The organism is Burkholderia sp. (assembly GCF_018375725.1).
GTDB lineage: Bacteria > Pseudomonadota > Gammaproteobacteria > Burkholderiales > Burkholderiaceae > Burkholderia.
Map to the genome: position 1 here is coordinate 1 of NZ_JAHACR010000001.1, position 111,138 is coordinate 111,138.

Genomic DNA, 111,138 nt, shown 5'->3' on the forward strand with positions numbered 1-111,138 from the left:
GGCTCCGGAGAGCCTCGTTGGGACGTACTCGGCGCTGGACGCCGACGGGAAGTACTACGCCCGCCTGAAGGTAATGCAGGAGAACGGCAAGTACGTTTTCTACGAAATCGTCCCGTTCTCGTCGCAGCCGGGCCCGCATCAGCTCGAAGGCGACGTGGCGCCGCTTACGCAGGACACGCTGGGCAAGATTGTGAGTCAAAAGATCGATTTCCCGGTGAACGGCCTCGAGGACCACTACCTGGCGATCGTCAAGGTGCCGGTGGGCTGGACGTGGAAGCACTTCACGTCCAAATCGGGCTACGTGATGATCGATCGAACCGGCCCGCGCGACGTCAAAAAGTCGGACAACCAGGGTTGACGAATGAGAGAGCGGCCGCCGCGCGGTAACCTGGGATGGCAGATCGGGTCGGTCCTGATCGTCTGCGCGTTAGTGTTCTGCGCAGCCGCGAAGGTTGTCGTGAGAAACGAGGCCGATTTCTCGAACTGGATCGACGTGCAAACGCGCGGCGTACAGGTCATGCGACAGGGCGTGGGTACGCTCGTGACGGCTGTGCGTGATCCGCGAGACAAGGTGAAAAGCGCGATCGTGGTCAGCGCGTATCCGGGGACGCTGGCCGCCGCGGTTGAACTGACGCAGGGGTACCTTGCCGCGTCGCCGTTTCTGTTCCGTAGTGACACCTCACCCAAACCTTCCGAGATCATCGTGACGTCGGCGGCGATCGAACCGGATGGCAATGCCCGGGCAGTAGCGATGGCGATGGGCGAGCAGTGCACGGTGAAGCTGATGCCCGCGCGAAAGAAGGATTTTGTGGGCGCAGGATGGACGATAGGGGACGTGCATTGCGCCCCGAGATAGGAAGGTGTCAGTCAGCCCCGTGGGCCGCGCGAGCGGCCCATTTGCTATGCGGAGAGAAAAGCCATGCTTCCCTTCGAAATTCCTGCTCCTGAAAGTCGCATTGCGCCGGCGCTCTATCTTGAGCTCCGAGAATGGCTCTTGGCCAACGACCCCGACGCGGCTCGGATGGTCGAGTGGTCGGCACACCGGCGATCGCCCCCGGACTCTCCGGAGAAGATGGCGGCCGAGATTATCTGGATCGTGCTGTGCGCTGGGCGATCTGCCCAGGCGGCACGTACGATCGAGCAAAAAGTCTGGACTGCCATTCGTGAGGGCCGACCCGTGGTGGAGGCATTCGGGTTCCGCGGAAAGGCGGCGGCTATCGAAAGGGCGTGGGCTGAACGAGCCAACGATTTCGAGGCGCTGCAGGCGGTCCTCGCGCTGAACGATCCGGCGCGGCTCGTCGAGTGGTGCGGGGCACTGCCATGGATTGGGGACGACACGAAATTCCAGCTCGCAAAGAACTTCGGTCAGGACGTGTGCAAGAGCGACATCTGGCTTTGCAGACTATCGGGGTTACCAGACAAGCCGCGCCGGCCGGCAGCGGTCCGATTCGAGGCTTGTATGAATCTCTGCCGGCACTTGTCGAAAGCGTCTGGTGACAGCATTGCGACCGTCGACGGTGTGCTCTGGCTGGCGTGCAACAAGGGCGTGCTGCAGGTCGACGTGAAGGCCGGGCCCGTCCGCTTCTCGCCGGGAACGATTACGCGGGCCGAAATCATTCCGGAATCGTCCGTTTAGAGATCGATAGCCCAATTTGTGAGGGCTAGAACGGGTTGGCCAAGGACGTATTCTGATTGTCATAAAAGGGCGCTAAGCCATGAAGCCCGCGGCGGCAATCGGCCGGCGTGGACCATCGATCGTTGACAGGACAGGTGCATGACAGGGAACAGCGGGGCAGAGGCTTTCGGACGCCGTGCGGGGCAGGGCACGGGTCTGCCGCTAGGTAGTGACGAATGGAAAGTATTGAACGTCGTGGCCGAGTACGGAGAAATCCGAGGGACGGGCCGTGTCGGGGATCTCGCCTTCGGGAGCGCGAACGGTTCGCGGGAAGAGCGGATCATGCGCGCGTCGAAGGCACTGACCGGATTGCGCGATTACCGGTTGCTAGAGTGGTCGGAGGATGATGGTTGCGCAATAACGTGGAAGCTCGCGCAGGGCGTCCACATGACGAATCTCGCGCTGATGTTCGAGCGGGCACGGAGTGGTCAAGCATAAGCCAGACTTCCTGTTGAGAACGATTCAGCGAAATAGTATCGCCATGGTTGGTGCAGTAGTGAGCAAAGCAACAAACGCCCAGGAAAAGCGCCTAGAAAGGCCGATTCAGGGGGTTTTACACACAGGTTTATCAACAGGATTTGTGGATAACTTTCGAAATTTTCGAGGGAGGAATCGCGCATGGAGAAGCCCGATGTGTTTCATCAGACATGCGTGGCGGGGCGTGGATTTGAGGGAGTAATCGCCTCGACGAGCGTGCCGTTTGTTTGCTGCCGATCGACCGGCGAAGGCGTGCCGCTCCACCTCGCCGTGCTGAAGCGCACGTCCGAGGCTGCGCACGATCCGGGCGCCGCGCCAGAAGGTTGGTGGCTGTTTCGTGGTGAGAACGAGCCGGGAATCTTTCTGGCCGGCTTCAATGCGGCGGATGCCGCTCAACTGGCAGACGAATTCGGCATTCCGACGGTGGAAGCCGAGCTCGATTCGCCGGCGGTCAGGCAAGAGTACTTTCTGTCGTCGCCGGCATGGGATGGGCTGCGCTCATGGGTCGCGCGGGAGCAGCGCAGCGGGATTCAGTCGGAGCATCATGCACCAAGACGAGCCTGGTGGTACGCGCGGGCGGTGCAGCAACTCGAAGTGCTCAAAAGAATCGAGGCACAGACCGGTTAGGCAGTGGCGGCGGGTTTCCGCCGGCGCTCGAAAATTGCGTCACAATAGATGACTCGCTGTCTGGCTAACATGGCTGCGAGTAGCGCTCCTGTCCGGCGTGGCTGGACAGGATTTCCATACGAGTCTTACGGGAGATCACGATGGGAAGCAATCTTGGCATCTACGTGGTGATAGTGCTATGCCTTGCCGCTATCGCGAGGTATGGCATCAAGAAGGGAAAGACCAAGCAAGAGGCGGTGCGGGCGTTCGTAATCCTGGCTGTTGTGGCGGGGGTGCCGATCGCGGCGCAGGCAATCGGATTGCTGTTCCATCCATTCGCTTGATCACCTGACGCACGAGCCGCGCGGAGGTTTCGCGCGGCTTTTTGCTGGAATGAAGCTACGCCTCCGGCCAATTGATAGCGTGAGACTATCGGGCATGACGGAAACAATTTGACGGATTGTTAGCTCGGTGAACAAAGGTATAGCATAGGGGGCGGTTCAGGCTTGCCACCTGAGGTAGAAAATCAAGAATTTTTTCGGGGCATCAGCAATCATCTGCCGCGCGAGGCCTGCTGAACTAGCAAAAGCAGTTGGCTTCAGAGCCACGCAGGATCGAGCCTTCAACAATCACCGGCATGGACTCGGGGAGTGGTAAATCATGAATGGGTTAGTGCTTAGTTCGTCAACGCTGATTTTTGTGCTGCTGACGGTCTTTTCGCTGTCTCTCGTGATGGGCGCAGAAGTGCTGCATTTCGTGGCGGCCCGCGTCAGCAACATGACGCATGCGGCCTTCATCGGCTTGCTCATCGGTCTCTATCTCTACATCGACCACAAGGGCTTCCCCGCGTGGCTCGTGGTGCATCTCCCGTCGCTGAAGAACCTCACGCTGACCTAATGGTCTGTGTGCGGAAGCTTCCCATTGGGAAGTTGTCGGAGTAGAATCAAACCGCTTTTTGAGGTCTGCGGACCTTGCTGGTAGCTGGGCCATATCCAGCCTTTTCTCAAGTCCTGCCTTCGGCGGCTTGCACGTTCTGTGGTTCATCCCTCGGGGGCTTTAGTCCCTTGAGGGAGTAAGTCTTCGATTTTTTCAATCTGGAGGCTTACATGTTCCATTCCCATATGTTCTACGGTGGCCACGGTTTGGGCTCGATGGTGGCCGATGCCGTCATCCGCTCGGTGATCTACCACCTGGTCGGCGATGCCATGCGCAGTTTGGGCGGGCATGGCTACGCTTCTTCCGGTTTGATGCTGATCGGCGTCCTGCTGATCGTCGTGGTGCTCGCTCTCCTCGTGTTTCGTTTCCTCGGTACAGCGCTTAACGCGGTTGGCCGGAGCGTTCGCGGTGGTAGCCGGTACTAATTCGTTGACGCATTTCGCGTCGTGATTCCTTGTAACGACATGCTGCCAATGGCTAGGTGCTGTTGGTCGTGGGTCATTTGTCCTTGGAGGTTGATATGAAATCGTTCGCAAACATGGGCCGTGCAGTGTTCGCCATGGTAATGCTGCTTGCTCTTTGCGCTTGCGCTCAGCCGTATGGTCCCCTGACCCAATACGGGGAACCCGTCTCGAGGTCGGCATCGACATACAACTCGGGCGACGCGTTGCGGAGCGGCGGTACGGCCATACTCGGGCAGGTCCTCCACGTTCGCCCGGTCATGATCGATTCGGGCTCGTCTCGCCAGTTGGGCGTGACTGCTGGCGGGCTTATCGGCACGCTGGTCGGTATGGGGCATCACAGTAGCCAAGCTAAGCTCATCGGCGGGGCTGTCGGCGCCGCCGTCGGCTACGCAGCGGGAAGCGTTGTCAGCAAGGTGCCAGGCGTCGAGCTGATCGTCCGCACGCAAGACAAGCGCTTGCTTACGGTCGTTCAGACCGCCGACGACGGCAGCGACTTCGCGGCCGGGCAACCGGTGGCGGTCGTGGTGGTCAGTGGTCGTCTGCGCGTCGAACGCGTATGACGGTAGTTGAGAAAGAGGCGGCCCATCGTGGCCGCCTTTTTCGTTTCCGCCGCTGGAAACGAAGAGGAAATTGGGATGTCCCGAATGTCCGTAAGATTTAATTAAGCGGCAAGAATGCCGGCCGGATCCGACAAAATATGGGCTCGACATTTCTTGTAGCCACATATAATGGGCCACCTTATTAAAAATCATTAGCCGGGGCGCGGTGGCGCTTACACGCCATCAAAACAGAAAAAATGCCGACAATAAACAGAATTCTTGATGGAGAGAGGCCTGTGGGTTCAATCTCGTGCACGAGGAGACTGGATCCATGAGTGTGACACTCAAGCTCCCCAAAGGTTGGTCAATGCGCACGGGTACACCGTACGGGGTCGTCATCGATGCGCCGCATGGAAGCGTCACCGTGGACGTTGGGATGCGTAACTTCACGCTCGGCGAGCAGCACGTGAAGCGATACGGCACCTATGAGCGACGGGGTTGGCGGGACAGGCTGTACCGGGACGCCATCGATGCGCTCGCCACGCTCGGGAAGGAACTCGAGGAGCGCAAGCGCGCCGCAGGCAGTTCGTAATGGGCCGCAAGGGCGGGCACCTCAGAGTGGGCGACCCGCCACTTCCCAACAGGAATCAGTGCGAGTAATATACGAACATCGTTTTTCCCTGATGTCCCATGACCTTTGTGTCTGGGCGTCCGGCAGCTGGGCCGTATCTAGCCTCCTGGCAGTTGCAGCGTGTTTTTCCCTTTTTTGGGAGCACGTGAATCCTGTCTGCTTCACCCGTTGATAGCTGAACGCTTTTTCGCGTTCGACATCAGTTCTCTACACCGTTCGGTGTTCTTTCCTTTGTCACCCATGGGGCGCTACTTTTCCCCTGGGGAGACGTGGTCGCTCCAAATTCCCTTGGAGAACCACATGTTCCAGAAATTCCTCCGCACTCGTCTCGTATCCGTTGTCGCCCGTCAGGCGATCGAATCGAACGAAAAGCGCGTCTGGTTGATGACGTCCAGTGGTTCTCCTTACGGAAGCCACAACTTCGTCAGCTCGAAAGAGCCGACGGAGATCCTTGTGAGCTGGACTCTGGTATCGAAGCACGACTCGGACATCGTCCGTCGTCTGCAGGTATTCCAGACCACGATCAAGGGCGCATCGGCCGTGATCTTCGTGGATTCCCACGAGGATCATAAACTGCCCCGCCATACCTGGCTTAACGCCATCGGCATCAAGTCGGCTCCGACGTTCTCCGCCAAAACGAAGATTGTCGTTGCGTCGACCAACGTCGAAACGCTGTATCAGGACCCGGTGAACGAAGCGCGCAAGCGCCTTCTCGATCTGGTTGAAACGGGCAAGTGGGTGTCGACGACGCCGTTGCCAAAGTCGGATCCGAGTTTCAAGCGGTTTCTGATGAAGGTTACGTCCCTCGCTACCGCTATTCGTTGATTTTCCCACCGGGGCATCTCTGTCCCGGCCGGGATGGGGATGTTCCATTCACCTCGAAAAGGAGCATCACCATGCTGACCTCTGTCAACACGACTGTCAGTTCCCACGTGATTTCGAAAACGGAATCGCGCCGTGTTTATCGTTTCAACGGTTCTGTACTCACCGATGTGAAGATCGACGGTAAGTGGGTCACCATTTCCGTCCTCTGACATCAAGTACATAGTTTTTCTGTTTTCCCGTCCCGGGGTGTCGCTATCCCGGAAGGGGTAGTGGCATTCCGATCAACCTGAAAGGAGTGTCACCATGTCGCGTCAATTCAACCGTAGCCTGTCGTCGTCCCGCGCGTTCCGTGTTGCCGCCGCGTTCGATCGCCTCTTCCTGGGGGTATTGGATGTGCTGGCATCGCTGAACCTGTTGCACGTCTTTCTGGTCCCGGCAGGTATCGGTGCCTTGATCGTGTTCGGCGGATGCGCCTATGAGCAGTCCGCGCAACTCCACCTCCTGCGAAGTGGAGGCGTCGCGGCTCTCGATGCCTACCTGGCCCTCGTGCAGTCGCACCAGTTGTCGCTCGGCGAATTCCTTGTCGCGTCGGTAACGGGGCACTGCTACTCGATCAGCGCGGTCTGGCAGGGGATCGGCTTCTGGCTGGTCTTCGTCATTGCGCCCTTGTGCATGGTGCTCACCGTGCTCGCCCGCATCGAAGTGCGGTTCGCGGGGCGTCGTGCTGTTGCTGTGGTCGATGGTCGTCGGGCTGAAGTCGTATTCCCGTAACTTGTCGTCCGGCAACTTGTGATGAACGCCGCTTTCCTTCGGGATAGCGGCGTTTTTTTTCGGCATCTGTGGTCCATCTCGCATCAGGCATTGGACCGTGTGCACTTCGATAGAGGAGCAGCATCATGAACACCTATCAACTGGCTGGTCATCGTGAAACGACTGGATGGATTCCGAAGGAAAACGACGTCAACGGCGTCAACGCTTTCGGGATGCGTCCGGTCGAAGTCGCTGCACAAGCCGGCGATTTGAAGGAGTTCCGGGAAATCATCTCTCATCCCGATTTTGATCCGAGGGGTGCACGTGTTCGGTACTTCGCGAACCTGCTTCGCGATTACCGGCATGAACCCGAGGATGTTGTTGCATACAACCAGTTGTTTCCACTCGACGTATCGGTGGAGCAAATGGCTGTCGTCAAGGTCGAGGAGTTGAACGGCTTCAAGGCCGGACAGCGGATCTCGGCTCAAGACTTTGAAGCGAGTCCGCCCCAGTATTACTCAGGGGCGATCATGTCCGTCTGGAGCGATGCTACGGCCTATGTGAAGTGGGACTACAACCTCAACTTCGCAGCGGAACGTCATCTCGTCAGAAACGGGCGTGTCGAACTTCATCACCTGCGCCGTATGTCGTAGGTGTGAAGCGGTGTTGAGTAAGGTCTGAACGTTTCCCGTGCCGGGGTATCACTATCCCGGAAGGGGTAGTGATATTCCATTCATCCATGAAAGGAGTATCACCATGTTTCGTCTTACCCTCATCTCTGCCTCGATGTTCAAGTTCGCCGCCGCGTTCGATCGTCGTGTCAACGATCTCGTTCGCGGAATCGCTTCGTGGAACGTCATGCTCGTCTTCAGCATCGTGTTCATGCTCGGCGTCTACCTGATCCTCGGATCGGGTGCGTATGAAGAGCACGCGAAGTTCATGCTGCTGGAAAACGGCGGCTTCACGGCGCTGCAAGTATATCGGGACCAGGTCATCGCGCATCGTCTGCCTCTCCAGGCATTCATGCTCGAGTCGATCGCGGGTCACGGCTATGCGGCCGGCTCCACGATGTTGGGCCTCGGCCTCTGGATGACGTTCGTCGTGGCTCCGCTCGTCGCCAGCATCATCTTCCTCGCCCGTTTCGAGGTTCGGATGACGCAGCGTGCGCGGATCCGGGCACGTCTCAACAAGATTCTCGCCAACGTGTAACCGTTTCTGGTTGCTCGCCACGCGCAGAAGGAGAAAGCCCCACGGGGCTTTCTCACCTCAGAAATCGATCACTTGTCCACTCACGCGGGAAACCACTTCCTGCCGGGAGTGGAGTGTCTCGCTTTTCTGAAGGGGGAGTACCATGTCGCAGCAGCAGCATCAGCAGGATCTGTCAGGTCTTCCGGCGAAACCCGCCGAGAACTGGCAGCTTGCCCGGCAAAAGGGCATCCCGGTCGGTCCGATGGATGTGGTGGGGCGGTGTGTTGTGTTCGGCAGTGGTGGTCAAACGACTACCATCGTTGCATACGACCCGATGTCTCGCCGTGTCCGGACGAAATCCGGGTCGGTGTACCAGCTTCTTACCCCTCGCATCACGTGCGCAGCGATTGAGCGCGGGTTGTTGCAGAAAGTCGGTTTCGAGTTGTAAAAGGACGCCGTGCTTCCCCTCTGGGACGCGGCGTTTTTCATTTCGCAAAAAAAATCTGAAAAAAGATTGCCGGTTTTTTGATGTCGTTGCCATTTCTCAGTATGGGCAATCGTGCCCGACACTGGAGATGACGATGAACCAATTTCTGCTGCGCCCGCTCAATGTCCTCGGCAGGGTTACTGACGAGCAGGTCGACCAACTGCGTGTGATTCCTGGTTTGGCTGTTTCGCGCGTCCTGACCTATATCGTAGCTGTGTGTTTCGATGGCGATGCCGCGGCACTGCAGTCGTTTCTTGCCGGAACAGCATGGGACCCGGGTTGCATCGGGAAGAGCCGGACGTATCGTCTTCAGACGTTCGTGGGGCCGGTCTCAGCGCGGCGTGGCGCCATCAACGATAGGCCGCAACTCGACGACGTCCTTATGCGGTTTGCGACTGAAACGAGCCTACCGACGCGAGCCCATCTGTATCGCTACCTTGAGGCGTTTCCGCAGTTTCGTCAGGAACTCATCGAGTTCGCGGTCTCGCTTGTTGAAGATCAGTTTCACCCTGAGCCTGTGGACCCCGGCCAGGCCGACTGACCGCCTGACGCAAGATGCGAATCTCCTCGAGCATACCGGTCGCCACCGGCGGCGCGGGGATCCAGAGCGCCTGCAAAATTCGTATGCCCCCCCCAAAAAAATTAGCCCCGGTGATCGTCAGATCCCGGGGCTAATTCGTTTACCGCCACTACGCTACTTCTTCGGCTGTCTGGCGATGCAGCTCGGTTACCACTGCACCAGATACTCGCCAGCCTTCAAACTCACTCTCCATCAGCCGGTGAACGACGCGATCGAGGACCACGCGTGTGACCTCTCCCTTGTCGTCCATGAACTGCCCGAGAATGCCGGCGATGATCGGGCTGGACTGCCCCGAACGCCGGATTACCACCGAATCCGATCCGACCGAGACGGTAGGCAAGACCGGCTTAAGCCGCGATACGCTGGACATGCGATGTCTCCTTTTCGAGATGCTTGCGAAGGTCGTGGCTGTGAACCCCAATCAGCTCCGACAACTCACGGCAGAAGCGCCGGAAAATGACGTCCAGATGCAGGAACTCCTCGTCGGAGGTCGTCGGCGTGCCCCAATCGAAACCGGCGTTGAAGCTGTCGGCCTTGAACGAGACTACCTGCTGCATGTAGGTGTCGATCGAGTGTTCCGTAATGACATGATGCGCCTGCACGTCCCACTCGTTTTCCCCGCGCAACGCACGCGCGATCGCCTGGCTTTCCTTGCGGGCAGACCAACTCTTGTCTGCCAGCAGGACATCGCTGCACTGGGGAATATTGGTGCCTTCCCCGATGCTGCCGTACGTCACCAGCGCGACCGGAACATCTCCTTGACGGTACTTCGATTCGAACTCGGCGTTTCGACGTTTAATCGTCTTGCCGCCGTGGACCACGACCGAATCGATATCCCGTTTGGCGAGGTGCCGGGCAACCAGCTCCGCATTACCGGGGTACCCGGTGAACATCAATGGGCGCCGGCCGGCTTTAACCAACTCCTCGAGCTTGTCGATACAGAACCGTTGCTTCCGCGTCAGCTCAGCATAGACCTTGGCCGCCTTCGGATGCTGCGGGAAGTTGTTCGCGATCTCCACGGCCTTGATGCGCGCGAGGATGGCCACGAGGTTGTTCCGCTTGCCTTCATCCAGTCCTGCCATGTACCAGCTCGAGAAGTCCTCCGACACAACCAGGTAGTGCAGCAAGTGGCTCATGTCGAACTCGATCAGGTGCTGGATATGCGTCGGCTCGGGAATCGTGACGCACGAAGCTACGTCCGGTTCCTTGGGTACGCGGCGCTTGACCCACGGAGCGAGCATCTGGCGATACTCCGCCAGATTGGCGATCCGGGGCACTTCACGCTTGGCACCCTTCAACTCGTCTTCGAATTCTCTGGTTACCCAGACGAAGTCGCAGAACGTGTTCAGAACGCGATCGATTCCACGTTCGGCCAGCGCCATTGAATGACGCAGACCGGGGTCGAGATAGTAGCGGCGATACCCGTAAGGCTGGGCTGCCGTACCATCCCCTCCGGCGAATGCCAGAAGCCCGTGACAGTCCCGCGGGTAATTGCCGGCGGGCGTTCCCGTGAGCGGGAATCGTCGCTTGGCCGATACCTGCCAGACTGCGTTCGACTGCTCCGTGTCGATATTCCCGAGGAAATGAGCCTCATCGGGAATGATCGTGCCGACCCGGCGCCGCAGCTTCTTTGCGTACGTGATGCGAGGATGCGCGCTCGTAAGTGGCCCCTTGAGACGATCGACCGAGATGATGTTCACCGGGCGCAGCGACTGCAGCTGCTCCGGCGACTCGATCACCTGCCAGACGGCGGGATCGAGCTTGATCTTGCCGATCTCGATCAACATCTCGTCGACGAGAGCCGACTTCAGCACGATCAGCGCACGCTTGCCGCCAAGGAGCAGGGCGATAGCGAGTGCTGCACGCGCCTTGCCGAGCGCCATCGACCACGCCACAACACCGGCACGCTTAATCGCGAGCTCGACCAGGTCATCGATCTGGTAGCCGCGGTTCAGCCACGTGTCGATGCCGAGTTCCTGTATCTGGCGGCGCCAAGTTGCGGCAAGGCCGGGGAACTGCATAGCGAGACCGGAATAGACCTCTTTCCACTCGCTCTGGGCTTCCGGCTGCTTCAGTTCGAATCGCGCGAGGATGTCTTCGTACGGCAGGTTGAAGGACTTCCCGTTGTGCTCGAACTGATAGCGGCCGTGCTCGACCTCGGTGAAGGTGACTTCAGTCCCGGCCTTGATGACCGGAGATCCCCAGCGCGTCGGATCGATCAGATGATCCTTCTTCGCTGTACCTTCCGTGGCCGACCCCTTTCCGCTTCCCGCCCCAGGCATCAGGACGGTGTGACGGAACGGCGCCTTCTGGCGGGCGGTAACCCGGATCTGGCGCCGCAGGTAGCTCATCAGGCCGGCATCGACATGCGGTGTTCCGCCGGCGCGGCCGATATCCGAAATGAAGGCCCAGAAGCTGGCCATCGGATCGGGCTGTGCCAGGTGGATCTGCAGATCGAGTACGCCTTGTCCCACGTACGAGACACCCTTTGGATAGCGGTGCTCGGCGTGGGGGCGGTGCGCCCCGATCCTGTCCTGGTAGATCGCGTTCAGAACCATTGCTTCCGTCAGGCCGCACTGGAACTTGAGGCGGATCCACCGTCCGTCGTGGCACACTCGGACCGTTGAGTCACCCGTGACCGGCCGGGTGATGGCAGGCTGGGATACCTCGGCAGACAGGTGAGCGAGCGTCGGCTGGCGCCGCGCTGCGATCGTCAGGTTCGGCGTCGCAACCGGTTCCTCCAGCTTGTACACGCGCTGACGGTTCGGAGCATCGGTGCGCACTGAGACATCGAACACGGCAACACTGACCCTCACCGTCGCATTTTCCTCCCGGAAAACGTCGAGCGGCATGTCGTACAACGCGACGAGACGCTTGAACGGATGCGATTCCTTCCCGCATGCGGTCATGAACACCTCGTCGGCCAGGGTCGTCGGTAGAATGGCGACCACCCACTTCGCTGCATCCAGCGCCTGATACAGAGCATACGCATCGCTGCGTGTGCTCGTGTTCGGCCCGAACCGCCCGTACGACGTGCATTCGTACGGGGAGAGCAGGGCGCTCTGCAGGTTGATGGAAAACGGTGGGTTGGCAAGACAGAAGTCGAAATGCCGAGGCCGCACATCCTCCATGCCGGCATGGATGAACTCGTAGGTAAAGCCCGCGTTCATCGCAGCCTGACTGAGCGAGGCGATACACCCCTCGTCGACGTCCACCCCGTACAGAGAGTGGATATCGGGAGTTGCCCAGTGCAGAAGCCGGCCACTGCCCACGCTGTTGTCCAGCACGCTGATTTTGTCGATACCTGACGCCCGCACCTGCTCGCGGGCGGCGATACGCTCCATCAGCGGCTGTACGAGACGCCAGCAAAAATGCGACAACGACAGCGTCGTGAAGAACTGACTCTGGTGAGCCTGTCGTGCTTCATGCAAGCCCGCGAGGGAGCCCGCCTTGGCCGTTGTCGAACCCTTCGACTGAATCTCCAGCAGACCGTCAGCCCAGCTCATGCCGCCTCCGCGAGTTCGGTGAAACCATACTCGCCGAGGAACAGTTGCAGCTTCTCGGAGACCTTCGCGTCGAACACGAACTCGAACCGGGAATGGAAGGTCGTGACCTTGATCTGACCATCTTCCGGGTTTCCGAATGTGTACGACTCACGTGACTCGACGTAGCCTTGACCGAGCTGGAATTCGCGTACCAGACGGTCGAGGCTGAATTGCAGCGTCAGCATTTCGGCCCATGATGCAAACGACTTCAGTGCCCGAACTGTGCGGCCAATGGTTTCCTGGCAGCCGTACTGTAGTCGGTAGCGTTTGTCCCATTTCGAGTTCGTTGCATATACGCCCAAATCGAGCACGATGCAGCCCTTGCGCCGGGCAATACCCGCTTCCGGTTTGATGCGAAACAGCTTCACGAGCTCTGATCCTGCCTGCCTGAAGGCCGTCTCGACGCCTTGGTTGCCACCGAATCGCGACTCCAGGCACGTCCAGAACGTGAGGGCATTGAACTTTCGGAAATCGTTGCCATCGCAACCTGCAGACACGGCGATTTCCTTGTCCTCGATCCTGATCGGCGCCGCCGCACTGGGAGAAAACTCCCGCACGGCCACCTCAACCAGATGCCTCATCAGCCCCTGAGCCACGCGCTTGAGATGATCCTCTTGCTTGTAGTCCGGATAGTCACGCAGGCTGACCATGTAGCTTTCGCAGCCGAAGAGTTCCTGTTCCGCTTCTCTCAAGCGGGCATTTTCTGCGGCATACGCCGTGATTGCCTTGCACACGTCATCCCAGTATTTCTGGGTTGCGGCAACGAGGTCACGAATTTCCATGTCTTTCTCCATCAGCAAAGTGGAAAAACACATGGCCCCCAAGGGCGCATGTGTTCCCCCGGGGTTATGGTGCTAGGCACCTCAGAGTGTCCGGCGGGAAAGCCCGCCCAGACTCAGGCTGCCATCTCTGGCAGCGTAAAGAAAAACTCACTCAAGAAAAGGGTGAGCGGTTCAGCAACAGCAGGCTCGAACGTCCACTCAAACGACGTGTGGTACGTGACAAGCTTGATGCGATCGTCTTGCGCGTTTCCCATCAGGAACGATTCGCGGGAAACGACATCGGCAGGGTATGAAAACCGCGTCGCGATTGGCGCAAGCGCCTCGGCCAACGCCGGTTTGCCAGCCCAAGCCGCGAAGCTGATCAATGCCGGGATCAGGTCGCGCCGCATGGTTTCGCAGTGAGACGATCCCAGCCGGATGCGAGAGCTGAATTTCTCGACGTATGCGCTTTGCGTCAGGACAAGTCGCCCGTTCTTCATCGTCATCGGCTCGTCGGCCGATATCCGAAAAGTCCTGGCGATTGCCTTGGCGCGCTTGCGGTACGCGAGCAAATGGCCAATCCCGTCTCCGTAGTGCGTTTCCAGTTCGGCCCAAAGACGTGTCGGACTGAATGTTTTCGGATGGCAGGGGTGACCGACTTGGTAGTTCTTCTCCCTTTCCTCGATGTCCACTGGCGTGAAAGCATTGGGAGAGAAGGTCGATACGGCGAACTTGAAAAGGTCATTGATCAGGGAACTCGCGCATTCTTCGACAGCACCTTGCGCAAGCTCTGCAGCGACTTCATCCAGCGGACGAAGCGGCTTTTCCGGGGTGGAATCGGTATTGGCACTACGGTATTGCCGGCCAAGCTCAATCCGTTCGCGGGCATGTCTGAGCGCGAGTGCCTTGTAGGCGGCCCAGTACTGCTCCATCCGAGCAATGAACTGCGGGGGATTCATGGGTGTCTCCAAAGAAATTTGGAGGCATCCTGCGCGCCTGTGGGGGCGGACAGGATGCCCCCAGGGACGGCGATATGGCAGTTGAACTGCCGGGAAAATGACAGGCTAGGTACGGTCCAGCTACCGGATCAGAGATCGGAGCCAAGTATAGCAGGGAATTCCTGACGGGAAATTCGGTGATGAAAATTCGCAATATTTGCCAGTTTCAGCGCTGAAAGATGGCAGGGATGGGCTCTGTTTCCCGATAGTTCGCGAGAGCGGCCGTCAGGATAATCCGTGGGTGCTCAATGTGCCCATGCGGGCAGCACTCACCTCATTCGATATCGACATGGACTTCGACGACGAAATCACGCTCCCCGATCCGATTCGCTGGAAGGTACTTGGCCGCACGATTCCCACGAATCTGCCCCTGACGGCATTCCTGGTGATCGCCGTGCTCGTGGTGTCGTGGATGACGTATTTCGGCGTGCGTGCCAATGTCACACTCCCCACTGGCAGAGTTCCGTCGGCCGCAGCTTCCGGGCTGAAGGCAACGGCGCAGCCGCAACCATCGTCGGGGATTCCGAAGATCGGTAGCAACTCGTCGCTCCCGCCACAAGGTAGCGCTCAACTGCGGCGCCAATTCTATTTCGCCTACCTCGCAGCCTGCCAGGCAAATGCCAAGGCGGGTAGGGCGCTGTTCGACAGTGACATAAACAGCCAACTGGCTAGCCAGAAGCTGAATACGGTCTTCAACATGGGAATCTCGTATTCGCGCATCGACGACACGGCGTTCAGTCTCACGCTGACCGGCAATATTCCGCCAGACGTCCTCTCGTCGGCAGAGTACGCGGAGATTTCGCAGTACGGCCAGCATGTAACGCCAAATTTGTGTGCCGACGTGAACAGTCAGATTCATGACCTGGCGGAGCAGCAGGGTGCCGGAACGCCCTCAGAGCGCGCTGCGCCGGCGCCGAACTCACGATCGTAGGGAGCCAAGATGTCCGTGATGGAAGCGATGAAGGAAGAGGACGTGCGTTGCGGCCGCGAATATCAGTGCATGGAAGAGGACTTCGTGGGCATCGTTAAGGTGACCGAGGTCGGTAGCGGCTTGGTCCATTACACCGGTGATGCTGACGGCTTCGCGGTGATGAGTGAGTTCATGCGGGCCTATCGTCCGTACCACCGGAGCAAGAACTGACATGCTGCTCCGCCGGCTGCTGAACTGGAGTGCAACGACTTCCGGCGTGATGGAGCCGGAGATCTACGGCGAAGCGCGTGAGCGCTACGAGGACATCTGTCTGGAGCTGGGTATCCGCAATGCACCCACGCTTCGGCTTGCAAAGAAGGTGACCCTTCTGAGCAAGATCGTCATCGGAGACTGGCGCCGGTCGAAATCGATCCGCGCGGCGGCGCGCAAGACCATCCCGACCGACCATTTCTTTCTGCACGAGCTCGCCCATGCCCTTTGCCTGAAGTATGTTGGCTACCGGGGATACCACGGCGCTCCGTTTCTTGTGTTGCTCCAACTGCTCTACGAATTCCACTGGGAGGGCGATCTTCCGGATGTGATCGTGGAAACAGTTCGTGAGGATTGGCCTCGATACGTTTCCAGCGAGGACAAGGGCAAGACGATTTTCGCAGCATGGGAAGCCGTCAATACGATCAAGGCCGATCTTGAGGCGCGGGAGATATTCCGGCCGAGCGCCGACCTGCTCACGCACGAAGTCCGCAAATCGTTCCCCGATCAGGTGTCGGTGCTTGACCGGCGGTTCGAGCCGGATGTGTTGCGCGACATGGTTCGGACGCAACGCGACGGGCTTTTTTCGCTCGCGCTCTGGTCTAGCGGCGCGGCCGCGCTGACGTTCGGTGCGCTATATCACTTTCTCCCGAGTGCCGCGACCGCATGGACGGCTGTTGGCTTTGGGCTTCTTCTGCTGGCGGTCCTTGCGACGATCGCAGTTTCGGACATGTCGAGGCGCATCGGACGTCTCTGGCATCGCCTGGTCGATCGGTTCAGCCGGAAGACGATCGACGACATCGGAACGCCGGATATCTAATCAACGCTGCGGGGGGGAGTAAATGTCCGTGCTGAACGGCTACGGCGATAAACGAAATCCGACGATCAGCAATCACGGCGTGGATATCGCCGCGCAACGTGCTGACGATCTGGACGGCATGGCGCTTGATCACCTGCGGTCGATCAAGGATCAGGCTCGTGCACTGGATGTGGCGAGCGCCTCGGGTGGGCAGGCCATTCGTATGGCGCTGGTAGGTGCCGACGTGCTCGCCCTCGATATCGACGACTACTCGGAGGCGTTCCATACCGCGGCGAGTTCTGCCGGCGTGGAACGGCGATGTGGGTTCGTGCAGCAGGACATCACGGAATATGACGTCGCTGAGAAGCTTGGGCGCTTCGACGTGATCGTGTGTCAGCGGATGATCCACTACGTCCCGTACGGTGTCGCGATCGACATCGTGCGGACTTTCAAGGAGGCGCTGAAGCCCGGGGGCCGGCTCTATCTTTCCGCATCCGGTCTGCACAGCGAGCTCGGAACCGACTACCCGGGTGCGCAGCAGCCCATCGACCAGCGGTACGAACTGCTGTCGGACGCGATGGTCGAGAAGCACGCGATTATGGGGCTTGTCTGCCTCTACAGCCAGGATGAACTGGTCTCGTTGCTCGAGACGGCGGGTATGCGTGTCGAGCAGTCGTTCACGTCGGCGTTCGGAAACGTCAAGGCGGTGGCGCGATGAAGCACACGCTCGTCGCTGGATCGGCGCATCTCGATATCCTCGCCCGCCCGCTGCAGAATACCGGTTATCGGGATCGAATCGGGTCGGTGCAGCTGGCGGCGGGCGGCACGGCCTGCAACGTCGCATTCAACCTGCGCAAGCTGGGTCGACCAGTCCGCCTGATGACTGCATGGGGTACTTCGCCGATCGATCGCATGTTGGCCAGTCACATCGAGTCGATGGGCGTCGATCTGATGGTGGACGAATGCGCTGGGATGGGTGTGGCAGCGTTTGCCGCCCAACTGACCCCGGAGGGGGATCTGGAATCGGCCGTGTCCGCGATGTGGGTGGACAAGCACACGTTTTCGCCGCTGCGCATCGCACAGGCAGTGGCCGGCACCGACCTCATCATCGTGGAAGCGAACCTGAATTCCGAGACGATGTGCGCGATCGCAAAGGCGGGGCGCGAGGCGGGTTGCCCGGTCTTTGCGATGGCCGTGTCGGAGGACAAGGTCGAGCGCCTGATTCCGGCGCTCCCGCTGCTGACTGCCCTGTTCGCCAACGGCGTGGAGTGCGAAGCCCTGATGGAAAAGATGGGTGCCGCGGATCCGTCGGATATCGCCGAGTCGAGTGGCGTGCGGCTGATCGTGACACGCGGCGAGCGGGGTGCTGTGGTGTACGGGCCAGATGGCTCGCGTATGAAGATTCAGCCGCCGATCCTGCAGGATATGAAGACGCTGCTCGGCGTCGGCGACGCATTTTCGGTCGGAATAATCGACGGGGTTGTCAGGCACGGGAAGTCGTATGCGGAGGCCGCAGAGCACGCCCACGAACTGGTCAAGGAAATCGCCTGCCGAGATACGTGCAATGCGCTCTCCCTGCACACGCTGAGCGACATGGTCGACGCGCTTGACGGCACGGCGCGATACGACGCACTTACCGGTCTAATGCAGCGAGCCGCATTCGAGCGGGAGTACAAGCGACTGGAAGAAGCAGGTGAGCACGCGCTGCTCCTGATCGATTGCGACCACTTCAAGCAGGTCAATGACAAGCATGGTCACGATGTGGGCGACAGCGTCCTTAGGGGCGTGGCCGGCATCATCGCCGGGAGCATCCGCAAGGGGGATATACCGTGCCGATGGGGCGGTGACGAGTTCGCTCTCGTGCTGCCGCCTGGCTCGGATGCACAAGTCGTGGCAGAGCGGATCCGGATCTCCGTCGCAGAAGCGCGGCTGTATGGCGTAACGCTATCGGTGGGAGTTGCGTTCGCGGAACCCGGCGAGAAACTCGAATCCGTCTTGAAGCGAGCCGATGCAGCGATGTACCGCGCCAAACGCAAGGGCCGGGATGCGGTCGTGTTCGAGGCCGAGGCGTTGAGCAACGAGTCGTGATTCAAATTTCCCCGGCGAGTTCGGTACCGGAATCAGGGCATTGAAATGGATGTGTCGTCCATCATGGAAGCAACACTACTTGGACTGCTGACAGGCGGATGCAGCGTGATGCTTGCGGGTTGGTTGCCGCGCTTTCTCGAAGCACACTACAGCCTCGACGAGGACCGGATCGGCGCAGGCTTGGGCGAGTTCATGAGCGCGCTCGCCGGCATGAAGCCGGCCAGCAATGAGGTCGCGTGGATCACGGGCAGCGTGGTGTGCTTGCTCTTGGGTGCGGCCGGCTTCTATGCTGAGTTGGAGTGGGGCACGACGAGCCAGGCTGGCGCGTTCATCCTCTTCGCCGGTGCGCTGGCTTCGGCTGCGCTTATCGACCTCGAGCACGAGATTATTCCCGACATTCTCATCATCCCGTTGCTCTGGGCCGGCCTGATCTTCAACGCGTCGGGGATGTTCGCGCCATTGTCGTCGGCCGTGTTCGGCGCGGCGGCGGGCTATTGCTCAATGTGGTTGCTGAACTTCCTCTTCCAGATCGTCGCTGGGCAATCCGGCATGTACGGCGGGGACTTCAAGATGTTCGCGGCAATCGGCGCGTGGGCAGGACTTAGTGCGCTGGTGCCGACGTTGATCATTGCCCTCGTTGTTTTTGCGCTCACGGCCGGCGTGCGAGTGATGACGAAAAGCACAAACAGGGAAACGCCCTTCGGACCATATCTCGCAATTGGCGGCGCGGTTTCGCTGGGCCTCGGAGAAAGTACGAGATTCTTCATTCACCTGTTGCGGTAGCACTCTTACCTCTTCTAGAATGACACCAGTTTCTCGACTGGAAGCAGTACTTTCCACGTCGAAAATCGCAGCTGGGCGTAACTAGCCACGACGGTCATCCGTCATTTTCCAACCCGGGTGGGATCCTTGATCCCGCAGCGGGGCATGGATTCTGCCATCGTTTCATCAGGAGAATCCATGCAAGTCAGTACCGAAATTTCGCAGTCTCAATCCCTTCCGCCGGTGATCGCTGGCGACGTTCAGTCGTCGTCGAGTATCGTGGAGGTCGTGGAACGGGATGTATGTGCGCCCGAGTATGAGAATCTGGTGGTTCGTATTGGAGACGTACGTGTGGTCTACAACCCGCGGACGTACTTCGAGCCGAAGGCAATGGCTGAGCTGGCCGCCTCGATGCGGGCTCAGGGCCTCTTGCAACCACTCCTGGTTCGCAAGATGGACGATCACTACGAGCTCATCGCCGGCGAAAGACGTTTGCGCGCGGCGCACGAGGTGTACGGGCCGGACGGCGTCATTCCTGTCCTCTCCCGGTACATGACCGATGAGCAAGCGGCTCTAGCGGCCGTCACCGAGAACATCCAGCGGGAGGACATGTCCCCCACTGAAGAATCGGCAGGCGCGCTGCAGGCGATGGCCCTCTACGGGGGCGATCGCGACGAGGTCGCGCGACGCATCGGCTGGTCGCGTTCGAAGCTGGATAGCCGCCTGGCTCTCCAGAACTGCATTCCTGCGGTCCAGACTGCGTTGAACGAGCGAAAGATCATGCTCGGGCACGCGGAGCTCCTGGCGGCCGTGGTGAAGAAGGTTCAGGCGGAGATCCTGCCGATGATCATCGAGCGCAACATCTCGGTGGCTGATCTGAAGGCAGAAATCGCGGCGCAAGCCTTGCGTCTCGACACCGCCCGCTTCGACAAGACCGAGTGCCTCACCTGTCATCACAACTCGTCCAATCAGCGAACGCTGTTCGCTGAAGCGATCGACGACGCGCGATGCACGCAGAAATCGTGCTTCGACGCGAAGAACGACGCGCTGATCGAGTCGGTGAAGAAGAGCCTCGAGGGGCAATACCAGCGCATCCAGGTGGTGCGCCCGGGGGACAACCTCACGGTTATTGCTCTGAAGCCGGATGGCGATACGGGCGTTGGCGCCGAACAAGCAGAGGCCTGCAAGGGCTGCGCGAACTTCGGCGTGCTCATATCGGCCACGCCGGGCAAGGTCGGCCTTTCCTATCCGAACTACTGCATGGATGTCGCGTGCAACAAGGAGAAGAACGCTGCCTATCTGGCCACGATCAATCCGCCGGCAGCAAAGGCGGGTTCGACCGGTGGGTCGGGTAAGAAGGCGGCGGGTCAGCCAGCCAGCAAGGGTTCGTCTGCCGGCAAGTCGGCGTCGAGCGCCAAGCCTGCCGTTTCCGCCGAGTCCAATCGCGTGAAGGAGTATCGCGAGAAGACGTGGCGTGAAGTGGTTCGCACGGTGATGGTTCGTAGTCCGGCCAAGACCGAACTGCTGATCATCACGTTGGCGTCGATGGGGCTGTTGCGCCACATCGACACCACGGCGCTGGCCGAGCAGATCGAGAAGGCTGGCGGGAAGCCGGTTGGCGCCGGTATCGGTCTGTTTGACAGTTTGACAGTCGTGGCCGGCCTCGAGGAAACGCCGCGAGGCCGTATCCTCGATCTCGTCGCATCGTCGGTCGTGGGCGATATCCAGATGCGGGATGTCAAGGATCTCGCGACGTTCCTCGATGTCGATCTTGCCGCTCATTGGCAAGTCTGCTCGGGTCTGCTGGATGTCATGACCAAAGCCGAAATCGAGGCCCTGTGTCAGGAAATCGGTCTGAAGGAATTCCTCGGCAAACAGTTCGCCAAGATCATGTCGGGCAAGCGCGACGAGATGATCAAGGGGCTGCTCAAGGCTGAAGGATTCGAGTTCCGCGGCAGGATTCCTGCCGTCATGCTGCTGAAGTAAGCAGCCGTCGTCTGTTCGCTGGCCGTCGTTCTGGTGGCCAGTATCCATCTTTCCGTTCGCGGGTGCTGTCCCTTGCGGGGCAGGCATTCGCATTTTCATTCCAGGAGTTCTTATGTCCACGCTGTTCAAGCAGTTGCACGCTCTCGTCTGTCAATCGGACGGCGGTCTCATGATGTCGATCGTTGCAGGCAAGGCTGGGAAGATGACGGTAGCAGTCATGCCGAAGTCGAACCAGAAGGAAGCGAGTGAAAGTGGGCTTCTGACGCCGCTTGCGCTGACCGGCACGCCGGAAGAGCTTGATGCGGAGTTCGTTCGCTGTCTGGGCGAGTTCACTGGCCAGCGTCAGTCGCTCGTCGATCAGCTCGCGGCGACCACCGCGGCGCTGGAGGCAGCGAAGGGCAAGGCAGTGGCCAAGGGTAAGCCTGCTGGCAAACCGGCGGCGCTGCCGGCGCCGACAGCGCAAGCTGGTGTCACGTCTGCGTCCGATCTGATCGACGCGGACGAGGAGTCGGATGAACCGGGTAATGCTGCCACCGAGGCAGCTCAATCGGGTTCGACCGGCAGTCTGTTCGGTAACGCGGCGCTCGTGGGCTAAGGGGAGACGGACATGGCATTGGAAGTCTCTCTGATCAAGCGTGTCTTCATGTACCACGGCACGCAGTTCGCAGATCCTGGTCCGTCGTTGTCGATCCAGCAGGTTCAGGATGTGCTTTCCATGGCACACCCGGACATTGCAACGGCTGAGTTCGAGCAGAGCGAGGTCCGTCAGGATGGCACCGTCGTCTACAACGTCCGCCGCAAGGTGGGTCAAAAGGGCTGACCATGAAACCGGTGATGTTTGACGCCTGGCTTGCCAGGGCAAACGGCTCATCGGTGGAAGTGGTCAAGGGGGCATCGGGTTCGGAAGATCCCGGTGCCCCTACGCCTATCCCACTTGAGGAGGTCTACGGATGCGCATGCATTCTGAAATCCATGATCGATCGATCGCAGCAGGATCAGCCGGCCGGCCGATTAAGTCTGATGCCGTTGGATCTGCCCATTCTTGGATGAGGTTGCCGGTGCTCGATCGGGATATCCCGGTCGAGCAAAACAGCCAGCGAAGTCTTTGCTGGCTGGAGGCCGCCAAATCCCTGCATGCGTGCGGACTGGTCGTCCCATCGGACATCGAAGGTTGGAACTCGCCGGGCAAGGTAGTCGAATCGGCGCTGTCCCGATGGTTTGCGAAACGGACGGACGGGGTAGCGGCGCTTGAGCTCGATATCTGCTTTGCTTCGGCCACCAACATGGTCGATGAGGGCTCGATGGAAGAGCCTGAAGAGGACGAGCTCAACGATCTTGGCGTATGGGTCGAAGTGTCTCGTGACCAGCCGAATTTCCGGAGTCTGCGACGCGGATTTCTGGAGTTGGAGGGGATCGCGGAAGGCCTCGGTATTGCCGCGACCACGATTCTTTCGCTGGCTGGGCACATGATCGGCTTTACCTTCGATCATGATTACGTGACCCATTCTGCAGGGTTGCACATCTACGGCTGGGAAGATTGCTGGCCGGATGGCACCTACGATCCGTCCGAGTTCGGACCGGAAAACGAGGATGGTTCCAGCGAGTACTTCGCCTATACAAGGCCGGCATTCGACCGGGACTGCCCGCGACGGGAACTGCTTCGGCACCCACCGATTCGCGACATGGAGAAGTTCATTCTTGCCGTCGCGAAGCACAACGCGGAGATGGCGCCAGTACTGGAGGACGTGGTTCGACTCGTGAAGGCGAGGCGGCATCGCGATGCGATGTGGCCCACGCTGAGCGGGACTGACTACAACTCCATGATTCCGGCGTTTTCGCTCGCCTGGGATGCACCGGGCGAGGCAAAAGATGGGAAAGAGGACAACATTTACCGTGTCTGGGACGACTACGCCAACATGCTCCGCAACGGGGGTGAAGGGTGGGCGTACGGCCTCGGCTCGGAAGTGTTGGCCTGTCGAACCCCGGAGCTTCTACGGGGGACTTTGAAACGTTGGGATAGTCGTCTTCGACTGCTGAGGGCGACTGATCGCCTGCTGCATTCGATGACGGATCCCGTTATCTACGGTGGGTGACATGATCAATACGCAAGTTGTTGGTTCCGGGTCGTCGTTGAAGCTGGAACACGCCATCCTCCTTTACTCACGTTCCGGGCATCCGGGAAGTGCTTCGGGGAATGGCTTTGTCACGATCAATCCTGTCCGGATTGAGAAGGGAAACGCAGTGATCGGTCCCGGGCAGCCGGCAAGCCGGGCGGCACTGGTCGACGCACTTGATCGGCTTGCAGAACGGGAGCAGACACGAGCGCTGTTTCACCCGCGCCTGCTTGGCCGTGGGGCGGACTATGCAGTCTGGTACGTCCCGCCCGGAAAGCGCCACCTTGCCTTCAATCACCCCTCCGTGGGGGGAAAGAAGGCTGGGACGTGCGCGTTACCGGGCCTGGTGTTCTTCCTCGTACGCGACGATTGGTACGTGTTCGCATACCGGGGAAAGCGACGTCCGTCCGCGCGGACGCCGCTCTACCGCACGCCGTTTTACAACGTGTGGCAGGAGGGGCGGATCTGCGTCGGTAACATCGATCTCCCGAAGCAGGGGACATCGGCGCCGCTGGAGCAATGGGAGGACGCGTTTTTCGGAACGTGGTTCACACACCCGAACATTCCGGAGGCGCAGCTCCTGCGCAAGGGGGAGAACTGCGGGAAGCTGTGGAAGGCACTCCTTGCGGGAAAGCATGAGACGTTTCCGTCGGGGTTTCTGGCACGGACGGGCATGCGACTCGAGGACGCGTTCGGGAAGCTGGTTGGAGGGGGTGTCTGATGGATCACCGTGACATGTTTCTCCAAACCACATTCCCGACGATCCCGGTGCCGCGGTTTGGCCCGCTCGAGGAGCTGGCGTCGAACGGACACCGGTTCCTTGTCGGAAGCAACGGCGTGGCGCTGGAAGTCCGCCGGCCATGGCTGTACATGCGGCAGATCGCGATGAAGAACGAAAGCGGTCTTGCGCTCCCGTATGGCCGTATGTCGGAGGTGTTCGAACTCCGCTGTGGCCCGATTCCACGAGAGTTGCTCTTGGAGTTTGCCAGCCAGGCGAAGGCAGGGGGTGAGATCGAAACGGCCGCGTGGATCACGTGGCGTGAGAGCACCCGTTCCTTCGTCTTTCGACGACTCAGTGAGCGGACTGCGTCCGCGCACTCCGTAGTTGTGGACCGGCCGGAACTGGACGCGGACGAGCACCTGGTTGTGGACCTCCATAGCCACGGTCACGCGGACGCGTTTTTCAGTCCAACGGACAACGAAGACGATCAGGGGGAGGTCAAATTCTCCGTGGTTGTCGGCTCTTGTCACCGTGATCGGCCGGAGGCGTTTGACGTCGTCGCGCGGCTTTGTGCGCTGGGATTGATAGTCCCTGCGAATGAGGCGTTCTCCTTGAAGGAGGTGCAGCATGCAGCGTGAGCACATGGTCCATTCTTCGCTTCTGAAGAGCGAGCCCCATATCGTGGTGATTGGTGCCGGCGGTAATGGCAGTGCGATGCTGGCTTCGCTTGCGACGCTCAATCATGCGATGCAGGAACTCGGTCACCCGGGTTTGCGCGTGACGGCCGTCGACGGCGACACTGTATCCCCTTCCAACGTTGGGCGGCAGGGGTTCTATCCGTGTGATGTGGGCCAGTTCAAAACCGATGTTCTGATCCAGCGGATCAACATGGGGTTTGGCACGCGATGGTCTTCCATGCCAACCATGTTCACCGGGAATGATTCCGGGGAGCTGGACGCTGACATGGTGATTTCCTGTGTGGATTCGCGCCGCGCAAGAAGTGTTATCGCCAAGTCCTTTCAGCAAGGGTACTACGTGGATCTGGGCAACAACGCGGCGACTGGGCAGGTGGTCATCGGGGAGTTCGGAGCGCGTCGTGGGAACGACTTTCGTCTGCCCCATGCCGTCGATCTCTTTCCTGAGATTGCCGATACCTCGCTTCCAGAGGACGATCAGCCATCGTGTTCGATGGCTGAAGCGCTCGAGCGGCAAAACCTGTTCATCAACCGGATGATCGCGGGTTGGGCGGCCGAGTTGCTATGGCAGATGTTTCGTAACGGCAAGTTGAACTTCCACGGCAATTTCGTCAATCTGGTCTCGGGGCGTGTTGCGCCGATCCCGGTCGACGAAGAGGTGTGGTCGAGGATGGGATACAAAGCCTGACGAGAGAAGCATCACGCAGTTCCGAAGCCCCGGCCCTTCCATTACGGAAGAGCCGGGGCTTTTTTTTGGTTCTTCGGGGATTTCCGGGGAGGCTGCATGTGGACAGGCTGTAGTTCGGTGCAGCCGAATAGCCGTCGATGAACAGGTGAGGATGAGCGGCGCCCTTTCGGGGCGACTGACTAACGGCAGCCCGAGTCGGTCGGCCACGCCGATCGCGATGCGGCCGGCGTGTCGGCGTGGTACCGTCGCCAAGTGAGAAACACACCGACGACCCACTCGAATGGAAACACCAGAAGACGCAAAAGCCGCCGGCGAAAGGCTGAGAGAGATACTCCTCCACGTCGCTATGGCGTACGAGGATGCCGCCTCCATGCTTGATGCTGGATCCGCGCGGGAGAGGCTCGCCGCCCACGTCGAACAGACGATCGAATTCGTGCGCGAGAAGATCCTGCCAACGTATAGCGGGAAAAAACTGCTGTTGTACGACGAGGGACGGGCGGTTCGCAGCTTCGATTTCGAGTGGACGCGCCTATGGGAAAAGGCGATCACCCTTTATTTGAGAAGCGCCGGGAGACTTTCCGGGCCTGACGTCGAAACGTATCTCTCAGATCCGGCACATGCGAGCATCTTGAAGGAATTGCAGAACGACTTGCGAGCGCAAATCGAGACCTTCACAGTTCCGCTGCTGGAGGACTTCGAGACACCCGGCGACGACTTTCTCCTTTATACCTATACGCGGATGGTCGCTACCGACGAGAAGACCACGATTGACGATATCGCCGGTGCGGGATTGACGCCCCCTGAACGAATCGAAGCATTTTTCGGGATGTTCGGGCTTCTCATCGAGGCCACGCGCGCCAAACAGCAAGGCGCCATGGACCGCGCTTACTCATTCCTCCTTGATGCCAGTCACATGATTGGCATGCATGAGAGCGCGCGGTATGTAATGAAGTTCTCGCCGGAAGTAGCGAAAAAACGTCGGGCGCAGCTCAATTCCGAGAAAAGTCGGGAACAAGTCAAGAAGGCCAAGCTCCGCGTGTGCGAACTGTTCAATGAGCTTCGCCCGACCAGCGCAGACGGCAAGCCTCAACGCTGGAAGAAGGCGAATGACGCGGCCCACGCGGTATGGGGCGCGCTTGAAAAAGAGGCCTACGCCGATGGCGGGCGAGCCCCGGACATCAGTGACCGCACCGTCCTGTCGCTGTGCCAGAAGCTGCACAAACGTGACAAGAACGGTGGGGTGTTTCATATCCGGGTCGAAGTAGTAGAGCGGTTGCCGGACGGTACGGAGGGCAAAGTGGTGAGCGATTAGTCGCTCTCGCCACCGCAAGGCACGTCCGAGATATCGAGGTACCAGTTGCCCACGGTGACGCCGCCGACCTGCCTGTCCGGCTCGTACTGCGCCGGGTTCAAGGTGGCATGGAAGCCGTGGCGCGTCATCGTGTTGAGGGCGCGGCGATCGGGTTCGCCGTCCGCCGTGCGAGCGTACTCGTAAACGACGGCCGCGGCGTGGCGAACCAGCTGCGCGTGCTCCGCGGACAGATACGGCAAGACGCTGTCGCCGTTGATCGGGTCGCCCTCATTGTCGGTGTAGGGGCGCGGGATATGGGCGAGCGGGGCGAGGGCGTCAATGACGTCTCGAATGGTAGGGCGGTCAAACATGACTGGCTCCCGTGTTGGGTTGAGGGTTGAACACGGAAGAGATAATGTCGACCCCGGGCCCAAATTGCGATCGGTTTGCTAGCAGAATGACTTTTTGGCTGCTGCGTCGGGCAACTTGCTGCCTCACCAATGAGGCGCCGAGCGCGTTTCGCGCATGGGCTCCTGCCGCGTGCACTCGATCTCCGAAGTGGTAGCGAGGTTGTTTCGTCGAACGTATACTCGCGAGCTTGGGAGGAAGAGGTCAAATATGCGGCGCATTGCAGTATGTCAGTCGAGCGTTCATGGACGCGGGGTATTCGCCCTGCGTGATATCCCGTCAGGCGAACGGATCATCGAATACAAGGGGCGGGTCATGTCGTGGCGGTCCGCGATCGCGGGACACCAGAAGCTGGCGTGCGAGGATGGTCACACGTTCTTTTTCGGGCTGACCGATGGCCGGGTCATCGATGGCGGCGCGGGCGGCAACAGCGCCCGATGGATCAATCATGCCTGCACGCCGAATTGCATCGCCGAGGAAGATGAGGGCCGCGTGTTCATCTTCGCGAGCCATGCGATCCGAGCTGGCGACGAGATATCGATCGACTATCAGTTGAGCGTCGACGGCCGGCATACAGCCGCGGTACGGGCCACCTATGCCTGCCGCTGCCAGTCCCTGCAATGCCGCGGGACCATGCTGGCGCGATAGAGCCGCTCAGGCCGCCGTCCGCTCGATGCGGGGAGGAAGTGCCGGCATCTCGCGTGTCCTGGTCAGATCCCATTCCCAAATTTCGACGCCATTCTGCCGGTAGATGTGCTGCTTTTCACGCTTGCGGACGTCGTATTCCTCGCGACCCTCCACGCCGTACACTTCCATGTAGCAGCGACGCGATGCCGTGTCGTAAAGGATGAAGTCGGCCAAAACCTTCCCGTCCAGCGAGTCGGTGCCGGTCTCGATCTTGACCGGCTTGGAGAAATCGCGGTTCGCCATCACGAGCGCATCGGCAACGACTTCCTCATAGGACGAGTCGACCGGAATGAAGCGGCTCGACACGCGCATCAATCCAGCATCGAGTAGCTGGAGATGACCGCGTGGCGTGCCCTCGACGTGGAATATGCCGATCACATGGCCGTGCTCCGCGTTCAGTGTGTTGAGCACCCGGCCGAACCTGCGCTGCAGACGCTGCATGAGGGACGCCTTGCAGTAGACGGGTTGGGCGATGTGGCCAAGCTGAATCTGGTAACTGTCGAACTGTGACTCTTTCACGCCGCGTAGTGGGGCGATGATGAACAGCGTCTCGCGCACTGCTGACGCAGCTTTTCCCGCGGCAATCCGGTTCTGAGCGTCGATAAACTGACGCGCGCTCGTGAAGAGTGGCTCCTGACGCGCGGTGAACTCGGCCTTGTTCCTGTCGGCGGCTGCCGGCGTGTAACGAGGCGGGATGTAGAGCACGTCGGCGAGAGGTCGCTTTCCGATCTGGCCGTCCTCAACCTTGACCATGAGCTCGTACCGGACACGGCCCCAATCGCGGTTCCATCCCGCTCTCCAGCGGTGCAGCCCGGTCTCGTTCCAGAGATACTGCAGCATGGCGAGCAGCGTAGCGCCGCGCGTCGATTCAGATGGACGGGGCGATGCTTCGATCGCGTCCTTCTTTCGGACAACGGTGTCGACCTTCAGGGACACGGAAAACTGCGGCGTGATCCGGAATGTCCCGTCAGCGCCTTCCTCGAAGCACGACTTGCTCTCGGATGATTTACCGGACTCGTCCTCCGGCTCCTTGAAGAACGGACAGTCAATATCGTGCGCCTCTCCGCCTTCTGGCCAGCCGGCGAGGAAGAATGCAGCCGCGGTGCCGGCGTGGGACTTCCGGCGGATGACAAGTCGCTGGGGAGTGGAGGAATTGCAGAGACACCAGGCGTGGCCGGGTTCGACCCGCGCCTGCTCAAAATCGCGGGAATAGGACGCGGGTGCCTCGCGCACAGCCGAAAGTCGGACGCGCCGCGAGGCAATGCGAACATCGGGATCTAAGGACATACCTCCTCCTGCCAGCCTAGAAGGCTGTTAGCCAGTCATACCGGACGTGCACTGGCAGGCAGAGAGGACGCGCGAAGCGCCCAATCGGTCAAGCCAGAGGCACGTGTGCGTTGGGATCGTATTCGCGAGCGAAATAGTTCTCGATATCCTGAACCGGCGTGCCGTACGGGAACGTCCGGGTGATGAAGCGCATGTCATCTTCGAAGGCGAGGCAATACGCGCCTTCGGCCAAAATGGTGGTCGAGTTTTCGTTCAGGCTGAACGTCAGGTCGATCGCATACACAATGCGACCCTGCGAGCGGACGTGCTTGATGAGGCCGATGGCGGTCGAGTTTTCGCGCAGAACGCTGAAGCCCCGTGCCTTAAACGGCGCGCAGTGATCGACGTCGCGCTGTGGCTGAGCCAGGTGCTGACCCGGCAGTGCCCCCAGAGCCGGCACCGGTTGCGGTCGAATTGACGCCTGACCGTTGCGCAGAGTATTGAGAGACTCGGATCGTGCAGCCTTGAGAGCGGGCAAGTTCGACGGTTTCTTCGTCGGGAGCTGTGCCTTCGCGAGTGAAGATGACGACGTGAGTGCTTTTCTTGATGAGTTGCAGTACAGCATCTTGGTCCAGTCCTTTATTCGAGTTCGTTCCTACGTAATGCACTGGGAACAGCTTTTCAGCTGCCCAACGATGGACCCCCGAGTCCATCTTTCGACCCGCAAACGCAACGTACTGACAATCCTGGCGGTTGCCGATCAAGCGCTCAAGCGTAGCTTGAACGTGTGCAGACGGCGCCGCCTCAGAACCAAGTGCTAGCAATCTGAATGGTTCGTCAATTTCGCGTCGTACAGCTACCAACTCATTTTTGACGAACGCGTCAGGAATTCCCCAATTCCGGCATGCGTTCGTCAAGCCAAACGGCTCGACCAGTTCGCGCAGAAGATCTGGATGTCCATCGAGAGCGTAAAGCAATGCACTGCGAAAGACCCGGCCACGCACCTGCTTCCAGTCGCTGCGCCATGTATCGGGCAAGCGCTTGAGCATCTTCCGCAGCTCGCGGATGGTGGGCACCGCCAGAATTTCCTGTCGAACTTGTTCGTCGACGCCCCGCCACTTCTCGCTCTCCCAATAGTGAAAGATCGAGCGATACCCCTCGCGACAGTTAGAGGTGGTATCGAGCAAGCCCATGAAGAAAAGCTCTGACGTAATCATGGAGTCGATTGTGTCAGGCACCGGACTTCGGAGAAACGTCGAAATGATGGCCATGTGGGGGGGTATTCCCGCGACCTTACCCTCGACCCTTTGAGTCGGCGGTTCATCTGAATGATGCCTATGCCCTACAGGGAGTTAACGGCAGGCTCTTCAATTTCTTGATGAAAAAAACAATCAGTCGCAACGATTCTTTGAGGGTAGCGCTGTGCGAAGCAGGTTCCTGCCAGGAATTGAATCTCCGGATGCGGTTGCATACCCAACAATCGAGGAAAAACGAGGGATTTGCTCGTGTTTCCCGTGCTCTTCGATGAATAAAGTTCTCGTTAGGAAATTGAAAGAGTGGGTTTCAGGTAACTGTTTCCTGTTGCACCTGCCAAGCGCTTCCCAGTGGTTCACGAGGTTGGCGATGATGACGCCCTTCGCGCTGTTGAAGGCACAGATGGCGCGAGGGATGGACCGGTTGATGACGCTTTTACTCCGGCCCAACCTACGAATCGCCCACCTTTGCGAACAAGGCCATCAAGGGTGTATGGAGGGCGATCTTTAGAGTGGTTCGGCGGCTGCGGAGGCGGAGAGAACCTCCAATCCGATTCGTTGACGATAGTTGGCACCGTGCGGTATCCTTCTGCCATCTCAAGTGGTATTTCCACTTTGATACTAGCTAGGGTTGCTAGCCGAAACCGTGGTAGTTCTGCGGTTGACCTGAATATCTTGCCGGGGCGCGTGTCGTATGTGGTTGTAACCTCAACGGCTCTGCGTTCTACTCACCCAAGCGGGGAAGTCATTCCCCGCGCAGGGACTGGTTTCTTCGCGTCTATCTGGAGAAACCATGTCATCCTCCCAGCGTCCTTCGCTCACCAAGTTCAAGCCGCTGTGCCCCCGTACCGGGCGCGTCAATCGTACCGATATCCAGTCGATGATCGACGAGCTGTCCGGTTGGTTGGCGCTTTATCCGAAGCGTGCCGACTACGTGTGGCATCCTGGCGTCCCTCAGACCCGGAAAAGTCTGGCGCGAGCCAAGCGACGCTTGCGTCATCTCAAGCGTGCGTTTAAGACCGCCCCGTTCGAAATCAATCAACGTGGCAATCGCGTGGACCGTGCGTTCCGCCAAACCGGTAGCTACGAGCTGGCGAGCGCGCTTTCCGCACTGGGGTTTCAGCAATACCCGACGGATCAGGACGCCGCGTGGTTTGGCGTCTGGATCAACCTCTCGGACCGCAAGGTTTTCACGTTCGCTGAGGGCGACTGCATCACGGTCACGTGCGCGACCCATTCGAGTTTCGTTGCGGAACTCGAGTATCTGAAGTCGTGCTACGGCCCGCCGAAAGCGTTCATGTGGACACTGGATCACGACGGCACCGTTAAGCGATACGTCGAAGCGATGCCGGCGGTCGAACTGCTCGAAGCGGCTTGATGCCCTGTTGTAGTCACCTGTTGCTCAGAAACTGAGTTTTTGTGATGCGAACCCGATCGGGTTCGCCAATGATCTTTCCTCAAGGACCATTGGCGAACCGGATCTACTGGCCTAAGCCGGTATCTGGGGCCTCATTTTTGGACGCTCTGTCCGAAATGCGAGCTGACGCTTTCAGAAAATCCCCACGGGAGATCCATTTCCCGTGCGGGGAGTGGGTCTGCCTGTGGAGTCATCACAGGAGGATCAATTTCATGCTGTTTCAAGACGTCCATAGCGCGGCTAAGCGTGCGGATGACGAAGGGGAGACCCTCGTTATGGGCTTCAAGTTCGGTAAGGTGATCGGAGATCAGGGCATCGTTAAGCCGGAAGGCGACTTCCTGCGATTCCACTATGTGGAAGACCTGGAGGCAAGCCTCCAAAGCTCGATCTTGCTCGATGAGGGCAAGTTCACGAGCGGCGGTTTCGCGAAAATGGTCCCGACGTCTCCGTTTGCTGGCTACTTCAAGGAGGCTCAATGCCTGTAGCTCAAGCAGTTGTTAAACCCAGGACGAAGCTGTCCGGCTACAAAGCCGAACTGCAACGTCGTGATCCCGCGGTACGGAGAGACTTCTTTCCGGCGACGACCGTGGCGATGAGCGTGCCGAACTACGACCCCGATCCGTACTACGCGACGATCAGCAAGGACTTCGGCAAGCAGTACGAGAAGGTGCATCGCAAGATCGAACGGGAAGCTCGTGCCGCAGCCCGCGCTGAGAAGGCTGCGGTGAAGGCGCTGGAACTGGCGAAGGCGCAAGCGAAAGCCAACGGCCAAGCGATGCCGGAGGTTCGCTCGCAAGAACCTGCTCCGGAGCGTCAGACCGCTGAAATCCATGCATTCATCGCGCCGGAGGAATGCGCCTTTGCCGCTCCGTGGGAGGACGTTCCACCCCTCTCGGAAGAAGAAGCTCGTCGTTTCGCTGCACGATGAGCGCCGCTCCGATGTCTCATTGGGGCGGCCGCATCAAGCAAGGTATCGCGACACTAAAGGCTCGACCTCTCCTGCTCGTTGAGTGGGGCGCGGCGATCTCCGGTGTAGTGGGATCGGAAGTGTTGGCACAGAAGACGGATTACTCGCCGTACGGCTGGTTGATCTGGATTCTGTCCAATGTTCTCTGGATCACGTTCGCGATCAAGCGGCGGGCCTTCGGCCTGTTGGCGATGCAGGTTTTCTACACCGGCATCTGTATTCAAGGTGCCATGAACTGGCTGCATTGATAGCTTTAACCCTTGCGGGGACCTGCTCCTCGCAAAGGGGCAGGTCTTCGCACTCCCTGGAGGTGTGTATGGATCTGAATCTGGTTTGGGGTTGGCTGACGGCGTTCGGTTTCCCCATCGTTCTCGCGATCGCATCGGTATGCGAGGGCATGATGAAACCCAAGCTGTAAAACACTCACATGTTCTGTCTGGGGCCGACGTTGTCAGCCCTTATTTTTTGGAGATTCGGAGATGTCCGACATTTTTCAAACGTACTTTGCGTTCATCCTGGCCAGCCTCGGCTATCCGGTCGACGATATTCGCTGGAGTCTCGGCTACTGCCAGGGTGACGGCATGCGTTTCACCGGATGCGTCGATGCGAAGGTTGTGGCGCGTCGCCTGCTGGCCGACAAGCCGGTCTTCATGGGTCTGGTGTTCAGCGCGGTGGGAAAGGGCGAGCGGATCAACATCACCGCGAGCGAACATCGCTATGTTCACGAGCACACGATGACGGCCGATCGTAGCTACGACACCGACTTGACGCTGGCAGAAGACAAGGCGATGTCGCTGCTGCTGTCGCTCGTCGAGGAGGACATCGTCAGCATTTCGCAACGACTCAGGGATGACGGCTATTCGTGCATCGAAGCTGCACCGAGCGACGTCAGCGTTGTTGTCGATCGCACGTTCGGTGACTTCGGATTGAGAGTCAGCGTCCAACAGGAAGAGGCGCAGTATCTTGCCGACAGCGGCGACCGGCTTTACGACCTCCTCGACATGATCGAGGTCGCCAAAGGCCGGCAAGGCGCAGTGATGGTCTCCGTTCAGATCAAACACGACGGGGAAGAGGTCGGTTCGCCGCAACTGGGTGGATTTTCCTTCACGGGCGACTGGCATGCGCTGCCCAGTCAACGAGACTTCCGAAGCTACGTGCGCGAGCTGCTGGGCGGCGCGTGTGCGGAAGTGCGGGAGATTCTCGGCATGGAAAAGCGGGGGCATCAGACCGCATTGATCATGGCGGCGTAAGCTGTTCGTCGACCCTTGGTCAGGAAGGATGTTTCCGGCAGTTCAAAAGCCACCCTCGAACCGGGGTGGCTTTTTTATTTTCCGCAACAGAAACGGAAACAGGCCGCACATTGAACATGTTTCGAGATAGCTGAGAAGCGTTCCCGGTGCGAATATCCTGGCAGGATCCTGCCAACGAGCAGGACAAATTCAATGTACGGCCATGGATCACGCCAAATATATGACGACGGCTCTACGTTCCCAGGTGGATGCAGCAACGCTCATTCGGAAGGGCTTCAGCGAGGAGGATCTGGCGCGCTGGCCGCAGAAATCCTTGCCTCAATTCATGCTCGAGGACATGGCAGACCAGGAACTGGACCTCCTGGGAATCAAGCGAGGGCATCGGGTGTACCAGCAGAGACGAAAGAGCATGCTTGAAGAGTTGAGTCAGCCCCTTCCGACAATCGAACTGTCCTGGGGAAGAATCATCGCGCGTTACGACGATTCGGATTCCCCCCTCTCGTTCTCTCTGGTGTTTGCTTTCAATTCGCCCGACGGCTTTCCCAACCGTCAACGCCCCGGCCTTGGAAGCGAGTGTGATATCGAAGCGATCCAGTTCGCGATCGGGAAGGTTCTCGAAACGAAGTTCGCCGATATCGAGCGTGCAGGAGCCGAACTAACCGACAGCTACGTGGCAGGTGAAATTCTCAAGTTCGAGGTTCTGGACGCGTCTCGGGCGAATTTCAAGGTGCTGAGCGAAAGCATCGCCGACTTCGTCGAGCATTACGACATGGTCGGCATGCTGGCCGACGAGTCCGTTGTTGTGCACGGGAACGAGGCATCTGCGCGGCGCTACGTTGCTCACGGGTGGGTGGCGTAAGCCGGCAAGGCGGATTCATAGCGAGAATCCCAGTACGGCACCAGTGATTACGGGCGCTTGTTTTTCATTGGTCGTTCAGCATCATTCGTTGACGGCGTGTCACGCCCAGGCACGCAAGGATTAATTCACATTGTGAAGGAACCAAGGTATGCGCGGGAAAGTGAAGGTCGTCTGGGTGGCGACCGCTATCGCGATGATGTCGTTGCTTACGGCATGCGGTCCGGATCCGTCCATTCAGCTTCGCGCCAATGCCGAGGCCGCCGTCAAGCGTCAAATGGGCAAAGATGTCGACCCGGTCAAGAGCTTCACAGGCATTCGCATCGCGCGTGAATCCGTTGCGGAGCAGTGCGACGACTACAACGGGATCTATCACTTCTCGATGCAGAAGGCGTGCTCGGAAGAGCTGGAGTTGATGAAAGCTGCCGCAATTGGCCCGCTCCAGGACGCACTCCTTGCCGGGAACGTCGGCGCCGGCCGAATCGCCTTCGTGGCGCTGTCAGCCAATGCAACCGATGATCTCAGCGAGGATATCCGGAACATCATCGCGCGGCCGGAGGTGGCTACAAGCATCGTCTCGACGGCCGGCTCGCTAGACGGGCAAGTGACGGACCAAGCGAGGACGTATGAGATGCTTGCGGCGGCCGTGCTGGTCGCGGGCCAGGGCGTGCCGGCGGATCGCGTGCGCGGCGTGCAACTCTACGACGCAGCGTGGTCGGCCGGCGAGACCTCGGCCGCAGCGATGCTCGCGAATGCGTACGTGCAGGGCAGGGACAGCGTGAACGCGTACCTCTGGAGCCTTCGCTGTACGGACGCCTGCCAAGCCGGACTGACGCCCGAAGCCGCAAGGGTTGTGCTGGAGAGAACGCTTGATCCGCAAACCGTCCGCAACATTCAGCAGAAGGCAAAGGACCAAACCGTCTTGAACCTGTAACCGGCTAACCGGCAGGAGGCGGGGATTTTTGTTACGAAATTTGAGTGGGTTATATACGCATAGGCGATTAAAATCCACGAGAATGCGAATCTGCGATTCGCCAAACCCCGTCTGCAAGAAGAGGGCCGAGGAGGGCTCGAACATGGCAGAGCCGACAGTCAACTGGGATAGCGTGAATCCCGCCGCGTTCGTCGAATGGCAACGAGAGCTCGTCGACGGCCGTGGGAACCCCTTCAGTTCGCAGACGCTGAAGCAGCGTGCCTCGATGTACGGCAAGTTCCTGAAATTCCTCTACGGTCGGGACGAACCGGCCTCCGTTCTGTCGGTCGGCCCCGACGAGATACAGTTGTTTCTGTCGACGCTGGCAGGGAAGCGTGAAGCTGGCGAGGGCAACGCGACCAGAAAGGTAGCGGCTGAGCGCGGTACCGCGCAGAGGTACGTTCGGTTGATCAACGACGTGTTCGAGCACCTGGTTGATCTGGGCCTTCGAGAGGCCAATCCCGCGGCCGCGTTGCTGGCCGAATTCAGCAAGCGCACTGGAGATCGGTCAGAAGGCAAGCTTCCCGAGTGCCTCGATTCGATGCAAGATGCTCGCTTGCGCGAGAGAATCCTTTCGATGCCAACGAACACTTGGACTGGATGCCGAAACAGGGCAATGCTGGCTCTTTTCTCTGGGGCAGGCCTCACGCTGTTCGAAGGCATCCACATCGAACTCGAAAAGGTTGAGATCACGAACGAGCGGCTGGTCACGCCAGGTACGGCGAGTGGTTCGCGCCGTGCTCACGTTGTGCCCCTCGCCAGATTGTGTGTCGAGCCTCTGACGACGTGGATCCGATGCCTTGAAGAACGGGGCGGAGAGTGGCGCTACCTGTTTCCATCAAGCGCGGGCGGCGGCGATCCCGTGCCGTCAGATGAGCCCTTGGCCGAGAACAGCGTGTACTCACTGATCAGCGCCGCGCTCGAGGCGGTCGGATTCGACGGACAGGACAAGGGCGCTGCGGTGCTTCGCAACACCTATGCTTTGCGGAATCTCATGGCTGGCACGAACCAGAACGATCTCCGCTCATGGATGGGTCTCGAAACCGACTACCAACTTTTTCGTATTGCGCGGCTTCGAGGGCTATGGAGTACCGGGGATCGCCGTCCTGTTTGATCATTCAAGAAGACGCATCCTGGCAATTCTCTCAGTGCCGGTCCTCGATTGACAGAATGCTGACTGGCATCAGACAGGCAGTTTTTGTTAATTTTGGTCAAATGCGGACGATGTCTGGGCAAGGACGCCCATAAAAGTCAGACTATCTGCACAATTTTGCTATCCTCTCTGCCATTACCCGGTGGTGCGACCATGCCGTGACGCGAGTCGCGCAGCCGAATTCAATACGTTTTCAACAATATTGAGAGAATGGCTGTGTCGCTAAGCGAAACAATAAGCAGCTTCGCGTCGGGGGCGGTCGACTGGAACCGTCGGCCGATCGCATTGAATTTCGGACGGTTGCAAGGCAGCTTGGGACGCTTGCTTGCGCTTCAGCACGCAAACGTTCGCGAGGGGTTGATGACCGGCATCCGTGGGCATTTAACATGCGTGTCGACGAGACACGATCTGTCGCCGCGTCTATTTATTGGCGTACCCGTCTCGGTGCGACTCGTCACCGACCGCGGCCACCTGCACTTCATCAACGCCATTATCCAGAACGTGCAGATCGGCCAAAGCGATGGCGAACTGTGCGTGTATCAGCTGACCGTGTGCGACGCGCTCTCGCTGATGGACAAGCGCACAAACTCGCGTGTGTTCCGTAAGCAAAGCGTTGTCGACGTCCTAGCGGTGATGTTCAACGAGTGGCGGCAGCGTAGTCCCGCCCTCGCTCGCGCGTTTGAGTTCGACTTGTCCTTTCTGAATCGCGATCGCTACCCGCCCCGCGAATTGACTCGACAGGTGAATGAGTCGGACGCCGCGTTTGTCCGCCGCCTGTTGCGCCGCGAAGGGATCTCGATCTTCGTCAAGGCCGGTGCCGCAAAGGGCGGCTCGAGCACACAAGACGATACACCGGTCCACACCCTGGTGTGCTGCGACAACCCCGACTCGTTGCAGGAAGCACCGGCCGGGACAGTACGCCTCCACCCACGCGATGCCGGCACCGAGGAGCGGGATACCGTCACGTTGTTCGCGATGCACGCACGACTGGTGCCGGGCTCAGCCAGCCGCCCGTCGTGGGACTATAAAAAGGCACGTATTGACGAGTCGACCGTCACCGGGACTGTCGATCAAGGCGAGACTGGCAACGATCTGGCAACGCTCTTGACCGACGTGGCGATCGACATCCCGCACGCTGGGGACTCGTGGGACGATCAAGAGCGCCTCACTCTCTCGAGAATGCTCGCGCATCAGTTCGAAGCCGAGCAGTTCGACGGCGCGAGCGGCATTCGCGACCTCGCCGTCGGGACGTGGATCACACTGACCGGCGATCCCGAACTGGACATGCAGTCGATTGATAAGCGGCAGTTCGTCGTCACGTCAATTCGACACGACGTCTCGAACAACCTGCCGAAAGGGCTGACTGAGCGTGTGCACACGCTGTTCGCAGCAAGCAGGAACCTTGCGTTTCCATCGCCCACACCAGCACTGCAGTCATCCGCCGAATCCGACACGCGCTACGAGAACACGTTCACATGCGTGCGACGCGGCATCCCGATCACGCCGGCGTACGATCCGAAGATCGATCTCCCTCCTGTCCATCTGTTGACTGGCGTCATCGTCACACGCGATGGCGACGAGGTTGTTAGCGACGAGCTCGGTCGGGTCTACGTGCGAATCCACGGCCTGGATCCCGCTGATCACTCACATGCACAGGGAGCCGGCACGAACGACAATGCCGGGGACAGCGCACCGATCCGTGTGGCTTCGAGTTTAGCGGGAACGCAATTCGGCGCGTCGTTCCTTCCGCGCCGCGGAATGGAAGTCCTGCTCGGCGCGATCGGTGGTGATCCCGACCGGTTGGTGATTATCGCAGTCCTTGGAAACGGTGCGAATCCGCCGGCGGCGTTCACCCACACCGGTTCGCTGCCAGGCAATCGGTATGTGTCTGGCATCAAGACAAAGGAAATCAAGGGTCAGCGCTATAACCAGCTGCGGCTCGACGACACGCCGGGCCAAATTTCCAGCCAGCTAGCGAGCGAGCATGCGCATTCGCAGCTGAATCTGGGCTACCTGACGCAGCCGCGCCAGGACGGTCAAGGGAAGGATCGCGGCGAAGGCGCGGAGCTGCGTACCGACGCGGCAGCCGCTCTTCGTGCAGCGCAAGGCATCTTGCTAACGACCTATGCTCGCTCGCAGGCGAGTGGAGGACAGCTTGACCGCGATGAGCTGCTGCAGCTGCTCGGCGAGTGCACCGAATTGTTCAAGTCGCTGGGCGACTATGCGGGCGAGCATGGCGGACAGGTTGCCGATACTGCCGGCCAGCAGGCTATCGCCGCGGCGTTCAAGAACTGGGCGCCCGCCGGCGGTGGATCGCAAACCGGGACCGGCGCCGCGAGCGGCTCGCAGGCGCTGATGGCGTTCGGCGCGCAGGCCGGCTCGGTCGCGATCACACCGAAGACGCACGTGACGTATGCGGGCGAAAACATCGACCAGGTCGCGCAGCAGCACGTGCAACTGACCAGCGGCCAGCGCATCAATCTGCACGGCGGCCGCGGCGTCGCGATGTTCGCCCACAGCGATGGCGTATCAGCGATCGCGAACCAGGGCAGGGTCACGCTGCAGAGCCAGAACGACGACACGCATATTGAGTCTGCGAAAAACATTCAGTTCGCGGCCGCCGACGGCAAGATCACAGGTATGGCGAACGACCAAGTGGTCTTCACGACGTCGGGCGGGGCGTACCTGAAGCTCCACGGCAGCGATATCGAGCTCGGGTGTCCGGGAAAATTCACAGTGAAGTCCGCTGGCCATTCGTGGCAAGGTCCAGCGAGCATGGGCACGGACATGCCAAAGTTTGATCGAGCACCACTAGGGCGTGTGCCGAAACTGGTGCGAGCGTCCGACGGAAATCCGATCGAGGGTTATATGGGCGAGGTGCATTCGGCGTCAGGGGAAATAGCGAAGGAGCAGACGAGCAGCGCCGGCACGATGACCCCAATCGACCATGACCAGTTCGAACAGGTTGTCGTCAAATTCTTCGAGAAAGACGCGTAAGCGCGCGACAAGGTACAGATCATGTCCACAACACACCGCAGTCCGGTCGCAACCGCCAAGGGTACCGTGCTGCCGAACAAGAAAAAGGAACTCATCGCGGTCAAGCCGATGCCGTTGCCTGGCGTCGTGATTTTCGTCCACGGAGTCAACTCCGAGGGCGAGTGGTTCGGTCCAGCCGAAGAGGGTCTCTGCCGCGGATTGAACCGGCGCCTTGGGCGGCTCGACGACCAGATGATGTTCAAAGGACCGGAAGGTGGACAACTCACCCCGGCCAAGTACATCAAGTTCCTCACGAAGGACGGCTTCATCAATCCGAAGATGACGCCGCAAACCTACGTGCAACCCGACCCGTCGTGGTCACCGGTCATTCATTTCCGCTGGGGACATAAGGCGAACAAGGAAGAACTGCAGGAGTTTGGCGGCAACATTTTTCTGAATGAACAAAATTACTGGGGTGGTGGGCCGTTCGCAAATGGGTGCTCGAGTCTTGCGGATTTGTGGAATGTCGGGGTCAACGACCGACTGTTCCTCTGGCTATCGGTCCAGGATTTGAATCCCGTTGACGCCCGCATGGTGTACTCGACACCAAACCGCCAATACGGTGTGATGGCTGCGCTGCGCCTCGCAAAATTGATCGAGTCGATCAGAAAAAAGCAAGCGGATTGTCCAATCACCGTGGTTTGTCATAGTCAAGGCAACATAGTCGGGCTCACCGCAGCGTTTCTGGGCGACCAATTGCCGGATGTGAAGGATGGTCAGGGGAAGTCCGGCCGTTGCGTCGCCGACGCCTATGTATTGGCAAACGCGCCGTACAGCTTGGTCGCCAGCAACGTGCCCGATTCCTGGACTCAACGCCGTGCAAAAGATTCAGAGGGTCGACGCGGCCGCGAGACATGGGAGGCCCGGGTCCACACCCTGTCGAACTTCTTCGACATCATCCGTGCGCGCGCAGCCCTCGAACCTATGCCGGGCGATATCGATCCAGAGATGTCAAACGTGTGCACGTCGTCGAAGGGCAAGCCGTACACGGCCGCCGCGGATCGCGAGGCCCATGGCCTTCAGGTTTGGGGTAAGACGTCAATGGGGCCGACGGGTTACGGAAACATGTACCGCACATATGGCCGCGTCACGCTCTACTGCTGCCCGCATGATCAAGTAATCTCGGCAACAACCGTCCAGGGGATCGGCTGGCGTGGCTTGAGCGAGTACGAGATAGAAGTCACAGGCGGTGCTGATTGCTTCACGCAGCGGGTGTTCGCTTCGGGCTACCTTGTAGGCCAAAAGCCCGGCGAACTTTACGATTACACGAAGAATGACTGGCGCTACAAGAAAGGAAAGACGAAGGGCTTCTGGTATCCCCCGTCGCCCGAGGCACGATTTTCGATCGCCAAATCATTGCAGAACCGAACGACTCTTCACGACATGTGGGGGATCTGGCAGATGCGAGGTATCGGCTCGCTGATAAACCTGGCAGGACCGGCTGTCAATGCGACGCCACCCGACTGGTGGGCAATTCCGATCGACGCTCCAAAGCTGGACCACCCGTTCACCCCTGTGGCAATGAAATTCGGAAGCCCGCTCGCACCAGTCCATGACGGCCCGGCCGCGACCAGCGTCTTTAATGAGGGCAATGACCCGGTGGCGGCCGCTCGTGATAGAGACAAGGCTGCTGCTGACAAAAAGCCAGGAGACGCGATCGACAACTACAAGGGCGCCACGCCGCTTGGGAACGAGGATAGCGAAGCAGATATGCGGTACGAATTGCACGCGGTTGTGCGACAGACCGTCCGCCAACGTGAGCAAGGAAACGGCGCGCTCATTGACGCAGATGGGAATGTGACCTCGGAGCAACCCGGTTCCAATGCTGACGGCAAGGCGAGGCAGTATTCGTCGTCCACCGTGACGGCTTATCTCGGGGCGACAGAGAAGAACAATCCGACAAACCATTCGACGATCATGACGAACGCGATGCACGCGGAGCACGCTCTCGCCTACGACATCGCGATCGGCGTGTGCAAACTGACGCCAGAAGACTGGAAGGATCTGCGTATCGAGGCGGACTGGCGCTTCGTTAAGGGACTCGACAAGAGCAATCCGCACCAGAAGTATGCGGAGTATTTCGTTTGGGGAAGAATGAACGGGCAATTCCTATCACGCTGGGTGAAATCGGACCCCGAAGCACACATGCCGAAGAAGATCGTTGACGAGCGAGATGGCGGGATGATCCTCGGTGCGACGCACGCCCTATGAATACCCTTCTCTCGACTTGGCCGCGACGTGTTGGCGTCGCGCTCGCCGTTCTGCTCTTGTCTGTCGCAGTAACGGCCTCGTGGACGTATTATGCTCAGCAGGCTGCGACGCAGCCGCTCTCGGTTGAGGAATGGATGAAACGATTGATTGTGTTGCCGCTCCTAGTTGTGGTTGCCGTATTTGCGCTATGGGCGGGGCTTCGGAAATCCGGCATAGAAAAGGCTGCGGTGACAACGACGGCCACTGCGACAAGTGTTGCAGCGGCAGCTGCCGTCCCTGATCGACCGTTCCGTGCACAAGTCGTCGGACTGGCGTGGCTAAACCCGCTGCAGCGGCGCGACTATCCAACCGAATGGCAGTTGCTTTGGACGATGGGCCTTGCCAAGCCCAATGAGCACGACGACATGGTGAAAGAGGATCCGAAGGGCTTCACCGCCGTTCAACCGGTTGCTGGTGTCGCGTACGGTAATGATGGCCGTGAGACGTTCGATGGGTTCTACGAGAAATATGTTGAACAGCTGCTCGTCTTGTTCGGCGAGACTTACGTCACGAATCCATCGTACTTCTACAACGTTCACTCCAAGGACCGGAAGAATTGGCGAGAACTCGCAGGCATGCATATCGAGTTCGCAATTCCCGAGAAACGCCTCGATCCGGAAGCATCACGAAAATTCCTGGTGAAAGACTTTACGTCTGCGTTCGAAATTGGAAACGTGGACGCACCTACTCTTTGGAGTAAAGACACCCCGCCTGATGTCCATGTCACGCCGGGCGGCCCGAACGCAGGCTTTACTTCGCTGAATCGCGCGCTCGACTATCTGCAAGCGCATCCTGATCAAAGCGTATGGGTGATGAACTGGGACGCGCCGAGCTTTCCGCCGAAGGACAACCAGATGAACGAGAACATGGTGCTGCTCGTTCTGACGGGCCCGGCCTTTGAGACGGGGCGAGAACCGCTTGCCTGGATTGGACGAGCCGCCGTCGGCAACGTGAACGACTTCGAAAAGAAGTCCGGTACAACCCGCGCGGTTCAGGCCTGGAAATCGACCATCGAGCAGGCCGCGCACAATGCCGGTGTGGAGACGACCGACCTGCATTATGTGGTCCACGACGCCGGCAAGGGGAGTGACGCCGCGTCCGCTCGCCTTGGCGCTTTGTCGCAGACGCTGACCGAGGTGCTGCCGGAATACGATTACCAGAAACAGACATTCAATACGCCGGCTCTGCTTGGCGAGATGGGCGCCGGTACCGCGTTGACGGACGTGGCGCTGGCGATCGGCCGTGCAAACCATCTCGGTGGGAATATGCTGGTGGCCGGCACGACCGACGCCGAGCATCCGACCGCGGTCGTCGTGGTGCCGCCGGCGAAGTTGAATCCGATCGACCCCAAAAAGCCGTGGTTCCGTGCGGCAGGCGAGGGCAACGCTTATCTGCCCTGGTGGGGGAAACGGCACGACGTCGATTACAGCCGGTACGGGCAAGGCTATAGCTTCTAAGCGACTGGGTTGATGCTTGGCGTCGGTCATCACGGTCGAGGGTGAATTGCCTATCTGCCGCAGAGAAAAGGTGCGATTGGGTAGGGTATGCGTCTGTTTGAAAAGGAGGTAGAACTACCATGCGCGGCATTATTCGGGTGGGGGACGTACATAGCCACGGCGGGCGTGTCGATTCGGGAGCAGCAAACAGCGAAGTCTTGGGACGGCCAGTCGCTCGAGTCGGCGATCGCTGTTCCTGTCCTGTCCATGGTGAGTGCCTGATTGTTGAAGGTGACTCGGATTTCGATGTGGAAGGGAGCTTTGCATCGTTCGAAGGACACAAAACCTCATGTGGGGCGGTGCTCATTTCTTCGATACCAACATCCGGGCGTCCTTGAATACGACGACTTTGACGGCTGTCGCAGATCGATCGCTATAGTCAAACTCAAGGACTGTTGCGAGCCGAATGGCGGGAGGCAATTCTAGGCAAGAATCTCCCTAGGCCAGCATGTCTCTTCAGCAAAACGGCCTGCGAATCCACGACTTGGCGATCTTCGGGGTTGTTCATTTCAGGCTCAATCCAAATGGGAATTCCGAACCTTCGCAACCAGCCGTTCGCGTGCAGCCTGCACGGGATAGTCGGTCGTGGTGACCGTGTATCCGCCAGTGTCGTGCATCAGCGCGTCGAAGAGCGCGGGCTGATACTCCCATCGTGAAATCTTCCCATGTGCGCTGAGAAGGTCGGCGATGGTCCGTTGTGTTGCAGGCGATAGGCGGTCCCAGTTCTCGCTCAGGGCGGTGTACTCCCACGAGTCGACTTCGTGGCTCTGGTGGAAGGCACCAAAGACGATCCCGGCCAGCGTAAAGGCGGTTGGAATCGTCAAGTTTTTCAAGACCCAGCGACCAATTGTCGGGAGGGTTCCACTTGCTGCATCATTTTTCATAGCCGACGTATGTTCGAGTGAAGGGCCAGTAAGAGAAGGGATCGCAGCGAATAACAATTTCCCCGCCGGCCTTATGCAGAATCATCTTCGGACCCCGCCTGCCGCGGCAGATGCGTTCCGTCATGTCATTGAACAGCGGGCTTTCCGCGTTCGTACTACCGAGCACCACGTGGCCGTTTGCCAGCCAGGCCGGATACGTTTCGGCGTTTATGAGAGTGAGACGTTCCGTTATAGAAGCGACCGCCATCGCAATGACGGTAAAGAACACAGCAAGCAGTGCGATCGCTGCCACTTTTGCACCGCGAATCTCCCGATGCCAAGCTCGGCGAGCCAGTGTCGGCAGAAACAGGAGCACACCGATGGCGATCGCCCATAGGAGTGTCCCCCATGACTTGTCTATGATGGCAGACGATGCCGCAATCGAAAGGCAGGCGCCCCAGTAGCATTGATCGTTGATGCTGATTGTCAGTCGCTGTGAACTGTCGCTCATTGGTATCTGCAGGTATGGAATGTGACTGCGGCCAGGAAGTCCTGGCCGCACGGGCGTCATGTTAGCACTGCATCCATCGCTTCTCGTCGCTGGACGTTGCCTTCATCGTCGATAACGTAGTAGAACGGGTGCTCGCTATTCACGCCTGGGAATAGGCGGAGGGCTTGCACGATTTGATCCTCAGTGAGATCTGAAAAGCGCATTAATCGCGTGTGCTGTTGCAGCAGATCGATGCGCCGCAATCGGGCCCGGATCGATCTCCCGAAGCCAAGAAGCCCAAGCGAAATGGCCAAGAACAGACCAGTCGTACGGATCTCGGCGTGCTCCCACGACTTGAACCTCCGGACACGGTCAGTTGCATCCTGGAAATACGATTTCGCCCAGTTCGATCGAGGCTCTTTGAAGTATGTCTCGTCGATCGCGTATGCAACGTCGGGACGCGGCGTCAGACCAGCGTGTTGGAGCGTTTCCGGGGAGTTGCTCATCGTCTGCGCGAAGGACCCCAGATGGTCCGCGCTATTGTCGATGACGTCGAGCTGTGCCAGCACATATTGGTCGGCCACGGTCGACGGTTTTGCAAAAGCCTGCCGCAGCCATTTCGTGTCCTGAGAATCGACGGCCTGCATGAAGACCTGCCGCTGGCTCATCTGCGATGCGCTATCACCACTAGGCAGACCGCCGACCATGGAGATCATCAGCATTGGCGCCGTCATAAGTATCCCGGCTCCGACGGCCAGCTTGCCGGCCACTCTCATTCCGCCGTCCTCGCTGAGGAAAATCATTGGCACGCCGAGAATGAGCGACAAAGGCGCAAGGAACCTCCCCACTCCTGACAGCACGGAAGCCATCGATTCGATCGCACCAGAAAGCGGAGAACCTGAAAACGGAGAGCCATCCCCGCCGCTGGGCACGGCATCGGAAATATGCGCGATGATCGATTGCGGAATGTCGAGCGAGCTGAGCACGGCCACCGGCGCCGCCCAATGAGCCTTGAGCCCGAAGTACACGGCCAGCCCCGCAGACACGGCAGCGGCAACACCCGCGAGCGCCCCCCACTTGACGAGTTTCGACGCCCGCTTTCCGAGCGTAACGATCTCCGCGTTAAAGTCGGTTACCTGTGCACTCACGCAACCTCCCGCACGCCCTGATTCGTGAGCTTGGCACGCAGGTCGAGACGCATGGCTTCGATCTGTTTTTCGGCTGCAGCGCGTTGCGCCGCGCCATCTTTCTGGATACGAATGACGTCCTGGACGGTGCTGATCAACTCGGACTGGACGGTCTGCAGTGTGTCGACGTCAATGACCAGGCGCTGGTTCGCACGGGCCGTTTCGACCGAGTTACGGTGCAGAAGGGCTGCGTTCCGCCGGAGCAGGTCGTTCGTGGTGTCGTCGATCGTCGTGGCCAGATCCACCGCGTTGCGCTGCTCATTTAGGGAAAGCGCGAGCATGAACTGGCGCTTCCAAGCCGGCACCGTGATCTCGCGGATCGTGTGGAACTTGTCGACCAACATCTGGTTGTTGGCCTGGATCATGCGGATCATCGGCAGCGTCTGCATCGCGTTCTGCTGCAGGGCGGTCAGGTCGCCGATCCGCTTGTCGAGATTCGCGTTGTAGGCGTCGAGATCGGACAGTTCCTGCAGGCGGGCGGGGTCGTTGCCGACCTGTTGACGCAGATCCTCGGCCTGCCGGGTAAGCTGCGCGTACTGGATCTTGCCGGCCGCGATATGGATGCCGAGCAGACGATGCTCCTCGCGGACGGCGCCGAACATCTGCTCGAGGCCTTCGTTACGTTGCGCGACGTTTTCCTGGGTGGTCTGGACCTCGGCGACGAGGCTTTCGATCTGGCCGCGCGTCGTGTCGAACTGGCCGACGAAATTGCGCGTTCGAACACGGAACTTGTCGATCAGCGGTCCGACAACCGGAATCTTCGAGCGATTGTTGGAGAGCGCTGAGACGTTCAGCTCACGTGCGATGTTCACGACCTTCGTAAGCTTCGCGCCGGCCTCGTCGAGATCGCTATTTCTGACTTGCTCGAGCAGGCCGTCGGCGTATCGCGACGTATGTTCCGCGACATCGCGACCGAACTCGGCGACGCTGAGTGGATTCGTGGGTTGGAGGCGAAGCGCAACCTGCTGCACTTCGGCGACATCGTCTTCACGGAGACCAAGCGCGTTGAGGTTCGAAGCGGTGAGGTCGAAGGTGGGCGCAGTCGGGCGCGTTTGCAAATCGAGTTTCATCGTCGTGCTCTCCATGGTTACTGTTTGATCCCTTCAAGGCTCTTGGCGAGGCTGGTAGCGAGCGCACGGTGCGCCTTCGTCGCCTCGTTGATGAGAGCCGAGTTCATGTTGGTGGTAGTGATCAGCGCCAGGGTATGCCGGCGCCAGACAGGCACCATGACCGAAACGGCCTCGTTGTAGCGATCCAGCATGTCGACCGCCTGGGCACGAGTCATCTTCATCTGGATGATGCTCATTTCATTCGAGGCGAGCAGGGTGGCCATGTTGGCAAGCTTGCGGGCGAATCGTTCGCGCGGCCGATCGAACTCGACAACGCCTGCCTGAATTTCGCCTGCGGCCGGATTCTCGTCGAGAAATTCGCGGCCTGCCTGGATGTACAGGCGTAGCGCTTCCGAATCGGCCGTATGCGTTGAGATGACTTCGTCGATCCGTTTGAGCGTGTCGCGTACACGCTGCGCGATGCCTTCGGTATCGGAAATCAGCTCATCGAGGGACTTTCGAGCCACCTGATACCGCACCTGCCGCTCGAGAGGCTTTCCCGTCAGACGCTCCAACCACGTCGAGGGGCGCGAGATCCGTTCCGGATCGGCATCCTGGAGTTTCCCGACAATCTGGGCGATGCGCTCAGCAAGCTTGCCGACCGATCCGCTTTCCATCAGATCGGATATCTCGTTGATCGCCGCGGCGCCGCCGGCCGTATTGCCGTATTCCGCGATCGCGGCCGAATTGGCGAAGAGCTGCGGGAGCATTACCCCCTTGATGTGTTCAACGCTCAGGGTCATTTACGAACTCAGTTATTGATCGACTACCCAGCAAGGGGAAGGGGACAAGTTCGGGAAATTGTGAGCTTCCCATCACAAAGTTAAACCCAGTCTGCCACGTCCTGCACCCAGTTCAAGGCCCCTTGTGAGGGCATTATTCTCGGCCGTGCAGGCGAATAATGCCCAGTCTGTTAACGTCAGCGCTGCTATGGTTCTGAAGGGGAGGAACCAGACTGCAGCGCTCAGCGTCGCTCCAACGGGGTGACCGGGATTGTCGAAACACGGCCGACCTTAGCGAGCGGCGCAGTTGATCGGTTGGCGTAGGTGTCGGTCAACCTGTCAGGAAAAGCGAAAGATCGCGGCGAAATGGACAGATCCGCCGCTACAACCTCAGAGGCGCCGGATTCCTGCTGCAATTTGATGCCAGCAAATTAGCGATCGGTAGGGTCGACGGGACAGTCGCGTGTCACGGTCCGTGCGGGCTTATCGACCCGCAGCCCCTGAAAAGACGGATGCCGGAGCTGTCCGGCCGGCGTCCATTCGAGGAACGACACTTCGGCGACGAGTTCCGGTTTAAGCCAGTGAAACTCGCGATCGCCTTCGGGCTGCGGCGCATTGGCGAACGGCGGGAGCTTGCGGGCCAAAGCCGTCAGCCGCGCTTCGAACGCCCGCGCCTGGCGCGGCGTGAAGCGGGGCGCGACGTTCCCGACATAACGCAGGCGGCCGCTCTCGTCGTAGACACCGAGCAGCACTGCCCGCACGCCCGCTGTCGCGCCCTTGCTGCGCGAGAATCCGCCAATCACGAACTCCTGCCGCTTCATGCATTTGAGCTTGATCCAGCGGTCCGATCGGCCGGAACGATATGGGGGTAATCATCCTTTTCGTGCAAAATCTGGCGGTTTCGTCGCAAAGCCTTCTGTAGCAAGGCTTTGCGGTCGATTCTGACTATCGTCGGCAGTCCCGGCCGGGATCTGCGGTAAGCTATCTGCCCGCAATTTTCAATTGCGACCGTGACGGGAGGCAGTAGATGCCAGGCCTGGAATTTCGGTATGTGGGGCAGGATCGCTTGCCCGCGCGACTGTCGGAGTTCGACGTCGAGCGTTACTTTGCGCTGAGCGACAGCGACGTGGCCGCGATCAATGAACGTTTCCGGCGCGATCGCCGCGCAGGCGCCGCCGTCCAACTGGTCTTTCTGCGGGCCAGCGGCCACACGCTGGATCATGTCGGGACCCTGCCACGGCAACTGCTGCGCTATGTCGGCGAGCGACTCGGCCTGCCGACACCGTCGATCGCGTCGCTGCGCACGCTCTACCAACGCTACAAGACCCAATACGAGCATCAGGTGTGGGCGTGCGAATACCTCGGCCTGACGTCGATGGGCGCTGACCAGTGGTCTGGCCTCGAAGCGTGGATGCGGCAAGATGCTGCCGAATCGCTGGCGCTCGACGAACTGGTGCAGCATGCGCACCACTGGCTGTACGAGCGGCGGCTTTTGATTCCCGCCGAGCGAACGTTACGGGACCTGGGGCGAGCGATCTGGGCGGAGGCAGAACGTGGCCTGCTCGCGACGATCCAGGCGACCGTCAGCAACGCCCAACTGGTGCGCGCCGACGCGGTTTTGTCCACCCAACACGGTACGTCGGGGATGACGGTGCTCGAATGGCTGAAGACGCCGCCGGCAAGACACAGCCCGTCCACCATTACCGAGACCCTGTCGAAGGTTCGCTTCCTCAAGTCACTCGGCGTCCATACGTGGGTCCTGGATGCGGTGCCGATCGAGAAACAACGCGCCTATGCACAGCGCATTCAGGCCCGGCGTCCCGCCAAGGTTCGTGAACTCAAGGCGTCGACGCGGACGATCGAGCTGATCTTCTTCCTGCACGTCACGCTGCTGGAGCTGACCGACGCGCTGCTCTACCAAACGGGGCGCCGCGTCTCCGATCTCGTCCGGCACGCCTACGATCGGACGACAGTCAAACAGGCTCGGTCCGCTGTCGAGTACCGGCAGCAACTGATTGCGATCAAGGCAATGGTCAACGATACTCGCCGCTCTGCGGAAGAACGGCTCGCCGAGATCAGCAAGCTGCTCGAGGACCTGTCGGACAAGCCGCCGACGAGTCACGCAGCCAGCGTCCGCGAAACGCTGACCGATGATCATCATCGCATCCGCAACCTGCTGGTGCCGTTACGCGAACTGGAACTGTCCGGCCGGGAGGCCGAGCCGAGCCTCCGACAACTCGAACTCCTCGGCACGCTGCACGACCGCGGCGCGACCGAACTGCCCGCCGACTGCGAGGTACCGGTGAGCGCAAGCTGGCGGGATCTCGTCGAGGGGAAGGACCGCGTACGGGCGATGCGGGCACTGGAGGCATCGGCGATCACGGGGCTACGCAAGGGTTTGCGGCGCGGCTCGGTCTGGATCAGCCATAGCCTGTCGTTCCGCGCCCGCGATCAAATGCTGATTCCGCCGGCGCAGTGGGAGCGCGAGCGCGATCGGCACCTGTCATCGCTCGGTTTGCCCCACAAGGCTGAGCCCTTCCTGGCGCGACTGTCGAGCCACCTGAAGGCGGGGCTGGCGGCACTCGAGGAAGCGCGGGAGGCTGGGCGTGTCACGGTCGGGACCGACGGCGCATTGCACCTGTCGGCGCTCGAAGCGTTGCCCACCGACGGGATCCCGAGACGCACGCGCGACTTGATGTTCAAGGAAATCGGCACAACGCAGTTAGCCGATCTGCTCATCGAGATGGATGTCCACACTGGCTTCAGCGAAACGCTGCTGGCGCGACGCGCGCGCGATGCGAACGAACTGGTCTCGTTATACGTGGCGCTGATTGCACACGGAACGGATCTCGACGCGAAGAGCGTCGTGGCGATGGTCCCACAACTCGACTTGGCGCCTATCGCGACGGCGATGCGGGCACTCGAGATGCCCGGTCGCCTGGCGCGCGCGAACGAGCGCGTGGTCGAGTTCCAGCGCACGCATCCGATTACCGAACTGTGGGGCACGGGGCGGCACGCATCCAGCGATTCCATGAGCCTGGATACTTCGCCGCACCTCTTTTATGCCCGCGTCGATCCGCGGCGCCGAACCCACGCGGTCGGCATCTATACGCACGTGCTGGATCAGCATGGCATTGTCTATAACCAACCGATCGTGCTGAACGAACGGCAGGCGGGCGTGGCCATCGAAGGCGTACTGCGGCATAACGAAAGCCGCGACGATGGCGGTCTGCTGCGGCTTTCGGTCGATACGCACGGGTACACGAGCGTCGGGATGGCCGTGTCGAAGCTGCTCGGCTTTGACCTGTGTCCGGGCCTGCGCAACCTGGCCGAGCGCAAGTTGTATTTGCCGCGCGGATTTGCCGTCTCCGAAGGTCTGGCGCCAGCCGTGGCCTACGACGTTTCGCTCAAGGCAATTCGCGACGGCTGGGACGAACTGCTGCGGCTCGTCGCCTCGATTCAGTCCGGCCGCGTCAGCGCGGTGGTCGCGCTGCAGCGGTTCGGCAGTGCCGCACAAGGCGACCCGGTGCATCGGGCCGGCGATCAACTCGGCAAGTTGCTGCGCACGCTTTTCCTGTGCGATTACTTCAGCAACGTGGCGTTCCGCCGGGAGCTGCATACGCTGCTGAATCGCGGTGAGTCGGTCCACCAGCTTCAGCGCGCGATCTACACCGGCAGAGTGGCCCCCGAGCGCGGTCGACGTCGCGATGAAATGGTCGCGATCTCGGGGTCATTGACGCTGTTGACGAACCTCGTGATCGCCTGGAACACGCAACGCATGCAGGCGACGGTCAACGACTGGCGTCACAAGGGGCGACAGGTCGACGACGAGTGGTTGCGTCGGATGGGTCCTGCGCATTTTGCGCACGTGAACTTCAGGGGCACATTGAGCTTTCCCGTCGACCGATACGGCGACGTGCTGCTGGAGGCTGCGCCCTGGCAACGCGGCACGGGATCATGAAACGGGCTGGATGGAGACGGACGGCGCATCGGCACCATGGAGGATTGACGTTCGTCCGATGAAGTGGACGTCGACCAGCGCCATCAGCGCCAATACCTATCTGCGACAGGATCGTGCAGCACCGCCTCAGCCATGCAGTTACACATCTCCGCAGTAAAGTGGATTTCGCCGAGCAGTTCCTCGATCGCCGCTTCCAGTTCGGCTCCGTGTGCAAACGGCATGGTGATCTCGTATCGCGTGCGCTGCCGGTTGACGCAACGCATCTCATATAGGGAATGACAGAAATCTTCGATCCAGCGGCGCGCCTTGGACATGCCTCGCACGAATTTGCTGTTGCGCTCGATGACCAAATGCAGGTTCAGGTGGGTGTGCGGCGTCGACGATGTCGTTACCTCGTCCGCCAACAACTGAGTTTTTGCGGGTTCGGTGATCGCGGGCTGCGTGGGTGCCGGTGGCGGCATCGTTGTAAGTGCCGACTCGATGCGATGTTGTGCGAACGGATCGGCCGCATCGATGTAACGCATTGCCGAACGCACATCTTTCCAGCCGACATATTCCATCAGCATTTTCAGGTCCCAACCGTTCGAGTTGGCCCAGGTCGCAAAGCCCCGCCGCAGTGAATGGCTGCTGTAGCTGTCGGGCGCCGGTAGCCCCGCCGCACGAAACAGGGTGCGCAGAAGTGGCACGAAGCTGCCGGCATGCAGACCTGCGTCGCTCACGTTCCCCCAGCGGTCGACGCTGCGAAAGACCGGGCCTTCGGTCAGGCTTGACGCGGCAATCCACGCCTCATATGCGGCTACCGGACAGAGACGAGAGAGCGCCGGGGCCTTGAATGTCGTGCCGAGTTGCGCGCGATCGCCCTTCGTGCGCGGCAGGAACAGCGTCATGCCTCGGGCCGGCTCGACGGCGATGTGCTCGATTCGCAGGCGGCTCAACTCGTCAGAGCGAAACCCCCGCCAGAAGCCAAGCAGCACCAGCGCCCGGTTGCGAAGGTGCGTCAAGCGCATGCGCGTATCACCGTGTTCCTCGGCTTCCCTGATCTGTCCGTCGAGCCAGGCCGCGAGGCGCTCGAGCTGCGCGAGTTGCAACGGTCGGGCACGCTTCTCGGTCACCGGATGCAGCGCCGCGATGCCCTTGATCACCTTGCGAACATGGGGCGTCTTGGTCGGGTCCGGAAAACCTTGCGTCTGGTGCCATTGCGCCAGCGCCGCAAGCCGGGCGCGCAGCGTGTTGACCGACAGTGACTGCGCGTGGTCCGCGAGGTACCGCGCGATCTCGTCGGCACTCGCCGGCAGAAAGCCACCCCATTCGACCTCAAAATGCCGGATCGCGGATTGATAGCTGCGCCGCGTGTTTTCGCGTGTGGCGGCCTCAATGTAGCGATCGACGGCGGACATGGGACGTGATGGCGTGCGTCAAGCGTGGGTGCATGCATGATACCGAAAGCGGCAGCGTTCTCGGATCGGGTCACCGTCGGCGGTATCCGCATGCATGCGTCATTGTGCCAGTGGCACTACCCATCCGAACAGCTACCGGAGCGCAACCGGTCGAACGACTCGGAGCCCGGTTTGCCTGAGGTGGCTGGCCCGGATCGAAGCCCGCCGGCGCATGAAATGCTCGCTTCCAGCGCGGTGAGCATCGGACAGGCATCGAGCGGAGCATCCGCGACCGCACAGGTGTCGATCATCGCATCCAGCGCGTGTGCCATGACTTGCAGCGTAAGCGATCGAATAACGACGCCCTTGTGTAGAAATCGCTGCACTCTGATGCTACGTGTCCACGTGGACAGCTGGCATCAGAGTGTATGAGTGAAAAACAAGACTTGCGTAGCCGACTGGTTGTTGGCCGAAAACGAGATGGCCGTCGAGAATACGACGATGCTGCCCGCGACGAGTTGGTGCAACTTTGTCTGCAGCCTGGTGTGTCGATAGCGCGAACGGCAATGGAGCACGATCTAAATCCAAATCTGCTGCGCAGCTGGGTCGCCCGCCATCAAAAGATACAGGCCCAGATCGAGCACGATCGGGTAGCTCGGTCGCCTGCAATTTCCGACGGCGTCACAATCGATATTCCCAATACATCACCAGCATTCGTGCCAATCGCGTCGATTTCCGCATTGCCGCCAGCACTCCCGCCTGATCCACCACCTTTGGAGAAATCGATGGCGCTCTCCTTGCATGTGCGCCTGTCCAATGGTGTCGAATTCGATCTTGGCGAGGCGGGCGTCGATGAACTGGCCACGGTGATCCAGATGCTGGGGAGGCTGCCTTGTTCCGGTTCGACGAAGGGCTGAAGGTCTACCTGCATCGCGACCCGGTCGACTTCCGAATGGGCATCAACGGACTGTCGATTCTGGTCGAACAGGCGATGCGTCTGAACCCGATGACCTCGGCGCTGTTCGTGTTCGGCAATCGCCGTCGTGATCGCATCAAGATCCTTGGCTGGGGTGGCAACGGCTTCTGGTTGCTGCTCAAACGACTCGAAGCCGACCGCTTCATCTGGCCGAACGGAGGAGACACAATCACGCTCAGCGCCGAACAGTTGCACTGGCTGCTCGACGGCATTGACCTGGCCGTGATCCAGAAGCATCCCCAGCGATATTACGCGCGGATGAGCTGAACACCACGCAGGTGGCATGGTCTAATCGGCCATGCCGAATAGACCCGTCATGTTGAGCGCGGAGGAGTACGAAGCGCTGATTGCCGCGAGCGCCGAACGCGATGCGCTGCGTGGTGAGCTTCGACTCGTGACGGCCCAGCGCGATCTGGCCGAAGAGAAGCTGCGGGCCTACAAGCACGAACTGTTCGGCGCCTCTAGCGAGGCGCGCCATGCCGACCAACTCGGCTTGTTCAACGAAGCTGAAGCATTGGCCACCACTACCAATGCGCCCGCGCGCGAGGACGCGCCCGGCACGTCTGTCGCCGCCCACACGCGAGGCAAGCGCGGACGCAAACCACTCGATCCGAACTTGCCGCGCGAGGTCGTGCGGCACGAACTACCCGAGTCTGAACGATTCTGCGCGCACGACGGCTATGCCCTCGTGGAGATCGGCGTCGAGACGAGCGAACAGCTTGACGTGATCCCCGAGCAGGTCCGCGTCGTTCAGCACCAGCGTGTCAAGTACGCGTGCCCGTGCTGTGATCTCGGCATCAAGGTCACGCCGGCGCCAGCGCGTATCATCCCGCGCGGGTTGCTCACGGAATCCGCGCTAGCGTGGATCATCACTGGCAAGTACCAGTATGGTATGCCACTGTATCGCCAAACCTCGCTGCTGCGTCGCTTCGGCGGCGACATCTCGTCGAACACGCTGGCCGCCAGCGTGGTGCGGGTGGGACTGGCCACGCAGCCGGTGATCAACCTGATGCGCGACGCGCTGCTCGAATCGGACCTGATCTACGGCGACGAGACAACGTTCCAAGTGCTGAAGGAGCCAGGACGCAGGCCGCAGGCGAAGAGTTACCTGTGGGCGCAGGTCAACGGCTCGGGGCCGCCAGTACGGATGTTCTCGTACTCGCCGGGGCGCGGCGCCCAGCACGCGCAGAAGCTCTATGCTGGCGTGCACCCTGGCACCGTGCTGATGACTGATGGGTACGAGCTCTACAACGGAATCGCCCACGATCACCAGCTCGTGCATCTCGGATGCTGGGCACACGTGCGCCGCGGCTTCATCAAGGCCGAGGAGTCGGTGCCGAAGGCTGCACGCTCGCCGGATCTGCTGGCCACGCGCTTCGTCGTGCTGATCGGCAAGCTGTTCGCGGCCGAGGCGCGCAGCGCGAAGTGGAAACCCGAATGTCGGCGGCGACTGCGTGCGCGATACAGCACCCGCGTGCTCGGCATCATCGAGCGCATGCTGGTCGAGCATCTACCGGGCGTCGTGCCGTCGAGTCTGCTCGGCAAGGCATTGCAGTATCTAAGCGGACAGTGGCCCAAACTGGTTCGCTACGTCGAAAACGGTACCTGGCCGATCTCGAACAACCTGTGCGAGAACGCGATCCGACCGTTCGTCGTCGGACGCAAGGGCTGGCTGTTCTCCGATACGGTAGCCGGCGCACAGGCCAGCGCCAATCTCTACTCACTGGTCGAGACCTGCAAGGCGAATGGCATCGACCCATACCGCTATCTCGTCTGGCTGTTTGCTAATCTGCCGCACGCTTCAACCGCTGACAGCTACGCGGCCCTGCTGCCTTGGGCGTCACCATACAATAACCAACCGACTGGCGAGCCACCGAGTACGAGCCCTTAGCAGTGAACGATGGTCACGCGAGGCCAGCGATTGCGATACTGCTTCTCTTGTACCCGCTGCCGATACGTCGCGACACTGACTCGCTCGGGATTCCGACGAACCACCATGGCGAACAAATCATCCAGCCCATACGGTGCAAGAACCTTGATCGTGTCATCAGGAAGTAGAGTCAACCCGACTGCGGTTGCATACTCTGGCCACGACGCGACGGCGGCCTCCAGCGACTTCAATGGTGGCACGGCGTAACCAAAAGCCGCCTCGAACCAGGTATGAACGGCGGCTTGATTGGTGACCTCCCATGGCAATTGGGGGTGCATCCTGCTTAGATGAGACTGAAACGTTGCGTCGCGCTCTGCAGAAAGATCAGCGCCATCAAAGTACGCAACATCGACGTCACGCAATGCTGACGATGTCTCCAATCCATGCAAAGAGTCCCAGACGAGGTTCCGTACGGCACCAGCACCAATGCACCAGGAGGGTAGATTCAGGGACCGGACTGCAACCAGTGCAGGCCAAAACCATGAAGACTCTCGCGCAAGGGCAACGAGGTGTGCTTCGAAATCAGTTGATGGCATGGGCGAAGAGTCCGCTGGGTAGAGGCGACGATCTGCCGCTGAGCAAACTCGCCGCTCACGGCAAGTCGATCTTAACCGAGTGTGACGCAGATGGAGGAGAGAGGCGTCCTTTACCGACCGCTTACCTTGCAGCGAACGAATTTTCTGTTCCAGTTGCAGCTTTTTCTCGAACGCATAGCGACGGATATCCTGGCAATGGGAATCAGTCCGGCTCGTGAGTGCGAGCAATTCCCGGATATCCCAGAGCGATAACCCGCAGTGCTGGGCATGCTTGATGAAATGCAAGCGGCGCACCGCCTGGTCGTCGTAAAAACGGTAACCGTTCCCGCTTCTCCCGACAGGCGCCAACAGCCCCTCTTTCTCATAGTAGCGAACCGTGTCGATGCTCACGTGAGCCTGCGCGGCGACTTTGCCGATGGTCAGCATGGTGGTTCTCCCGTCTCAGGGCGGCGCACACTGCTAAGCTGGGGTGTCAGCTTCACGATCAGCCTCCGCGGCCCAGTGAGCATCGATCTTTTCGGTCCGGTCCGTCGGTCGCAGGTGGTCGTCAGTGCCCCCGCACCCTGCAAGCGTCTCCGCGAAGGAGTGGGACAGCTCACCGTCCGCCCGCCAGCTCGTGAGGCGAGGCCAGGACGGCGGGCCGGCCTCCGGGCGAGCGTGACTGCCGAGCGGATCTCGCGGCGGGGTTGCTTGTGCCTGCATAGCAGCGACACGTAAAGCGGGATATGCGCCCGCTGGCTGCAACGCGAATTGCTCAATCAGGTGATCGATGAACGTGCGCACTTTTGCCGGCAGGTAATGCCGACTCGGATAGGCGATGTGCACGTCCACACACGGCAGTTGGTACTCGGGCAGCAGACTGACAAGTCGTCCGCTCGCGATGTCGCGTTCGATCAGATAGCTCGGCAGGATTGCGATGCCGTGGCCGAGTAGCGCCAGTTGTCGCAGCATCTCGGCGTTGTTCGCGAACGCCACATTGGTCGGACGCACCCGAACCGCTTCGCCGCCCGGGGCGGTGAAGATGTATGCGTCTCCGCCCTGATCGGCCGGCAGCGACAGACACTGATGCTCGAGCAGCTGTTCCGGCCGCTGCGGCACACCATGCCGTTCGAGGTAACCGGGTGTCGCACACACGGCGATGCATCCGCTCGTCAATCGCCGCATCACGACACTGGCACTGCGCACGCGCTCCGCGATCACGATCCCGACGTCGAAGCCTTCTTCGACCATATTGACCTCGCGGTCGACCAGGGTCACATTGGGCACGACCCTCGGATAGCGCTGTGCGTAGGCATGCAGCGCAGGCGCGAGGTTATTCAGGCCGAACACGACCGGGGCGACGATCCGCAACGTGCCGACGGGCTCGTGGTTGCGGGCAACGAGGCTGTGCTCCAGCTCGTCGAGATCGTCGAGAATCTGCGTTGCCCGCTCCAGGTACACCTGGCCGGACTCGGTCAGCGACAGCGAGCGAGTGGTGCGGTTCAGAAGCCGCGCGCCAAGGCTTCGTTCAAGCTCGGCGATATGCCGGGTCACGACGGAATTCCCCATCTCCAGCGCTATGGCGGCCTTGCAGAAACTGCCAAGCTCCGCGACCTTAATGAAGACGCGCATCGACTGTAAACGATCCATGGATCACTCCCGCGTCAATCGACGTTGGTGGTTGCACTGCGCATGTGAGTGCTGCCGCGCAAGAGGGAGCGCCGTTCATCGCGGCCGGTGCCCCGCTCGCGCTGAATCTCCTCACTCTGCCTTGATGCTAGACCCTGGTGCTAACTCCAGAGTCAAGCAGAACTGGCGTGGCATCCCGATTCCTCACGATGACGCGCTTCGGTCGGTCAAAGGAAGCTGTTCAAGAGCACGGCGTGTCTGGCGGTAAGCGACCTCGATCAGCTCCACGCTGTGCCGGAAATCCAGCAGGTCGATCTCGTCGGTGAGCTGCGGACGCACCACGAAGACCTCGAGTCGGCCGTGAAAATGTTCGCGTTCGGCGGCGTATTTTCCGGCGAGCGCAATCGAAAAGCTGCGCATCAGAATATCCGCCCAGCCGCGCGGCGGTCGCGGACAACGCTGCGCACAGGCGCACTCGATCAGATAGACGGCTCGGGCGCCGAGTGCTTCGGCTTTCGCGAATGGCACATCGTTCGCGAGGCCGCCATCGACGTGCGGCCGACCGCCTAGTTCGACGGGGGGAAAGATGCCGGGCAGGCTCATCGAGGCGATCAGGGGCTCAATCAGATCCCCCTGTCCGGACCAGTAGCACGCGGAACCCGACTGCAGATCGGTGGTGACGATCGTGAGCGGGATCGCGAGCTGCTCGAATCGCGTGGCCGGCAAGGTTCGGCGCAGCATGGCCCGTAGCGGGTCGAGCCCGAGCAGGCCCGCGCTGCGGCCCCCATGGCGCAGCCAGTCCCAGTTCAGGGACACGGCCTGACGCAACCGGAACTCGCGCCACAGTTCGATAAGCCGGGGTGCCGCGATGCCGCCGGCGATATACGCGCCGTTCAGCGCCCCGATCGAGCTGCCGAGCACCATGTCTGCGCGCACGCCGCATTCAGTCAAGGCCTGGTAGAACCCCACCTCCATGGCGCCCCGGCTGCCCCCGCCGCACAGCAGCAAGGCCTTGCGCCCCGGACCAATACCGGCTAACGGTGGTTCCGTTGCGAGCCCTGCGTGCATTGTCATGGGACGCCTCAATTTCAGTCGATCGAGTCCGAAGGTGCTGGCCGTTCACGCGACGAGCTGGCGCGAGCCGCCACCGGCCGCCAGGCCGATAGTTCAAGTGTGGTCCTGCACCCCAGGTCGGCGAAGTGCTCTGTGAGCCAGCGCCCGGCGGCTTCCCGGCCGGAATCGCGCAGCCGGGCAAGGAACGCCGGGTGCGTGTCGAGCTTGGTGCGACTGCCAAGGTCTCTGAACACCTCCTCGGCGGCTATGCGATGAAAATACACGCACCGATATCTCGGGTCCTTCACCACGCCGGCCGCGATCAGCCGCGTGATGCCCGCGATCGCGCGGATCTCTCGCATCAGGCTGGCGTTGAAGCTGATTTCGTTGACTCGGCTTGCGATCTCCTGCGCGGTGCGCGGCACCGCGTCGCGCCGGAACGGATCGACCTGTACCAGCACGATATCGGCAAAGTCCGTACAGCCGTCAACGAGCGGCTCGAGCACCGGGTTCCCCAGAAAGCCGCCATCCCAGTAGTACTCGCCGTCGACCGCGACAGCCGGATAGATCTGCGGCAGGCAGGCCGAAGCCAGCAGCACCTCGACGGAGAGCTCCGCGCCGGTGAAGAGACGCAGGTTGTTGGTCCGCACGTTGGTGGCCGAGACGTACAACCGGATCTTCTGACAGCGCCTGACACACGCGAAGTCGATCGTCTGGGACAGCACCTCCCGGAGCGGATTGAAGTTGAACGGGTTGAGCTGATAGGGCGAGAACGCCTGGCTGATCCAGTCCCACCACTGCGCGACGGGTGACCAGTCCGGTCCCAGCGGATTCAGGGGCCCCGATCGATAAGGGCTGAAGGTGCCGGCCCTGGCCATCGCGGTCCAGAACCGGGAGAGCGCCTCCCTTGCGCCCGGGGCCCCGCCTTTTTCAAAGCCGTCGGCCAGGACGGCGGCGTTCATCGCGCCCGCGCTGGTGCCGCTAATGCTTTCGATGACGAGCCGCTCGTCTTCGAGCAGGCGGTCGAGCACGCCCCAGGTGAAGGCCCCGTGGGACCCGCCCCCCTGCAGGGCGAGCGCAATTTTTTTCATGGATCGATGGCGCACCATCCGTCCTCTCCCGCGGCGCTATGCTTTGGACACGCCGCCACTACCCACAGCGTCGCGCCCATTTCCGGACAGGAGCCGGGGGCGGTCATGTGCGGCGCGTTCGGTGAACCGGCGATAACAGTCCAGTCCGCAGAAATGCATGACGTAGTCGGCTCCCTCCGGCGTGAATGCCGCATCGAGCGGGATCTCCCTGCAACAGACGCCGCAATCAACGGTGCTTGCGTTGCCAGTCTTCATGATCGAATCCCTCCTTCGCCCGCGTCGCCTGAGGCAGGCCACCGAGCGCCCGATTGACAGGCCAGTGGTCCAGGGCCGCAACCGCCTATGGAAGCTGGCGTGCCCGCCCCAGCGCGTTCAGCAGCGCGAAGACAAACAGCGCGAGCAGTACGAGCAGGGCAATGCCTTCGTGTTCGGTGACAAACGCCCCGACCATCGTCCCGGACAGCAGCGCGATGAGAATGGGCAGGTGGCACGGGCAGGTCAGGACGGCCAACGTTCCCCACATCCAGGTACGCCAGCGTGGGCGAGGCGATGCAGTTGGATCAGGACTACGCATGATGGCTCTCCAGTTCGGTCGCGGATCGCGCGGCGCGGATCATCCCGGCAAGTTGCTGGTCGAGTGCCTCCAGGCCTGCACGCCGCGCGACAATCAACGACCGCAGGTGCGCCAGGGATTCGACGGCGGCGTCGCTCCCTGTGTCGAGTTCGCGACACAGCCGGATCAGGTCGTTCAGGCCGATGCCGGCCTCGAATGCCGCGCGCACAAAACGCAGGCGCGTCAACGACTGGGCGTCATAGAGGCCGTACCCGCTCGCAGTGCGCTGTGCAGGGCGGAGCAGCCCGCGCAACACATAGTCGCGCACGACATGGATGCTGACGCCAGCCTCGCTGGCGAGATGGGAGATGGTGTAGGCATTCATGATGATTCGACTCCCGCATGCCCGAGCAGCTGGTTCCCGACCGCCCGCCCGAATTGAAAGGCTTCGTCGACGCTCATGAGCAGCTCGGCTTCTCCGGTCTGCGAGATCCACCGCTCGCCTGCCGGACGAGAGGCGAAGAAATGCACACAGCAGCAGAACGCCTGGCGAATGCTGGCCGTGGTGTGCGGACGCCGCAGTGAGATGACCGCACCCGGCGGCTCGATTCCCGTGACGCGCTCGGGGGTCACGACGAGGGACACCGGCCTGCCGGTTGCCGGGCAACTCGACGCCACGCGAGCGCGCTTGCCGATCATCGCCGGGAACATCAGGGCGTCCAGCGCGCACCACACGTACAGCCGGTGGCCATCGACCTCGAACGTGTGCGGTGTCTCGCGAAGCGTGATGCCGTAGCCGGCTATATGGCCCCGATCGTCGTACTCGATATCGGGCATCCCGTCGAGCATCGCATTCACGCGCCCCGCCGACCAGCCGAGCGCGGTGGACAGGGTCTGCCGCGATACCGCCGTCCCTTTCGCGAGTTCACGAAGCAGCACAACAAAAAGCTGGGCAAACCCCTCCCGGCGATTGACCATCGCGAGTCCGTCGACAATCTCCGAGACGTAATTGGCGGTGTTCATCCTTTCGCACCTCGCATACTTTGAATGTCACTGCTTCGATAATCGGCGTGGGCCTCGTCGCGGGCGGGTCATCCTGCGCAACAGGACAGTTGCGTCACGTCCTTCGAGAAGGTCTGCGCCGCGAGCTTCAGTCCCTCGACCATCGTCAGGTACGGGAACAGCTGGTCGGCCAGCGTCTGGACCGTCATCCCCGCCCGGATCGCGATCGCCGCCGTCTGGATCAGCTCGCCCGCTTCCGGCGCCACGGCCTGTACGCCCAGAAGCCGATGGCTGCCTTCCTCGACCACCAGCTTAATGAAGCCACGCGTGTCGAAGTTGGCCAGCGCGCGCGGCACGTTGTCGAGGGTGAGCATGCGGCTGTCGGTCTCGATCCCGTCGTGGTGGGCTTCCGCTTCGCTGTAGCCGACGGTCGCGACCTGCGGGTCGGTGAACACCACGGAGGGCATCGCGCTCAGATCGAGCGCAGCATCGCCGCCGGTCATATTGATGGCCGCCCGGGTGCCGGCCGCCGCCGCGACATACACGAACTGCGGCTGATCGGTGCAGTCACCCGCGGCGTAGATGTGCGGCACGCTGGTGCGCATGCCCTGGTCGATCACGATGGCGCCTTGCGCATTCACCGCCACGCCCGCGGCGTCCAGGCCCAGACTGCGTGTGTTGGGCGTGCGGCCAGTCGCGACCAGCAGTTGGTCGGCGCGCAGCTCACCGTGCTCGGTGGTGAGCACGAATTCGTCGTTCTCGTGCGCGACGCGACTGGCCTGCGTGTGCTCGCGCACGTCGATGCCCTCAGCACGGAACGCGGCGGTGAGCGCCTCGCCGATCGCCGGGTCTTCGCGGAAGAACAGCGTGCTGCGCGCGAGGATCGTCACCTCGCTGCCGAGACGCGCGAAGGCCTGTGCCAGTTCCACCGCCACCACCGACGAGCCGATCACGGCCAGGCGCTTGGGTAGCGTCGCGCTCGCCAGCGCTTCGGTCGAGGTCCAGTACGGGGTGTCTTTCAGGCCCGGGATCGGTGGGATGGCGGGACTGGCGCCGGTCGCAATCAGGCAGCGGTCGAACACCACTTCCTGCTCGTCGCCTTTGTTCAGCCGCACGACCAGATGCCGGTTGTCCTTGAAGCGGGCTTCGCCGTGCAGTACCGTGATCGACGGGTTGCCGGCCAGGATGCTCTCGTACTTGGCGTGCCGCAGTTCGTCGACGCGCGCCTGCTGCTGCGCCAGCAGCCGGTCGCGCAGGATCGCCGGCGACGTCGGCGTGATGCCCTCATCGAAGGGGCTGGCCTGCCGCAGGTGTGCGATGTGCGCGGCGCGAATCATGATCTTCGACGGCACGCAGCCGACATTGACGCAGGTGCCACCGATCGTGCCGCGCTCGACGAGCGTCACGCGCGCGCCTTGCTCGACCGCCTTCAACGCGGCGGCCATGGCAGCGCCACCACTGCCGATCACGGCGACGTGCAGCGGCAGTTCGCTCCCCTCGCGCTGCGCGCCGGCACCGAACCAGCCCCGCGCCTTGTCGAGCAATCCAGCCGGCGGCGTCGACGTGCCGGCCGGACGGGCGCCGTAGCCAACCCGCGCCACGGCGGTGGTCAGTGCTTCAACCGTCACGTGCGGGTCACTCTCCACCTCGGCCTGTGCCTTCGGATAAGACACGCTCGCCGCGCGCACGCCCGGCTCCCGCTCCAGGGCGTCCTTGACGTGCATCGCGCATGAGTCACAGGTCATGCCGGTAATCTTCAACTGAATCATGCAAAAGCTCCTTTGTCGTTGCGCCAACGCGTGGGGTGGTCAACCGTGTTTGGGTGGAAGTTCGCAGCCATCGGGGCCGCACCGGCGAGTTGCTGGGGCGCGGAGATCCCAGATCGACATGCCGACCATAAATACCAGGCCAACGTAGAGCAGCGGCGCGGTCGGCAGGCCATAGAACCGCATCAATACCGCGGCGGACAACACCAGCAACGGCCCGATCACGCCCAGTGCCGTACGGTGCCATTGGCGGTGACTGAACCAGCCCAGCCCGTTGGCGAGCAGCGCCAGCGCCGCGAACAGCGGGATCAGCGTGGTGATGAAAAGTCCCTCCCATCGGGCGAGGAAACCGAGTCCGATCGCCGCCCCCAGGCTGGCGAGGGCGGGAAAGCACGCGGCACAGCCCATTGCAGAGGCGATACTGCCGAGTACTCCCGCCTTGTCGGCGATGCGTGTAATCAGTCCCATGATGTCGCTCCCGAGTGTATGGCCGCTACTGCTTGACGCTGGACGGATAACCGGCGTTCTTCGTCGCGTTGATGAGCGCAGCGACGTTGGTCCTGGCATCGTCATACGTCACCTGGATATCCGTCTCGCCGATCACGGCGATGTCCTTGACGCCATCGACGCGCTTAAGCGCAGCCCGAACGGTGACGGGGCAGGATGCGCAGGTCATGCCGGGCACCGAGAGCGCCACGGTCTTCATGGCGGCCCAGGCCGGGGCGCTGAGGGTAGCTGCGAGGGCAGCCAGGACAACGAATCGCTTCATGACAATCTCCTTTTAATAAAACAGCGGCATGACGTAAGGGAAGCCGAGCGCGATCAGCATCAGGGCAGCGACGACCCAGAAAATGAGCTTGTAGATGGCGCGCACCTGCGGTACCGCGCACACCTCGCCGGGCTGGCAGGCGTGTGCCGGACGGAAGATGCGGCGTCCGGCAAATAACAGTGCGACGAGCGCCACGCCGAGGAAGACGGGGCGATACGGTTCCAGTGCGGTTAGGTTGCCGATCCAGGCACCGCTGACCCCCAGTGCCACGAGCACCAGCGGCCCCAGACAGCAAGTCGAGGCGAGAATGGCGGCGAGGCCACCGGCCGCGAGCGCACCACGACTGGTCTTCAGTTCGTTTCCGGGTTCCCCCTGCATCGGCGTCTCCTTTCAGATGATTGGACGATGATGTAACCTTAGTTCCGTAGTCCAGTACGGAGTCAAGGAGTATGTTCAGCGATCCGCAAAGCCTGACCATTGGGGCCGTTGCCAGGGCGGCCAACGTCAATGTGGAAACGATCCGGTTTTATCAGCGCAAGGGGCTGCTGCCCGAGCCGGACAAGCCCTACGGTGGCATTCGCCGCTATGGCCCGGCCGACGTGGCGCGGGTGCGTTTTGTCAAATCGGCCCAGCGGCTCGGCTTTACGCTGGATGAGGTTGCCGACCTGCTCCGGCTCGAGGACGGCACGCACTGTCATGACGCAAGCAGCCTCGCTGAACACAAGCTCAGCGATATCCGGGCGCGGCTCGCGGACCTCGCGCGGATGGAATCCGTGTTATCTCAGTTGGTGTGCGCCTGTCATGCGAGCAAAGGCACGATTTCCTGCCCGCTGATCGCGTCGCTTCAACATCAGTCGTCGCAAGCCTGAGTAAGGTAGAGTCGATCGAACCCGAGGCCGCTTCCACCTGTCCCGGCAGGTAGTCGGCCGATGCGTGCTGTAATCACAGCGTGCCGGCACGACGGGCACCCGTCGGCGGGGCGAGGCCGATCTCATGCGGGACCGGCTCGCCGCCACATCAGGCGCCGCGACAGACCCGACGCGCGGCTGGCAACATGGGCCGCGTGCTCAATGCGACGCAGGCAAATGCTCATTGCGGCCATGTCGGCTGACCGCCGGCATAGCCGAATGACGTGCACACGTTGTCGATGGTCAATGGCCTCGGTAGAGACCGCACTTTGGATCCATCGAGCATGGCATTGCGCCATGCTGCCACGTGCCTCGAGCATCCGCCGGCGAGCCGGCCTCGGATTTTTCCGCGGCTTTGCCGCCGTAGGATTCATCCGTTACAGCCGCCGTTCCCGCCTTCGCCGCCCCGGTGGCCTCCCGTTCCCGTTGCGCGAGCGCCTCATGCCGTTGCTGAACGATACGCTCGGCAGCCCGAATATCGGCCGGGTAATAGGGATCATTAGCGCGCCCCGGCTGGTAGCCGGCCTGCTCCAGCTCGATGAGTTCAGCGCGCACTTGCGCGCGTGTCACGGGGCCGCTCGATTGTTGCGCGAATGTCATGGCCGGGACGGCCAGGAGCGATGCCGCGACTGCTGCATGGATCAGCGATTTCATGATGATGATCTCCACGACTTTGCGCTGCCGGCGTCAAACACAGCGCCAGAAGCTGAGACTCGGCCACGCGAGGTGTTGGCAGTCGGCGCCGTACTCCGATGAGTTCAATCGCGCCCTGGTGGCTGATTCCAGCTTATGTCCGGAGCAATGTACGGTTTCAAGACTAATCTTGCGGCTGCATCGGATAATGCCGAGCGATACAAGCCCGCCGGCGCAGCGATGGCGTACGGTCTGGCTCTCGCCACCGTTTCCCGATAATCCCGCGGACTCCTTACGATTGCCGTGTCGCCTGGCCACGAAGTGCGCAGGTATCCGCAGGCGCTCGACCCGCGGCGCAAGATTGCGACTGCCCCATCCCGACCGATTCGGTTCACGATCGCGTGCCGTTAGCCACGGCTGTTCGGTGGCAGTTCGCAACCGTCCGGCCCGCAGCGGCGACGAGCGGGCGACATGAAATCCCAGATTGACATGCCAACCATCAACGCAAGACCGGCATAGAGCAGCACCTCACCGCGCCAGCCATAAGTCAGATACACCGCGGACAACACCAGCAGTGGCCCGATGACCCCGAGTGCCGTGCGACGCCATTGGCGGTGACTGAACCAGCCCAAGGCATTGGCCAGCAACGCCAGCCCAGCGAACAGCGGTAACAAAAGGGTTATAAACACGCCCTCGAACTGGCTTAGAAAACCCAGCCCGACCGCCGCCCCGAGGCTGGCGATTGCGGGGAAGCACGACGCGCAGCTCATCGCGGAGACGATGCTACCCAGGATCCCCGTGTTGTCTGCAAGGCGAGTGAACAGTCTCATGATGTCTCTCCCCGGATTAGTCCGCTGACTACAGCTTGAGGCTCGACGAATAGCCCGCCTCCGCGGTCGCTCGAGTCAGTTTCTCGACGCTGGTTTTCGCCTCGTCAAACGTGACGACGGCCTCGCGTTTCTCGAAAGCGACGTCGACCCTGGCCACGCCGTCAACCTTGGCGAGCGCCGCTTTGACGGTGACGGGGCACACAGCGCGGATCATGCTGCCGAATGGCGATGATTAACGTTACTTCCGTAGTCCGGTACAGAGTCAAGCGGCACATCCCGACGCGCGGCACCAGCGCGGCTATAGGGGGCGCCACATCGCGTGCCGGGAGATGCATTCCATCTGGCCACTCGCCTGAAATCGGGTGGCCAAACCGCTTTTCGTACCGTTTCCGGCTGACCGAGGCAATTTTCGGGGCTTCACACTGGATAACCCATCTTTATCGCATATAAAAAATTCCAATTTCACACCATCCTTGACCGGCAGTCTTGGTACATATATACATGGTATGTAATACAGTACGATATTCGAAGGAGGCCCCATGGCTCGCGCCGGCCTGACCCGTGTGGACATCAAGCGTGCGCGCGATTCGCTGATCGCGCAGGGTATGCACGCGTCGATCGATGCGATACGTATCGCGCTTGGCAATACCGGTTCGAAAACCACCATCCACCGCTACCTGAAAGAGCTGGAGGAAGAAGAAGGCGCGTCGCTGACGCGCGCGGCGTCGCTGTCCGACGCCATCCAGGATCTCGTCGCCCGCCTCGCGGCCCGCCTACACGAGGAAGCGCAGGTGCGCGTCGATCAGCAGGCGGCCGCCGCAGCCGCCCAGCGCCAGCAGGCCCACGCCGAGATCGCTAAGCTCACTGGCGAGCTCGCCGCGCTGCAGGCGCAACTGGCCAACGCGACCGCCGCGCTCTCGAGCGAACAGGATGCGCACGCCGATACGCGCTTGGCGGCGCAGCAACGTGCGATCGACATCGAGCGACTCTCGCAGCAGGTGCATGATCAGACCGTGCGGTTGGCCGAGCACGAAAGCTTCCGCCAGTCACTCGAGGAGAAGCTGAAGCACGCGCACGACGCGCTGGAACACTACCGGAGCGCCAGTCGCGAGCAGCGCGAACAGGAAGCGCGCCGGCACGAGACGCAGGTCCAGCAGCTGCAGGCCGAACTGCGCCAGGCCAACCAGACAGCAATCGTGAAGCAGAACGAAATTACCCAACTGAACAAGGACAACGCGCGGCTGGTCGCCGAGTCCGGCGCGGCGAGTAAAAGTCTGCGAGAAGCGCGGGCACACGGTGAGCAGATACGGGAGGCGCTCGACCGGATGCGTGCCGATCACGTCCGTCTCGAGACCGAACGCGATGCCCTACGCGCGACGGTCAGCGCGCAGTCGGGGGAACTGGAAAGCGCACGTGCGTCGCTCGGCGTAGCGACGGCGGAGCGGACAAAGCTGGCGGCGCAGGTCGACGCCCAGATGTTGCTGCTGGCTGACTACCGGGTGCGGTTAGGTCTGGGCGGCGCTGCGGGCTGAAGCGCCAGATTTTGCATCCGGAGGACACAGTTTCGCGAAATCGGCCTCTTGCTAAGCCTATGATTTTGCGTGGAATTTCGAACGAAACCGCCAGATTTTGCACGAAAAGGACGATTACCCCATATGGCGCGTCGACCTGCTTGCCGATGATCCCCTCGAGGCCGATCTCGCATGCGGATGCCAACATCGCATCAGGGGCAGCTTCGATCGCCTCGGAAAACCGCACCTCGGCACCGAGTATTTCGGAGACGACATCGCTTAGCGCCGCTCGCCGCTCTCGCCACGGGCGCGGCCGCAGATCAACCTCGTCAAGCCACATCAAGTCAAAAATCACCAGCGAAATGCCGGCGGTCCGCCGCCGATTGAATGCGTTCTGCAGGCCGTTGAAGCTCGGCAAGCCACTTGCATCAAACCAAACGGCTTCCGCGTCCAGCCAAGCACTTTGCACGGGCAGGCCCGCAAGCGCCGCCCGAAGGTGCGGTAGCCGTGCCGTCCAGTTGTGGCCGTTCCTGGTGAGGATCCGCACGTCGCCGGCGTCTATCCGCGCGAGCATGCGGTACCCGTCGAACTTGATTTCATACGCCCATGCGCCTGCTGACGGAGGCCTTGTCGCCAGGGTGGCGAGCGCCGGCTCGATGAATGCGGGCATGCCTCCAGCTTGCGCACTGGATAAGCGACTGCGGGATTCGCTCGACTTCGTCCACCGGCCCATGTCTCCTCCTCGCATTCCACTGAGAACGCAAAGGGTGTTCCCAGGGGGGCGAATTTTACTGAGTCATGCTCAACCGACTCCTACGCTCTAATTTTCTGGAGATTGGGTCCGAGTTGCCAAGATTCGGCGCATCGCGTCGATCTGCGTCCTTTCCGCCGCAAGTGCCTTTTCAGCAGCTTCGGCCCGGGCCTTATACAGATCTCGCTGCTGGCCAAGATCCTGACGTAGCGCATCAGTCTGGAGGAGAAGATGCCGCTCAAGCCCCGAAAGGCGGGTGACAGTCGCGCTCATCTCGCCAAGTTGATCGGTCAACGCCTTGGCCTGCGCCGCGTGCTCGGTACGTTCGCTCTTGATCTGTTCGCCAGCAACCCTTGCTGCAGCTTCCGCGGTCGTGGCTCGCTCGAGCAGCGCCGCCCGCTGCGCTTCCAATGCGGAGATTCTGGCGTAAGCATCTCGAAGCGCCGATTCCGCCACCTGCACCCGAGTTTTCAGCTCGAGGAGTTCGTCCTCGGGAATCTGTTGTCCTACGGCGAGCGACGGCGCCGGGGTCACGACAGCCGGCATAAAAGCCTGCTGGTCGGTGGGGCGCGTAAGTGCTGCCGCGGGTCCGGGCGTTGGTGCGATCAGGGCGATGCCAGAAGCGTGTGCACGCTGGATGGCCTTGCTCCATGTCTGTGCCGACGGGCGGCGCCGGATCTGGAAAGCATCAAGAAGCCTCTCATAAGTGGTCTGACCGTAGATGCGCCCCGTGCAACGTGCAATTCCGGCGATGAGTTCAGCGAGAAAGGTTGGGTTGTCGGATGGTGCGAACGCATGAGCAGCTTCGGCAACGGCAATCATCCCGCGCATTTGATCGTCGCTGAACTCGATTCGGGAACGTGCCACAGCGCCTCTGAGAAGGTGGAAGGAAAGTTGTCCCAATCCTGCCGAAGATCAAATGTGACGCATCGGCCGTCGGTCCGTGGAACTGAAGTCTGCCCATCGCCGCGGAGCCTTCATCCAGCTGCGACAAGGGTTTGCGGGCGCGCCTCGCGAGCGGTGGATCAAATTTTCTTCCACGAATTTTGGCGCAAAGCCTTGCTGGATGCGGGATCCAGCGAACCGGTGACATTTAGTTCCTCGGACTGTCGGACTGTAGTATACACTCAGAGTAGGATTTTCGTAGTTTTAACTACCCGTTTCCTCTACTTTGCATCATTATTTGTATAATGGTGCGTTTTGTACGAATTCACTTTAAACCAGAAAGTCTACCCTCTACGCGCTGGCCAAAGCAAAAAGAACCATGACCAACGAACTTGCGATCGATGCCTACGTACTCGAGCACCTGCCCAGCTCGGCACCGCCCAACCGCGCAACAAGCCCGATCCTGCCGTCCGGACTCACCGAACAGGAAGTCGTGATCCAGTGGCTGAAGACGAAGGAAGCTGGCGACGGCCGCCTAGCCGAGACGACGCTCGCCCAGTACGTGGTCGAGGCCCGGCGGCTCTTCTGGTATGCGCGATGGATCGACACGCCGATCTCGGAATGGACCCTCGAGGAAGCCGGCGACTATCTTGCGTTCCTGAAAGCTCCAGACGAGGCGGCGATTTGCGCCGTGCGTGTGCCACGCGGCGATCCGCGCTGGACACCGTTCCGCAAGGCCCTGAGCACGGCATCCGCGCGGCAGAGCCAGGTCATCGCCGGCAGCCTGTTCAAGTGGCTGGTCGCCGTCCAATACCTTCGGGCGGACCCGTTCGCGGGCTATGGGCTTGCGGGAAAGAAACGCCAGCGAGCCAAAAAACAGAAGCGCTTCGTCGGGCAGGACGGGATCGAACTTGCCCGCGACGCGATCGCCGGTCGGGAATGCCGGACCGACCGGGAACGGGCGAAACGAGCTCGCGATCTTTTCGTCGTGGACCTGTTTACCAAAACTGGCTTGCGGACTTCCGAGGCAATCAGCGCGACGATGGGGTCGATCCAGTACGCGCGCTTTACCGCGGCGCAGCGGGCGAAGAATCCAGACTATCCCGAGGGTGTCTGGGTCATCGAAGTCGAATCGGGAAAAGGCGGCCAGCCACGAACGGTTTCGTGCGCTGCCGTCATGGGTAGCCTCCAAGATTATCGGATCGCCTACGGCCTCTCCTCTTTACCGGTGCCGGGAGAAACGACCCCTCTCATCCTTGGTGCCCGACGGCGCACGCCCGATCTCAACAGGAAGGTCAGCGAGCGCGGCCTGCGCGCTCTGCGCCGGGATCTCGGCACCATCGACGGCATCACAGACCGGTCCGCGCTGTACCGGCTGGTCAAGGCGATTTTCAAGGAGGCGCTGGCGTGGTGGGATGCTCGCGACCCGGTCGAAGCGGACAAGCTCGAACGCGCCTCCACGCACTGGTTGCGTCACAGTTTTGCCAAAAGTCTGGTCGCATCAGGCGCCGACCTGATCACCATCGCCCGAAACCTTGGGCATGCCGACGTGAACACCAGCCTCGTGTACATCGACGACGAGGAAACGTCTCGGGCCCTCGAAACCGAGAAGTTGCTGGTGAACCGATAAGGTCGATCATCCGGTGGGAAGCCAGTTCCCATCGGAAACCTCATATATCCCCTCTCCCCTCTACTTTTCCTATCTGTTACGGTAATCCGACACCTCCTCGTTTTTGGAACTGCCTCCTTTATACTTCCTGCCAAGAAGTCACGGCATTCAAAAACAATGTCCGTGACCCTTGGTTGTTTCCAAAACGAGTCGGAGTGTCTAACAATGAAAAAGTGTTTGCTGGCGCTGGCAACAACGGCGTGTTGCTCGATCAGTACGCTTGCCTACGCATCGCTCGGGGGCAGTGTTTCCACCGTATCGGACGATCAAATTAGGCTGGTCGCGAACCACCAGGCCGTGAAATTCCAAGCTACGCCTAGCGTGGGCTACACCGTCAACGAGATGGTGTTGCCGAGTACAACTGTTGTGCGGGAATACGTTACCGGCGGAAAGGTCTTCGCAGTGACCTGGAGCGGCCCGTCTGCGCCGAACGTCCGGCAACTGCTGGGCGCGTACGTGGATCAGGCCAGCGCAGACGTAAAGGCGTTTCGCGAGGCGCACGGCGGCATCGGACCGGTCTCAGTCTCATCCGGGGACTTCGTATTCCAGTCGAGCGGCCACATGGGTTTCTATGCCGGCCGTGCCTATATCCCGAGTGCAATTCCAAGCGGCGTCTCGATCTCGGACATTCGATAAAGGACACGACAATGCGCAAAATCCTCATGATCTCGGCGGCCTCGTGCCTTTTCGCCTTGATGACAGCTTGCGGCGGAGGCGGTGGAGATTCGAAGTCCCCTGCCCCGAGCACGGAAAGTCCGCCGTCAAGTACCTCGACGTCGCCGACCGCGGGGCAAACCAACGGACAGCCCACGACGACTCCGACTTCACCGACGACGGGTACGGCGCCTCCCCCCGTCGCGAACCGGATGTCCGTAACGGTCGGCCCGAACCCGTGGAACGCGCAAAACGTGCTCTACACGTCGGTCACGATCTGTGTGCCGGGCACATCTAACTGCCAGACGATCGACAAAGTTCTCGTCGACACCGGCTCCTTTGGGCTGCGTCTATTCAACTCGCAGATCACGCTTCCGCTCCAGAAGATCTCGGCAACGGTCGGCGGCACTCTGACCGAATGCACGACTTTCGGTTCCGGCACGGCATGGGGCACCGTCGCGCAAGCGGACATTAAGCTTGCAGGGGAAGTGGCGTCAAAGGCCCCGATCCAGTTGATCGCGGATCCGGCTGTCAGCGGCTCGGCCACGAACAACTGTATTCCAGCCGGCGTGACGGACTTGAACAGCCCCTCTGCTTTGGGCGCGAACGGCGTTCTCGGAGTCGGTTTGAACGCAGCTGATTGCGGTGTGAGCTGCGTGGCGACGACTTCCCCGGGATGGTATTTTGGCTGTCCCGCTAATGCGACGACCTGTCCCGGCACCACTGTTCCTTTGGCAAACCAGGTGACGAATCCGGTGAGCATGTTTGCGCACGACAACAACGGAGTCGTGTTGACGCTGCCGAGCGTTCCGTCGACTGGAGTATCGAGTGTTTCGGGGACCCTCACCTTCGGCATCGACACGCAAGCCAATAATTCGCTGGGATCCGCGAAGGTCTACACGCTGAACAACAACTATGACCTAACCACGTCGTTCAACGGCAACACATTTCCGGAATCGTTCCTTGACAGCGGATCGAATGGTCTCTTCTTCGATGACTCGATCACCACCTGTTCCGGGAGTACCTTCTACTGCCCTGCGTCGACCATGAGCCTGTCCGCAGTGATGCAAGGACTGAACGGAAACAACGTCTCGCTCAATTTCGACGTGGGTAACGCGAGCATGATGGTGGGCAATGGTGCGTACGCGATGAACGATTTCGCGGCTCAAGGCGGCTCAGCGAACTTGTTCGATTGGGGACTCCCCTTCTTCTACGGCCGGTCGATCTATACGGCGATCGCGGGGACGACGAATTCGGGTGGAACGGGGCCATTCTTCGCGTTTTGATCAGCGCCCTTCTCTCCCCTGAAAACCGGCCTTTCGGCCGGTTTTTTTACGTCTCGCTGATGCAGAATCGGGGGCTCTTCCTGTAGGCCTGGGGTTCGGCCGAATCGAAGATTCGGCCGCATGGGTGCATGAAGTGCGCCACGGCGTATATAACCCACGTAGGTGAGAAGTTTCGGGATCACTTCGCTCTAAACGAGTCCGCCTACGCGCCGGCTTCGTTGTCCGTCCTTGCGGTGAACTGCCAGACGAGCCAGGTCTGGAAATCCCTGTCATGCAGTTCGGGTAGCCATTGCTGGAAAAGGTCCTGCCTCGCATTGATGAGCCACTGCTGGAAAAGGATGAGCCAAGCGGCGCGAGTTTCTCCCTCCTTGTACAGCGCTCGATCTGCTGGATTAGCCTTCAAGTGCGCCTGAATGAGGCGGTTGCGCTCGTCTTCGGGCAGTGACTGCAACCCTCTTGCTACCAACGAACGCTGGTGTGCCTTGAACTTAGCTTCCAGGGCCTCCTGCCGGCGCTGCAACTCGGTTTGCTGTTGAAGTCGACGCGCCTCTTCGAGGGCTTTTTGATCTGCTTCCTCTGTCTGAGTCTGCTCGTTCGATACATTACGAAGTATGGCGCGGAAGAACGCTTCGCGGGACTGAATCACCTCCCCTCGAGCCTTCAGCCGTGTCTCGGAGACCGCCATACGCGACATCGCTTCTTTGACTTGCGGATGGGTATAGAGCTGGGCCAAGGTCGACATGTCCTTTTCCGTGAAACCCAGATCCGTCAGCTTTTGGATTGTGTCATCGGGCCAACCAAGGGGCAGTTCGAAAGCTTGCTGGCGCTTTTCCGTGAACTTGAAACGCAATTTGGTAACCTTACGGCCGGACTTGAACTCTTCCGCCGCAATCGTGTGAGTCAGCGCTGGATGCGCGTTTAGCATCGCGATTGCCGGATTTAGGTAGGTTCGCTTGAACTCCCCGTATTCGCGGGCCTGCTTTTCTTTTTTCTCGCCGATGACCACGAATCGCGAGGGGCCAAGAATCAAGTCTATCCACGTCGCAAGATCCAGTATCGGGGTGACCTTGGCGTTGGTTCCTATATAGCGCCACGCATTTTGATACAGGCCGAAAGCGGCCTCGCCCGAGCCCGCGTCACGCCCGAAACTGGCCATTACTGACCAGTTGAGGTTCGCCCACATCGTCGGTTCGAGGAACCACAAAAGTACCTCCGGTTCGAAAGCAAACCGCGTAATCCCAGCCTGATTGCCGACGCCCTTGTCACGACGGATAATGAATGCTGCGATAGACTCGTACTGCACCTTGCCATCCTCGCCGAGCACATTCCAGATGAACTGGAAGTTGAGCAGTTCTGCAAGGGTGTCGTATATCCGATCCTTATTCGTGGTCGATAGGCCTGCGAGTTCGGCCAGCCGATGAGTACGGATTTCGAAGAGGGGTGCCGCGCGATCTTCACGGATCTTTCGGATCAGCGTCTGAGCTGCTTCCCGGCCGCGTGCGCGCAAATCGAGTTGCACGGCAAGCGCAAGCGCGTCCATGAGCTTGCGGGCAGACAGTTTCAGGTTTTTGTCGCGCTGGACCGGAATAGCGTGAATAGCCGCGACAGGCTTGCGATAGGTGCCGGGGCGCTCTGGCAGGAACAGCTCGTCGGCCGAAAACAGCGGCGTCTGGGGCGTACCTGGTTCCCCGTCACGCGCGAGCACCTCATAGCTGTCGCTATCCGGGGCGTTCTCCTGCTCCAGCCACTTGAGTTCGAGTCCGGGGCCCTGCTGTTCTGGTGGAAGGTTTTGTTGGCGCGGCTTCTTTGGCATCGGTGCAGTGGTGTGGTCGCATGTTGAAATGCGTCAACATCATAGCGTCTAATGATGGTGAAGACCAGCGTTGGCCAACCATCGTTCGAGTTATCCACCGATCTCCTATGCCAAAATACCATCGATTGAGCCGCTGAACATCGCGGCTATGCCAAAGTGCCATCGATGCCACGGCGGACTTACCATCATGCCCCGGCAGGAACACCATCCCAGCTATGCCAAAATACCATCATCCCAACGTCAAAGCCTTATCTGGTAAGGCTCTGACGAGTCGGAAGTTGGGAAGTTTTGAGAATATTTGTCGGAACACAAACGTGGGTCCTGTAGAAACAACACCCACAATCCCCAAACCACCGCGCCGTCAGTCTCGACGGGGCCTTCGGACCGTGTCATACGGCTATTCTTGGGCGCGCTCCGCGATAGATGGTATAGCCGCATAGGCTATGCTCCTATGCGAGATGCGAAGTTTTCATAGCGTAAAATGGTATTTCTGCATAGGTTCACTGTGCAATATAGGACCAGATCGCAAGGCATAGCCTGTTCTGGCTGACCGACTAGCCCCACATAGTCCTATGCTGATACACTCCAGGCTGGAACCTGGACTATGTCATCTGACCTCACCGACGCGAATGCGCGCTTCCTGCTTGGCGAAGCCGTCCGGCTGCTCACGCAGTCGGGCGTGACCGGCGTTGCGCTGGCGGAATTCGTGCTCGGCTTTACGCCAATCGTGAACCAGAGGCTTGCGGCCATAGCGTCGTCTACGTCGACCGCGGGCATGGCAGATCGGGTCACGCGGGCCGACGTGAAAGATGCGGTGAAAGAGGCATTGCAAGAAGTGGTTTCTGCGACCGGCGAGAGTCAGGAAGGCCGCGGAAAAAAACGACAACGACGCAAGTCTGTTCCAGTTCGACTCGCTGATGGCAAGCGAACCTCCCTGTGGCTGGATACCGACCTCGTCGAGCGATTCAAGCAAAAGGCCAACTCGCCGGCCGAGGCACGCCAAGTGCTGGGCGAACTGGCTGGTTCCGTACCGGCTACCGCAGAAAGCAAGTCATCATGGGTCGAGGAACAACTGACCAAACGGTTGATGCTCCTCGAGGCCGTTCCGACTACCGCCCACGCAAACTGACGAGAATTATTTATCTGCTAAGGCATCATAGTTCCTGTCAGGAAGTAACCCCTTGACTTTCTGGCTGCACTCAAAAACAATACGGGCATTGACGTACCGAGCAGCTGGAACTCGCACCCTTTCGAGCCCTTCCTAGAACGCAGATCCACTCGGGGAGATCTTGGGAAAAGCTTCAAGGCCTTTCCCAAGGTTTTCTCCAAGCCCTCCTGGGTTTGCTCGCTTCCTCCGTTGCAAGCTGGATTCGGGACACATGCGTGCCTGGTTTTCCCGCGAGATCCATTGGATCTTGCTCGTCCCTTGGTGGACGGCTTGCTACTTCGGTAGCCTAGAAAGTCCTTCGGGATTTTCCTGTCTGACGTCGTCGTTTCTGACGGCTTGTCATCTGCAATGCCACTGCTATGGCTGTATCTCGATTTGATCGGGATGCGGCTCACGCGTGTTTTCAACCCATGCGGGGACTCGATTCCCTCGTGGGGAACGACGTCTTCGCAAGCTCCTATGGAGATTGTCATGTCGAACGTCGTTATGTCGGAACGTGCCCTGCGTCGCCAAGCTATTTCGGAAGCCCACAGTCACCTCCTCGAGGTCGCTGGCAAGTATCCGGAGAAGCTGCTCGAGAACTTCCGCCGGTATCCGTCGCTCGTCGGCGATCTCTCATGCCTCGAAGAGGTGGTGGAGATTCTGGTGGAAAAGGGCTTTGCGAAAGAGCTGACAACGCTCTGCGACGCGCCTGGAATCGGGCGTTATGCGAGCAGCGTCATCGCTCGTCTGGTACTGATGCCGGCTCAGCCATAATCAGTTCCCCTTCTGCTATCCGCGCAAGAAGCTCCGCATCTGCGGAGTCCTCTTGCGCGGCCAGCAGGTGGTAATGCCGAGCCGTTGTCTCCAGAGCTCGGTTGTATTGGGCAATGCTTGTCGGAAGCGTTGACAGCCCAGTCAGGGTTTCGAATATCTGCCCCTCCTCTCTCGTCAATCGAATCGCACTCTTCAGCCGCAGCATTCGCCCTCCCCTCTTCTCGTTTCCTTAGCAAGCTTGTGATCGGCCGCAATCCGGTTGAAAACGCTTATGGGCGCCTTACGCGTCCGAACTACCAGCCATGAACTCCCTCACGACGGCCTCCAGCCGCTCTCCCAGTGCTTCCTGTTGCTCTTCTGAGAGACCGGTGAGCTTGAGCTCGGTGCGTCCGTCCCGAAACCGTTTCAATTGCCCGTATTCGGTGCCGTCGGCTCCTGCAAACTGGACGCGAGCGAGATAGTGAGCACGCGTCTTCCGGGACGCCTCGCCATTGTCGTTGCGGGAGTTCAGGTCTTGCAGATGCTTCGAACTCATCTCGCCGGCGAGAACCTTGTCGAGGACCTCCTCCGCGGTGTGCAATCCCTTGCGCTCGAACATCAGCGCGATGTTGTACGCATGAGTAATTCCCAGCGGCTCGTCAGCCTCGGCCATACGGCGCAACAGCGTTTCTGGCAGTTTTTTCAGCTTCAGAATTTTCGACATGAGCGATTCGCTGATGCCGAGACTGGCTGCCAGATCATCTTGACCCGGGAATACTCCTTCGTCGAGCAGCTTCTGGTACGCCAGCGCATCATCGAACAAACTCTGAGGCGTGCGATCCTTGTTGAGGCTGTTCGCAATCAGGAACAGGTCGCGATCGCTCAGCGTGGGGAAGACCTCGGCGTCGATGAACCCATCCGCGACGCTTTTCTTTGCCCTGAAACGATACTCGCCGTCGATGATCACGTACTTACCAGGGAAGCGCGCGTTCTCGGTAACCTTGATTGCTTCCAACTGCCCGTCGCGTTTCATCTTTACTGCGAGCTCGTCGACCTTCTCGGGGCGGTAGAACGTACGAGGATTGTATGGATTGGAAACGAGTTCGCCCAGTGGCAACGTGAGGCGAGGCTTAACGGACGAGGTATTGCCACGGCCACCGTACGCCGGAACTGCCGGCGAAAGAGTTGAGTCGGCCCCAACTACCGGGGCAGCGCCGACCTCTTGAGCATCGAGTCTGGCGTCGACGGCGCCCCGCTCCATGTCCATACCTTTGCGGAGCGATGACACGAGACTTCTGCGTTGCGGCGGGCTTTGGTTTTGATCGCTCATATGAAATTATTCCGAAATTCCCATAATTCCCAACATTTCCATCGCGACATTCGTGATTTCCTGGCGGGCCGGCTTGGTTGCCTGCCCCTTCACGCTGAATACTGTCGCACCGAAACCGATTGCGGTCTTGTAGACCTCCCGCAACGAAATTACGCTCTTCAATACCGGGTACGGACTGCCCTCGGAGATCACCTCGCTGACGTCCCGGTAGGACGCCCTCTTGGTGTTGACCTTGTTGAAGACGATTCCGCATCGCTTGGGATCCGGACCAATGACCCGACGGACCAACTGAATCATCCCCTGCGTGCTCCAGGCGTCGGACGGCGAAGCATCCATTGGAATCAGAACGAAATTGGCAACCTGGAGAACATTCTCGGTATTCGGGTTGTCGACGCTTGGGGGGCAGTCGACCAACACAAGATCGTAGTCTTGTGCCATTCGACCTATCTCCCGGCCGAGTCCTTTTCCGGCGGCCGCCATATTCGTCACAACAAAAGGATATGGCTCCTCGCCGACTCCAGATGATCGCATCGACGTGTTTTGAGAATCCGCATCGACGACGAGGACGCGAGCGCTCGGATCATCATGCGCGTATGCTCCGGCCAAATTGAGCGTGATCATCGTTTTCCCAACCCCGCCCTTCTGGTTGGCGACAGCAAATACCATCCCCATGCAGCCCTCCTTTAAAAGATTCTTCGGAACAATATATCGCAACGATACAAAAATCAAGACAGAACGCAGGCCGACAGTCACTTTCAGCGCTGAAACTGATGGACGAACGCTCCAACACCCAGGCATGTATCGAGTTTCAGCGCTGAAACTCGATACGCACGGTGAACGAAGCAGAGGCGCGGCCGGCAGCCTAGCGGCAACTGTCTACATAAAGGAAGCCGGAGAACAAATACGAGCACTAGGCTTGGTTTCAGCGCTGAAACTTGCGCCGCTTGACATCCGTAGCCGCCAGTCAAGAATTGGCTCCAAAGCATGAAACGTTCGGGTTGCTGTTGTGTCAACGGTCGGCTGAATCACACTCAGGTAGCTACGCCAAACACTTTCAACGCTGACGGCTTGGTTGAGTTGCAGCCACTGTGCATTTCAGTATCGGTCTAGTTTCAGCGCTGAAAGTTGCGTGGTCACTGAGCAAGATCCATGGGAGTGCGTTACTGCTTGGAATGCCGCGCAGTCAACATCTAAAGGGACTCAAGGGTTGCCGTGACCAAAGGCGCCACTTTCAGCGCTGAAAGTGCGGGTGCGGATTGCTTCTCTTGCTCCGGATGGGCTCGGGCGACTGGTTTCAGCGCTGAAACTCTGACCCGACATGCGAAAGTGAATGGTTGCAGGCAATAGACTCTTTTGGCCCTCTCCGACGGCCACCAAGCGAATGTCGGTGCGGCGCGTGTGGCTGTATTCGGCCTCTTCTGTCAGGAAATCATTGAAAGGCCGTTAATTGGTCGTTACTGGCCAATAGATGGCCTATCAATAACGCGGGGAGGTGGAATTTCGCTTTGTCGATCGTTGAAATAGACAAGGTGGCCGGAAAAAGGCCGAAGCTGGCCTATAACTGGCCTGGGCCTTTTCGCGACTACGATCAAATTGGGAAGGGGAGGGCAGCGGTGAACCGGGGCGAGAGCCCCCCCGGTGCGAGTGGTATTCCTTCGGAGGAGAAGGGCTACAAGGGTTGGGTTACGCTACCGCTTTGGGAAAGTGGAAGGCATACACGTCTGCGTCTGAGGGTTCGCCCCATAGACGAAGATTCAGATAGCGGATAAATGCAGTTTTTGAGAGTTTCGATTTCTTGGCGGGATCGTAGCGCAGCTGTTCGTGTGAAGCTCGTGAGTTGTAGTCGTGTAGAACGTCAGATTGTTCATCGAGCGCCATAGCAAGAAAGGACGCCTCGGCCAGAGGATCTCGGCTGCGCATGAAGCTTTCACGAAGGGAAGCATCGGTCAACGCAGGGGCTGAGGGTTCCGTCTTGGCGACGACCGAAGGAAGAGGGACCGGCTTTGCATACCCTTTCTCCAGACTGCAGATGAAGAAGGATGCACGATTCTTTAGAGGCTCCATGTTCGTGGCGGCGTCACGGAGAACGGTATGGTTCAGCGCCGCTCGAATGTCTCCCGGTGTGTATTCGTTGATGATCTGGGCTGCTCGGTTCGGTGTTACTCCCAGTCGAAGCACGTCCTCGAGGAGGGCCGTCACGGATGGCACGCTGCTCAACTCTTCCGGTTCGCTCTCGAGAGCTGGCCGGGCACTGTTCTTTTTCCGAACCTCGAACTGAATTTGCTCGACCACCCGTCCGTTCTTGTACTCCTTCAAGGTCACTTCGATGTCAGAGAGATCGTTCACTTCCGCGATCGCTCGCTTGAGAATTTTCGATTTGAAGAACTTGTACTGCTGGTAGATCGAATCCGCCTCAACGATGCCGACGACGGCGTGGCGAAAGTCTTCCCAGGCCCAGCGACTCGTAAGTCCCGTGCGCTCGTAACGTTTGCACCATTCGTAGAGCGGCGCGGTGCCCATCGAACGGAATCGCTGGGAGATGGCGAGGTCGATGCGTTGCCAAATTTCCGGATTTAGGAGGACCTCTCGAAGCTTCGGGCTGAAAGAGAATTCATAGGCTCGCTGATCGACCAGGTGTGTCACATCGGCGAGAAGGGTAGAGGCCGAGAGTCTTCTGTCTTGAGGATTTACCGTCGCGTCCCAGATCACATGGGCCTTCATCAGGCTGATGAGTTCGCCCATGATGTACCGACGATTACTCGAATCGTTGTACCCGATGATCGGCTCAAGCTGGGACAACTGAACGACCCAACTCTGAACGCCTGGATTGCGCTGCGCGAAATAGACGCACGCGTTGAACAAGCGACGCTGCAGTACGGACAACGGCTTTTCAGGAAAGACGAAGATCGCCTCCTTAGCCTTGCGCATCGTGACTGGCGTGCTGCGCTTCTCCACAGGAACGCTTGCCTTGCTAGTTGTGACTGCCAGTTGCCTAATTGAACTTGTACTGATGTCGCTCATTTCCTGCCGATCCCAATACCGAGTAGCGCCCAGGCGCGGAAACTCTTCTCAAAACGAAGTCCATGCGGTGCGCATGCGACGCTGTTTTCCTAGTACCGTTATCCCCTCAATGGCAACGGCAACTTCTTGACTGGAAGCAAAAATATACGGACTGCAACACGGAGGGAAGAGGGAAAGAAACGTCCATTCGGGGGCCTATTCGTACGAAAAGGCGAATTCACCCGGTTCGCCACCATCACGGTGGAACGAAAAGCTTCCGACGGAAAGCCCTTCTGGAATCCATAAAGTTGGTAACCAGTTGGGTCTGAAGGTACCCTGCTCATCCCCGCCCCGACGGATTGGTAACCGCTTTTACGGACGCGGTTGCCCGGTGTAACAGGCCTTCGATTCGCAGGTGGCAAGCGCGGTAAAAATAGTTACCTTTGCCGCCTGACTTCTTCTTGCTGAGAACTCAAGTAGTTCTCTTTCGCCCGTGCTGATTTCGTTGCAAATTTTCCACAGCATGACGGTTTTGGAACATCACACTCGCACCAAGAGTGCAGCCCGGCAGTAAATCCGGTTACCTGACGACCACGCATCAGCATGCTCAAGATATGTGCAACGTTTGCTCGCAGGTAACCGCTTTTACATGACGTGCCGTAAATTCGGGTACCGTGTGCTCGCAAAGATGGCAACCTGGAGCCGACGAGGTGCCGTGTGAATGGCTCCCTTTCCTGTATGACTGGTTACCTTTCCTCCCGCCATCGCCTGTCCCACACGGCACGGCGCACGCCAAACAATTAAACAAGGACTGTAATATTTTAAAGAATGTATACAAACGCGGCTCCACTCCTGTAGAACCGGTAACCTGTCGTCGGACCTTGTGGACAATTCCTGGCGAGAAGCTATTCGTCGTTGCCATTGAGTAGACCCTTCGATACCATGAGGCCTCACACTGAGACGAAGATTCTTGTTTCAACTGACCAGCTGGGGATCCAGCCCATCCGGGAAACCGGCTTACCGACCTACGGGGCATCTCACCCCCGGGGTTGAGCTGCTCCGCAACACCTTGGAGCAGATATGAAAACGTTGTTTGAATGGGCAGTCGGCCTGTTCGTGCTGTTTTGCTTCGTCGCAGGTTTTTTTGACCTGGACGAAACGCCAAAGCAGAAGCGTGCGCGGGAACAAGCAGAGTGGTACGCCGCTGAGGAAGATCGGCGCAACATCGAAGCTGATGCCACGTACTACGCAGAGCAAAACGGGCATGATCATCACCATGTGTAAGAAGGGGAGGGGCGTAAGCTTCTCCCCTTTTTCTATTGGGGTTCACATGATTCGGCCGCCACAGCGGTTGGAAAGCGGCCCTCGATGGGCTTCGTTTCGCACTGGATGGTGCGCCAAAGTCCAGAAAAAATGCGGAGATGGAAAATCTCCTCACCCCGCCTTCGATCGAAAGCATGCCCCGCCGTCGGTTTCTGCGGAGCACTGCGCTGTTGACCGCTGCCGCATGGGTTCCGGAGGTTTTTGCGCAACAGAGTGGCGACTACTGGTCGCGGCCGCGGGCTCTCTGGTTGAAGAGAAAAGAGACCGGCGAAGAGGTTCGGACGGTGTATTGGGCGGACGGTCAACTGGTCGTTGACGCCTACGTGCAGTGTTGCACGTTGCTGCGGGATGTCCGTGCCGGATCTATCGTTCAGATGAACCCGACGCTCTTGGACATTCTCTGCGGTGTGTATGGGTGGTTCGCGCAGGCAGGGATGGAAAGGCCGATCGTCGTAACGTCCGGATATCGGACGAACGCTACGAACAACGTGACCGAGGGGGCCGCTCGAAACTCCATGCATCTTGTCGGTCGAGCTGCCGACATTCGTGTTCCTGACGTTCCTACCGACTATCTGGCGAGGCTCGGTATGTATTTGCGCGGAGGTGGCGTGGGGTACTACGCCACTAAGCATTTTGTGCACGTCGACAGTGGTCGGCTTCGGACATGGGCAGGCTAGTAGATCGCGGCTCAGTCCCCGAGAATGTGGTGGTTCGATTTGTACTCGTGCCACCGATCGATCTCGAGCACAAATTCCCCCGCGTATCCCGGCCACGAGTCGTGCTCGCGTGCGTGCTTGAGCCGATTCAACGCATCCTCAAACTTCTGGGCCCCGTTGTCGAGCAGAGAATCACCCGCGGTGTAGGTCATGACGCTATAGGGCGCCTCTTTTTCGACGGGCACGAAAATGAACGGACGATCGCCCCCGGTGAAGTACTGCACCCCCGTTTGGTACATGAACGCAGACATATCGTAGTGGTAGTTCTGAACGACCGAGCTGAACGAGCGGGGAAGCACGTCCAGAGTCGACTTCAGATCGAAGATGAATTCCGGGTGCAGACAGTCGACCTTGACCCGGCATTTGACGCCAGTGACCCTCTCGACAAAGTAGATTGCTTTCTCGGGCTCACCCTCATCGAACCATTCCCCGAGCGCTCGGCCGCGAAACCGATGCGAGCGGACAGCATTCCGCATGGCCAGAAGCGCGTCGTACTTGTCTTGGCCAATGACGATGTGATTCGGATGGTCTGCGACGAACTTTTTGCACTCGCGATAGCGCCGGTTGAACTCGCCGTCAAAGGGGAGGACAAGATCCTCGAAGCGCCAAGGTTCAAACACGGCCATATGAGCCAGCCTGCCGAACTCAAGCGCTGCCGTGTCCTTTCCTGCGCCCTGAACAGCCGCAAGAAAATGCTGCGGCGTCTTCAGCATCGATTTGAGTTGCGTCGACGAAACGTGCTCGGTATCTCCGTGATACTCATCGTCGGTTACCGCCATGGTGTAGCTGTCCGGATCGCGACCGAACGTGATTTTCTTCTGTCCGCTCCAGATGGTCTGGCCGACTTGATGCTGGATCTGCGCTCGTGCATTCATTCGATACCTCTCCTGTTTGAATACAGCGTACAGGGGAGAGTTGATGTTTCAAGGGGCCTCGTGAGTCAGTTGTCCCATCGCGAGAGGACTAGATATCCGAAAGTGATCGCGTATCGTCGATCCCATGAAACGTGTGAACTCTCTATCCCGACCTGGCGCCGCGGATCTACAACGATTCGTCGAGCAGACGTTCAAGCAGTTCGGAAAAACTCACTTCGCGCAGCCAACCGACGTCTGCCAGGAAATCCGATCCATCTACAACAACGTGGGCAATCCTCCGTTACTACGTGCTCGGGCACTCGCGACGCTCTTGTCTGCAACGGACAGATATCCGGATCACTTGACGCTGAAAGACGAGAAGGGCTGCGTGGTGTCATCACAGACGCATGGATTCACAGAATTTTGTAGGGAATTTCCGCGTCTGGATCAGGCTGAGGTTGCGGTGATCTTTCGTACAGTGGGGCTTGTTCGCGATGTTCCGAACGCGCTCGAACATACCAACAATTCATTCTTTCTGGGAATCTGACATGACCGAACACGTAATTGGGACGCATAGCGGAGCTCTGTTTGGTGTGCCGATCCTCTTGCCAAGGAATCGCCGATGCGAGACGGAGTCGATTCGCGGACAGTATCTTTTCATGACCGAACTTACGCGGATCCTACGGGCAGCAACGCCCTACCGGGTTCGCGCATTGGATCGTCTAATTCCCCTTACCGGTGCAACGGTGATTTCGCCGGAGACCATGAAGGAATTCGAGCGCGAAATGGTGTCGCTCGCCATGCACAACCGTACCGCAAGCATCGAACAATATGTCCATGCGATCGCGCCTGGAGAGGTTTGGCCCGAAGTCGTCATGGCGATCGGCGTGGTAGCGCGAGAGACGAACGGAGGCTCGCGATTCAGCCTCCCGGCGCCGGACGTTTGGCAAACGATGGTGCTGAAGCTTCAGGGTTATTTGGGTTTCCATATGACCGAACTCGGTGGTGCCGTTATCGGCCAGGCCAAGTGGATCGACGCGGCAATCGATGACGCACGCCGAATGTTGATCAGCACGGGTACCCGAACAATCGCCGACGAGAGCGAAATCGACGGTGTCACGATCACCACCGTCGATCAAACCTACCGTGTCCATTTCCACAACGGATCTAGCGTCCGTGTGATCGATGTGCCGGCACGGAACGGTGGAGATGTCGGTGGGGAGATTGCGCGACTGGACGAAAGCATTCGCTTCCTGACGGGAAAATCGGCGGTGTGGGGTCACGAAACGCGCCACTGAACGAAAGGGCTAGAAACTGGATCGCAATCTGATGAAATGACCTCCACTGACTTACGGAGGAAGCAATGGTTACCGGACTCGAATTCGACACTCCTATTCTCGGCACGGTTCGCATGGGCGATGTTCGCCCTGGCGAGGCGGGGGCAGCGGACGAACTTCTGCATTTCGATTACTTCGAGGTGCATACCCGGCGAAAGGAACTCGACGGCACGTGGGTCAAGCATGCTCTTCACGAGAAGCTGCTCAAAATGCAGAAGGAGAACAGACAGGCCGACGGAGAAAACCAAGAGCCGAATCTGCTGCGTGAGATCCCGATCCTGCTGCCGTACAACAACCCCGAGTTGCTTCTGACGCAACAGTTCGAGGCCCGCCGTCTTTCGGACGGAAAACGGGTCTGTGTTGGCGATGGCAAGAACGCGATTCGGATCGTCGACGCAAATCGGACCGGCGCAACTGAGTGCCCGGGCTGCGACCGATGTCCGTTCGGCAACAGCCAGGATGTGCTTTGCCAGCGCCGGACCTCGTTCAAATTTCGTATCGACGGCCAAGGTGATCAGTTCTCGGTCTTCGTACTGCATTCGTCTGGCAAAAACACTGGTCAGACGCTAGTCGCCAAACTTCACGCGATGCATGGTGCGTTCGGCGGAAAACTCGTCGGCATCCCGATGTCGCTGAAGATGCGAAACACTGCATCGATGGACTCGGCCCAAGGTCCGGTTTTCTACGCCGACTTGGTGCTACGTGGAGTGAGCCCCATCGAGGCGGTCAAGATGGCCCGGGAGCACGAAAAGGAGCAACTGGAGGCCGGCTTCGATCAAGAGGGACTCGAGGCTGCCATGCTTGAACTGAAGAAGCACTCGCAGTTTGCCCCGCCAGAGGAGTTTGGACAGGTTCAAGACTTCTACGCAAAGGACGCTCGACGTTCTTCGCAGGAAGCAAACGCTCAACATTTCGAGGGCGCCGCCGTTAACTCCTGTGAAAAGTTGTCGAATGGGCAGGCGGTGGCTGGCGTACTCGAAACGGACGGTGCAACGACCCGCTGGTCGGCCGTGGGGCCTGCTGCTGGTGCTCGCGAGCGGATGCGTGCTGCTGCATTGGCGGGCGGACCGGAAGGCGAAGCTGCGCCGACGCACTCTCAGTCCCAGGATCCGGATGTGGAGCTCAAGGTTTCCGAAGACCGCCCGAAGACTCTTCCTCTCGTGGAAACGGCAGTCAAGGGCATCGGGGCCGCAGCGGTCGCTCGGCCGCCAGTGAGCGCAGCGATTCCGCGAGTCGTGGCCACCGCCCTGTCCGGTATCCCGGAAATGCCGCGTGCGAATGCGGTGCCTGCAGCGTTTTGATGGATCAAAAGGAAAGCTATGGCCTTTGAAGAACTTGATTCGCGGGTGATCGGGTCGACGATTTCGATTCGACTCGATGGCCCTTCGCCCGGTGTGTCTCCACGAACTTCTGCTACACCGACTCCTCCGAGGCCAGCCGCGGCGCCGGTTCAGCCCGTTCAGCCGAAGGCGGCTGCGCCGGACGTTGCCCGAGCTCCGCGTGCAGTGGGTTCCCGACCGGCTCCGGAAGCGGTCGTTCGATCTGCGCCTATTTCGTCTGAACCTGTTGTCGTACCGAAAGGGACGTGGCGTGCGCTTTTCGTGATGAAGCCGCTGGATGCTGAGCGGATGCGAACCGCTTGGGCAGTCGTGGCCGTGGTATTCGTGGTGATGGTCGGCGGGGATATCTGGTTGCATGGAGGCGGGAGGTTCATCGAAAGCTTCCTTCCGACCGCGCACGTGCCGCCGAAACCCGGCCCGAACGCCGTGACAATGTCCGCACCGAGCCAGCGCACGGCTCCGGCGAAAGAAACCACCGCGCAGCCGAAGGTGCAGTCAGCCGCTACTGATCCGGCGCCAGTTGCTCAAGCAAGTGTTCCTGTCACGCCACAACCGCAAGTTCAGCCGGCCGCAGCAGCTGCGCAAGTAGCCCAACCGGCAAAGGTTACATCGGTGGAGGTGAAGGCTGATCCCGTTAAGTCGGTGACCGTCAATCCAGTGCCGGCGAACGTAATGGCGTCGGCTACTCCTGTTCTGCCAATTCCGCCGGCGCCGCCCCTGCCGGTTCATCGTCGAGGACATCCGGTCCCGGAGGTTCGGCGGCATATAGAGCGTGAGGTCAGTCAGCAGCCTTCGGAACAGAGTTCCCCCATCCTGGTGGGTGGGCAGTCCAGCATCAAAGCGTCCGATTCGAAAGGGAGTGACTCCAAATGAGTAATGCAACGAGCAATGATCAGCAGGTCGATATCGTTCAGTTCGTGCTGAATATCGACCCCACGCTTGAACGCGTGACGACGATTTTCCCAGTTGGAGCGACGATCGAATCGGACGGATCGTTACGCCTCAAGGAGGGCGGCCGTATCGGCGGTGTGATCAAGGGCAACGTCTACAGCGAAGGCGGCACGCTCGTGATCGATCGGGACGCGATCATCGAGGGTAGCGTGTTCGCGAAGGGGCGGTGCCTCATATTTGGCCAGGTTGGCATGCCTAATCGCAAGGCGTTGGTCCGTTGCGAGATGGCAGACGGTCTCTTGGTGAGCCACATCGCCCAGCTACATGCAGACATTCAGCACAACGGGATTTCGTCCACGAACGTGAGCGGCCAGATCCAGCGTATCGCGGAAGCAGACATGCAAGCCGCGCAGCCGGCTCCGCAGCAGTCGTCCGCGACGTGGCAGCCGCCTGGCCAGGAGCCTGAGCGCGACCAGGCGCCGCAGCAGTCCCAGGTACCGAGCGCACCTCTCGCGTTGGCCAACAATCCTTCGCCGGTCGCGAACTTCTCCAGTCATGCCCCGTTACGGATCGTCATGCCTGCCGAAAGAGAGCAGGGACCGGCGCAGCAAACTCACGGTCAGCAAGACGGCTATGCCGCCGGAAACGGTATGCGATACACCAGCTGACCGGATATTCCGGATTGCGCATTGAAGCCGCGGCGATGTCTTGTAAGACCGTCGCGGCATTTTCTTTTTGGAGCAAGGTGGGATGGCAGATCACGTTCTAGGGTATGCAGGGGGGTGGCGCAGACGCCTCGAGGATCTTTTGAAGAACACGACCGTGACGTACGGATGTACGTTTCTTCTCGGGGTCGCTGTCTGCTCGATTAGTTGGCGCAGTGGCGCCGCTCCACTACTGGCCGCGCTCCTCCCCGTTTTCATGGTCATGTGTCGGTCTCGGATGCAGGCGTGGCTACTCGGAATTGGATATGGCCTGGATATCGGAATCATGGGGTTTGGTGGCGCCGGACAGTTCTTCGGTGGGTCCTGGCTCTTGGGGATTGCTGCCGGATCTGCGTATGGCCTTGCCTTCAGTTCGACAGTTGCGGCGCTGTACCCAAAAAACACGGAGAGCCCGAAGAAGAAGGCCATCGCAATTCTGGCGTGGACGGTCCTGTGGGCATACCCTCCGGTCGGAGCATTTCTGCCCGGCACACTGATCGCAACTTGGGGATTCTGGTTTCCAGGAACGAAGTGGATCGGCCTCGGTCTTGGCCTAGGTTTGACGATGCTGCTCGGAGCCTACGCCCATACCACGCGAGGACGGTTCGCGGTCGCCGGTGCAGTGGTGCTGTCGCTCGTCCTTTCGCCCCTGCAGGAGAGGCAGCATTCGCGGGTCGGGGACTGGTTGGCCGTGTCGACCACTTGGGGAGTGCAGACGCCGGAAACTGTTCCCGGAACGCTGGTCAAAATGAATCGTGCGATCCACGAGTCTTCAAAGGTCGGGGCCAAGGTGATCGTGTTCCCTGAGAGCATCATCGGCACTTTCGATTCGTCCGAGCAGGGCGCGATCGACATCATGATTGCGCAGGAAGCCGAGAGGGACAAGGTCTCGGTGATATTCGGCTCGAACGAGCTCACGGATGCCGGGATGGCTAATCAAGCACGGGAGTACGAATATTGGCCGGGCGGCGTGCATCAGTCCATCTTCGAGGCACGCCAAACGGTTCCCGTTGCCGAGTGGAATCCGCTGTCGAAGTACCACTACCCGGCTGACTGGTTTGCGCGCGGGGTGGTGCCAATTAACGGTCGGAGCGCGCTCTTCCTCTTCTGTTACGAGGAATTCCTGCCTTGGGAAGTGCTGTATTCGATCGGCCGCGAGAAGCCGGATATGATCGTCGGCCTGTCCAATCTGTGGTGGACGAAGGGAACGGGAGAGCCTGTATTGCAACACCGCTATGCGGAAGGGTTCGCGCGGCTCTTCAATCTGCCGCTGCTGATAGCGATGAACCAGTAGGTCATTGGAACGGCGAAGTCCATAGATCCGGGGACTTCGCCGCATGGTGACGCGGATTAGCGGCCGCTGCGGATGTCGTCCTTGATGTACTGGGCAACGACCTTTGCCGTAATTCGGCGCTTGATCTTTGCCGGGAGGGTCCAGCGGTAGAAGAGGGCATGCCCGAAGACACTCAGCGCAAAGAAGCCGACGAAATACCGGAACAGCAGCGCCTTCAGATCGTCGACGCTGCCCTGATTGAGAATTTCCCGGGCGTGCTGCGGATCCGATGCTGCGACCCAGAACGCGACGACCGGGACGAGCACGACGGCATATACGAGACCCTTCCACGCAAGCACGCAAGCGTCGTAAATCCACGCCGTGTCGGCCCACTTATCTTCGGAATAGACTTCCGCCTTCTCCTGCTGGTAGAGGCGCTTGTAGTCGTCAACGGTTGGTAGCGCGATGCGGTTCATCGGGGAGCTTTCTCTTGGTTGAACGTCTATATGGGAAAAGCGTTACGACGGGTAGACGGTCGCAGGGTTGGAAACCAAGCCAGCCTCAGCGATATAGGGGGTATCGTTGGTCGGCGTGTGAAGGATGAAAAGACGATTCTTCGCTCGAGTCATGGCGACATAAAAAAGCCGCCGCTCGTCGACCTCGGTGCTGCCCTCGCCAAGCGATGGAACGATATCCTTGTCGGCGCCGACGATGGCAGTGTTGCCGAACTCGAGTCCTTTGCAACTGTGCATGGTGAACAGCCCGACCGATGCTGGATCGTCCTTGCCCTTGGGCTTCTGGACACTTTGGACGCGTGAGACAAGTGAGCCGGTGCGGCGCTTCAGAATGTCACCTGCTTTGCTCAGGTGTCTGGCCACGCGATCGCGGAAGTTGCCAGCACGAAGCCCCATCGTCAAATAAGTCGCCGCGGAATCGATCGCTTGGTTGACTGCTCGCATGGGTGTAGTCGTCCCCGGAATTTTGCGGAACAGAGCGTCCTGACGCCACGTGACGAGTAACTGTTGGAGCGCGCGCATATGCTCAGCGTCAATCTTGGCGATATCGCCGTAATCGTCGAAGTCCCGCTCGAAGAAAGGCGCCATCGTTGCGCCTGGTATGCGCTTGTGGAGCTGGCTCAGTGCTTCCTCGCTTGTACCGACAAATGCCAGCGCGTGGTCGATGCCGCTGCGGTTCATCGTTTCAACCGAAATCAGCAACTGCAGGTATGTGTTGATGTAGTCCTTGTCCCAGAACGACCCGCCGTTTCTCCTCGAGCGGATGTTGAACTCGTCCAACACGGCTTCAACAGAGTCGAGAAGGAAGTTGGTCCGGGCAAGAATAGCCCATTCGCCGGGCCGGACTGCAAGGCGCCCACCAGGCTGCTCGTCCTCGGGCAGCACGGCTTCCATGATGTATGGCACGAGAAATTCCGTCTGGAGCGCGACCTTGTCGTGTTCTTCGCCGTCTTCGCGGTTAGCGGCCGAAACGGCATAGACGTGCGTTGAACCACCGGGCCCGCGCTTGGCCACGAGATCTTTTTCGACACGCTGGCCGGCATTGTGGCGAATCAATCGATCGGCGGGGGCAAGGATTTCCGAGTGGGAGCGATAGTTTTCTCCCAATGGGATGATTTCGGCGCCAGTCTGCTCGACGAAATCGATCATGCCTTTGTAGCCGAGTGCGCGCCGCCAAGCATAGATGGACTGATCGTCATCCCCGACGATCGTGACCGGAATATCACGCTTGGCGTGCGCCATCATCCATACGAACTGGATTTCGTCGCTATCCTGAAATTCGTCGACCAGCAGGTGCGTGACTGGCAAGGGAGGCAATTCCCCATTGCTCATCTTTGTCGCGCAGTCACGCATGACGTCGTATAGATCCACGACGCGGTTGCGCTTAAGCATCTCGTTGTAGGCCAGGATGAACGGCGGAATCTCGCTCCCATCGTGCTCGATAGCGCACTTGTAGTTCTCGAAGAGCTTGAATGCTTCTTCGTTGTCAATTTCGGTGTTCGTTGCTGAGATGGCCCGGCGCAGGAACGTCTTCTGCTCGGGCGGGGTAGCAATCTTGCCGAGCATCTTATGCCGGCGGAGATGGTCGATCGACAGCTTGTGGAAGGTACCGAGGTCGACTCGCTTGAGGACGTCGGGGCCGAACTCCTTCACCAGACGTTCGCGCATTTCGTTCGCGGTGTCGCTGGTGAAGGTGACGGCACCTACCCGGAACTTTCGATCGGCTTGCAGGATGACGCCGATCTTCGTGATGATCGTCTTGGTCTTTCCCGAACCTGGCCCGGCGACGGCAAGCATATTGCCGAAGCCATGGGCCACACGGTGTTGGGAAGGATTGAGGCTCACGGATTAAGCCGCCTGCGCTTGATCTTCGACGGACGGCGCCGACTCGGTCGCACCAGCGTCCTTCGTCGGACCAGCCGGTTCGGCTTGTGCGGAGGCTGCTTGAGCGGAAGCGGCACCGGCCGTCGTGGCGGCGGTGCGGGTCTGCTCGTTCGCCTGCCACGCGTTGAACTTCTTGTACGTCTGGAACTTGACGTCACGAGCGAGGTTCGTGATGGAGCGGATGCGCTTGCGCACCTTGAGCTCTTCGCCGTGGCGATCGCGGGCGGAGACGAGGCCGTTCAGGTAGGCGGACCAGAGCAGCAGCATGTACTCGTCGGCGATGCGGAGCAGCTTGATGTAGTTCTTTGCGTGCGGCGAGACGTAGAACAGATCCTGCCGCAGGACGCTCGGGAATTCAGCCTTCGGATCGACTGCGTTGGCCTGGAACAATTGCCAGAGTTGCTGTTTCAGGTTGTTGACGTAGGTGATCGATTCGCCGATCTTCTTGCGGAACAACTCGTCGACTTCATCGCAGGTGGTCGTGTCGTATCGCGGCAGCGTGCGCGGCGCGTCGATCGCGAAGTGCAGGTTCTTGTTCAGGAGCGTGTAGTCACGCCGGACGAACGACTGGACAATGCTCGATCCGAATTCGACCGGCTCTTTTTCCAGCGCGCCGCGCATTTGGCGGCCGAAGGTCTCCCGGGCGAATTCCGCGACCTGCATGGTCACGGACGGGCGCAGGAGGTTGACGCTTTCCGCGGTGGTCATAATATTTCCTCATAGGAAGTGGGTCAGCGTAGGTTAATTCTCGGTCTTTGCTGTAACAACGCTGAAACGTGATCTAAGAGGCCGGTCTTTCCGCGCTGCGGGCGGGTGCTATTCGGGACGACTGGTAGGGGCGGATCGCGCCGGTAGTCAAAAGGTTGGGCGTATTTCGTGTCAGGAATTCGCTTGCAATTTCCTGTGGGCCAGTACAGAATCGACTCCGCGCCGGTAGAGAATCGGTGCCCAGCAGCTGGAGCTGGTACTCATCTCGAGCCCCCTTGTTGCGGACTGACGACGGTCGGTTCCTGGCAGGAAACTGCCAAATCGCTTTGTAAAAGGGTCCTGCGGACCCGGGAGTGCCTCAAGCACTGCCAGAAGTACTCGCCCCCGGGTGGTTCCCGGGGGCTTTCGAATAGGCGTTGATACGCTTTCTCATCTCCTCCATTGTCTATTCCAAAGCCAGTATTTCGCGCGACGTAGCTGTTAGACGTCGTTGAAATGCCCTCTGTCCGTTGTCGTGTCAGGGGGTGAGTCCGGGGTTTCCCGGCATAGCTGGTCCTCCAGCCAATCTGTCTCAGGCATCGCCTGGCGTAGCTTCGTGCTGCGTTTTCAACCCTTGCGGGAATCTCATTTCCGCAAAGGGAATGGGCTTCTCGCGTCTCTGTGATGGAGAAGCCTATGAACTGGACGGAAGTCTCTCGTCTGCAAGGCAATTCTCGTGTCGAGTCACGCGTCGAGGTCGACGACATCACCCGGGATCGGTTTTTCACGGTCTGGGAGTTGTCGAATCCCCGTGGATGCCTCATTTTCCACCGGGAGAAAAAGGACCACGGGCAGCATCACTACCTTAGCGTCAAGAAAGATAACCGTGGTATCACGGATATCGTTCACGCGCTGACAGAGGGTGCGGATCTGTTCACCGAAAAGGAGAACGGGTCATGAACTCGATCGAGACGGTGCCTGTCCAGGGTACGTTCTTCTTTATTCCCGAACATGAGCAGGTCGTTCGAGAAGCGAAGGCGGATCAGGCGGCACGCGAAAGAAAGGCCAGGCAGTCTGCCTACGCCCTAAGCAAGACGAAGGTTCGCTCGATCCCCGAAGGATTCGATGACCTGGATATGCCGCTGCTTCGTGAGTCGTTTGCCGAGATTTTCGAGGTGAGCGAAAGTGAAGTGCCGGTTCCGGCCGTCGGTGTCGTCGGGGGAGATTGTGAGGGAGAGGAGTGGAGTGAAGAGGGGGTCGAGTGGCTCCACGCTTTGCTTCTCGAGCGTTCAATCGAGCTGCTGTCGATGCGCGGCAATCTGGAAGAGAAGCAAGACATCCTTGACTGGGTGTTGAAGCCGAACTTCATGGGATACCGTGACCAGTTTCTTTCTGAAGCCAAGGAGGAGATCGTCGATGGTCAGAAAACCGAAGTCATTGAGAAGCGTCGGATGCGGGTCAAGCTGTATCAGAGCGAGATCCCGTTCACCTTCGTAACCTGCTGCCGAGTCGCCGGCCTGAACCCTGATGAACTCAGGGAACAGATCCGCGCGAGGAAGTCGCAGATTCTGAGTAGTTAAGCCCTGGGGGCTCCAGTCCCCGAGAGGGCTGGAGTCTCCAAAATTTCTGGAGAATTCCATGACGACCCAAGCAACTCAAGCTGCCGCCGCTCCGAGCAAGTCCCGCAAAAAGGCTTCGCAGGAACCCGCGACGGCCGCTGCTGCTGCGGCTCCTGTTGAACAGAAGGCGTGCCCGCAATGGGTTCACTTCGATGGGTTCGCGTGCTTCGGCATTGAACGTATGCGTGGTGCAAAGATCCTCGGTCTGAGCGAACCTTGCGTGTTCACTCCGGCAAAGGATCCGACGTACAAGTGGCCGATCGACAATCTGCGCGATCTGCTTCACTTCTACATGGCGGGCGGCAACGCCTTCTGTGCAATGGGCCATCCCGGCACCGGCAAGACGATGGGCGTCCAGCAGTTTCACGCTTCCCTGAATCTTCCGCTGCTGAGTATGTCCGCCAATCCGCGAACCCAGGCTTATCACCTGATTGGCCGCCTCGTCCCGAACAAGGATGGCGGGGTTTCGTGGGTTGACGGGCCCGTGCTCATGGCCGCACGCCTCGGCATGTCGGTTCTCATCGACGAGTACAACGTCATCGATCCGGGCGAAATGACCGGGTTGAACCTCCTTTTGGAGGGACGGCCGTACCTCGTTCCCGAAACCGGCGAACTGATTGTTCCGCGTCACGGGTTTCGCGTCTACGCGACCTGCAACCCGAAAGACGACAAGGGGCTGGTGCAAGGACGTCATACGCAGGACAACGCGAATGACGAGCGCTTCGAGTTCAGCTGGTTCGGATATCTCCCGCAGGAGATCGAAGTCCAGTTGATCACGGAGATGATCGCACCGTATCAGCCGTCGTTGCCGGCCCATGTCCTCGCTGAAAAGTTCGTTTCCGTCGCGAATCAGGTCCGCAAGTTGTATGCGGGAGTGACCGACGATTCGGGGGCACTCGACAAGACCATATCGACGCGCGTTTTGCGTCGTTGGGTCTCGAAGGCGATGAGTGCTTCGACACAGGGCAGCTTGGTCGAGTCGCCGATGCATTACGGGCTGGAGCGCGCGTGGTCGCTTTCCTGTTCGGATGAAGTCCGAGTTGCCGTGCATGAGCTCGTGACGCAGACGTTCGGCGGCGGTGACTACAAGTCCAGCAAGGACAACCTGCACACGATGCAACCCGCAGGTGCCTGACCATGATTCCCGTCCAGTTGTATCGCAAGATCTCTGACGGGATCGACATCGCTATACCGATGGCCACCGACAACACGACATGCATTTTCATCGGCGTTACCGGTGGCCGACTGAAGAGGGAGGACGTGGCTTCGGCGACGTCGTCAGCGCTTCAGAGTCAGCTCGAGTCCTTTGGGTTCGAGTTGATCGGTGAGCGATCGTTGAACGAGGGCTGTGTCGAACAATTTCAGGCCTCGGATCTGCTGGTGGTCGTCAACGGCTCGATCGATTCCACGTTCCGCGAGATTGTGGCGGAATACGTCGGGAGCGATCCCGACTGGAGTTTTGTCGAATCCTACGAAGGTGTCACCGTTGTAGGGACACGTGCAAACGCGCAAACCGTGATCGGAATTCTCGGCGCAGCGATGCGTCTGGGCATTCAGGTAGCGAAGCCGGATAGCACGAGTGAAGATCTCGATGAAGTACCCATCCATCGTGGTGGGAAAGAGATGATGTCGTTCTTTGGACGCGATCTCCTCATGGGGGAGCACCACGGAACATCTGTCAAGGCTGGACTGATTACCACTCCAACGGTCTTTACGGTGGGGAGGTCATTGGTCAATTTCTAGAGAGGTAGATATGTCTCAGCAAGCTAGCACGGCACGGAAGCGGCAGACTATTTCCGAGTCGCTGGTTGACTTACTGTTTGACGCGGTTGAACTCGTGTTCAAACTGGCTTACGTTGCGCTGCACCGTACGACCGTTGGTGTTGCATGGTTGGCGCGAGCCGTCCTGCGGTATGCGAAGTCTTCCCGCAAAAAAGATGTAGCGGAAGTGGGGGCGGAGGAAGTCGCATCGGTCAATCCGGCAGAGACGTCGAACCCTCAAAAGGTGGAGACTGCGAAGTCCGTGTCCACCGTTTCGGTATCGAAAGGGCCGGTCACGGCTGTTTTCACTCGGACGATCACGTTCGAGAGGGGGTTCGGGGCGGTCCTGTTTTGGTTCTACCCGGGCGGTAAGGTCAAGAGGCTGGTGAAGATCTATGACCGCACCCTTTCCGAGCGTCTCGGTTTCGAGCGCCGCGAACTGGAGGAGATCTCGTATTCGGGTATGTCCGAGATCGAGTCGATCCTCAAGGCTACCGTTGCACAGGTGAACAAGCTGTTGCGCGGGGAGCATGAGGTGAAGCTGCGAGTCGTTGCGTCGGGTTCTTCGGATCCTGTCGCTTCGTCGGCCCCGAAGGCGGAATCGAAAGACCAGGAGTCCACGAAACGTGATGCCGGCGATTCTTCGGAAAAGTCAGCCAAGCGTTCCAAGAAAGAGGACGGCGACGTTGCAGTCATGCCGAGCTCGTTCAAGGAGGCCGTGGAAAAGAAGCAGAAACGTAGCCGTCCGTCCAAGGTGTACACGGGCGAGATTGTCGAGATCGGCGTCAAGCCCCGCAAGATCGACAACAAGGAGATCGAGCAGTACTGCGTGACCATCGAAGCTGATGAGTTGCACGGTAATGCACTGCCGGTCTATGGCACGGACCTCGAGCGTGCGATCGCCGATTGTGGTGCGGAGGTTGGAAGTCGCGTGCGGATCGAACACCTCGGCCGTATCGAGTGGAGAGAGCCGGACGGGCGGAAGGCCTGGAAGAACGCCTACAACGTCGTGAAGCTTTGAAAGTAAAGGAAACCGTATGCGCAATACGAACGTCTGTTTTATTCACGGCCGGATCGGCAAGGACCCGGAAGTACGGTTCCTTCCGTCGGGTACGCCGGTGGCGAAGTTCTCGCTCTGCTCGAACGATGACTACTTCGACAAGAAGGCGGGCAGATGGGTGGAGGTCGCGGAGTGGCACGACTGCGTTGTGGTCGGCGACTATGCAGAGAAGGTGGCTGAGAAGTACCAGAGCGGCGACCTCGTCAACATCACCTGCCGTGTTAAACCTCGTACTTACGAGAAGAACGGGCAGAAGTGCAAGGTGGTGGAGATGTACGTCCAGTCCATGGAGCTGATTGCCAAGAAGGGCGAGTTGGTTCGCCAACAGTCCAACGGGCACGCAGGTTCGCGAGGTAATGGTCAGTCGCAAGGTGGCAACGAGCAATCCCGTGACGAAGGTCCGGCATATGCGGGTGGCTACGGCGATGAAGATGGTGGTCCGGCCTTTTGAAGGTTTGGTCGCTATCTGAATCGATTTGAAACTGAGTTTTTCCCGGAAGGGGGCACGTCCCCCAACCGGGGGACGTGCCCGCCGACGACAATTCAATTTGACGGAGATGGACATGAATACTCAACGTGTGAAGACGGGCGCTGAACTGGTCGAATTCATCAAGAACGAGCAGGTCATGCGTAATACGTTCGCTTGCGATGTGACGGTCAAGGCCGACGGCAAGTCGACGGTGAAGAAGGTCGCGTTCGACGGTATCGGTCTGGTCGTGGAAAACGAGTTCCGCGATCCCGACCAGTTCGTTTCCACGAACAGCGTCTTCGTCGCCGCGGTGCTGGATTGACCGCATGTTCTGTGTGTGGTGCGTGTACCGCACTCAAACCGAAGCCCGCTCTCTGAGCGGACTTCCCCAAGCCGATCTAGTGGATCCGCTTCGGGAAGTAACCGGTTTTATTGAGCGATGTTCGCTCCCGAGCTGACGGATTCAGCCACGGTCACCTTGGTGACTACCGCTTTGAAGCATCACCTGCTTCGGGGATTTCGGTCCTTTTCTCATGTTGTCGATCGTCGAGGTCGACGTTCTTTAACCCGGCGGGGCTGCACTTTCCCGTTGGGGAAGATTCCTGCCGAATTCTTGTCACCCACTTGATTCGGGATCCACTTAAGCGATCTCGATGCGAGGCCGTTTAACTGGGCCTCGCGCCTTCTCACCTGGGTAACAACTTTTACAGTAGGAGTATGAAATGAAACGCGAAGATCTGATTGGTGCACACATGGTCATCCGCCGTAACGGCGAGACCGTACCGTTCGACAGAGCGAAGATCGCAAACGCGATCGCCAAGGCATTCCTGTACGACGCACACGGCAATCTGTATCGCGCCGGTGTGTCGTCCCTGAGTGCCGCGCAGCGCGTGAAGGTCGAGGAATTGACCAACGCCGTGTGTGCTGCCCTGAATCGTCGTGGGGAGAGCGCTGCTTTCCGCATCGAGGACATTCAGGACCAGGTGGAACTCTCGCTCATGCGTAGCGGTGAGCATGAAGCTGCACGCGGGTATGTGCTTTACCGCGAAATGGCTGCGCAGAAGCGCACGCCGGCGCCGACGCTGGGTCAGTACGATCACATCAAGTCGTATCGCCAGCGTGACGGTGCTGTGGTGCCGTTCGATGCGGCCTTCTGGATTGCGATCGTTGAGTCCGTGGTGTTTGGGCTCGAGAGCGTGTCGGCGAAGGACCTGTTCGACGAAGCAGTCCGGAACCTCTACAACGAGGCGAAGGAGACCGAGATCGAGAATGCGCTGGTTCTTTCGGCGCGTACGAAGATCGAGGTCGAGCCGCAACACGCGAAAGCGGCTGCGCGGCTCGTGCTTGCGTTCCAGCTTGGCCACGACGTTTTCGGCAAGCCGGTGACGTTGGACGAGGTGGCTGCAGGCTACGGCGAGGCGTTCATCCGCGGTATCGAGGATGGCGTTAAAGCCGAGCTCTTGACCGAGGATATGTCGAAGGGTTTCGATCTCGGCCGTCTTGCTTCGGCAATCCGTCCGGAGCGCGATGGGCTTCTCGACTATCTCGGCATGCAAACCCTGTACGACCGCTATCTGTTGCACGTCAACGAGCGTCGCATTGAACTGCCGCAGGCGTTCCTGATGCGTGTGGCGATGGGTTTGGCCCGGGGCGAAATCGAGCGCGAAACGCGTGCGATCGAGTTCTACGAAGTGCTGTCAACGTTCGACTACATGTCGAGCACACCGACACTCTTCAACACGGGCTCGCGCCGGTCGCAGCTGTCGAGCTGCTACCTGACGACCATTTCGGACGATCTCGAAGGGATCTACGACGGTCTGAAGGAAAACGCTCTGCTGTCGAAGTTCGCCGGCGGTCTGGGTAACGACTGGACGAACGTCCGTGCCATGGGCGCCTGGATCAAGGGTACCAATGGCAAGTCGCAGGGTGTCGTCCCCTTCCTCAAGGTGGTCAACGATACTGCTGTGGCGGTCAATCAAGGTGGGAAGCGCAAGGGTGCAGTTTGTGCCTATCTGGAGTCTTGGCACCTCGATATCGAGGAGTTTCTGGATCTGCGCAAGAACACCGGGGACGATCGTCGACGTACGCATGACATGAATACGGCAAACTGGATTCCTGACCTGTTCATGAAACGCGTGATGGAAGGCAGCGACTGGACGCTGTTCTCGCCGAACGACGTGCCGGATCTTCACGATCTGTATGGCGCGAAGTTCGAGGAGCGCTATGTGCAGTACGAGGCGCAGGCAGATGCCGGCGTTATCAAGCTGTACAAGCGACGTCCGGCTGTTGAACTGTGGCGCAAGATGCTCGGCATGCTGTTCGAAACCGGCCATCCTTGGATCACGTTCAAGGACCCGTGCAACATCCGTTCCCCGCAGCAACATGTCGGCGTGGTGCATAGCTCCAACCTGTGTACCGAAATCACGCTGAACACGAGCGACGTGGAAATTGCGGTCTGCAACCTGGGCTCGGTCAACCTGGTCAACCACGTCAAGGATGGCCAGATCGATCACGAGAAACTGCGTCGTACCGTCCGCATTGCGATGCGGATGCTCGACAACGTGATCGACATGAACTACTACGCGGTGGCGAAGGCTCGTTCGGCGAACTTGAAGCACCGTCCGGTGGGTCTGGGCCTGATGGGATACCAGGATGCCCTGTACATCCTTGGCATTCCGTTCGGCAGCGAAGCGGCGGTCGAGTTCTCGGACCGTTCGATGGAGGCTCTGGCGTACTACGCCTACGAGGCTTCGTCGGATCTGGCAGCGGAGCGCGGCGCTTACTCCAGTTTCAAGGGGTCGCTGTGGTCGAAGGGTGTCCTGCCGTTCGACTCGCTGAAGTTGTTGGCTGAAGCTCGTGGCGAGCAGTACCTCGAAGTCGATCAGAGCATCGCGATGGACTGGGACGGCCTGCGGGAGAAGATCCTGAAGCAAGGGATGCGCAACTCCAACTGTATCGCGATCGCGCCGACGGCAACGATCTCGAACATCGTGGGGGTGTCGGCGTGTATCGAGCCGCAGTTTCAGAACCTGTACGTGAAGTCGAATCTGTCCGGAGAGTTCACTCTGGTCAACGAGTACCTGATTGCCGATCTGAAGAAGCTCGGCATCTGGGACGAGTTGATGCTGGCCGACCTGAAGTATTACGACGGGTCCGTTCAGCGTATCGACCGCATTCCGGAGGAGATCAAGGCGCGCTATGCAACGGCGTTCGAGATCGATCCGAAGTGGCTCGTGGAGGGAGCTGCCCGCCGGCAGAAGTGGATCGACCAGGCTCAATCGCTGAACATCTACATCGCCGGCGCGTTGGGCAAGAAGCTGGACGAGGTCTACAAGCTGGCATGGGTTCGCGGTCTGAAAACGACCTACTACCTGCGCACGATGGCGGCCACGTCGGTGGAAAAGTCGACCGTGGCATCGGGAACGCTCAACGCGGTTACCCCGTCCGCTCCGGCTGCTGTTGCTCCGCAGGTCGCCGCGGCGCCGGCTCTGGAAGCGGACGGTCCGGTCTGCACGATGCGTCCGGGCGATCCGGGCTTCGACGAGTGCGAGGCCTGCCAGTAGAAATTGCTGGTGGACTCGCGTTGTCTTAATCGCAGGACGGCCTTCGGGCTGTCCTGCATCTTCTCGTTGTGGAGTTTGAGATGGAAATATCTTCATCCTTCAGCGCGGTTGCTCACGCGCATGCAGGTGGTGCCACCGGTCGTGTCGATGCTGCTGACAAGAGGATCATCAACGGCAAGACCGATGTGAACCAGCTCGTACCGTTCAAGTACAAATGGGCGTGGGAAAAATATTTGAATGGCTGCGCGAACCACTGGATGCCGCAGGAGATCAACATGGCGCGGGACATTGCGCTGTGGAAAGACCCGAACGGCTTGACGGCCGACGAACGTCGGATCATCACCCGGAATCTGGGGTTCTTCACGACTGCAGACTCGCTGGCTGCGAACAACATCGTGCTCGGTACCTACCGGCATATTACCGCACCGGAATGTCGCCAGTTCCTGCTTCGGCAGGCGTTTGAGGAGGCCGTGCACACGCACGCCTATCAATACATCGTGGAGTCCCTTGGACTGGACGAAGGGGAGGTCTTCAATGCCTATCGAGAGGTTGCTTCGATCAAGGCAAAGGACGATTTCCTGATTCCGTTCATCGAGACCTTGACCGATCCGTCGTTCACGACGGGAACGGTCGAGAACGATCAGAAGCTGCTGTTGAGCTTGATCGTTTTCGCATGTCTGATGGAAGGCCTGTTCTTCTATGTCGGCTTTACGCAGATCCTGTCGTTGGGCCGGCAGAACAAGATGACGGGTGCGGCGGAGCAGTACCAGTACATCCTTCGGGATGAGTCGATGCACTGCAATTTTGGTATCGACCTGATCAATGCGATCAAGCTGGAGAATCCGCACCTGTGGACTGAATCGTTCAAGCAGAAGGTGGACGAGGTATTCAAGGAAGCTGTACGCCTCGAATATCAGTACGCGGAGGACACCATGCCCCGCGGCGTCCTCGGTCTGAATGCCGATCTCTTCAAAGGTTATCTGCGTTTCATTGCCAACCGGCGAAAGACTCAGATCGGTCTCAACCCGGATTTCGAGGGCGAGACGAACCCGTTCCCGTGGATGAGCGAAATGCTCGATTTGCGGAAAGAGCGCAACTTTTTTGAGACTCGAGTGATCGAGTACCAGACGGGCGGCGCGCTCAGCTGGGATTGATGGTTGCGGTCGCTGGCGTTGCCAGCAGCAGTGACTACGTACGGCACCCGGGTTTCCGGGTGTCATTTTTTTAAATGGAGAAGTCTATGAAATACAACCGCAGTAAAAGCAAAAATCCGCGGGCAGTTCGCGTGGAGCAGGCAATGGCTCGCGAGTCCAATGCCAGATGTCACCTTGAATCGACGAGAAGCGAGCTGAAGCTGGCTCGCAAGCGAATCAGGGAATTGGAATCCGAAGCACAAAGTCTTCGCGAGAAGGCTCTGGAAAAGGGTTCCAGCAAGAAGTTGGGTAAGGACGTGTTCCAGGACGCACTGTTCTTCTTCGTTATTGCCCTGCTTCTTGAAGTCGGGAAGCCCTTTCTGGAAACGGAGTTTGAAATCCAGGGCGAGAGTTCCCAGACTGCCATCATCGTGGTAGTCATGCTCGTGATGGCAATGATGTACTGGGGTGCGAAGAAGGTCGATTCCCGGCTCGAGGCTCAAGGGAGGCAACTCCTGAAGCATCAGCGGTCGGGAACGTAAAAGTGGTTACCTATTCGGCATCCAGTGTGACCGGAGACCCTGCCGAAGCAGGGTCTCCCCACATGGCCGCGAAAATTTCCCGACAGGAATTCACCTGTACTATAATTTTGCTACCTAGCTGGGGGTCGATACTAGCCTGAGCCGGAAATCGGCACTTTTCCCTTCCTGAGACGTCACAAGCATGCATGAGTTGGATGCTTGTGAGGTTTTTTGTGCTCCGGCACAGAAGGGCTGCCTGGTATGCCCGTCCTGCGTTTGATCTGGACTACCCAGGCCTCAGGGTTTTTCCCTCACGTCGTGCCTTTCCGTTCTGGATAGGCAATTCTCCTTTCGAGTGTTCTTGGTTTCGAGGCCCCCCAGAGCGATCCCCAACGTTCTGGGGGGCCCCGATTCCGGGGTTCACGTTCGACAAGGAGATCAACATGAACGTCCAACCCCAGGTGTCTGATACCGAGATCATGGTGCAAACGGGGCGGGGGCTCCCCAGCATTGCTGATGGACTTCCCCAACCGCGTTCCGCCTTTCCTGCGTTGGCCCGTCGCGCGTTCATAGAAGAGCGCGCCTCGGACCCATGTCTGAGCCCGAGACTGGCAATCAGTCTGGCTACTTCAAGCGAGAGTTCTGCATATGATGTCCTGGCCGATGTCGTGATGGCCGGACACGAGGGTGTGCCGCTGCTCGTCGATACGTCGGCGCCAGTGACATCCACGGATGAGACGATTTCCATCGATACCTCACGCGGGTTGCTTCTGCACTCGATCGGACGGCTCTATGAGTCGTCGCGACGAGGCAACCTGTCGGACGGTACGTTTCCGATGGTCGTGATCAGCGAAGATCATCTTGCTGACGCGGCATCATTGGGAACCGCGGAAACGTATGTCCGTGTCGGCAACGGCCGGCGCGGATCAAGCGCGGGAGTCGCGCAGTCGCTGATCGCATTCGAGTCTCTTGGGACGGGGGTCAGCGGCGTATTTTTCGACGAGAGTTCAGTGGTTCGGGATGGCTGCGGCGGCATCTTCGGAACGAATTCCGAGTTTGTCGGCGCGAACGAGGCGGTCACGGGGATCGTTTTGAACTTGTGTGATTACCTCGTGGAAATTCCTGGCAAGAACACCCAGCTCGACGACAGGCGGCTCAAGGAGCACGTCCGCCTGGCGGTTCGCGATCTTGACGCGATGCACGACGTTCATGCGACCGGCGGGAATCTGGAGCGATCCAGTGAAGCCCGACGCATCGCCATCGGAATCTCGGGCATTGCCTCGGCACTCCAGAAGCTTGGGAGCGCAGGGGACGCGGATAAAGCCAACGCGGCGCTTGTACAGCTGGCTGGGATGATCCGTGATGAAGCCTATGACGCTTCGTGCGATCTCGCACGGGAACGTGGCGCTTCGGCATGGTTCGATTGCGCGGAATTCGATGCCGGACCCATGTCGGAACTGCTGTCGCCAGAAGTGGCAGAGCGCGTCCGCATGTATGGACTCAGGAACGTGCAGATTTTCGGGTGGGGCTTGGTTGCGGACCGTCCGGTTTCTGTGCACGCCGTCGGACTGACGTCGGACGGATGTATCGATGCGGTGCGAACCGCGGAGGGGGTCGGCCAGCAGTTGCAATGGCATACTGCGATTTCGGAAGCCTTCGGCACGAAGTACCTTGCAGAGGTACTGGTACCGGACAACTGGGGCGCTGAGCAGGTGGGGAAACTCGCCGCACGGTGTCAACAGGGAGGCCTCTGGGGCGTGTCTGTACGCTGATAGCGTACGGCGGCCGTGCATGTGGGCTTGGCCGGCCCATTTTGTCGCGAGACTTCTTTGCAAAGCGAGGCGTTTGCAAAGAGGTTTTTTGCGCGTAGCGCAGAAAGGGTAGCTGGCACACCTATCTAAGTCAGCCATTCGTTTGTCAACCCTACCGGGGATTTCATGCCCGGTAGGGGGCATGGAGTCTTCGGGGTTTCCAGGAGATCTCCATGTCGCAGCAAACCGAAGTACGAACCCTCGAAAAGGTTCTCTGTTTCAGTATCGAAGCCCATATCTGGTCCGGCCGGCGCAAGCTGAAAACGACCGATATCGGCGAAGTCGAAGATCTGCCGCACGGCGACCTTGCGTCGCTGGGTAGCAAGAAGGTCATCGACAGCGAGCACCTCAAGGTGTTCGACAAGCTCAAAAAGCGCGCGCAAAAGGCTTGTGAAAGCCGCGGAGTGCGTTTCCTCGGCGGCTATGCCATCCCGGCCGGGAAGGCAAAGCTGGTCGCAGATGATCTCGACGCAATCGCAGTCGAATACGAGAAGGAGCGTAACCATCTCGTATCGAACTACGACCGTCTGATCCTCGAGTGGCAGAACGCCCCGCAAAACCAGGAATGGGCCCATATCATCAAAGACGAAGCGCCCGAAAAGGCGTACGTCGAAGGTGCTCTGGGATTCCGCTGGCAGGCGTTCAAGGTTCGCTCCGTCGGCGAGTCGGAAGAAGATTTCGACCAACTGTCGGGTGGCCTGAAGCAAGCCGAGCAAGGGCTGGCGGGGACGCTCTTCCGAGAGATTGCCCAGGAAGCAGCGGCGTTCGAAGAACGCACCCTGTCGTTCGGCGGCCAGAAGAACGGCCAGGCTCGGGAATATGTCACGCAGCGTTGCAAGAACGCGCTGCAGGCGATTCGCGAGAAGATGGAGGGCCTCGCCTTCCTCGACCCGTGTGTACGTCCGATCATCGAGACCATCGACTACAGCATTAAGTTGCTGCCGGAGAAGGGCAAGATCGAGGGCATCCATCTTACGACCCTTTGGGGGCTGACGGGGATCCTCAAACGACCGGAGCGTATGCGCGCGTTTGGCCAGCAGTGTCTGGAGTCGGGTGACGTCGCCGCGACGTTCAACCTTGCCGTCGGCCCGCGCTTCGGTGCGGCGGATGAAGAGGGGGATGCACCGCCGGTCTCTGTGCCGATGGCTGCTCCCATGCAGCCTGTTGTGAGCGCTGGTTCGCCAGCACCTGTCGGCCGTCCTGGTCCGGCAGTTCCGTCGATGCCGTTGCCTTTGCCGCCCCAACCGGGCATGGCAACGGGCTTCGGGATCTAAACCCGAAGGGGCGTAACAATCGCCCCTTCGGGGGCGATTCTTTCTCGAAGGAATCGCATGAACATCAATACGCTGAAAGGTGCCTTGCCGATCGCGGCCAGGCTGCTTGCGGAGAAGTGTGGTCTGAAGGTGCGCATAGGCGGCAATCGAGCCTACGCGAACCCCAGCGAGATCGTGCTTCCCGATCTTCCAATCGAAGTGGAAAAGGCTCGGGTTCTCGGACTCGGGTTTGTTCTCCACGAAGGGGCGGGGCATATCGTTCATACCGACTTCGAGTCGGTTGCGGCGATGGACCTCCCGGCTTTCACTTTTCGGATCTACAACGCACTCGAGGACGTGCGCATTGAAGGCCTGGTGGAGCGGCGCTACCCTGGTGCCAATCGGATCTTTATGGCAATGCGGGAAACCCTGTCGAAAGACGGGCAGCTTCGCGAAATGTCGAATTCCTCCGATCTGGCTGAAGCTCTGATTACCGCGACGGTGCATACGTTGAACTGGCGGCAGCTCAAACGAACCTTTTTTGAGGCTCGTGAAGCGATCGCCGTGCAATGGCTTACGAGTGCGTTCGATAGTTCTTTTGCGAACGCATATCTGGCGGTCATCAGCAAGGTTCAATTCGCACACACGTCGGCCGACGCTGCCCGGATCGCTGTCGAGGCCGTTTCCCTCCTGCAGCAGTATGCAGAGGAGAACTCGGACCCGGATCAAGATTCGAGCGACACGGAAGACGGCGGTGAGGATGAAGCCAACGGGGATTCCTCGAAGGCTGATTCCGATCCGAACGGCGAAGCAGGATCCGGCGGCGATAGCGATCAGCCCGAGAACAGCGGGCAAGACCGCGAATCCGGTAGTGACGGTGACGTTCAGTCTGCTCCTGCGTCGGATCAGCCGGCCTCGGCGGGCGCCATCGGTGACGATTCAGCCGCGGATGATGGTGCGACGTCGACCGACGAGGGAGACCCTTCGAATGGTCTAGCGGACGCTGATTCAGATGCGGTCGAGGATCCATCCTCGGCACAAGGCGGTTCTGCTGACGCTGGCGGTAAGGCTGAATCGGAGCCTGACGGCGATGGGCCGGAAAGCGGCGCTGGATCTGCAGCTGATACCGGCGACGATTCGCAGCCCGGCGACGGTTCGCAGCCCGGCGTCGGTTCTCAACCCGGCGACGGCTCGCAGCCCAGTGACGGTTCGCAACACGGTGACGGCTCGCAACCGGGAGATGGTTCGAAACCCGGTGATGGTTCGAGTCAGGACCCTGGCTCTGTCTCTGCTACTGAAGACGGTACGGGCGCGTGCGCCTTGGCCGACGACGGGCAGCAGCAGGACCAGATGAATGATTCGGGAGCTTCGTCGCTGGACCTTTCCCAGAAAGCGACGTCGCGCGATGTTCGTGTGGCGTTAGGCGCTGGCTATAACCCCGGAGAGGATCTCGGGGAAATAGTCCAGGGCATGCTGAATGGGATGGCGAACGAGTCGGATGCGCCTCCAGTTCTTTCGAACGCGATCCCGTTCACGGAAGAGATCGATGACAACGGCGAAATCGTCCAGCGCGTCAAGCGTGAGTCGATCGCGCTGCGTCGGAGATTGACGACGGCTCTGGAAGCGGTAACACAAACCAGAAGCTGGGATGCGTATGCGGGTGAACGGCTTTCCAATTTGGGTGCGCTCAGGCTGTCGACTGGCGACCTGAACATCTTCGAGCGGGAGTCATCGCGGAACAGCATCGACGTTGCGATCCACTTGCTTCTCGATCGTTCCGGAAGTATGCAACTCGAGGAGCGGATGACGTTGGCGATTGATACTTGCACCGCGCTCGGTATCGCTCTCGGGCAAATCGACGGGGTACAGGTGGCAACGTCCGCGTTTCCGTCCGGATCACGAGAGTGCGATCGGGATGTTCTCATACTGAATCGCTTCGGTGAGTCGGTGCGGAAGCGTGCCGGCCGGATCGCGGCGGTTCGAGCGGACGGTCACAACACGCCGCTCGCGGACGCGCTGCTTTATGGCCAGTACTCGCTGTTGTCGACAAAGGCGACCCGGCGGATTCTCCTGCCGATAACCGATGGTGTACCTGACAGCAAGGAAGGCGTGGTGGATGTGGTTGCATCGTGTCAGCGCTGGGGAATCGAGGTGATCGGTGTTGGTATCGGCCAAGATATTTCCGGTGTGATTCCCAACAGCATCTGTATCAAGGAGGTTGCAGATCTGCCGACCGAGATGTTCGAGCTGCTTCGCAAGCAGCTTGTTCTGAAGAAGGCGGCGTAGGCCGGGCCCGGGGGGGAATCCCCCGGTTTTTTAACTGCAGTAGCAAAAGGGGTAGACGATGAGCGTCGATGTGCTCGAGCGTCGGCTTGAGAATGAAAGGCAGGTCGCCGAAGCTCAGTCGCGTTCGGATGGTCGTTGGCCTGACTTGCTGCAGGTGGCCGGCCTGGACGAACAGTATCTGCGACTGAAGCGAAACGGTCCGTGTCCTTTTTGTGGGGGCAAGGACCGATATGTCTTTACCGACAAGTACGGCGATGGAAGTTACTTCTGCCGCGGATGCGGCGGCGGCAACGGGCTCAAGCTGCTGAGCGTGGTTTTCCCTGAGAAGACGTTCATGCAACGTGTTCGCTGGGTGCTGGAGTCGCTTGGGGTGGGTTTGCCCGAGTCTCCGGTACGTCCACGCAATGCAGATGCACCGCGCCGGTCTGGCGAGCCGATGAGCAAGGAGGAGTTTGCTCGACGCAAGGCTCGCCACGTAAAGCTTTGGAACGAGGCTCGGCGAATCTCGGTTGGTGATCCGGTCTGGAAGTATCTGACCGGCCGTCTTCCCGAGCTTGATCCGGCTGATATTCCTGCTGTTCTTCGGTTTCACCCTGCCCTGCCGTATTGGGAAAAGGACGAGGACGAGAAATTTGTTCTTGTTGGGAAGTTCCCCGGCATGGTGGCAGGAATTCAAGGACCGGATGGTGTCTGCTGCAACATCCATCGCACCTTCCTCACGGAGGATGGTGCGAAGGCCCCGGTACCGAGCGTGAAGAAGAAGGAACTCTCACTTGGAATCAAGGGGGGGGCCATTCGACTCTACGCTCCGACTAGCCGGGAACTGAGCGTTGCGGAAGGCATCGAAACGTCCCTTGCTGTCCGGGTGTTTCGCCGTGAAACTTGCTGGTCTATGGTCGACGCCGGCGGAATGGAGGAGTTCGATTTCTCCGTGCTCGACGATATCGATCTGCTTCGGATCTACCAGGACAATGACCTTCCCGACAGTCGGGGAGTTCGTCGTGGCTTCCTGGCAGGCGAGAAGCTCGCTGAGCGCGCGAAGGCGATGGGCAAGCGAGTGATCAAGTACGCACCAGCCAAGGCCGGGACGGACATGCTGGACTTTGTTCGTTCGTTACCAAAGCGGTCATGAAGATAGGTCGGAATCGACCTGAACAGAAAGCGCCGGGGGAACTCGGCGCTTTTTTTATGGGGAGCAGACATCCCCTTGCAAGGCTGTTCGCAATCAGTATCCTGTCGCTATAACGTCAGGCCAATCAAATGAGTAATCAGATCGATCGTCTTACCATCCATACTCAAGCTGAAGAAGAGCGCTTCGTGTGTACGTGGCGGCTCGGGCGCAAACAGGGCATCGTGTATGTCACGGTGGAGGCAGATGTTGCCGAGAAGGATGTTGTCGCGGAGTTGAGCACGCTGCATTACCTCGTCGAGGACGTCCAATTGATGGGTGACAATCGGAGCGGAGCGAGCCTCGAGATCACGATCTCCAACCCGACCATCTTGGATCTACGAAGCGGCCGGAGCAAGAAGTCGCACCTGTATCCTTACGCGGTGCTGCTTCTGACGAAATTCCTCGAAGTCCCGCTCAACGTTGAGAAGGACTGCTCGTGGGTGGGTGAGGGTGCCAAGACCCGTGAGCGGCATCTGTTGGTATCTGAGCCGCTCAAGCTCTTCTTGGATGTGAAGGGACACGGCAAAGTCGGCGTACGGCAGCACAGCTTTGATCAATTCCGGGCACGGTTGAATCATGTCAGCGCGGTCGTAGCCTGGAAGGAGATGCAACGGGTCGCAAAGGCCGGAATGTCGCCCATTCGGAATCCGGAGCGGGGGAGCACCAAGCTATACCACGCAGAGAGTCATTGGGTGTTCGTGGTGGGCGACGACGGGTACTTCGTCACCGCCTACACTGACTTCAACGGGGGAAAGCATGCCCGGCAGGCAGGCGATACACCGGAGATCCGATGACATGGAGGCTTTGGGGCGCCTGATGTGCGGCATATCCAAAGCCAATGTCCGTCTGAGACAACTGGATCACGGTGTCGTCCTCAAAAGAGAACTCCCACTGAGAAGCGCCATCCTCGTGTGTTGCCAAGGCCTTCAGCTTGGCTATGTACATCAATCCATCGTATTGGACGATGTAATGCCGATCCGCCTCAAGTCCCAGATTCTGGGTGG

117 protein-coding genes and 3 pseudogenes (1 of these 120 only partly in view) are annotated in these 111,138 nt (G+C 59.7%); 79 read left to right on the top strand and 41 right to left on the bottom strand.

The features are described from left to right. From KH616_RS00005 to KH616_RS00085, 17 genes are all read left to right on the top strand, one after another. Positions 1-358 (top strand): hypothetical protein (locus tag KH616_RS00005; protein ID WP_292232567.1); only part of this gene is annotated, 358 nt, incomplete at its 5' end. Positions 359-361: 3 nt separating this feature from the next. Continuing rightward, positions 362-856, top strand: coding sequence for a hypothetical protein (locus KH616_RS00010; protein WP_292232569.1), 495 nt, complete (start codon positions 362-364; stop codon positions 854-856). A gap of 63 nt (positions 857-919) precedes the next feature. After that, the gene (locus KH616_RS00015; RefSeq protein ID WP_046196458.1) at positions 920-1,636 is read left to right on the top strand and encodes a hypothetical protein; all 717 of its coding nucleotides are present in this window, start codon (positions 920-922) and stop codon (positions 1,634-1,636) included. A gap of 138 nt (positions 1,637-1,774) precedes the next feature. Further along, entirely contained in the window at positions 1,775-2,113 is a 339-nt protein-coding gene (locus KH616_RS00020) for a hypothetical protein (RefSeq protein ID WP_046196457.1), read from the top strand. Positions 2,114-2,293: 180 nt separating this feature from the next. After that, positions 2,294-2,779 (top strand): hypothetical protein, encoded by a 486-nt coding sequence (locus KH616_RS00025; RefSeq protein WP_046196456.1) that lies wholly within the window; start codon positions 2,294-2,296, stop codon positions 2,777-2,779. 140 nt (positions 2,780-2,919) lie between these two features. After that, a complete protein-coding gene (locus KH616_RS00030; RefSeq protein WP_046196455.1) occupies positions 2,920-3,102 on the top strand; it encodes a hypothetical protein in 183 nt (60 codons plus the stop codon). A 328-nt stretch (positions 3,103-3,430) separates the two neighbouring features. Next, positions 3,431-3,655: a hypothetical protein gene (locus KH616_RS00035; RefSeq protein WP_131754423.1), complete on the top strand. Its 225-nt coding sequence runs from the start codon at positions 3,431-3,433 to the stop codon at positions 3,653-3,655. Positions 3,656-3,864: 209 nt separating this feature from the next. Further along, complete coding sequence (locus KH616_RS00040) at positions 3,865-4,119, top strand: hypothetical protein (RefSeq protein WP_021158848.1); 255 nt, start codon at positions 3,865-3,867, stop codon at positions 4,117-4,119. Between the two features lie 95 nt (positions 4,120-4,214). Continuing rightward, positions 4,215-4,718 (top strand): membrane protein, encoded by a 504-nt coding sequence (locus KH616_RS00045; protein ID WP_046196493.1) that lies wholly within the window; start codon positions 4,215-4,217, stop codon positions 4,716-4,718. A 310-nt stretch (positions 4,719-5,028) separates the two neighbouring features. Beyond that, entirely contained in the window at positions 5,029-5,289 is a 261-nt protein-coding gene (locus tag KH616_RS00050; protein ID WP_292232582.1) for a hypothetical protein, read from the top strand. A gap of 339 nt (positions 5,290-5,628) precedes the next feature. Further along, entirely contained in the window at positions 5,629-6,153 is a 525-nt protein-coding gene (locus KH616_RS00055) for a hypothetical protein (protein WP_046196492.1), read from the top strand. 71 nt (positions 6,154-6,224) lie between these two features. Continuing rightward, the gene (locus KH616_RS00060; RefSeq protein WP_165487677.1) at positions 6,225-6,362 is read left to right on the top strand and encodes a hypothetical protein; all 138 of its coding nucleotides are present in this window, start codon (positions 6,225-6,227) and stop codon (positions 6,360-6,362) included. A gap of 94 nt (positions 6,363-6,456) precedes the next feature. Further along, a complete protein-coding gene (locus tag KH616_RS00065; RefSeq protein ID WP_046196452.1) occupies positions 6,457-6,924 on the top strand; it encodes a hypothetical protein in 468 nt (155 codons plus the stop codon). A 125-nt stretch (positions 6,925-7,049) separates the two neighbouring features. Further along, a complete protein-coding gene (locus KH616_RS00070; protein WP_285518663.1) occupies positions 7,050-7,556 on the top strand; it encodes a hypothetical protein in 507 nt (168 codons plus the stop codon). 103 nt (positions 7,557-7,659) lie between these two features. Next, positions 7,660-8,112, top strand: a complete 453-nt coding sequence (locus tag KH616_RS00075) for a hypothetical protein (protein ID WP_131754425.1) — start codon at positions 7,660-7,662, stop codon at positions 8,110-8,112. Positions 8,113-8,254: 142 nt separating this feature from the next. Continuing rightward, positions 8,255-8,539 (top strand): hypothetical protein, encoded by a 285-nt coding sequence (locus KH616_RS00080; protein ID WP_046196450.1) that lies wholly within the window; start codon positions 8,255-8,257, stop codon positions 8,537-8,539. A 133-nt stretch (positions 8,540-8,672) separates the two neighbouring features. Continuing rightward, positions 8,673-9,119 carry a hypothetical protein gene (locus KH616_RS00085; protein ID WP_131754426.1) on the top strand — a complete coding sequence of 149 codons (447 nt, stop codon included), beginning with the start codon at positions 8,673-8,675 and terminating at the stop codon, positions 9,117-9,119. Positions 9,120-9,267: 148 nt separating this feature from the next. Here the strand turns inward: KH616_RS00085 and KH616_RS00090 are convergent, their stop codons facing one another. From KH616_RS00090 to KH616_RS00105, 4 genes are all read right to left on the bottom strand, one after another. Then, positions 9,268-9,528 carry a hypothetical protein gene (locus tag KH616_RS00090; protein WP_046196448.1) on the bottom strand — a complete coding sequence of 87 codons (261 nt, stop codon included), beginning with the start codon at positions 9,526-9,528 and terminating at the stop codon, positions 9,268-9,270. Then, positions 9,506-12,664: a helicase-related protein gene (locus KH616_RS00095; protein ID WP_292232594.1), complete on the bottom strand. Its 3,159-nt coding sequence runs from the start codon at positions 12,662-12,664 to the stop codon at positions 9,506-9,508. The genes KH616_RS00090 and KH616_RS00095 overlap by 23 nt, the downstream gene beginning before the upstream one ends. Continuing rightward, entirely contained in the window at positions 12,661-13,485 is an 825-nt protein-coding gene (locus KH616_RS00100; RefSeq protein WP_292232596.1) for a hypothetical protein, read from the bottom strand. The genes KH616_RS00095 and KH616_RS00100 overlap by 4 nt, the downstream gene beginning before the upstream one ends. Positions 13,486-13,598: 113 nt before the next feature. After that, positions 13,599-14,423 (bottom strand): hypothetical protein, encoded by an 825-nt coding sequence (locus KH616_RS00105; RefSeq protein ID WP_292232598.1) that lies wholly within the window; start codon positions 14,421-14,423, stop codon positions 13,599-13,601. A 328-nt stretch (positions 14,424-14,751) separates the two neighbouring features. Here KH616_RS00105 and KH616_RS00110 point away from each other — a divergent pair, with 328 nt between their 5' ends. From KH616_RS00110 to KH616_RS00180, 15 genes are all read left to right on the top strand, one after another. After that, positions 14,752-15,393 carry a hypothetical protein gene (locus tag KH616_RS00110; protein WP_292232600.1) on the top strand — a complete coding sequence of 214 codons (642 nt, stop codon included), beginning with the start codon at positions 14,752-14,754 and terminating at the stop codon, positions 15,391-15,393. 9 nt (positions 15,394-15,402) lie between these two features. Further along, positions 15,403-15,603, top strand: a complete 201-nt coding sequence (locus tag KH616_RS00115; protein ID WP_292232602.1) for a hypothetical protein — start codon at positions 15,403-15,405, stop codon at positions 15,601-15,603. A 1-nt stretch (position 15,604) separates the two neighbouring features. Next, positions 15,605-16,462, top strand: coding sequence for a hypothetical protein (locus KH616_RS00120; RefSeq protein WP_292232604.1), 858 nt, complete (start codon positions 15,605-15,607; stop codon positions 16,460-16,462). Positions 16,463-16,484: 22 nt separating this feature from the next. Next, positions 16,485-17,159 carry a bifunctional 2-polyprenyl-6-hydroxyphenol methylase/3-demethylubiquinol 3-O-methyltransferase UbiG gene (locus KH616_RS00125; protein ID WP_292232606.1) on the top strand — a complete coding sequence of 225 codons (675 nt, stop codon included), beginning with the start codon at positions 16,485-16,487 and terminating at the stop codon, positions 17,157-17,159. Further along, positions 17,156-18,529, top strand: a complete 1,374-nt coding sequence (locus tag KH616_RS00130; RefSeq protein WP_292232608.1) for a PfkB family carbohydrate kinase — start codon at positions 17,156-17,158, stop codon at positions 18,527-18,529. Before KH616_RS00125 ends, KH616_RS00130 begins: the two co-directional genes overlap by 4 nt. A 45-nt stretch (positions 18,530-18,574) precedes the next feature. Next, positions 18,575-19,312 (top strand): A24 family peptidase, encoded by a 738-nt coding sequence (locus KH616_RS00135; protein ID WP_292232610.1) that lies wholly within the window; start codon positions 18,575-18,577, stop codon positions 19,310-19,312. Between the two features lie 177 nt (positions 19,313-19,489). Beyond that, complete coding sequence (locus KH616_RS00140) at positions 19,490-21,277, top strand: PRTRC system ParB family protein (protein WP_292232612.1); 1,788 nt, start codon at positions 19,490-19,492, stop codon at positions 21,275-21,277. 112 nt (positions 21,278-21,389) lie between these two features. Continuing rightward, positions 21,390-21,872 carry a PRTRC system protein E gene (locus KH616_RS00145; RefSeq protein ID WP_021158831.1) on the top strand — a complete coding sequence of 161 codons (483 nt, stop codon included), beginning with the start codon at positions 21,390-21,392 and terminating at the stop codon, positions 21,870-21,872. A 12-nt stretch (positions 21,873-21,884) separates the two neighbouring features. Then, positions 21,885-22,097, top strand: coding sequence for a PRTRC system protein C (locus KH616_RS00150; protein WP_021158830.1), 213 nt, complete (start codon positions 21,885-21,887; stop codon positions 22,095-22,097). A 2-nt stretch (positions 22,098-22,099) separates the two neighbouring features. Beyond that, entirely contained in the window at positions 22,100-22,327 is a 228-nt protein-coding gene (locus tag KH616_RS00155; RefSeq protein WP_174924614.1) for a hypothetical protein, read from the top strand. After that, on the top strand, positions 22,324-23,370 hold the full coding sequence (locus KH616_RS00160) for a hypothetical protein (protein WP_292232847.1): 1,047 nt from the start codon (positions 22,324-22,326) through the stop codon (positions 23,368-23,370). Before KH616_RS00155 ends, KH616_RS00160 begins: the two co-directional genes overlap by 4 nt. Before the next feature lies 1 nt (position 23,371). Further along, on the top strand, positions 23,372-24,112 hold the full coding sequence (locus KH616_RS00165) for a PRTRC system protein B (protein ID WP_292232615.1): 741 nt from the start codon (positions 23,372-23,374) through the stop codon (positions 24,110-24,112). A 14-nt stretch (positions 24,113-24,126) separates the two neighbouring features. Then, entirely contained in the window at positions 24,127-24,750 is a 624-nt protein-coding gene (locus tag KH616_RS00170) for a PRTRC system protein A (RefSeq protein ID WP_292232617.1), read from the top strand. Beyond that, on the top strand, positions 24,740-25,495 hold the full coding sequence (locus tag KH616_RS00175) for a PRTRC system ThiF family protein (protein ID WP_292232619.1): 756 nt from the start codon (positions 24,740-24,742) through the stop codon (positions 25,493-25,495). The genes KH616_RS00170 and KH616_RS00175 overlap by 11 nt, the downstream gene beginning before the upstream one ends. A 280-nt stretch (positions 25,496-25,775) precedes the next feature. Then, positions 25,776-26,807 carry a hypothetical protein gene (locus KH616_RS00180; RefSeq protein WP_292232621.1) on the top strand — a complete coding sequence of 344 codons (1,032 nt, stop codon included), beginning with the start codon at positions 25,776-25,778 and terminating at the stop codon, positions 26,805-26,807. Here the strand turns inward: KH616_RS00180 and KH616_RS00185 are convergent. Next, positions 26,804-27,157: a hypothetical protein gene (locus tag KH616_RS00185; RefSeq protein ID WP_042974353.1), complete on the bottom strand. Its 354-nt coding sequence runs from the start codon at positions 27,155-27,157 to the stop codon at positions 26,804-26,806. The genes KH616_RS00180 and KH616_RS00185 overlap by 4 nt on opposite strands. Positions 27,158-27,404: 247 nt before the next feature. Between KH616_RS00185 and KH616_RS00190 the strand changes: the two genes are divergently transcribed. Beyond that, positions 27,405-27,842, top strand: a complete 438-nt coding sequence (locus KH616_RS00190) for an SET domain-containing protein-lysine N-methyltransferase (protein WP_292232625.1) — start codon at positions 27,405-27,407, stop codon at positions 27,840-27,842. A 6-nt stretch (positions 27,843-27,848) separates the two neighbouring features. On the opposite strand, the gene KH616_RS00195 is transcribed toward KH616_RS00190, so the two are convergent. The 3 genes from KH616_RS00195 to KH616_RS00205 form a co-directional block, all read right to left on the bottom strand. Then, positions 27,849-29,168, bottom strand: a complete 1,320-nt coding sequence (locus KH616_RS00195) for a DUF1173 family protein (RefSeq protein WP_292232627.1) — start codon at positions 29,166-29,168, stop codon at positions 27,849-27,851. 88 nt (positions 29,169-29,256) lie between these two features. Then, positions 29,257-29,451, bottom strand: a complete 195-nt coding sequence (locus KH616_RS00200; protein ID WP_021158822.1) for a hypothetical protein — start codon at positions 29,449-29,451, stop codon at positions 29,257-29,259. A gap of 79 nt (positions 29,452-29,530) precedes the next feature. Beyond that, complete coding sequence (locus KH616_RS00205) at positions 29,531-30,418, bottom strand: hypothetical protein (protein WP_292232631.1); 888 nt, start codon at positions 30,416-30,418, stop codon at positions 29,531-29,533. Positions 30,419-31,193: 775 nt separating this feature from the next. Here KH616_RS00205 and KH616_RS00210 point away from each other — a divergent pair. The 12 genes from KH616_RS00210 to KH616_RS00265 all read left to right on the top strand — a co-directional run bounded on the left by KH616_RS00210 (position 31,194) and on the right by KH616_RS00265 (position 44,136). Next, complete coding sequence (locus tag KH616_RS00210) at positions 31,194-31,778, top strand: hypothetical protein (RefSeq protein ID WP_292232633.1); 585 nt, start codon at positions 31,194-31,196, stop codon at positions 31,776-31,778. 251 nt (positions 31,779-32,029) lie between these two features. Then, the gene (locus KH616_RS00215) at positions 32,030-32,302 is read left to right on the top strand and encodes a hypothetical protein (RefSeq protein WP_042974625.1); all 273 of its coding nucleotides are present in this window, start codon (positions 32,030-32,032) and stop codon (positions 32,300-32,302) included. Further along, positions 32,293-32,745 carry a hypothetical protein gene (locus KH616_RS00220; protein ID WP_021158819.1) on the top strand — a complete coding sequence of 151 codons (453 nt, stop codon included), beginning with the start codon at positions 32,293-32,295 and terminating at the stop codon, positions 32,743-32,745. The genes KH616_RS00215 and KH616_RS00220 overlap by 10 nt, the downstream gene beginning before the upstream one ends. Beyond that, entirely contained in the window at positions 32,742-33,032 is a 291-nt protein-coding gene (locus tag KH616_RS00225; protein WP_292232636.1) for a hypothetical protein, read from the top strand. The genes KH616_RS00220 and KH616_RS00225 overlap by 4 nt, the downstream gene beginning before the upstream one ends. Positions 33,033-33,263: 231 nt before the next feature. Then, positions 33,264-34,034 carry a hypothetical protein gene (locus tag KH616_RS00230; RefSeq protein WP_292232638.1) on the top strand — a complete coding sequence of 257 codons (771 nt, stop codon included), beginning with the start codon at positions 33,264-33,266 and terminating at the stop codon, positions 34,032-34,034. A 202-nt stretch (positions 34,035-34,236) separates the two neighbouring features. Then, entirely contained in the window at positions 34,237-34,893 is a 657-nt protein-coding gene (locus KH616_RS00235) for a hypothetical protein (RefSeq protein ID WP_292232640.1), read from the top strand. A 148-nt stretch (positions 34,894-35,041) separates the two neighbouring features. After that, positions 35,042-35,824 carry a hypothetical protein gene (locus KH616_RS00240; RefSeq protein WP_292232642.1) on the top strand — a complete coding sequence of 261 codons (783 nt, stop codon included), beginning with the start codon at positions 35,042-35,044 and terminating at the stop codon, positions 35,822-35,824. A 142-nt stretch (positions 35,825-35,966) separates the two neighbouring features. Next, positions 35,967-36,977 carry a site-specific integrase gene (locus tag KH616_RS00245; protein ID WP_292232644.1) on the top strand — a complete coding sequence of 337 codons (1,011 nt, stop codon included), beginning with the start codon at positions 35,967-35,969 and terminating at the stop codon, positions 36,975-36,977. A 249-nt stretch (positions 36,978-37,226) separates the two neighbouring features. Beyond that, positions 37,227-40,013 carry a type VI secretion system Vgr family protein gene (locus KH616_RS00250; RefSeq protein ID WP_292232646.1) on the top strand — a complete coding sequence of 929 codons (2,787 nt, stop codon included), beginning with the start codon at positions 37,227-37,229 and terminating at the stop codon, positions 40,011-40,013. Between the two features lie 21 nt (positions 40,014-40,034). Next, positions 40,035-42,263, top strand: coding sequence for a hypothetical protein (locus KH616_RS00255; RefSeq protein WP_292232648.1), 2,229 nt, complete (start codon positions 40,035-40,037; stop codon positions 42,261-42,263). Next, positions 42,260-43,759, top strand: coding sequence for a virulence factor (locus tag KH616_RS00260; protein WP_292232650.1), 1,500 nt, complete (start codon positions 42,260-42,262; stop codon positions 43,757-43,759). The genes KH616_RS00255 and KH616_RS00260 overlap by 4 nt, the downstream gene beginning before the upstream one ends. 119 nt (positions 43,760-43,878) lie before the next feature. Continuing rightward, a complete protein-coding gene (locus KH616_RS00265) occupies positions 43,879-44,136 on the top strand; it encodes a PAAR domain-containing protein (RefSeq protein ID WP_292232652.1) in 258 nt (85 codons plus the stop codon). 177 nt (positions 44,137-44,313) lie between these two features. On the opposite strand, the gene KH616_RS00270 is transcribed toward KH616_RS00265, so the two are convergent. The 6 genes from KH616_RS00270 to KH616_RS00295 form a co-directional block, all read right to left on the bottom strand. Further along, entirely contained in the window at positions 44,314-44,682 is a 369-nt protein-coding gene (locus KH616_RS00270) for a hypothetical protein (RefSeq protein WP_292232654.1), read from the bottom strand. Next, entirely contained in the window at positions 44,672-45,172 is a 501-nt protein-coding gene (locus KH616_RS00275; protein WP_292232656.1) for a hypothetical protein, read from the bottom strand. The genes KH616_RS00270 and KH616_RS00275 overlap by 11 nt, the downstream gene beginning before the upstream one ends. A 56-nt stretch (positions 45,173-45,228) precedes the next feature. Then, entirely contained in the window at positions 45,229-46,299 is a 1,071-nt protein-coding gene (locus KH616_RS00280; protein ID WP_292232658.1) for a hypothetical protein, read from the bottom strand. Beyond that, positions 46,296-47,408 (bottom strand): toxic anion resistance protein, encoded by a 1,113-nt coding sequence (locus KH616_RS00285; protein ID WP_046196483.1) that lies wholly within the window; start codon positions 47,406-47,408, stop codon positions 46,296-46,298. The genes KH616_RS00280 and KH616_RS00285 overlap by 4 nt, the downstream gene beginning before the upstream one ends. Before the next feature lie 17 nt (positions 47,409-47,425). Then, on the bottom strand, positions 47,426-48,190 hold the full coding sequence (locus KH616_RS00290) for a toxic anion resistance protein (RefSeq protein ID WP_292232661.1): 765 nt from the start codon (positions 48,188-48,190) through the stop codon (positions 47,426-47,428). A gap of 410 nt (positions 48,191-48,600) precedes the next feature. Continuing rightward, positions 48,601-48,990 carry a hypothetical protein gene (locus KH616_RS00295; protein WP_292232663.1) on the bottom strand — a complete coding sequence of 130 codons (390 nt, stop codon included), beginning with the start codon at positions 48,988-48,990 and terminating at the stop codon, positions 48,601-48,603. Positions 48,991-49,196: 206 nt separating this feature from the next. Between KH616_RS00295 and KH616_RS00300 the strand changes: the two genes are divergently transcribed. Next, positions 49,197-52,130: a Tn3 family transposase gene (locus KH616_RS00300; RefSeq protein ID WP_059888142.1), complete on the top strand. Its 2,934-nt coding sequence runs from the start codon at positions 49,197-49,199 to the stop codon at positions 52,128-52,130. A gap of 83 nt (positions 52,131-52,213) precedes the next feature. On the opposite strand, the gene KH616_RS00305 is transcribed toward KH616_RS00300, so the two are convergent. Further along, positions 52,214-53,527 carry a site-specific integrase gene (locus tag KH616_RS00305; RefSeq protein WP_081062881.1) on the bottom strand — a complete coding sequence of 438 codons (1,314 nt, stop codon included), beginning with the start codon at positions 53,525-53,527 and terminating at the stop codon, positions 52,214-52,216. A gap of 407 nt (positions 53,528-53,934) precedes the next feature. On the opposite strand from KH616_RS00305, the gene KH616_RS00310 reads away from it, so the two are divergent. From KH616_RS00310 to KH616_RS00320, 3 genes are read left to right on the top strand one after another with little or no spacing between them, the layout of a single operon-like run. Further along, positions 53,935-54,423 carry a transposase gene (locus tag KH616_RS00310; RefSeq protein ID WP_111946431.1) on the top strand — a complete coding sequence of 163 codons (489 nt, stop codon included), beginning with the start codon at positions 53,935-53,937 and terminating at the stop codon, positions 54,421-54,423. Then, positions 54,399-54,749: an IS66 family insertion sequence element accessory protein TnpB gene (gene tnpB / locus KH616_RS00315; protein WP_027810102.1), complete on the top strand. Its 351-nt coding sequence runs from the start codon at positions 54,399-54,401 to the stop codon at positions 54,747-54,749. The genes KH616_RS00310 and tnpB overlap by 25 nt, the downstream gene beginning before the upstream one ends. Before the next feature lie 31 nt (positions 54,750-54,780). Beyond that, positions 54,781-56,373, top strand: coding sequence for an IS66 family transposase (locus KH616_RS00320; protein ID WP_059888143.1), 1,593 nt, complete (start codon positions 54,781-54,783; stop codon positions 56,371-56,373). On the opposite strand, the gene KH616_RS00325 is transcribed toward KH616_RS00320, so the two are convergent. The 12 genes and pseudogenes from KH616_RS00325 to merT form a co-directional block, all read right to left on the bottom strand. Continuing rightward, complete coding sequence (locus tag KH616_RS00325) at positions 56,370-57,374, bottom strand: nucleotidyltransferase family protein (RefSeq protein WP_292232722.1); 1,005 nt, start codon at positions 57,372-57,374, stop codon at positions 56,370-56,372. The two genes, KH616_RS00320 and KH616_RS00325, sit on opposite strands and share 4 nt — an antisense overlap. A gap of 318 nt (positions 57,375-57,692) precedes the next feature. Further along, positions 57,693-58,577 (bottom strand): annotated as a pseudogene (locus KH616_RS00330) (LysR family transcriptional regulator); the annotation flags it as partial. A 183-nt stretch (positions 58,578-58,760) separates the two neighbouring features. Continuing rightward, entirely contained in the window at positions 58,761-59,630 is an 870-nt protein-coding gene (locus KH616_RS00335) for a patatin-like phospholipase family protein (protein WP_081062883.1), read from the bottom strand. A gap of 14 nt (positions 59,631-59,644) precedes the next feature. Beyond that, positions 59,645-60,700 carry a patatin-like phospholipase family protein gene (locus tag KH616_RS00340; RefSeq protein WP_089454093.1) on the bottom strand — a complete coding sequence of 352 codons (1,056 nt, stop codon included), beginning with the start codon at positions 60,698-60,700 and terminating at the stop codon, positions 59,645-59,647. Between the two features lie 36 nt (positions 60,701-60,736). Further along, positions 60,737-60,955: a DUF3330 domain-containing protein gene (locus KH616_RS00345; RefSeq protein WP_115531502.1), complete on the bottom strand. Its 219-nt coding sequence runs from the start codon at positions 60,953-60,955 to the stop codon at positions 60,737-60,739. An 85-nt stretch (positions 60,956-61,040) separates the two neighbouring features. Then, positions 61,041-61,274 (bottom strand): broad-spectrum mercury transporter MerE, encoded by a 234-nt coding sequence (gene merE / locus KH616_RS00350; protein ID WP_059888149.1) that lies wholly within the window; start codon positions 61,272-61,274, stop codon positions 61,041-61,043. Continuing rightward, entirely contained in the window at positions 61,267-61,638 is a 372-nt protein-coding gene (gene merD, locus KH616_RS00355; RefSeq protein WP_059888151.1) for a mercuric resistance transcriptional repressor MerD, read from the bottom strand. The genes merE and merD overlap by 8 nt, the downstream gene beginning before the upstream one ends. Next, positions 61,635-62,276, bottom strand: coding sequence for an organomercurial lyase MerB (gene merB / locus KH616_RS00360; RefSeq protein ID WP_059888153.1), 642 nt, complete (start codon positions 62,274-62,276; stop codon positions 61,635-61,637). Before merB ends, merD begins: the two co-directional genes overlap by 4 nt. 68 nt (positions 62,277-62,344) lie before the next feature. Continuing rightward, positions 62,345-64,024 (bottom strand): mercury(II) reductase, encoded by a 1,680-nt coding sequence (merA, locus tag KH616_RS00365; RefSeq protein ID WP_059888155.1) that lies wholly within the window; start codon positions 64,022-64,024, stop codon positions 62,345-62,347. Positions 64,025-64,063: 39 nt separating this feature from the next. Next, entirely contained in the window at positions 64,064-64,489 is a 426-nt protein-coding gene (gene merC, locus KH616_RS00370; RefSeq protein WP_059888157.1) for an organomercurial transporter MerC, read from the bottom strand. A gap of 25 nt (positions 64,490-64,514) precedes the next feature. Then, positions 64,515-64,790, bottom strand: coding sequence for a mercury resistance system periplasmic binding protein MerP (gene merP, locus KH616_RS00375; protein ID WP_059888158.1), 276 nt, complete (start codon positions 64,788-64,790; stop codon positions 64,515-64,517). Between the two features lie 12 nt (positions 64,791-64,802). Further along, positions 64,803-65,168 (bottom strand): mercuric ion transporter MerT, encoded by a 366-nt coding sequence (merT, locus tag KH616_RS00380; RefSeq protein ID WP_059888160.1) that lies wholly within the window; start codon positions 65,166-65,168, stop codon positions 64,803-64,805. Positions 65,169-65,239: 71 nt separating this feature from the next. Here merT and merR point away from each other — a divergent pair, with 71 nt between their 5' ends. Next, entirely contained in the window at positions 65,240-65,659 is a 420-nt protein-coding gene (gene merR / locus KH616_RS00385) for an Hg(II)-responsive transcriptional regulator (protein WP_059888162.1), read from the top strand. Positions 65,660-65,941: 282 nt separating this feature from the next. Here merR and KH616_RS00390 read toward each other — a convergent pair whose 3' ends face one another. From KH616_RS00390 to KH616_RS00400, 3 genes and pseudogenes are all read right to left on the bottom strand, one after another. Next, positions 65,942-66,352 (bottom strand): DUF4148 domain-containing protein, encoded by a 411-nt coding sequence (locus tag KH616_RS00390; protein WP_081062886.1) that lies wholly within the window; start codon positions 66,350-66,352, stop codon positions 65,942-65,944. Positions 66,353-66,738: 386 nt separating this feature from the next. Beyond that, complete coding sequence (gene merC / locus KH616_RS00395; RefSeq protein ID WP_059888164.1) at positions 66,739-67,161, bottom strand: organomercurial transporter MerC; 423 nt, start codon at positions 67,159-67,161, stop codon at positions 66,739-66,741. Positions 67,162-67,189: 28 nt separating this feature from the next. Then, positions 67,190-67,360: pseudogene (locus KH616_RS00400) on the bottom strand (cation transporter); the annotation flags it as partial. Between the two features lie 340 nt (positions 67,361-67,700). Here KH616_RS00400 and KH616_RS00405 point away from each other — a divergent pair. After that, positions 67,701-68,693 (top strand): DNA-binding protein, encoded by a 993-nt coding sequence (locus KH616_RS00405; protein ID WP_059888169.1) that lies wholly within the window; start codon positions 67,701-67,703, stop codon positions 68,691-68,693. Between the two features lie 133 nt (positions 68,694-68,826). Here KH616_RS00405 and KH616_RS00410 read toward each other — a convergent pair. Then, positions 68,827-69,420: pseudogene (locus KH616_RS00410) on the bottom strand (DNA ligase); the annotation flags it as partial. 72 nt (positions 69,421-69,492) lie between these two features. Continuing rightward, positions 69,493-70,290, bottom strand: coding sequence for a hypothetical protein (locus KH616_RS00415; protein ID WP_292232746.1), 798 nt, complete (start codon positions 70,288-70,290; stop codon positions 69,493-69,495). A gap of 397 nt (positions 70,291-70,687) precedes the next feature. Here KH616_RS00415 and KH616_RS00420 point away from each other — a divergent pair, with 397 nt between their 5' ends. From KH616_RS00420 to KH616_RS00430, 3 genes are all read left to right on the top strand, one after another. After that, on the top strand, positions 70,688-71,938 hold the full coding sequence (locus KH616_RS00420; protein WP_046196420.1) for a site-specific integrase: 1,251 nt from the start codon (positions 70,688-70,690) through the stop codon (positions 71,936-71,938). Positions 71,939-72,142: 204 nt separating this feature from the next. Then, entirely contained in the window at positions 72,143-72,613 is a 471-nt protein-coding gene (locus KH616_RS00425; protein WP_165487678.1) for a DUF2844 domain-containing protein, read from the top strand. A 230-nt stretch (positions 72,614-72,843) separates the two neighbouring features. Beyond that, the gene (locus KH616_RS00430) at positions 72,844-73,917 is read left to right on the top strand and encodes a DUF3443 family protein (RefSeq protein ID WP_080323248.1); all 1,074 of its coding nucleotides are present in this window, start codon (positions 72,844-72,846) and stop codon (positions 73,915-73,917) included. Positions 73,918-74,119: 202 nt separating this feature from the next. Here KH616_RS00430 and KH616_RS00435 read toward each other — a convergent pair whose 3' ends face one another. Next, complete coding sequence (locus KH616_RS00435; protein ID WP_046196417.1) at positions 74,120-75,730, bottom strand: replication initiation protein; 1,611 nt, start codon at positions 75,728-75,730, stop codon at positions 74,120-74,122. 604 nt (positions 75,731-76,334) lie between these two features. Between KH616_RS00435 and KH616_RS00440 the strand changes: the two genes are divergently transcribed. Both KH616_RS00440 and KH616_RS00445 read left to right on the top strand, forming a co-directional pair. Then, positions 76,335-76,859, top strand: a complete 525-nt coding sequence (locus tag KH616_RS00440) for a hypothetical protein (RefSeq protein WP_021161042.1) — start codon at positions 76,335-76,337, stop codon at positions 76,857-76,859. Positions 76,860-77,369: 510 nt separating this feature from the next. Then, positions 77,370-77,654, top strand: a complete 285-nt coding sequence (locus tag KH616_RS00445; protein ID WP_021161041.1) for a hypothetical protein — start codon at positions 77,370-77,372, stop codon at positions 77,652-77,654. Between the two features lie 280 nt (positions 77,655-77,934). Here the strand turns inward: KH616_RS00445 and KH616_RS00450 are convergent, their stop codons facing one another. The 3 genes from KH616_RS00450 to KH616_RS00460 form a co-directional block, all read right to left on the bottom strand. Then, positions 77,935-78,963 carry a ParB/RepB/Spo0J family partition protein gene (locus KH616_RS00450; RefSeq protein WP_042976010.1) on the bottom strand — a complete coding sequence of 343 codons (1,029 nt, stop codon included), beginning with the start codon at positions 78,961-78,963 and terminating at the stop codon, positions 77,935-77,937. Between the two features lie 6 nt (positions 78,964-78,969). Then, positions 78,970-79,635, bottom strand: a complete 666-nt coding sequence (locus tag KH616_RS00455) for a ParA family protein (protein WP_042976009.1) — start codon at positions 79,633-79,635, stop codon at positions 78,970-78,972. Between the two features lie 1,011 nt (positions 79,636-80,646). After that, positions 80,647-81,984, bottom strand: a complete 1,338-nt coding sequence (locus KH616_RS00460; protein WP_292232763.1) for a replication initiation protein — start codon at positions 81,982-81,984, stop codon at positions 80,647-80,649. A 1,059-nt stretch (positions 81,985-83,043) separates the two neighbouring features. Here KH616_RS00460 and KH616_RS00465 point away from each other — a divergent pair. Together KH616_RS00465 and KH616_RS00470 are read left to right on the top strand one after the other, a co-directional pair. Further along, the gene (locus tag KH616_RS00465) at positions 83,044-83,247 is read left to right on the top strand and encodes a hypothetical protein (RefSeq protein WP_046196416.1); all 204 of its coding nucleotides are present in this window, start codon (positions 83,044-83,046) and stop codon (positions 83,245-83,247) included. A gap of 173 nt (positions 83,248-83,420) precedes the next feature. Next, complete coding sequence (locus tag KH616_RS00470; protein ID WP_165487686.1) at positions 83,421-83,963, top strand: DUF882 domain-containing protein; 543 nt, start codon at positions 83,421-83,423, stop codon at positions 83,961-83,963. Between the two features lie 11 nt (positions 83,964-83,974). Here the strand turns inward: KH616_RS00470 and KH616_RS00475 are convergent, their stop codons facing one another. Next, a complete protein-coding gene (locus tag KH616_RS00475) occupies positions 83,975-84,877 on the bottom strand; it encodes a PD-(D/E)XK nuclease-like domain-containing protein (RefSeq protein ID WP_292232766.1) in 903 nt (300 codons plus the stop codon). Positions 84,878-85,001: 124 nt separating this feature from the next. On the opposite strand from KH616_RS00475, the gene KH616_RS00480 reads away from it, so the two are divergent. The 6 genes from KH616_RS00480 to KH616_RS00505 all read left to right on the top strand — a co-directional run bounded on the left by KH616_RS00480 (position 85,002) and on the right by KH616_RS00505 (position 90,422). After that, the gene (locus KH616_RS00480) at positions 85,002-85,403 is read left to right on the top strand and encodes a hypothetical protein (protein ID WP_292232768.1); all 402 of its coding nucleotides are present in this window, start codon (positions 85,002-85,004) and stop codon (positions 85,401-85,403) included. Positions 85,404-85,515: 112 nt separating this feature from the next. Continuing rightward, positions 85,516-86,154 carry a hypothetical protein gene (locus KH616_RS00485; protein ID WP_292232770.1) on the top strand — a complete coding sequence of 213 codons (639 nt, stop codon included), beginning with the start codon at positions 85,516-85,518 and terminating at the stop codon, positions 86,152-86,154. Between the two features lie 65 nt (positions 86,155-86,219). Further along, entirely contained in the window at positions 86,220-87,494 is a 1,275-nt protein-coding gene (locus tag KH616_RS00490; protein ID WP_292232772.1) for a hypothetical protein, read from the top strand. 300 nt (positions 87,495-87,794) lie between these two features. Continuing rightward, a complete protein-coding gene (locus KH616_RS00495) occupies positions 87,795-88,406 on the top strand; it encodes a hypothetical protein (protein ID WP_292232774.1) in 612 nt (203 codons plus the stop codon). Beyond that, positions 88,403-89,092 (top strand): polymer-forming cytoskeletal protein, encoded by a 690-nt coding sequence (locus KH616_RS00500; RefSeq protein ID WP_292232776.1) that lies wholly within the window; start codon positions 88,403-88,405, stop codon positions 89,090-89,092. The genes KH616_RS00495 and KH616_RS00500 overlap by 4 nt, the downstream gene beginning before the upstream one ends. Positions 89,093-89,414: 322 nt before the next feature. Continuing rightward, a complete protein-coding gene (locus KH616_RS00505) occupies positions 89,415-90,422 on the top strand; it encodes a hypothetical protein (protein ID WP_292232778.1) in 1,008 nt (335 codons plus the stop codon). 56 nt (positions 90,423-90,478) lie between these two features. On the opposite strand, the gene KH616_RS00510 is transcribed toward KH616_RS00505, so the two are convergent. The 3 genes from KH616_RS00510 to KH616_RS00520 are packed head-to-tail and all read right to left on the bottom strand — an operon-like array spanning position 90,479 to position 93,508. Beyond that, on the bottom strand, positions 90,479-90,877 hold the full coding sequence (locus tag KH616_RS00510; protein ID WP_021161031.1) for a hypothetical protein: 399 nt from the start codon (positions 90,875-90,877) through the stop codon (positions 90,479-90,481). 42 nt (positions 90,878-90,919) lie between these two features. Continuing rightward, on the bottom strand, positions 90,920-92,761 hold the full coding sequence (locus KH616_RS00515) for an ATP-dependent helicase (protein WP_292232783.1): 1,842 nt from the start codon (positions 92,759-92,761) through the stop codon (positions 90,920-90,922). Positions 92,762-92,764: 3 nt separating this feature from the next. After that, positions 92,765-93,508, bottom strand: coding sequence for a hypothetical protein (locus KH616_RS00520; protein WP_292232785.1), 744 nt, complete (start codon positions 93,506-93,508; stop codon positions 92,765-92,767). 675 nt (positions 93,509-94,183) lie between these two features. Here KH616_RS00520 and KH616_RS00525 point away from each other — a divergent pair. From KH616_RS00525 to KH616_RS00595, 15 genes are all read left to right on the top strand, one after another. Further along, positions 94,184-94,447: a hypothetical protein gene (locus tag KH616_RS00525; RefSeq protein ID WP_292232787.1), complete on the top strand. Its 264-nt coding sequence runs from the start codon at positions 94,184-94,186 to the stop codon at positions 94,445-94,447. Continuing rightward, positions 94,444-95,067: a hypothetical protein gene (locus KH616_RS00530; protein ID WP_046196839.1), complete on the top strand. Its 624-nt coding sequence runs from the start codon at positions 94,444-94,446 to the stop codon at positions 95,065-95,067. The genes KH616_RS00525 and KH616_RS00530 overlap by 4 nt, the downstream gene beginning before the upstream one ends. Before the next feature lie 58 nt (positions 95,068-95,125). Further along, a complete protein-coding gene (locus KH616_RS00535; protein WP_292232790.1) occupies positions 95,126-96,241 on the top strand; it encodes an AAA family ATPase in 1,116 nt (371 codons plus the stop codon). Positions 96,242-96,243: 2 nt separating this feature from the next. Continuing rightward, on the top strand, positions 96,244-96,849 hold the full coding sequence (locus tag KH616_RS00540; RefSeq protein ID WP_292232792.1) for a hypothetical protein: 606 nt from the start codon (positions 96,244-96,246) through the stop codon (positions 96,847-96,849). A 10-nt stretch (positions 96,850-96,859) separates the two neighbouring features. Then, complete coding sequence (locus KH616_RS00545) at positions 96,860-97,888, top strand: hypothetical protein (RefSeq protein ID WP_292232794.1); 1,029 nt, start codon at positions 96,860-96,862, stop codon at positions 97,886-97,888. Between the two features lie 16 nt (positions 97,889-97,904). Beyond that, positions 97,905-98,378: a single-stranded DNA-binding protein gene (ssb, locus tag KH616_RS00550; RefSeq protein WP_176317549.1), complete on the top strand. Its 474-nt coding sequence runs from the start codon at positions 97,905-97,907 to the stop codon at positions 98,376-98,378. 112 nt (positions 98,379-98,490) lie between these two features. Further along, entirely contained in the window at positions 98,491-98,718 is a 228-nt protein-coding gene (locus KH616_RS00555) for a hypothetical protein (protein WP_292232798.1), read from the top strand. A gap of 400 nt (positions 98,719-99,118) precedes the next feature. Next, positions 99,119-101,959, top strand: coding sequence for a ribonucleoside-diphosphate reductase subunit alpha (locus KH616_RS00560; protein ID WP_292232800.1), 2,841 nt, complete (start codon positions 99,119-99,121; stop codon positions 101,957-101,959). A gap of 80 nt (positions 101,960-102,039) precedes the next feature. Further along, positions 102,040-103,113 carry a ribonucleotide-diphosphate reductase subunit beta gene (locus tag KH616_RS00565; protein ID WP_176317548.1) on the top strand — a complete coding sequence of 358 codons (1,074 nt, stop codon included), beginning with the start codon at positions 102,040-102,042 and terminating at the stop codon, positions 103,111-103,113. Between the two features lie 86 nt (positions 103,114-103,199). Next, positions 103,200-103,634: a hypothetical protein gene (locus KH616_RS00570; protein ID WP_292232803.1), complete on the top strand. Its 435-nt coding sequence runs from the start codon at positions 103,200-103,202 to the stop codon at positions 103,632-103,634. 422 nt (positions 103,635-104,056) lie between these two features. Then, positions 104,057-105,385, top strand: a complete 1,329-nt coding sequence (locus KH616_RS00575; RefSeq protein ID WP_292232805.1) for a hypothetical protein — start codon at positions 104,057-104,059, stop codon at positions 105,383-105,385. 212 nt (positions 105,386-105,597) lie between these two features. After that, entirely contained in the window at positions 105,598-106,698 is a 1,101-nt protein-coding gene (locus tag KH616_RS00580) for a DUF3150 domain-containing protein (protein WP_292232807.1), read from the top strand. Positions 106,699-106,755: 57 nt separating this feature from the next. Then, a complete protein-coding gene (locus KH616_RS00585; RefSeq protein ID WP_292232809.1) occupies positions 106,756-108,963 on the top strand; it encodes a VWA domain-containing protein in 2,208 nt (735 codons plus the stop codon). Between the two features lie 58 nt (positions 108,964-109,021). Then, entirely contained in the window at positions 109,022-110,095 is a 1,074-nt protein-coding gene (locus KH616_RS00590; RefSeq protein WP_292232813.1) for a primase-helicase zinc-binding domain-containing protein, read from the top strand. Positions 110,096-110,223: 128 nt separating this feature from the next. Further along, positions 110,224-110,928: a hypothetical protein gene (locus KH616_RS00595; protein ID WP_292232818.1), complete on the top strand. Its 705-nt coding sequence runs from the start codon at positions 110,224-110,226 to the stop codon at positions 110,926-110,928. Here the strand turns inward: KH616_RS00595 and KH616_RS00600 are convergent. After that, positions 110,876-111,138 carry the end of a helix-turn-helix transcriptional regulator gene (locus tag KH616_RS00600; protein WP_292232820.1) on the bottom strand. The gene runs 418 nt beyond the window's last position, so the window shows 263 of its 681 coding nt (coding positions 419-681); its start codon lies beyond the right edge, outside the window; its stop codon occupies positions 110,876-110,878. The two genes, KH616_RS00595 and KH616_RS00600, sit on opposite strands and share 53 nt — an antisense overlap.

What these genes read in the sequence shown, in the direction of transcription:
- KH616_RS00010 (WP_292232569.1), top strand. Translation starts at nt 362, where the DNA reads ATGAGAGAGCGGCCGCCGCGCGGTAACCTGGGATGGCAGATCGGGTCG.
- KH616_RS00015 (WP_046196458.1), top strand. Translation starts at nt 920, where the DNA reads ATGCTTCCCTTCGAAATTCCTGCTCCTGAAAGTCGCATTGCGCCGGCG.
- KH616_RS00020 (WP_046196457.1), top strand. Translation starts at nt 1,775, where the DNA reads ATGACAGGGAACAGCGGGGCAGAGGCTTTCGGACGCCGTGCGGGGCAG.
- KH616_RS00025 (WP_046196456.1), top strand. Translation starts at nt 2,294, where the DNA reads ATGGAGAAGCCCGATGTGTTTCATCAGACATGCGTGGCGGGGCGTGGA.
- KH616_RS00030 (WP_046196455.1), top strand. Translation starts at nt 2,920, where the DNA reads ATGGGAAGCAATCTTGGCATCTACGTGGTGATAGTGCTATGCCTTGCC.
- KH616_RS00040 (WP_021158848.1), top strand. Translation starts at nt 3,865, where the DNA reads ATGTTCCATTCCCATATGTTCTACGGTGGCCACGGTTTGGGCTCGATG.
- KH616_RS00045 (WP_046196493.1), top strand. Translation starts at nt 4,215, where the DNA reads ATGAAATCGTTCGCAAACATGGGCCGTGCAGTGTTCGCCATGGTAATG.
- KH616_RS00050 (WP_292232582.1), top strand. Translation starts at nt 5,029, where the DNA reads ATGAGTGTGACACTCAAGCTCCCCAAAGGTTGGTCAATGCGCACGGGT.
- KH616_RS00055 (WP_046196492.1), top strand. Translation starts at nt 5,629, where the DNA reads ATGTTCCAGAAATTCCTCCGCACTCGTCTCGTATCCGTTGTCGCCCGT.
- KH616_RS00060 (WP_165487677.1), top strand. Translation starts at nt 6,225, where the DNA reads ATGCTGACCTCTGTCAACACGACTGTCAGTTCCCACGTGATTTCGAAA.
- KH616_RS00065 (WP_046196452.1), top strand. Translation starts at nt 6,457, where the DNA reads ATGTCGCGTCAATTCAACCGTAGCCTGTCGTCGTCCCGCGCGTTCCGT.
- KH616_RS00070 (WP_285518663.1), top strand. Translation starts at nt 7,050, where the DNA reads ATGAACACCTATCAACTGGCTGGTCATCGTGAAACGACTGGATGGATT.
- KH616_RS00075 (WP_131754425.1), top strand. Translation starts at nt 7,660, where the DNA reads ATGTTTCGTCTTACCCTCATCTCTGCCTCGATGTTCAAGTTCGCCGCC.
- KH616_RS00080 (WP_046196450.1), top strand. Translation starts at nt 8,255, where the DNA reads ATGTCGCAGCAGCAGCATCAGCAGGATCTGTCAGGTCTTCCGGCGAAA.
- KH616_RS00085 (WP_131754426.1), top strand. Translation starts at nt 8,673, where the DNA reads ATGAACCAATTTCTGCTGCGCCCGCTCAATGTCCTCGGCAGGGTTACT.
- KH616_RS00090 (WP_046196448.1), bottom strand. Translation starts at nt 9,528, where the DNA reads ATGTCCAGCGTATCGCGGCTTAAGCCGGTCTTGCCTACCGTCTCGGTC.
- KH616_RS00095 (WP_292232594.1), bottom strand. Translation starts at nt 12,664, where the DNA reads ATGAGCTGGGCTGACGGTCTGCTGGAGATTCAGTCGAAGGGTTCGACA.
- KH616_RS00100 (WP_292232596.1), bottom strand. Translation starts at nt 13,485, where the DNA reads ATGGAAATTCGTGACCTCGTTGCCGCAACCCAGAAATACTGGGATGAC.
- KH616_RS00105 (WP_292232598.1), bottom strand. Translation starts at nt 14,423, where the DNA reads ATGAATCCCCCGCAGTTCATTGCTCGGATGGAGCAGTACTGGGCCGCC.
- KH616_RS00110 (WP_292232600.1), top strand. Translation starts at nt 14,752, where the DNA reads ATGGACTTCGACGACGAAATCACGCTCCCCGATCCGATTCGCTGGAAG.
- KH616_RS00115 (WP_292232602.1), top strand. Translation starts at nt 15,403, where the DNA reads ATGTCCGTGATGGAAGCGATGAAGGAAGAGGACGTGCGTTGCGGCCGC.
- KH616_RS00120 (WP_292232604.1), top strand. Translation starts at nt 15,605, where the DNA reads ATGCTGCTCCGCCGGCTGCTGAACTGGAGTGCAACGACTTCCGGCGTG.
- KH616_RS00125 (WP_292232606.1), top strand. Translation starts at nt 16,485, where the DNA reads ATGTCCGTGCTGAACGGCTACGGCGATAAACGAAATCCGACGATCAGC.
- KH616_RS00130 (WP_292232608.1), top strand. Translation starts at nt 17,156, where the DNA reads ATGAAGCACACGCTCGTCGCTGGATCGGCGCATCTCGATATCCTCGCC.
- KH616_RS00135 (WP_292232610.1), top strand. Translation starts at nt 18,575, where the DNA reads ATGGATGTGTCGTCCATCATGGAAGCAACACTACTTGGACTGCTGACA.
- KH616_RS00140 (WP_292232612.1), top strand. Translation starts at nt 19,490, where the DNA reads ATGCAAGTCAGTACCGAAATTTCGCAGTCTCAATCCCTTCCGCCGGTG.
- KH616_RS00145 (WP_021158831.1), top strand. Translation starts at nt 21,390, where the DNA reads ATGTCCACGCTGTTCAAGCAGTTGCACGCTCTCGTCTGTCAATCGGAC.
- KH616_RS00150 (WP_021158830.1), top strand. Translation starts at nt 21,885, where the DNA reads ATGGCATTGGAAGTCTCTCTGATCAAGCGTGTCTTCATGTACCACGGC.
- KH616_RS00155 (WP_174924614.1), top strand. Translation starts at nt 22,100, where the DNA reads ATGAAACCGGTGATGTTTGACGCCTGGCTTGCCAGGGCAAACGGCTCA.
- KH616_RS00160 (WP_292232847.1), top strand. Translation starts at nt 22,324, where the DNA reads ATGAGGTTGCCGGTGCTCGATCGGGATATCCCGGTCGAGCAAAACAGC.
- KH616_RS00165 (WP_292232615.1), top strand. Translation starts at nt 23,372, where the DNA reads ATGATCAATACGCAAGTTGTTGGTTCCGGGTCGTCGTTGAAGCTGGAA.
- KH616_RS00170 (WP_292232617.1), top strand. Translation starts at nt 24,127, where the DNA reads ATGTTTCTCCAAACCACATTCCCGACGATCCCGGTGCCGCGGTTTGGC.
- KH616_RS00175 (WP_292232619.1), top strand. Translation starts at nt 24,740, where the DNA reads ATGCAGCGTGAGCACATGGTCCATTCTTCGCTTCTGAAGAGCGAGCCC.
- KH616_RS00180 (WP_292232621.1), top strand. Translation starts at nt 25,776, where the DNA reads ATGGAAACACCAGAAGACGCAAAAGCCGCCGGCGAAAGGCTGAGAGAG.
- KH616_RS00185 (WP_042974353.1), bottom strand. Translation starts at nt 27,157, where the DNA reads ATGTTTGACCGCCCTACCATTCGAGACGTCATTGACGCCCTCGCCCCG.
- KH616_RS00190 (WP_292232625.1), top strand. Translation starts at nt 27,405, where the DNA reads ATGCGGCGCATTGCAGTATGTCAGTCGAGCGTTCATGGACGCGGGGTA.
- KH616_RS00195 (WP_292232627.1), bottom strand. Translation starts at nt 29,168, where the DNA reads ATGTCCTTAGATCCCGATGTTCGCATTGCCTCGCGGCGCGTCCGACTT.
- KH616_RS00205 (WP_292232631.1), bottom strand. Translation starts at nt 30,418, where the DNA reads ATGGCCATCATTTCGACGTTTCTCCGAAGTCCGGTGCCTGACACAATC.
- KH616_RS00210 (WP_292232633.1), top strand. Translation starts at nt 31,194, where the DNA reads ATGTCATCCTCCCAGCGTCCTTCGCTCACCAAGTTCAAGCCGCTGTGC.
- KH616_RS00215 (WP_042974625.1), top strand. Translation starts at nt 32,030, where the DNA reads ATGCTGTTTCAAGACGTCCATAGCGCGGCTAAGCGTGCGGATGACGAA.
- KH616_RS00220 (WP_021158819.1), top strand. Translation starts at nt 32,293, where the DNA reads ATGCCTGTAGCTCAAGCAGTTGTTAAACCCAGGACGAAGCTGTCCGGC.
- KH616_RS00225 (WP_292232636.1), top strand. Translation starts at nt 32,742, where the DNA reads ATGAGCGCCGCTCCGATGTCTCATTGGGGCGGCCGCATCAAGCAAGGT.
- KH616_RS00230 (WP_292232638.1), top strand. Translation starts at nt 33,264, where the DNA reads ATGTCCGACATTTTTCAAACGTACTTTGCGTTCATCCTGGCCAGCCTC.
- KH616_RS00235 (WP_292232640.1), top strand. Translation starts at nt 34,237, where the DNA reads ATGGATCACGCCAAATATATGACGACGGCTCTACGTTCCCAGGTGGAT.
- KH616_RS00240 (WP_292232642.1), top strand. Translation starts at nt 35,042, where the DNA reads ATGCGCGGGAAAGTGAAGGTCGTCTGGGTGGCGACCGCTATCGCGATG.
- KH616_RS00245 (WP_292232644.1), top strand. Translation starts at nt 35,967, where the DNA reads ATGGCAGAGCCGACAGTCAACTGGGATAGCGTGAATCCCGCCGCGTTC.
- KH616_RS00250 (WP_292232646.1), top strand. Translation starts at nt 37,227, where the DNA reads ATGGCTGTGTCGCTAAGCGAAACAATAAGCAGCTTCGCGTCGGGGGCG.
- KH616_RS00255 (WP_292232648.1), top strand. Translation starts at nt 40,035, where the DNA reads ATGTCCACAACACACCGCAGTCCGGTCGCAACCGCCAAGGGTACCGTG.
- KH616_RS00260 (WP_292232650.1), top strand. Translation starts at nt 42,260, where the DNA reads ATGAATACCCTTCTCTCGACTTGGCCGCGACGTGTTGGCGTCGCGCTC.
- KH616_RS00265 (WP_292232652.1), top strand. Translation starts at nt 43,879, where the DNA reads ATGCGCGGCATTATTCGGGTGGGGGACGTACATAGCCACGGCGGGCGT.
- KH616_RS00270 (WP_292232654.1), bottom strand. Translation starts at nt 44,682, where the DNA reads ATGAAAAATGATGCAGCAAGTGGAACCCTCCCGACAATTGGTCGCTGG.
- KH616_RS00275 (WP_292232656.1), bottom strand. Translation starts at nt 45,172, where the DNA reads ATGAGCGACAGTTCACAGCGACTGACAATCAGCATCAACGATCAATGC.
- KH616_RS00285 (WP_046196483.1), bottom strand. Translation starts at nt 47,408, where the DNA reads ATGAAACTCGATTTGCAAACGCGCCCGACTGCGCCCACCTTCGACCTC.
- KH616_RS00290 (WP_292232661.1), bottom strand. Translation starts at nt 48,190, where the DNA reads ATGACCCTGAGCGTTGAACACATCAAGGGGGTAATGCTCCCGCAGCTC.
- KH616_RS00295 (WP_292232663.1), bottom strand. Translation starts at nt 48,990, where the DNA reads ATGAAGCGGCAGGAGTTCGTGATTGGCGGATTCTCGCGCAGCAAGGGC.
- KH616_RS00300 (WP_059888142.1), top strand. Translation starts at nt 49,197, where the DNA reads ATGCCAGGCCTGGAATTTCGGTATGTGGGGCAGGATCGCTTGCCCGCG.
- KH616_RS00305 (WP_081062881.1), bottom strand. Translation starts at nt 53,527, where the DNA reads ATGTCCGCCGTCGATCGCTACATTGAGGCCGCCACACGCGAAAACACG.
- KH616_RS00310 (WP_111946431.1), top strand. Translation starts at nt 53,935, where the DNA reads ATGAGTGAAAAACAAGACTTGCGTAGCCGACTGGTTGTTGGCCGAAAA.
- KH616_RS00320 (WP_059888143.1), top strand. Translation starts at nt 54,781, where the DNA reads ATGCCGAATAGACCCGTCATGTTGAGCGCGGAGGAGTACGAAGCGCTG.
- KH616_RS00325 (WP_292232722.1), bottom strand. Translation starts at nt 57,374, where the DNA reads ATGCTGACCATCGGCAAAGTCGCCGCGCAGGCTCACGTGAGCATCGAC.
- KH616_RS00335 (WP_081062883.1), bottom strand. Translation starts at nt 59,630, where the DNA reads ATGACAATGCACGCAGGGCTCGCAACGGAACCACCGTTAGCCGGTATT.
- KH616_RS00340 (WP_089454093.1), bottom strand. Translation starts at nt 60,700, where the DNA reads ATGAAAAAAATTGCGCTCGCCCTGCAGGGGGGCGGGTCCCACGGGGCC.
- KH616_RS00345 (WP_115531502.1), bottom strand. Translation starts at nt 60,955, where the DNA reads ATGAAGACTGGCAACGCAAGCACCGTTGATTGCGGCGTCTGTTGCAGG.
- merE (WP_059888149.1), bottom strand. Translation starts at nt 61,274, where the DNA reads ATGCGTAGTCCTGATCCAACTGCATCGCCTCGCCCACGCTGGCGTACC.
- merD (WP_059888151.1), bottom strand. Translation starts at nt 61,638, where the DNA reads ATGAATGCCTACACCATCTCCCATCTCGCCAGCGAGGCTGGCGTCAGC.
- merB (WP_059888153.1), bottom strand. Translation starts at nt 62,276, where the DNA reads ATGAACACCGCCAATTACGTCTCGGAGATTGTCGACGGACTCGCGATG.
- merA (WP_059888155.1), bottom strand. Translation starts at nt 64,024, where the DNA reads ATGATTCAGTTGAAGATTACCGGCATGACCTGTGACTCATGCGCGATG.
- merC (WP_059888157.1), bottom strand. Translation starts at nt 64,489, where the DNA reads ATGGGACTGATTACACGCATCGCCGACAAGGCGGGAGTACTCGGCAGT.
- merP (WP_059888158.1), bottom strand. Translation starts at nt 64,790, where the DNA reads ATGAAGCGATTCGTTGTCCTGGCTGCCCTCGCAGCTACCCTCAGCGCC.
- merT (WP_059888160.1), bottom strand. Translation starts at nt 65,168, where the DNA reads ATGCAGGGGGAACCCGGAAACGAACTGAAGACCAGTCGTGGTGCGCTC.
- merR (WP_059888162.1), top strand. Translation starts at nt 65,240, where the DNA reads ATGTTCAGCGATCCGCAAAGCCTGACCATTGGGGCCGTTGCCAGGGCG.
- KH616_RS00390 (WP_081062886.1), bottom strand. Translation starts at nt 66,352, where the DNA reads ATGAAATCGCTGATCCATGCAGCAGTCGCGGCATCGCTCCTGGCCGTC.
- merC (WP_059888164.1), bottom strand. Translation starts at nt 67,161, where the DNA reads ATGAGACTGTTCACTCGCCTTGCAGACAACACGGGGATCCTGGGTAGC.
- KH616_RS00405 (WP_059888169.1), top strand. Translation starts at nt 67,701, where the DNA reads ATGGCTCGCGCCGGCCTGACCCGTGTGGACATCAAGCGTGCGCGCGAT.
- KH616_RS00420 (WP_046196420.1), top strand. Translation starts at nt 70,688, where the DNA reads ATGACCAACGAACTTGCGATCGATGCCTACGTACTCGAGCACCTGCCC.
- KH616_RS00425 (WP_165487678.1), top strand. Translation starts at nt 72,143, where the DNA reads ATGAAAAAGTGTTTGCTGGCGCTGGCAACAACGGCGTGTTGCTCGATC.
- KH616_RS00430 (WP_080323248.1), top strand. Translation starts at nt 72,844, where the DNA reads ATGTCCGTAACGGTCGGCCCGAACCCGTGGAACGCGCAAAACGTGCTC.
- KH616_RS00435 (WP_046196417.1), bottom strand. Translation starts at nt 75,730, where the DNA reads ATGCCAAAGAAGCCGCGCCAACAAAACCTTCCACCAGAACAGCAGGGC.
- KH616_RS00440 (WP_021161042.1), top strand. Translation starts at nt 76,335, where the DNA reads ATGTCATCTGACCTCACCGACGCGAATGCGCGCTTCCTGCTTGGCGAA.
- KH616_RS00445 (WP_021161041.1), top strand. Translation starts at nt 77,370, where the DNA reads ATGTCGAACGTCGTTATGTCGGAACGTGCCCTGCGTCGCCAAGCTATT.
- KH616_RS00450 (WP_042976010.1), bottom strand. Translation starts at nt 78,963, where the DNA reads ATGAGCGATCAAAACCAAAGCCCGCCGCAACGCAGAAGTCTCGTGTCA.
- KH616_RS00455 (WP_042976009.1), bottom strand. Translation starts at nt 79,635, where the DNA reads ATGGGGATGGTATTTGCTGTCGCCAACCAGAAGGGCGGGGTTGGGAAA.
- KH616_RS00460 (WP_292232763.1), bottom strand. Translation starts at nt 81,984, where the DNA reads ATGAGCGACATCAGTACAAGTTCAATTAGGCAACTGGCAGTCACAACT.
- KH616_RS00465 (WP_046196416.1), top strand. Translation starts at nt 83,044, where the DNA reads ATGAAAACGTTGTTTGAATGGGCAGTCGGCCTGTTCGTGCTGTTTTGC.
- KH616_RS00470 (WP_165487686.1), top strand. Translation starts at nt 83,421, where the DNA reads ATGCCCCGCCGTCGGTTTCTGCGGAGCACTGCGCTGTTGACCGCTGCC.
- KH616_RS00475 (WP_292232766.1), bottom strand. Translation starts at nt 84,877, where the DNA reads ATGAATGCACGAGCGCAGATCCAGCATCAAGTCGGCCAGACCATCTGG.
- KH616_RS00480 (WP_292232768.1), top strand. Translation starts at nt 85,002, where the DNA reads ATGAAACGTGTGAACTCTCTATCCCGACCTGGCGCCGCGGATCTACAA.
- KH616_RS00485 (WP_292232770.1), top strand. Translation starts at nt 85,516, where the DNA reads ATGACCGAACTTACGCGGATCCTACGGGCAGCAACGCCCTACCGGGTT.
- KH616_RS00490 (WP_292232772.1), top strand. Translation starts at nt 86,220, where the DNA reads ATGGTTACCGGACTCGAATTCGACACTCCTATTCTCGGCACGGTTCGC.
- KH616_RS00500 (WP_292232776.1), top strand. Translation starts at nt 88,403, where the DNA reads ATGAGTAATGCAACGAGCAATGATCAGCAGGTCGATATCGTTCAGTTC.
- KH616_RS00505 (WP_292232778.1), top strand. Translation starts at nt 89,415, where the DNA reads ATGGGGTTTGGTGGCGCCGGACAGTTCTTCGGTGGGTCCTGGCTCTTG.
- KH616_RS00510 (WP_021161031.1), bottom strand. Translation starts at nt 90,877, where the DNA reads ATGAACCGCATCGCGCTACCAACCGTTGACGACTACAAGCGCCTCTAC.
- KH616_RS00520 (WP_292232785.1), bottom strand. Translation starts at nt 93,508, where the DNA reads ATGACCACCGCGGAAAGCGTCAACCTCCTGCGCCCGTCCGTGACCATG.
- KH616_RS00525 (WP_292232787.1), top strand. Translation starts at nt 94,184, where the DNA reads ATGAACTGGACGGAAGTCTCTCGTCTGCAAGGCAATTCTCGTGTCGAG.
- KH616_RS00530 (WP_046196839.1), top strand. Translation starts at nt 94,444, where the DNA reads ATGAACTCGATCGAGACGGTGCCTGTCCAGGGTACGTTCTTCTTTATT.
- KH616_RS00535 (WP_292232790.1), top strand. Translation starts at nt 95,126, where the DNA reads ATGACGACCCAAGCAACTCAAGCTGCCGCCGCTCCGAGCAAGTCCCGC.
- KH616_RS00540 (WP_292232792.1), top strand. Translation starts at nt 96,244, where the DNA reads ATGATTCCCGTCCAGTTGTATCGCAAGATCTCTGACGGGATCGACATC.
- KH616_RS00545 (WP_292232794.1), top strand. Translation starts at nt 96,860, where the DNA reads ATGTCTCAGCAAGCTAGCACGGCACGGAAGCGGCAGACTATTTCCGAG.
- ssb (WP_176317549.1), top strand. Translation starts at nt 97,905, where the DNA reads ATGCGCAATACGAACGTCTGTTTTATTCACGGCCGGATCGGCAAGGAC.
- KH616_RS00555 (WP_292232798.1), top strand. Translation starts at nt 98,491, where the DNA reads ATGAATACTCAACGTGTGAAGACGGGCGCTGAACTGGTCGAATTCATC.
- KH616_RS00560 (WP_292232800.1), top strand. Translation starts at nt 99,119, where the DNA reads ATGAAACGCGAAGATCTGATTGGTGCACACATGGTCATCCGCCGTAAC.
- KH616_RS00565 (WP_176317548.1), top strand. Translation starts at nt 102,040, where the DNA reads ATGGAAATATCTTCATCCTTCAGCGCGGTTGCTCACGCGCATGCAGGT.
- KH616_RS00570 (WP_292232803.1), top strand. Translation starts at nt 103,200, where the DNA reads ATGAAATACAACCGCAGTAAAAGCAAAAATCCGCGGGCAGTTCGCGTG.
- KH616_RS00575 (WP_292232805.1), top strand. Translation starts at nt 104,057, where the DNA reads ATGAACGTCCAACCCCAGGTGTCTGATACCGAGATCATGGTGCAAACG.
- KH616_RS00580 (WP_292232807.1), top strand. Translation starts at nt 105,598, where the DNA reads ATGTCGCAGCAAACCGAAGTACGAACCCTCGAAAAGGTTCTCTGTTTC.
- KH616_RS00585 (WP_292232809.1), top strand. Translation starts at nt 106,756, where the DNA reads ATGAACATCAATACGCTGAAAGGTGCCTTGCCGATCGCGGCCAGGCTG.
- KH616_RS00590 (WP_292232813.1), top strand. Translation starts at nt 109,022, where the DNA reads ATGAGCGTCGATGTGCTCGAGCGTCGGCTTGAGAATGAAAGGCAGGTC.
- KH616_RS00595 (WP_292232818.1), top strand. Translation starts at nt 110,224, where the DNA reads ATGAGTAATCAGATCGATCGTCTTACCATCCATACTCAAGCTGAAGAA.